Raw genomic sequence first — 115,343 nt, 5'->3', positions numbered from 1 at the left:
CGCGTAGCGCAGCAGGGCCAGATGATAGCCCCGCCGCAGCACATGGTCCAGCGCTTCCATGGAGCCGGATTCCCGGATATGCACCCGCAGCTGCTGGCTGTCTGCCATCTGCTGCAAAAAATCCACCGTCGCGTAGGAAGCGTAGGTGGCGTGGGGCAGCACCACCCGCAGCTCCGCACAGCTGCTCTGCCGACTGCGGGCGTCCAGATCCAGCCGGTCCACCTCGTCCAGCACCCGCTCTGCCTGCCGGATAAAATGCCGTCCCTGTTCGGTGGGGATCATGCCGGTGGACGAGCGCTCAAAGATGCGGATGCCGTATTCCTCTTCCAGATTCTTGAGCGCCTTGCTCACATTGGGCTGGGCCGCATACAGCTGCTTTGCCGCCGCGCTCACCGAGCCCCACTTGCGGATGGCCACCAGATAACGCAGTTCCGTAATATTCATGTGACTGCCCCCTGTTCCAAAAATCATTCCTATTTTATCAAGCCGGGCGGTCGGCTGTCAAGCCAAATGCGGTTGACGCGCCCCGCGCAGAGCTTTATAATAAAAATGCTGTATTTACAAAAAGGAGTTTAGCTGCTATGGAGACTACCTACCGCGTTCTGCGCATTGACGAACAGCTGTACGGCTGTGAGGAGCTGCCTGCCGGTCAGCCGGTGCTGTGCGATGTCACGCTGGCCGATGCCGCCGGGGCCCGGCGCACCCTGCCCTACCCGGACAAAGAGCTCACCCGCCTTGGCATCGACGAGGGCAGCATGGTCGTCCTGACCGCAGACGGAACGCTGAAAAAGGCATAAACACAGGAGGAACACATGAAAAAGATCAAAACCTCTGCCCTGATCGGCCTGGGCGCACTGGGTATCCTGTTCGGCCGCAAAATGCCCGGCGTGCAGGTCATCGCCGATGAGGACCGCATTGCCCGCTACTCTGCCGAACCGGTCGTCTGTAACGGCGAAAAATGCAGGTTCTCTTACGTCACCCCCGCCGAGGGCAGGCCGGTAGACCTGCTTCTGGTGGCTGTCAAGGCCACGGTGCTGGAACAGGCCATTCAGGACATTGCAAAGTTCGTAGGGCCGGACACCGTCATCCTCAGCGTGCTGAACGGCATCACCAGCGAGGAGCACATTGATGCAGCCTATCCCGGCCACACCCTGTGGAGCGTTGCCATCGGCATGGACGCCACCCGCACCGGGCGCACGCTGGTGTTCAATCAGGCGGGCAAGATCCAGTTCGGTGAGCGCAGCGGCGAAATGACCGACCGCGTACAGGCCGTGGCCGACTATCTGGACGAGTGCGGCATTGCCAACGAGCCCTGCGGGGATATCCTTTACAAGCAGTGGAACAAGCTGATGGTGAACGACGGCCTGAATCAGGCCGCAGCCGCCTTCGACCAGCCCTACGGCGGCCTGCGCCAGCCCGGCGAGGCACAGGACATGATGCGCGCGGCCATGCAGGAGGTTATCCGGCTGGCGAACCTTGAGGGCGTGCCCCTGCCGCCGGACAACGATGTGAAGTTCATCGACGCCATGATGCCCACCTTCAACCCCGATGGCATGCCCAGCATGCGGCAGGATGTGCTGGCAAAGCGCCCCACCGAGGTGGAGGAGTTTGCCGGTGTGGTGCGCCAGCGGGCCAGGAAGTACGGGATGCCCACCCCTGCCAACGACTTTTTCTACACCCGCATCCGCGAGATCGAAGCAGGATATGACCAGTAAGGAGCTGCCATGCACAAGCTGTATTTTACCCGCCACGGAGAAACCGTCTGGAATGTTGAAAACAAGATCTGCGGCATGACCGACAGCCCCCTCACCGAGCGGGGCCGCCAGCAGGCCCGGGAGCTGGGCGAAGCCGTCAAGGCCAGCGGGGTGCACATCGATGAGATCCTCTACTCTCCCCTGTCCCGCGCCGCCGACACCGCCATGGCCATTGCCGAGGCCACCGGCCTGCCCGCCCGGTGTGAGCCGCGCCTGCGGGAGCAGTGCTTCGGCAAGTACGAGGGCACGCCCCGCAACGGCGCAAAATTTCACCTCTCCAAGACTTATTTTGCTGACCGCTACGACGGCGGCGAGAGTATGCTGCAACTGGCCCAGCGCATCTATAACCTGCTGGACGAGCTGAAGGCCGACACCGGCAAGACCTATCTGCTGGTGGCCCACAACGGCATCGCCCGGGTGGTGCAGTCCTATTTCTACGACATGACCAACGAGGAATACGCAGCTGCGGGCATCAGAAACTGCGAACTGGTGGAATATCATTTTGAATAAAGTTTCTTCAAAATCTTGCACGGCCTCGCCCTCTCCGTCACGCCTTGCGGCGTGCCACCTCTCCCAAAGTGAGAGGCTTTGGCATTACGGTCAACTTTCTGGTTCTGCCAAGGGCTCTCCCTTTGGGAGAGCTGTCGAACAAATGTGAGACTGAGAGGGCGAGCCCGTTAACAAAAAAGAATCTGCAACTGTCAGCCTGAACTTCGGGCATCACAATTGCAGATTCTTTCTTTTTATGTCTTATCCTTTATACAGCCCAAACAGCTTGAGCAGCTTCTGCCAGAAGGTCAGGGTCACAGCCGCCGGTTCCGGCTGGGCTGCCGGGGCCGGGGCTGTGATGGCAGTGGTCTGCAGCGCAAACTGTACCGCGCTCACCTCGGTGTTCTCTGCCGAGGTGAAGCTCTGCACCTCCCCGCCGCCGGAAAGACTGTTCAGCAGGCTGTCCAGCTGGGCACCCATGTCGATGCCGGAAACGCTGCTGCGCAGCTCGCCGGTGCCGCCGGTCAGCTGAGATGCGCCCTCCGCCAGCTGCGCAACGCCCGCTTTCAGCTGGGCTACGCCGTCGGTGTAGGCGTTCAGGCCGTCGTCCAGCTGGACATACTGGGACGCCAGCTGGTTCACGCCGTCGGTGAGCACCGAGAGATTGCCCAGCATCCCGGTCAGCACACCGGCCAGCTGCCGCACACCGGCGTCAAACTCGCCGTAGCTGCCGTTCAGGGTGCTGCTGCCCTCGTGCAGCTGGGCGATGCCGCCGTTCACCGTGTCCAGATAGGTCTGCATGGCGTCGATGTTGGCGGTGGAGCCCTGCAAAAGCAGGATCACATCCTTGAGCTGCGGCATCATCCACACCATGCCCTGCAGCTGCCGGATGGCCTTGGCGTTGCCCTCCTTCACCACATCCAGATCAAGGCCGTTTTCTTTGAGGATGGCCTTGTAGGCTTCAAAGCTCACCTGCTGTTCCAGCTGTGCCGCGCCCTCATCCAGACGGGCAATGCCGTCCCGGATCTGGGTGGAGGCATCCAGCAGGGTGTTCAGCTCGTCGGTGGAGGCCGAGATGCCGTTCAGCGCGGTCTGCATCTGGGTGAGGGCCCCACGCACCCGGGCTGAGCCGCCGGTCAGAGCGGCAGAATTGCCGTTCAGGGTGTCGATGCCCGCCTGCACCTGCGCAATGCCGTCTGCCAGCGCGTTGGCACCATCGTCCAGCTGAACGGAACCGCTCTGCAGCTGTTCCAGCATCCCGGTCAGGTCCATATCCCCGAGGTCGAGGTTCAGGTTCAGCCGCACGCCGTTCAGGGAAACGGCGTCCATGGCAAAATCCGTCACATCGGCGGTGACGGTCACGTCGCTGTCCGCGCCCGGCAGCAGGATGTAGGAAAGCTGCTTTTTGCTGCCCACATTCGCCACCGTAGCGCCCGGCGCGCTGATGTTCCGGGCAAGCTCGGTGTCCAGACTCATGGTCACCTGCAGCGCGTAGTCGTCAAAAAAGCTGCCGGTGCAGTCCGGGTTGCGGCTCACCTGCAGCCGGATGGAAAGCGCACCGCTTTTGCCGCCCAGCTCGTCGGGGCGGATCTCTGCCCCGTCCAGCGTATAGGTCAGCTTTACCACCCACGGCAGGGCCGTGGCGGCGTCCATGGTGCCCTCATAATAGAGCTTGCCGTCCTCGGTCACATGCACCGTGACCGTATCGCCGCTCTGCTCCACGGCATCGCTCGTGGTCATGTTGCGCACGGCAGTGTAGCTGCCGTGGTCCGCAACGGTGTCCCCCGCCTGCACGGAAAAGCTGTTCACGGCGTACACGCCGGTCACAGCACCGGAGGCCGTCAGGTTTGCATAAATGACCTCTTCCTTGGCAGCGGAGGCTGCTGCAAAAGCCGGCAGACTGCTGCCCGCCAGCAGGCAGCCCGCCAGCGCCAGCGCCGACACCCGGCGCACAAATTGATGTTTCATCTCGGTCAAGCCTCCTTCGGCTGTTTTTTCTTTTTTATAATGAGCGGGTCGGCCAGATACAAAAAGCCCGGCAGTGCCGAAAGCACGATGGCCAGCGACACCAGACTGCCCACGCCCAGAAAATTGCCCAGCTGGCCCAGCAGCTGGTTTGTGGAAATGGCCCCCATCAGGAAGCCCACCACCGCCATAGCGCTGCCGGTGGTGCTGACCGAGGTGGTCACAGCAGACACTGTGGCTGCAACAGCTTCTTTGCGGCCCAGCGTCTCGCGGAACTCCTGATAGCGGTCGGAGAAGAGGATGGCGTAATCCACCGTAGCGCCCAGCTGCACCGAGCTGATGATGAGGTAGGCAATGTAGAACACATACTGGCCCCGGAAGTACGGGATGGCCAGATTGATCCAGATGGCGGTCTCGATGCTGAGCACCAGGATCACCGGCAGCAACAGCTGGCGCTTCATGAGGAGCAGGATCAGGAACACCGCGCCAATGGCCAGCAGGTTCACCTTGACCATGTCGGCCGTGATGGTGTCCATCAGGTCATAGGTGCTCACGCCCTGACCGGCCAGATAATAATTGTCCGGGTAATATTGCTGCACCGTGGCGCGCACCCGCTCCACCAGCGCAAAGGCCCCATCGCCCTCGGTGTCGGCGTCCACGGTCAGCACCATGCGGGTGTAGCCGCCGGAGACCAGCAGCCCCAGCGTGTCCCCGGGCACGAACTCCGGCGGGATGGACGCGCCTGCGTTGTCCACATAGGAAAGGATGCCGGTCACCTCCGGGATGGCGTGCAGTGCATCCGAAAGCTTTTGCTGCGTAGCGGTGTCGCCCTCCGGCACCAGTACAACGTAGGTGTCGCTGCGGCCAAAGGTCTCCTCGATGGCGGCGGTGTCCGCACCCAGACGGGTGTTCTCGCCAAACATGTGGGCGGCACCGTAGTAATACTGGTTCGAGTTGGAGGCCAGATAGCTGGGCACCATCAGGATGACCAGCACCAGTGCCATGGGCAGCATGATGCGGGCCACAAAGCGGCCGAACTTGTCAAAGCTGGGCAGCAGGGGCTTGTGGTGGGTCTTATCCATCCACTTGTAGCACGCCAGCGTCAGCGCGGGCATGAAGGTGAACACGGTGACAAGACTCAGCACCACACCCTTTGCCAGCGCAAGGCCCAGATCCGGGCCGATCTGGAACTGCATGAGCACCAGTGCCAGAAAGCCGATGACGGTGGTCAGTCCGCTGGACAGGATGGAGCCGGTGGATCTGCACAGGGCGTCCACCATGCACTCCTCCGGGCTGGCGCCGGGGTTTTCGGCCCGGCACTCCGCAAAGCGGTGGATCAGGAACACCGAGTAGTCCAGCGACACCGCCAGCTGCAGGATGCTGCCTGCCGCATTGGTGACAAAGGAGATGGTGCCGAAGATGAGGTTCGTGCCGTTGTTGAGCAGGATGGCCGCCCCCAGACCCATCAGCACCAGCAGCGGCTCTGCCCAGGAATCGGTGGTCAGGATCAGGATGAACAGCACATACACCACCGCGATGGCGGCGATCTTTGCCACCTCGGTCACGGTGGAGTTGGTGGCAACGGCAGTGGAGACCGCCGCGCCCTCCAGCGCGTTGCCCTCCCCGATCAGCTCCCGCACGGCAGCCACGGCTTCCAGACGCTTCTCGTCCTCCACCGTCACGGTGAACAGGGCGCAGCCATCCTTATAATAGCTCTCCACCGTGGCGGTGTCCTGCATCTGCAAAGGCACCGTCACATCCAGACTGTCGTCCAGCCATGCAACGGAGGACACTCCATCGATGGCGGCAAGCTTTTCCTTGTACTCCAGCGCCTGCGGCACCGTCACATCCCGCACCATGACCCGCATGTTGGGGATGCCGCCGGTAAAGGCACCGTTCATCACCTCGATGGCGGTGGTGGAGGGGGATTCCGGCGGCAGATAGTCGTTGATATCATAATCCACCTGCACCCGGCTTGTGGCAGCCATGCTCAGCACAGCCGCCAGTGCAAACACCGCCAGCACCAGCCTGCGGCGGCGCACGATGGCGGTATAAAAACGTTTCATCAAAACAGGAGTTCTCCTTTCCGGATCCATAAAAAAACTTTTATCATTCTAACAGGTTTGATAAACGTTGGGAAGAGACAGTTTATGAATTTTGGCCCCGAATGCCGATTTTTTTGATTTTTCTGCCTTGACAACAAAAATAAATTCTGATATGCTCTTTTTTGGTTCATCGGAGGACCGTTTTCAACGTAATTTGAAACGGGCCGGATAAGATGCCGTGCAGACAGCGCCCCGCCGGAGGTTTCGTTGCCGTAGTGACGAAGCAGATCGAGGCAGGGCGTGCACTCACGGACATTTATCCGGCCCGTTTTTGCACCTTGTGCAGAAAGGAGGACGCCATGTCCAAGCAGCGGATCCAGCTTTCCGACCATTTCACCTATTCCCGCCTTTTGCGGTTCGTACTGCCCTGCATCGGCACCATGCTGTTCACCTCCATCTACGGCATCGTGGACGGCCTGTGTGTCTCCAACTTTGTGGGCAAGACGGCCTTTGCGGCGGTCAACCTCATCATGCCGCTGCCCATGCTACTGGGCACCATTGGCTTTATGCTGGGCACCGGCGGCAGCGCCATCGTGGGCATCACGCTGGGCGAGGGCGACCAGAAAAAAGCCGACCGCTATTTCACCCTGTTCCTGCTGGCGGCTCTGGTCTCGGTCAGTGTGCTGGCGGTGCTGGGCATTGTGTTCCTGCGGCCCATTGCCGTGCTGCTGGGCGCAAAGGGAGAGCTTTTGGACTACGCGGTGCGCTACGGACGCATCCTGATGGTGTCCCTGCCCACCTTTGCGCTGCAGAATATGTTCCAGAGCTTTTTTGTCACCGCCGAAAAGCCGCACCTCGGCTTCTGGTTCACTGTGGGCGCAGGCTGCACCAACATGGTGCTGGATGTGCTGATGGTGGGCGTCTGGGGCTGGGGCGTGGAGGGCGCTGCCATTGCCACCTTTATCAGCCAGCTGGTGGGCGGCGTGCTGCCGGTGTTCTACTTCATCGACCGCAGCAACTCCAGCCGCCTGCACCTGTGCCAGACGAAAGTTTATGGCGGCGTGCTGCGGGACGCCTGCATCAACGGCTCTTCCGAGCTGATGACCAACCTTTCCATGTCGCTGGTCAATATCCTGTACAACTACCAGCTGCTGCGTCTGGCCGGTGAGAATGGCGTGGCCGCCTACGGTGTCATCATGTACGCGGCCTTCCTGTTCGTGGCGGTGTTCGTGGGCTATGCCGTGGGCAGTGCGCCCATCGTCAGCTTCCACTACGGTGCCCGCAACCACGCCGAGGTGCACAACCTCTACCGCAAGAGCCTGCGGCTCATCGCCGTGGTGGCTGTGACTCTGACGCTGGCTTCCATGTTCATCATCCCCTGTGTGGCGCGCGTTTTCGTGGGCTACGACGCGGAGCTGCTGGCCCTGACCAGCCGGGCCTTCCGGCTGTATGCGCTGAGCTTCCTCATCATGGGCTTCAACGTGTACGCGTCCTCCTTCTTCACGGCGCTGGGCGACGGCGTGACCAGCGCACTGATCTCCTTTTTGCGCACGCTGGCGTTTCAGGTGATTGCCATTCTCCTGCTGCCGATGCTGCTGGGTATCGACGGCATCTGGCTGGCCGTCACCGCCGCCGAGCTGGCGGCTCTGGCCGTGAGCGCCGCCATGCTCCTCACCAAGGACAAGGTGTTCCATTACCGAAAGGCATGATAAGATCCCCTGCTTTCTGCGAAACGGCGAAAAGCAGGGGATTTTTTTGGTGATTCTGGCTCTGCCGCTGCAGGGCAAATCGTGTTAGAATGGACACAGCTTTTTATTCACTGTTTTACGAGGGATCATTATGACATTGTTTTTGACCAGCAGCCCCAGCGGCTGCCCCTTTGAGCCGGGCCCTGCAGTACCGGTGCTGGACACCCGCAACCACTTTGTAGCAAACCTGCGGGCCGTCTGGCCGGACCACGCCGTGCTGGGCCTTGCCATTGCGGCAGACCCCGCAGCCTATGAGCAGAACGACGAGATGTGCCGGGTGTTTGCCCAGAGCTTTGCGAATGCCCACCTGCCCCTGACGGCGCTCATTCCCTGCGACGCCCGCAACGCCGAGGAGATCGGTTCTCTTCTGTCCCAGAGCGGCTTTGTGATGCTGTGCGGCGGGCATGTGCCCACCCAGAACCACTTTTTTGCTCAGCTGGGCCTGCCGGGGCTTTTCCACGGCTACCACGGCATCGTGATGGGCGTGAGTGCCGGCAGCATGAACGCCGCCCACATCGTGTACGCCGCACCCGAGGAACCGGGCGAAGCCGCCGACCCCCATTACTCCCGCTGGATGAACGGCCTTGGCCTGACCGAGACCCGCATCCTGCCCCACTACCAGTTCATCCGGGATCATGTGCTGGACGGACAGAAGGTGGAGGATATCGCCCTTGCCGACAGCAAAAAGCGGCATTTTCTCGCTTTGCCGGACGGCTCGTATGTCCTGTGCGCCGATGGCAGCGAGGCGCTGTACGGCAAAGGCTGGTACTTTGCGGACGGGATGATGGAAGAGATCAACGAAGATGAAGATGTGCTGCCGCTGCGGTAGCAATAAAAAAGAAGCACGCATCTGCGTGCTTCTTTTTTATATGATGTTCTGCTGCGCAGAAATGAGGTTGCTGCGCAATGATGTTTGCGCTGCGCGCAAAATGATGTGTGCTGGCGCACATTCAAAGTACGGTCAGCTATGCTGCTTCTGTTTGGCGGTTCTGCAGGACGCGATCAGCAGCACTCGCAGTTCCGCGCACTGTGCCCGCAGCTGCCGGAACTGCTGGTCAGGCAGATAGCCGGTACGAAATAACAGCTCCAGCCAATAATCTGTTTCATTTGCTTCTTTCAGTGCAATCTCCAGTTTGGAAACAAAATCGTCGCGGCTTTGCGCATAATGTGCCTCACGGATATTTGCACCGATGGAGGTACCGGAACGTCCGATTTGGTTTGCCATGATAAATTCTTTTCTCATGCGCAGCGTCTTTGTCAATTCAATGATCTGTACTGCAAACTCCATGGAGCGTTCTGCCAGTTTATCTTCCCGCATCGGTACTCCTTTCCTATGCCCCACAGGGCACATCATTTCCGGCGCAGCCGGAACATCATTGCGCAGCACATCATCTGCCGCAGGCAGACATCATTGCGCATACAATGCGCACATCATTCCGCCGCAAGGCGGACAAAGGGCGCGATAGCATTGGCGTCGCCGTGGCGGACGATGGAGTAGGTAATGTCGCAGTAGGGCTGGATGGCGGTGCTCTTTTCCACGGTGGAGATGAGCAGCACCTGCAGCTGCAGGCGGCGGAACAGCTCCATCATGGGGCGGATGCGGTCGCTGGTCATCTTGCTGAAGGCTTCGTCCAGCAGCACAAGGCGGATGCTGTTCTCGCTCTTCTCATAAATTTGCAGCAGAGACGCGCAGATGGCCACATAGAAGGGAGCCTGATTCTCGCCGCCGGAGGAGTCGCGGCTGACCCGGGACAGGTACGCCTGCTGGCCGGTGACCCGGTTGGTCACCTTGATGTCGTAGTCCAGATAGGTGCGGTAGTCCACATAGTCCGAGAGGGTCACGCCGCCGGTGCGGCCCTCCTGCCGGGCGCGGGTGTTCTCGTCCACGTCCGCCATGATCTTTTCCATCAGCTCGTCCACCTGCCGCTCATAGGCCGGGTCGGCGGTGGCGGCAAGGTTGTCCAGCGAGTCGCCCTCGGTCATCTGCTGGTTGCCCTTGTCCACGATGACCTGATAGAAGGCCGCCAGCTGCGGGTCGCGGCTGGGCTCCAGCTCAAAGCGGTAGACCTCCTCGCCGTAGGTCAGCTGTTCCATCACCTTGTTCAGTTCCCGGAACTGCCGCCGGGCGTTGAAGATATCGTCCTTCATGCGGAACAGGATATCCTTGCGGAAGCGATCCTTGCAGTCCCGCTGGGCCTGTTCCAGACGGGCAGCGTAGCGTTCCAGATCGATGCGCACAAGGCTCTCGTGCTGGGCACGGTACTGGTCCAACCCCGCAAGGCCCAGCGGATAATCGCACACATAGTGCTCGTTGTAGGCCTTCTGGGCCGGTTCCAGCGTGCCGGTCAGATAGACGGCCAGCGCATCGTCCAGCTTGGCCTGCGCCTTTTCTGCAGCCTGTGCGGCGGCGCGGGGCTTATCTGCCGGGGCCAGCGCCAGCATCCGGGTGCGGGCCAGCGGCTCCACCAGCGGGTGCGCCGCAAAGAAGCTCCGGGCGGCATCGGCGCTCTGCTGGGCCGTTTCCCCTGCCTTTTTCTGCTCCGCTTCGCAGGAGGCGATCTGCTTTTGGCACACACGGATGTCGCCGCCCGCCTGCTCCACAGCGGCTCGGGCAGTCTCCCACGCGGCTTCGCGGGCTTCTTCCTCCTTGTAAAGCTGCTGCAGCAGCGGGTTCTCGCGGCACTCTGTGAGCTTGGCTTCCTGTTCGGTCACAGCATTCTGTGCAGCAGTCAGGGCGGCGCGGGCGTCCCACAAAGCAGCCAGCTCCTCCAGCGCCGTGCCCCGCAGCAGGGTCTGGTACTGGTTATAGGCGGCTTTCAGGTTCTGTTCTGTCTGGGCGGCAGCACGGGCGCTTTCCCCCAGAGCTTCCAGCTCAGCGGCCAGTGCCCCGGCGCGGGCGCGGCGGGCGTCCAGACCGATGTACCGCTGGGGGGTGCGCAGCCGTTCCAGCCGGAAGGGGTGGTGGCGCAGAAGGTCGCGGGTGGCGCTGTCGGGATGCTGTTCCAGCGTATCGGGGGTGTCGCAGCAGACGATGCGGCCCAGAATGGTCTGGGCATACTGTGCAGCCAGCGGGTTTTCGCTGCTCACCTGCGCGGCAAGGCTGTCCGGGCCGTATTTGTCGGCGCGGCGGTTGGCCTTGCGGATGCCCGGGGTGTCCAGCAGGCTGATGGGGCCGACTTTGTCCTTCAGGGCCACAAAGGCGCTCTTGGCGGCTTCGTAGTGGGCAGGCGGCACAAGGATATCAAAACGGCGGTCCCCAAGGCAGGCCTCCACGCAGTCCTGCCAGCTCTCGTCCTCCACGTTCAGCAGCTCGCAGAAGATCTTCGCGTCCGGCTGCATGCCCCGGCTCTTCAGTTCGGCGTTGACCGCATCCCGCACCCGGGTGGCGGCATCGTCGTGGGGGTAGACCCACTTGCCGCCGGACACGGCGTCCAACTCCGCACGCTTGCCGGTCTGTTCCCGGTGCAGGACGGCGGTGTTCTGGCGGGCGGCAAAATAGGCTTCTTCCAGCGGCTTTTCCTGCGCGGAGAGCCACGCCGTCAGCTGCGGCAGCTCCTCGGCGGTGAGCGCTTCGGCCCGGATGCCGGAGGCAAAGCCGCTGCGGCGCAGCACTGCCAGCAGGCTCTGGGTGCGGGCAAGGGCGCTCTCTGCCTTTTCGGCTTTGCGTGCAGCGGCGTCCAGCGCCGTTTTGCGGCGGGAAAGCTCCTCGGTCAGGGCGTCCAGTGCCCGGCCCTCGCCGCTGGCGCTGGCGGCACCGTGGGCGGAAAGATAGGCCCGGCGGGCTTCCGCTTCGGCGTTTTTGGCCTCGGCATAGCGGGCGTTCAGCTGTTCCAGCTGGCGGCGTCCCGCATCCAGATGCTCCTGCCAGACCGTCTGTTCGCCGCCGTCGGCAGCGGCGCGGGCCAGCAGCGCCGCGCCCCGGTTCACAAGGGTCTGGGTCTGCTTTTCGGCAGCTTCGCGGCCAAAGTTCACGATCTCTTCCAGCGCGTTGGCGCGGGTCTGGGCCTCGGCCAGCACGGCGTGCAGGTTTTCCAGCTCCAGCCGGTCGCCCTGCAGCGCGTCCAGATCCAGCTCCGGCTGGGGCAGGATGTACTGGTACAAAAACTCCCGGAAGTTGGGGATCTCGTCCATGCTGGTGCCCATCTGGAACACCTCGTTGAACTTTTTGCCCAGCGGGCTGGACGCCCGCCCGATGCCCAGCGCCCGGCAGATGCGGTCCCGCGCTTCGCTGGGGCTGCGGGTGTAGGAAAGGCGTCCTGTTTCGGGCTTGAAGTCCTCCTTGGCGCTGGGTGCGCCGGTGCGCGGGTCGATAAAGGGCAGCTGTTCCAGCGTGATGCCGTCCTCGGAGAGGTACCAGGTCTGGTCGCCGGGGTGCAGCTCCTGCATGGGGCCTTCGGACTCCACCCGCACCGCAATGACAAAGGGGGTGCGCTTGACGCTGTCCCAGAACTCGGCCCCGATATAGGCCACGGTATGGCCCGGGCGGCGGTAGGCGTTCTCGCCGCGCTGCTTGGCGTGGACCGAGCCCTGCAGGGTGCGTCCGCTCTTTTTGTTGCCCAGCGCATTGAAATTGCGGTTGGTGGTCAGGCAGTAGCGGATGGCGTCCAGAATGGTGGTCTTGCCCACGGCGTTGACGCCGATCATATAGGTCAGGCGGGCGCAGTCAAAGGTGACGTTTTCAAAATTGTGCCAGTTGATAAGTTTCAGCCGCTTGAGTTCGATCATTCTTCACCCTCCCCTGCTTCGTCTGCACGTTCGTATAAGCCAAGCTCTGTGCGGGTGCGGCCGCTCTCGGCGGCGGCATCCGCAAGGTCGGCGTCCGGCAGGGCCAGCAGCACAGTGGGAAATACTTCAATGCGGCTGTCCAGCCCGGAAAGCCGCCCCACGGGCCGCGCCAGATTGTACCGGCGCAGGGTGCGCATCAGGTTTTCCAGCGTTTTCTGGTCCAGACGGCGGGGCAGGTTCATCTTCTGCAGCTCGGTCTGCACCTCTTCCACCGTCACCAGCACTTCATCTGCATTGACGGCAAGGCTCTCGCGCTTTTGCAGGTACAAGAGCCGCAGTACCAGCAGCAGGATGCTCTCGTATTTCAGCAGCCGTGCCTGACTGCCCTCGTGGCCGTTGACCAGCGCCGCCGCCTGCAGGGGTGCCGGGTACAGCAGCACCGAATAGCCCAGCGGCGCGAACACAGCGCGGACTTCATCCAGATGGTCCTGCACATAGAGATATTTTGCCCGCTGATCCTCCACGCTGCCCAGCAGAAAGCAGTGGTTCAGCAGGTAGTTTGCGGTTTCTTCCAGCATGTTAATGGTTGCCATTTTCTTCCTCCCTGCGGCGGGTGAGGATAAAATCCTCAAAGCGGAAGCCGCCGCGCTCCACCCAATTGCCGGTGAGCTGAATGTCGTAGTCTCGGTGCGGCGACTGCGAGTAGGTGTGCAGGCCGATGATGCGGGCAAAATCGCCCGGGTATTCCTCTGCCAGCGCCGATGCGTTCACCTGCGGGCGGGCGGCAAGGGCCTGCCGGGCCAGCAGGGCCACGTTCTCCTCGGTGACGGCAAGGCGGGCGTAGTCCAGCAGCAGCTGCTGTTCTCTGCGCAGCTGCTCCGGGTCAAAGGCTTCGGTGCGCACCGGAGCCAGCGGCTCAGCGGTGCGCTGGGCGGCGGGCGGGTAGAGGAATTTCTCCCCGAACACCGCCGCCGGGTACAGGTGCAGCCGCTTTGCCACCGGGCCGTCGTCCGGCTCAAACAGCTGCTCCGGAGTGCGGATGTCCTCGGCGTAGCGGCGCAGCAGGGCGGTGACGCTGCCCTGCGATGAGCGATCGCTCAGCAGCAGGAACTGTGCCCGCTGCACGGCCCGCTTGCGGTAGCGGATGTGGCTGGCATCGATCTGGCGCATGAGCAGGCTCATCTCTTCCAGCGCGTCCCGCTGCTTCTGCAGAAGGGCCTTTACCCGGGGCGCAGCCTCGTTCGGGGCGCAGCGCTCCACCCGAGCGTAGTCCAGCGCCAGCCGGGGCAGCTGGTTTTCCTCGCAGTCGTCCAGTTCTTCTTCCAGATAGGCGCGGTAGTTGAACAGGTTGTCGCTGGTCTTGAAGCGGTGGTAGGCCGCCGCCACCACCTTTTCCTCGTACTGGTCGAACAGTTCCAGCACCTCCTGCGGGGTGCGGTTGCGGGTGAGCCGGTCGATGTAGTGGCCGATGGAGGCATTGAGCGCCCGGAGGGAACGGTTCAGGGCGTCAAGGTCGGAATCCACCTCCCGCAGAACATTCTCGTAGGGGCTTTTTTCCTGCCCGATGCCGCCCAGCAGCTGCCATGCCTTGTACAGCTTGCCGGTGTAGGTGACCACGCGGGGGTTCAGGATCTCTTCCAGCGCTTCCAGCAGCGGAGCCACCTCCGGCACAAAGGCAAGGGACGCTTCGCCCTCATAGCTGCCGGGGGTCTCTTCCAGCCAGCCGGTGCGGCGCAGCCGCAGCAGAAAGCCCACCGCCAGCGTGTGGGGGTCGCGGGTGGGCTGCTCGTCCTCATCGCCCGCACCGTCCGCGTCCAGCGCAAGGGGCTTTGCCAGCGCGGCAAAGTAATCTTCGGCACGGCTCACCGCCTCTGCCCGGGAGATGCTGTAGTCCGCCGTATGGCGGCATTCCTCCCAGAGCAGAAGCAGCAGTTCGGCATAAAACGCCCGGTTCGGCCCCGCCAGCGGGCGGAACAGCCGCGGGGACACCAGTTCAAACAGCTGCATGGAAACGTCCTTTCTGTCTTGGTTCGATACCCTTTTATTGTACCACAGCAGGCGGAGTTTGTCACAAAAAGGCGAAAAAAAGCCCCGGGGAGCGGGGTGCTCCTCGGGGCAATAAAACTTTATTAACTATTAGAGCCAGCGAACTGGCCTTCGCACTTCATGGCAATGCCAATGTAAGTCTTGCCATTGGAGGCCGTATAGGTTGCAACACCGACAGCTTTCAGGGCAGAAGAATTTCCAGCAGAAGGGTCGCGTTTTGCATTCTCCAGCATATCATCCAGTTTTTTCTTGGATTCCTCGGTAACTTCCATCGGCTTTACATCTTTCAGTTCCGTAACCGGTTTCAGCAGGTCACCCGTATTATTCGGGTCAAATAGATACATTACAAAACTAACAGTATTTCCATCCTTCTTGAAGTCAGAAACACACTGCATGTACTGGTTTTCACCCACCGGCTCACACGGAACATCTTCTGCTTCGATAACGCCATCTGCATTCGTTTTGGCCAGAGCCTTACGAACCTTGCTCTGCAGCTCGGCATTGTTGCTGAAGCTTGTGCCACTGGTAGTATTCAGTAACTCCAGCACCTTGCTCTCGATCTCATTCGAGCTGCTTCCACCAGCGCCGCCACCGCACGCGGTGAGCATTGCCAGAACCATCACGCCGGCCAGAAGAACAGCCACAAGACGTTTCATCTTTTTCATGTTAGATTCCTCCATAATAAAATAAACTACAGGCCTTTTCCGCGTCCCAAACGCCCGGACGGCCTATGTTTATTTTACAGCACACACACACACCCCGTGTCAATATGCAGACCGCCTATATTTTCCAGTTATTTTCGGGCAGATAAGTCCGTTCCTTGGACGCAGAAAGCCCCGGAGGGCGGCCTTGCGGCTGCGCTCCGGGGAGAAAGGGTGAGGAGTTTTTACTTGTTTTTGTTATAGTTAGGGTTCTCAATCTTAAATGTGATTGCAACAAAACTCTGCTTGTTGCTGGTGTTAGTCTTGACAACGACACCAACCTTAGACCATTTGCCACTCTGGTTGATGTTTGCTTTGAAAGAAGAAACCTTGTCGCTGTCCTCGATCTGCTTCAGAAGCTTATTCAGCAGTGTTCCACCAAACTCATAGTTTGCGGTCACAGTAACGATCAAATACTGCTCGTTTTCACCTTCCACATGGACATTGCCATTGAATTTATAGCCCAAAATATCAAAGGCACCCTTGAGGTCCTCGTCCAGCTTGGCTGCAGCGATCCTCTGCATGTCGCTATCATTCTGCAGGCTTGCAGCGCCTTCCCTGTTTTGGATCAGGCCCATCACTCTAGTTTCGGCGTCCTTATCCTCGCTCATAGAGCTGCTGCCGCCGCCACCGCCGCTGCAGGCGGTGAACAGGAGCATGGTCAGCGCGCCTGCCAGAAGCAGGGCAACGATCTTGGAAAGCTTCTTCATAGGGTATCCCTCCAGTCTGATGATTTTGTGGATATGTTTCGCAGTTCAGAAGGCTGCGCCCCTTCGGGGTGCTCCTCTTGCCTTGATTATATCCAACTGGAGTCGGAATTGTCAATGGGGAAGTTTCCCAAAAACAGGAAGGCTTCTTCGTGAAAAAGGCACGAAAACAGGTGCTATTTGTTGCAGTATTGTAATTGTTGTACCGGACTTCGCAAAGAATCTTTGCCATCTGGAATTTCCTGCCAGACGCCGGAGAGGTCACCCTGTTTTTGCGGCAGAGACAGCCCGCTTAAATTTGGACGGATGTTGTGGGCTTGGCGCTGCCGCCCCGGCTCCCCAGACGGTACTTGAAATCCCCGTAGCCAAAGTGCGCCAGACGCCGGAGCGTCCCATCCGCGCACAGCTGCCAGATGTCCGGCAGGGGCATCCCGTTGAAGGTGTTGTTCTTACAGGTGGAATAGATGGCCATATCGCCGAAGATGAGCCGCTGCCCCTCGGTGAGGGGGGCGGCAAAGCTGTAATCGCCGATCACATCCCCCGCAAGGCAGGTGGGCCCGCCCAGACGGACGGTGCAGGGCTTCTCCCCCGGTTCGCCCGCGTCCAGCAGCGGCGGGCGGTAGGGCATCTCGATGACGTCCGGCGTGTGGCAGGCGGCAGACAGATCCAGAATGGCAAGGCTGGTGTCGCCGTTTTGCAAAGTGTCCAGCACCGTGGTGACGAGATAGCCCGCGTTCAGCGCCCATGCCTCGCCCGGTTCCAGATACACCTGCACGCCGTATTTTGCCTGCATCCCGGTGATGCATTTTTCCAGCAGGGACAGGTCGTAATCCGGGCGGGTGATATGGTGCCCGCCGCCGAAATTGAGCCATTTCATGCGGGGCAGAAGGTCGCCGAAGGCGGCTTCCATTGCCGGGAGCGTCTCGGCCAGCGCATCGGCGTTCTGCTCGCACAGGGTGTGGAAGTGCAGGCCGTCCAGCAGGGCGGGCAGCTCCGGGTGCTGCTGCACAGCGGCGTCCCACTGGGCGCGGGTGGTGCCAAGGCGGCTGCCCGGGGCGCAGGGGTCGTAGATCTCATGGCCGTCCTGCGTGGAGCGCTGCGGATTGATGCGCAGGCCCACGCTTTTGCCTGCCGCCTTTGCCGCCGGGCCGAACTTTGCCAGCTGGCTGGGCGAGTTGAACACGATGTGGTCGGCGTACTGCAGCAGCTCCGGGAACTCGTCTGCCCGGTAGGCCGCGCAGAACACATGGTTCTCCTTCTCCGGCAGTTCTTCCCGGCCAAGGCGGCTCTCGTACAGGCCGCTGGCTTCGGTGCCTGCCAGATAGGGCGCCAGCACCGGGTAGAGATCAAAGTTGGAAAAGGCTTTCTGCGCCAGCAGGATGCGGCAGCCGGTGCGCTGCTGCACCCCCAGCAGAATTTCGCCGTTGCGGCGCAGCTGTGCTTCGTCCAGCAGATAGCAGGGCGTGGGCAGAGAGGCCAGTGCTTCGTCCGTCAGGTTTGCAAGGCCCGCAAAGGGCGGGCGGCTGTCGTGCACCTGCATCAGTCCACCAGAGCCGGGTTGTGGCTCTCGGAGCGGGGCAGGCCGTACTTGTCCAGAGCGTCCAGATACGGGTCCGGATCAAACTCTTCCACGGTGTGCACGCCCTTGGTGGTCCACTTGCCGGTGAGCAGCATCAGTGCGCCGCACATGGCAGGCACGCCGGTGGTGTAGCTGATGGCCTGACTGCCCACCTCCTTGTAGCACTCCTGATGGTCGCAGACGTTGTAGATGTAGTAGGTCTTTTCCTTGCCGTCCTTTTTGCCGGTGAAGATGCAGCCGATGTTGGTCTTGCCCTTGGTGCGGGGGCCGAGGCTGGCGGGGTCCGGCAGGAGCGCTTTCAGGAACTGGATGGGCACGATCTCCTGACCATTGAAGTTGACCGGGGTGGTGGACAGCATGCCCACATCCTCCAGACAGCGCATGTGGTCGAGGTAGCTCTGGCCGAAGGTCATGAAGAAGCGGATGCGCTTTGCCTCCGGGATGTTCTTTGCAAGGGACTCGATCTCCTCGTGGTGCAGCAGGTACATATCTTTATCGCCCACCTGATCGAAGTTGTACTCCCGCTTGATGCTCATGGCCGGGATCTCCACCCAGTGGCCGTTCTCCCAGTAGCTGCCGGGGGCAGACACCTCGCGCAGGTTGATCTCGGGGTTGAAGTTGGTGGCAAAGGCATAGCCGTGGTCGCCGCCGTTGCAGTCCAGAATGTCGATGGTGTCGATGGTATCGAACTCGTGCTTCTTGGCGTAGGCGCAGTAAGCCTGGGTGACGCCCGGGTCAAAGCCGCTGCCCAGCAGGGCAGTCAGGCCGGCTTCCTCGAACTTCTTGGCGTAGGCCCACTGCCAGCTGTAATCAAAGTAGGCAGAGAAACCGGCCTCCTTGCAGCGCTTCTCGTAGATGGCGCGCCACTGGGGGTCGTCGGTGTTCTCCGGCTCGTAGTTGGCGGTATCCATGTAGTTGACGCCGCAGGCAAGGCAGGCGTCCATAATGGTCAGGTCCTGATAGGGCAGGGCGATATTCATTACGAGGTCAGGCTGATACGCCTTGATGAGGGCAATGACCTCTTCCACCTTGTCGGCGTCCACCTGTGCGGTGGTGATCTTGGTGGCGGTCTTGGGAGCCAGCTCTACAGCCAGCTTGTCGCACTTGGACTTGGTACGGCTGGCGATGCAGATCTCGGTGAACACCTCGGGCACCTGACAGCACTTGTGGATGGCAACGGAGGCCACGCCGCCGCAGCCGATGATCAGAACTTTGCTCATTGTGATATCTCCTTTACTGGTTTGGACCCTCTCAGTCATCGCTGCGAGGGAAAAGTATTCTTCTATTGAACGATATTTTTTATCGGGATTGCTTTGAACCTGAAAGGTTTTTACTCCACTTCTTCCAGCATCTGTTCCAGAAATGCCGGCAGGTAAAATGCACCCACATGCAGCTTGGTGGTGTAGTAGCGGGTGCGCATGTTCAGGGCCTTCCATGCCGCTGCATCCAGATCATCGATGGGATGATACTTCTTGCTTGCAAAGCCGAACAGCCAGTAGCCCGCGGCAAAGGTGGGGATGTGGGCCTGATACACCCGGCTGATGGGGAAGGTGCTGGCAATGCGCTTGTGGCTGCGCTGCATGGCGCTGGCGTCCTCGGCATAGAAGGGGCTGCCCTGCTGGTTGACCATGATGCCGTCCTCTTTCAGGGCGTTGAAGCAGCTGCCGTAGAACTCGCGGGTGAACAGGCCCTCGGAGGGGCCGAAGGGGTCGGAGGAGTCCACGATGATGAGGTCGTACTCTTCCTCGCAGCGGCGGATGTACTTGAGCGCGTTCTCAAAGTAGATGTGCACCCGGCGGTCATCCATGCGGCAGGCATTGCCGGGCAGGTAGGCGCGGCAGGCTTCCACCACCTGCGGGTCCATCTCCACAAGGTCGATGCGCTCCACCCGGTCGTAGCGGGTCAGCTCCCGCACCACGCCGCCGTCGCCGGCACCGATGACAAGGATATCCTTGGCCTCCTTGTGCACCGCCATGGGCACGTGCACGATCATTTCATCGTAGATGAACTCGTCCCGCTCGGTCAGCATCACGTTGCCGTCCAGCGTGAGCACCCGGCCAAACTCCGGGGTCTCAAAGATGTCGATGCGCTGGTAATCGCTCTGCCGGGAATAGAGCTGTTTGTTCACCCGGATGCTGTGCTTTACGTCCGGGGTGTGAAACTCCGAAAACCAAAATTCCATCTGCGTTCCCTCCTTATGCCAGAACGTTCAGCCGCTCGATGTCCGGGTCCTCGGGACCGGTCATGCTGCAGCCCTTGGCCTTGGCGTACTCGATGTAGTTCAGGATCTCCTTTGTGATGCGCTCGCCGGGGGCCAGAATGGGGATGCCCGGCGGGTAGCACATGACGAACTCGCTGCACACCATGCCCTCGGTCTCCCGGAGGGGCAGGCTCTTTTTGGGGGCGTAGAAAGCCTCCTGCGGGCTGGCGGCCACAACGGGGTCGATGTATTCCTGACTCAGCAGGCCGGAGCCATCGGTCTGGTAGCGGCGCTTGATCTCGGCCAGTGCGCTGACCAGACGCTCCACCTCCTGCGGGCGGTCGCCGATGGAAAGATAGGCAAGGATGTTGCCGATATCGCCGAACTCGATCTGGATGTCGTACTCGTCCCGCAGGATGTCGTAGACCTCGATGCCCGCAAGGCCGATATCCAGCGTGTGGACGCTGAGCTTGGTGGTGTCAAAGTCAAAGACGGAGTTGCCGTTGCACAGCTCCTTGCCAAAGGCGTAGTAGCCGCCCACGGCGTTGATCTCCTCCCGGGCATACTCGGCCATGTCTGCCACCTGGTGGAACACCTGCCGGCCCCGCAAAGCAAGGTTGCGGCGGGAGATATCCAGACTGGACATGAGCAGGTAGCTGCCGGAGGTGGTCTGGGTCAGGTTGATGATCTGCCGCACATAGCCCGGGTGCACGTTGGGGCCGATGAGCAGCAGGCTGGACTGGGTCAGGCTGCCGCCGCTTTTGTGCATGGAAACGGAGGCCATATCCGCGCCCGCCGCCATGGCAGACACCGGCAGGCCGCCGCCGAAGTAGAAGTGGGTGCCGTGGGCTTCGTCCGCAAGGCAGAGCATCCCGGCGTCGTGGGCCATCTTGACGATGGCACGCAGGTCGGAGCAGATGCCGTAGTAGGTGGGGTTGTTCACCAGCACGGCCACCGCATTGGGATGCTCCCGGATGGCCTTTTCCACCTGTTCCCGCTTCATGCCCAGCGAAATGCCAAGGCGCTTATCCACCTCGGGGTTCACGTACACCGGCACCGCGCCGCACAGCACCAGCGCGTTCAGCACGCTGCGATGCACATTGCGGGGCAGGATGATCTCATCGCCCCGCTTGCAGGCGGTGAGCACCATGCTCTGCACGCTGCTGGTGGTACCGCCCACCATGAGGAACGCATGGGCAGCGCCAAAGGCATCTGCTGCCAGCTCCTCTGCTTCCCGGATGACCGATACCGGGTGGCAGAGATTATCCAGCGGCTTCATGCTGTTCACGTCCACGCCCACGCACTGCTGGCCCAGAAAGGCCGTCAGCTCCGGGTTGCCGCGGCCCCGCTTGTGTCCGGGCACATCAAAGGGCACCACCCGCATCTTCCGGAACCGCTCCAGCGCCTCGTAAATGGGGGCGCGGTTCTGGTTGAGCTTTTGTTTTTTGTTCATCCATTCCACCTCTTTTTTACGACCCGGCACACAAAAAAAAACACGGGCCGGCTGAACAGCACAAAGACCGTTCTGCTGACCCGTGAAGGCAGTTCCCAATGTTCCCCTGCCCAAAGCGCGCCAAATTTCCCGGCGCATTGCGCGGGAAACAGAAGCAGGCTATTGCGGCAGGACATCGAGATGAAGTTTTGTCAGAGTCTATATAGCACTTACTACTTTTACTACTCTTATTGACCGTTTCACAAGTCAGCGCAGCGGGCGCTGTTCGGTTTGTAAGAAACCAACTTATAAAATTTGAGCTTTGAACTCAATCAATAATGGCAGCTTGCGCCGCCGGTCGGCAGTGAACCCGGCTGTCCGTATGGCCTTGACTCCCTGACGGAGTGGTTCGAGTGTAATGCTCCTGGAAAGACCCTGATAGCTCTTCATCTCTCCAAAATCGTGTTGATTTTAGCATACCCGGGGGCCTGTGTCAACAAAATTTTATCAACTGCCCTCGATTTTACAAAATTACGCCCAAAAACTTTGCCTGTTTACACATTTTTAACATTTTTGCGTGGTAAAATGAGGTCGTAAAAAGGAAAAGGATGTGGAACACATGCAACACTGTCCCGCCCGCGCGGCACAGCGGCTGGCGGCGGCAGTTCTGGCGCTGTGCCTTGTGCTGGCTCTGGCCATTCCCCATGCTCATGCAGCTGCCCTGCAGGAGACACACGGTATCCGGATGCTGGAGTTCAACACCAGCCACATCCTCTCCATCGGCAACCAGACCTCCGGCAAATGCAGCTGGTACGCACTGCGCTACGCACGCACCATTCTGGACGGAAAAACCTGCTCCGGCAGCGGCATGTGGTCGAACGGGGCGGTCTGGTCGGCAGGCGGGTACTATGGTTACTCCGGCAGCCTGCCCGAGTGCCTGCAGAAGCTCTACACCGAGCTTTCCGCCGGGCGTCCGGTGATCGTACATCTGAAAAACACTGCGGTGAGCGGCGTAAAACGACACACGAACCGCACTTCTACTTATGAATACCACCTGACCGGCTCCGGCTGGAACGAGGTGAACTACCCCCATATCGCCACCAGCGCTGCGTATGGCCACTGGGTCTGCGTGGTGGGCATCCGTGCGGATGCAGACCCTGCAAACCTGAAGGAAAGCGATTTCTACGCGCTGGACCCGGCACGCGTCTCGGCAAACGGCACACTGGCTGTGACCCGGCTGCTGGACGACACCATCTGGACTGACAATTCTCCGCTGAAAACAGCAGGCTGACAAAATTAGAAAAAGCAAAAAAGCTGACGCAGAAGCGTCAGCTTTTTTGTTTGTGCAGGCCCTCTCGGCCTCGCTTTCTTTTCCGAACCCTCTCAGTCTCGCTTTGCTCGACAGCTCTCCCGAAGGGCGAGCTTTATAAGCGGGGATCATTCAAGATCCTTTTCCCGAGAGGCAGTGCTTGCCAAAAAATGTCAAAAAGCTCCCCCTGAGAGGAGAGACTTCCCCCGGCCGGGGGGAAGATGTCACCGCAGGTGACAAAAGGGGGAATCTGGCAAAGCCGACAGGCTTTGACTGAGAGGGTCTCGCATCAATATCCCCGTACCGAGAAACCGCGCTCCCACGGGTCGGGCGGCAGATCCTTCTGGCGGATGCCGGTGATCCGGATGTAATCGCTTTTCTGGATCATGGCGAACAGCCGTATGAATTTATCCGGGTCGCCTTGCACTTCCAGCGTCACGCTGCCATCATCCTCGTTCTCCACCCAGCCGGTCAGCTCCAGTGTCTGGGCCGCATAGCGGGCACGGTAGCGGAAGCCCACCCCCTGCACCTGCCCTTCGATGGAATAGCGGCGGCGCACCGTTCCCTGCGGCAGAGCAGGCGGCGTGCGGTCTTTTTGCTTGAGAAAATCAAACATTTTTACAGCTCCTGATACGCGGTCATGAGGGCCGGGATGAACTGCTTTTTGCGGCTCACCACACCGGGCAGCGTAAAGCTGCCGTCCTCGGCGGGCTGGGTCTCAAAGCCGTCGGCCAGCACCTCGGAGGCATAGCGGCCATCGCTGATGACCACGCTTTCTTCCTTGGGCACATCGGTGAGCAGCATGTAGATATCCTCCACGTTCTGCTTGTTGCGGGCCTCTTCCAGATAGGGCTGCAGCAGCGCTTCGGCGGCCTGCAGGTTCTTGCGGGTCATGTAGCTGCCCTGTGCCACGCCAAAGCGGATATCGCCGCACATGAACACCTTGAAGTCCTGCAGGAACACCTCCTCGGCGGTCTTGCCGTCCAGCTTTTCGCCTGCCTCAAACATCTCATTGGCAAACTCGTTGATGTCCACCCCGGCGATCTTTGCCAGACGGTTGGCGGCACCCACATCCATGGGGGTGCAGGTGGGGCTGCGGAACACCAGCGTGTCCGACAGGATAGCCGCCAGCAGCAGACCGGCGGTCTTTTGGGGGATCTCCACCCCGCTCTCGTCGTACATCTGGGTGACGATGGTGGCGGTGCAGCCCACCGGCTGGTTGCGGAAGTACACCGGGCCGCTGGTCTCCAGACTGCCGATGCGGTGGTGGTCGATGATCTCCAGGATCTCGGCCTGATCGAAGCCCTCCACCGCCTGCGTTGCCTCGTTGTGGTCCACCAGAATGATGCGGCGCTTGCGCAGATTGATGATGTTGCGGCGGCTGACCATGCCGCAGTATTTGCCATCCTCGTCCAGAATGGGGAAATAGCGGTGGCGCACCTTGGCCATCACGCGGGTAACATCGGCCACCGGCGTGACGAGGGTGAACTTCATGATGTCGCTGCGGGTCATATAGTAGGAAATGGGTGCGCACTGGCTGATGAGCTTACCGGCAGCATAGGTATCCACCGGGGTGGTCATGATGGCAACGCCGGTCTCCTCGGCAATGCGCTGGATGGTGCGGCCCACCTTGGCGTTGTTGCACAGGATGAGCAGAGAGGCTTCCTTCTCAATGGCGCACAGCTGGCTCTCGTAGCGGTTGGTCAGGATGACGATATCGCCCTTTTCCATGCTGTTTTCCAGCATTTCCGGGGTGGCGGTGCCAATGCGGATGTGCCCGGTGGTGCACACCGCGTCCTCGCTGCCCACCGCCATGGTGGCCCCCAGTGTTTCCAGAATGTTCTTGTAGCTGGTGCGGCTCTTGGCAAGGATGCCGGTATCGAACAGGTCCATGTTGGCGGTGGCGATGTCCTTCACCGTGATCAGACCTTCCAGCTCGTTGTCCGCTGCCGTCACCGGCAGGGTGTCGATCTTGCGGTCGCGCATGATCTCCCACGCCTTGCGCAGGCTGGTGGAGCCGGGGATGCCGGGCATTTCGCGGTAGTCCACATCCCGGATCTTGGGGTTGACGTCCGTGCACATGCGCGGGGGCCTGACCCCGAATTTTTTGAGCACAAACTCGGTCTCCTGATTCATTTTGCCTGCACGGCGGGGTTCGCAGACCAGATCACTGGTCTTGTTTTTCAGCTCTGCATAGGCGATGGCCGAGCAGATGGAGTCGGTGTCCGGATTGCGATGTCCGATGACAACGACCTTATGGGCTGTTTTGGGCATATTGTTCCCCCTTTGGGTCCTGGTTTCCCTTCTATGTTGATCTCATTTACCATGGTGCACTCCCCGCTCCTGCACAGCGCGGTGCACCTCAGATTTATTTTAGCACAATTGCCTGCACGGGTAAAGCGGAACAAACGCGCTGCGGTGCGGCTTTTGGCTCCCGGACAAGGCGGTGTTCCATGCCTATAAAAACAGCTTCTCCGATTTGTTGTATCCATCTCTTGTAATTCTGCGCGTTCTGCTGTATGATATAGGTCATGTATCCAAGTGCATCTCGTTACCGTTACGGAGGAACCTATGACAGCAACCAAAACGCCCGCGTTCCATAAGCCGCCGCTGTTCACCCGGCAGCAGCTCATTGCCCTGCTGCTGCCGCTGATCGCAGAGCAGGCGCTCAGCGTGACCATCGGTTTGGCGGACACCCTGATGGTGTCCTCGGTGGGAGAAGCCGCCGTGTCGGGCGTGAGCCTTGTGGACAGCTTCAACACCCTGATGATCCAGATCATGAGCGCGCTGGCCACCGGCGGCGCGGTGGTCACCAGCCAGTACATCGGCCGGCAGGAACCCCGTGACGCCCGGAACGCCGCCGCGCAGATCCTGTTCATCCTGTCCAGCTTCAGCCTGCTGGTGGCCGCCGTTGTAGTGGTGGGCCGCCATGCCATCCTGCAGGGCATCTTTGGCTCCATCGACGCGGATGTGATGCGCTATGCCGAGACCTACTTTCTGCTCTCGGCCCTGAGCTACCCCTTCATCGGCCTGTACAACGCCGGTGCGGCCCTGTTCCGGGCGCAGGGCAACAGCAAGATCAGCATGCTGTCCAGTCTGGTGATGAACGTGGTGAACATCGGCGGCAACGCCGTGCTGATCTACGGCTTCAAAATGGGCGTCATGGGCGCAGCGCTGGCAAGCCTTGTGTCCCGCGCCATTGCCTGCTTTGCCGTGCTGTACCTGCTGCAGAAGCCCGACTGCCCGCTGCGCGTGGACGGCCTGCGTGCACTGGCCCCCAAAGCACGGCTCATCCGGCAGATCCTGCGGGTGGGCATCCCGGCCGGCATCGAGAACGGCATGTTCCAGATCGGCAAGCTGTCCGTTTCCAGCCTGACCTCCACCCTTGGCACCGCCGCCATTGCGGCCAACGCCGTGGCAAACACCACCACCACCTTTTTGAACATCCCGGCCAACGCCGTGGGCATGGCCGCACTGACCGTGGTGGGCCAGTGCCTTGGCGCAGGCGAAAAGGATCAGGCCGTGTATTACTCCCGCCGCCTGATGCTGTTTGCCTACTGCGGCGCATGGGTCATGAACCTTTCGGCCTTCCTGTTTGCCAACAAATTTGCACTGGGCCTGTTCAGCCTCTCACCCGAGGCCTACGCCATGGCGCTGGAAGTGATGGTGTGGTTCAACATCGTTTCGCTGTTCATCTGGCCTTCCAGCTTTACCATGCCCAACATCCTGCGTGCGGCAGGCGACGCCCGCTTTACCATGACCGTGAGCATCGTGTCCATGTGGGCCTTCCGGGTGGGCTTCTGCTACCTGTGTGTGCTGGCCTTCCACGGCGGCCTGCTGGCCATCTGGATGGGCATGTATCTGGACTGGGCGTTCCGCTCCCTGTGCTTCTTTGTGCGCTTTGTGCGCGGCAAGTGGCTGGAACAGAATGTGATCTGAGCTCTCTGCACAGGCAGAGGTCGATCCCTTGAAAACTGGCGCAGATACGATATAATGAAAACAGAAAAGGTGCTGTCCTGCAATGGTCAGCTTCCTTTTCCGGCAATCATTCAACTAAAGTAAACGACCGCTCGAGTTGGGGAACTGTGAGGCGGTCGTTACTTTTTGTCCTCCGTGCCGTACTGCTGTATTTCTCTGTGGCAGCGGCCCTGCTAATTTTATGCAAAACACACAAATAAATTGCAACTTCTTTGGCAACCTTGTCCGCTTTCCTTCTTGTTTTTGTCACATTCCCGGCGTATAATTTCTCAATGCTAAGAGATTTTGCTTCTGCAAAAAGGAGGCTTTTTCAATGAAGCGCAGTTGGTTTTCGCGCCATCCCATCTGTTTCATGGCGCTTTATCTGTTATTTTATCTTTCCGCATTCAATTTTCTGGAGACGCGGATCTCCATGCCCCATCTGGTGCTGGTGCACTGCCGGCTGGACGACCTGATCCCCTTCTGCAAATATGCCGTCATCCCCTATTTTGCATGGTTTGTGTGGATCCCGTTCACACTGTTCTATCTGCTGTGGCGTGCCCCGCGGGAGGACTTCTGGCGGCTGTGCCTGCCGCTGTTTGCCGGCATGACCATCGCACTGGCCTGCTATGTCATCCTTCCCACCGGCCTTGCCCTGCGGCCCTATTATGTGCCGGGCAACGACTTTTTTGCCCGCACCGTGCGGACGCTGTACCGCACCGATACCCCCACCAACGTGTGCCCGTCCATCCATGTGTTCAACTCGGTGACACTGCTGCTGGCGTATTACCGCTGCCGCATTTTTGAGCAGCCGCGCCGCCGCTGGATGCGTCCGGCCGCTGCCGTACTGTGCACTTCCATCGTGTGCTCCACCGTGCTGCTCAAGCAGCACAGCTGCATCGATGTGGCGCTGGGCGCCTTGCTGGCACTGGCACTGGATGCCCTGTTCACCCGCTCCGAGGAGCGCAGCGAAGTGCCGCAGATGCGGTGGAACTGATACGCAAAAAGAGAGCGCCGTCCAACGACGGCGCTCTCTTTTTGCTTTAAAACAGCCCTTCCGGCAGGCAGACATCCTGCTTTGGCACCTTTGCCCAGGAAAACTCCCCGATCAGGCTTTCCGGCGTGCGGGGCGCAGGCTCCGGCTGCAGGCCGTAGGCGTAGGCAAGCTTGCCCACGATCTCCTGCGCGGTGTATTTTTCCCGCAGATTTTCCAGACTCTGGTCGCCGTCCCGCTTGGACAGCCGCCGCCCATCCGGGGCCAGCAGCAGCGGGCAGTGAGCAAACTCCGGTGCCTGCAGGCCCAGCAGACGGTACAGGTACAGCTGCCGTGCCGTGGAGGACAACAGGTCTGACCCGCGCACCACTTCGGTGACGCCCATGCGGGCATCGTCCACCACCACGGCCAGCTGATAGGCGAACACACCGTCTGCCCGGCGCAGGTAGAAATCGCCGCAGTCCCGCAGCAGGTTCTCGGTGTGCGGGCCCATGCAGCCGTCCACGAATGTGATCTCTTCATCCGGCACCATCAGGCGGTAGGCCGGAGCTTTCTTTTTGCGTTTTTCTGCAATTTCGGCGGCGGTCAGTCCCCGGCAGGTGCCGGGGTAAATGACATTGCCGTCTGAGGTATGGGGCGCACTGGCCGCGTGCAGCTGGGCGCGGGAGCAAAAGCACGGGTACACCAGACCCCTGTCCTCCAGCTTCCGGAAGCTGGAAGCGTAGATCTCCGCGCACTCGCTCTGGTAATAGGGGCCGTTCGGCCCGCCGGTGCTGCCGCCCTCGTCCCAGACAAGGCCCAGCCAGTCGAGGTCCTGCTCCAGCAGGTCGGCGTAGAGCCGCGGGCAGCGCTCGGCGTCCAGATCCTCAATGCGCAGCACGATGCGTCCGCCCCGGCTTCTGGCGCTGAGCCACGCCAGCAGGCTGCAGGCCAGATTGCCCAAATGCAGCCGCCCGCTGGGGCTGGGGGCAAAGCGACCGGTTGGCGGTATTATCTCCGATTTATCACAATGTGCTTGGTTTTGCATTGGGGGTCCTTTCAACCGCTGGACGATTTAAAATTGCCGACGCGTTCGCTTTGGCAATATCAGCGGAAATATTATTTTATATATTCGCGTTTGTGAAGCGAAGCGGAACAATGAAAGCCCCAGTGGGGCTTTTAAGCGACCGAACGGTCTTGCGTAAGCAAGATGGAGGGGCCTCGCCCCGACAAGTTCGCGTTTGTCGCGCTCTGCGGAGCGCTCCAAACGCATTTTCACGGGAAGGGGTCGTAACGGGAAACGGCATGTTGCTGCTGTCGGCTTATCGCCGTCGCGCAGCGACTATAAATCGGCGGAACACAAAAAATCCTTTCGCTCTGCACAGGAAGCCGCTCTTTCCCTATTATAGTTACCCACCCGTCAAAGGTCAACAGACCACCCTGTCCAGCCGCTGCTCCACCGCCTGCCGGACCTGCGGCGCACGGATGCCGAAAACGATCTGCACATTGCAGCCGTTTTGCACCACCCCGCTGCAGGGCAGCTCCCTCAGCGCCTGCTCCCGGACAAAGGCCGCATCCTGCACCGTGACCCGCAGGCGGGTAAAGCAGTTATCCACCGTGCAGATGTTCTCCCGCCCGCCGAGGGCGGCGATGAGCTTTTCCACCCCGGCATCGTCCAGCGGTGCCGCTTCCGGCCGGACAGGCTCCTCCGGGCGTCGGCCCGGCGTGGGCAGGTCCAGCGCTTTGATGAGCGCCGTGAAGACCACAAAGTACACCGCAATCTGGGCAAGGCCCAGCAGGTAGAGCACCGGATAATGGGTGCGGGCCGCACCGGCAGAGAGGTTCATTGCCAGCGAACCCAGAAGGTTGGAGGTAAAGGCGGTCACATGGCACAGGTGCAGCAGCACGATGAACCCACCGGAAATGGCCGCGTGGGCCAGCCACAGCACCGGTGCCGAAAAGCAGAAGAGAAAATCCATCGGCTCGGTGACCGAGGCCAGCGACGCCGTGAAGGCCAGCGGCAGCAGTTGAGCCGCCGTTTTGCGGCGGCTGCCGCGCCGGGCACAGAAGATGAATGCCGCCGCAATGCCAAAGTAACCAAACGTCTTGGTAAAGCCGGTGTACATCCACACGATGCCATCGGAGAAGGGCAGGCCCAGATTGTACTCGGTCATCATGACCACATAGGCACCGGTATAGGTGACGCTGCCCACCGTGAGCTGACCGCCCAGCTGCGAGAACTGGAAGGGCATATACACCAGATGGTGCAGGCCCGTGGGGATGAGCAGCCGCTCCAGAAAGCCGTACAGGAACAGGCCGATATTGCCGGACGCCGCAAGGAAGCCGGTAAGGGCAGCAATGGCCTTTTGCACCGGAGGCCAGACAAAACAGGCCCCAAAGCCCAGCACCGCCGCCAGCGCTGCCATGCAGGTAAAGGACCACCGCTCCCCGGAAAACACGCCGCCCAGGATCCCTTTGTGGGCCTTTTTACAGGTGCGGTCATACACATGGGCTGTCAGCAGGCCCAGCAGCACGCCGCCGAATACGCCGGTATCCACGGTCTGGATGCCCAGCACACTGGTCTGGCCTGCACCGTACAGGCCGGTCAGGCCGTCCGGCTGCGCCAGCAGGCCCAGTTCGGCAAGGGTGACATTGCCGGCGGTGAGATAGATGAAGTAGCTCATCAGCGCAATGAACGCCGCCTGATGCTTTTCCTGCTTTGCCAGCGACGCCGCAAGCCCGGTGCAGAACAGCACGCTGAGGTTGGAGATGACCGCCGACAGGCATTTGTAAAGGATCCTGCCCATCAGCCGCACCGGCCCCCACTGCAGCAGCGGCAGCGCCCCGGACAGCGCGGTGCTGGTGAGCAGGGCCCCTGCTGCCAGCAGCAGACCCGCCGCCGAAAGATAGGTCAGCGGGGCCAGCATCGCGCGGGAAAACCGCTCCAGTGCGGCCGTGATCCGGTGTTTCATGGCGTTTCCTTCCTTTCCGGCCGACGGTGCGGCAAAGTCCTATCTGTAGTCAACCGATTTTTGCGGAAAATGTCAAGAATGCAAAGCTCCTAAAAATGCCGCCGTTCTTTGTGCAGGGTGCCGATTCCCCCACTTGAAATTCGTTCTGCCCCGTCCGATTGACAACCGCTGCCGCAGAACGTATACTTAGGGTGTATCGTTTTGAGGTGCTGCGGCCTCTGCGCCAAGGCACTGCTCATGGAGGACACTGCTATGAAATCAAGATATACCCGCATCCTCTCTGTTCTGCTGTGCGCCGCACTGGCCTGCAGCATTCTGGCCGGCTGCAACACTGCTGCCAGCAGCTCCGAAGTGCCCAGCTCTGCCAGCAATTCCCAGAGCGTCCCCGCTTCCAGCGAAGTGCTGCCCGATTCCACCACCCGGGCCGACACCTCCGGGCTGAACCCCGGTGATTTTGACGAGAACTCCATCTTCTCCATCACCGGCACCTCTGCCGCCTTTGAGCCCTGCCTCGGCTGGGGCCCGGGCGTATCCGGCTGCTCGCTGAAATCGGTGATCGCAGCGGCATCCCTGCTGCAGTGGGCGGAAGACGCCCGTCTTGCCTCCCGCACGCCGGATGCTGTGCAGGAAGCCTTCTACAACTGGTACGACACCCTGGACGCCGACGAGCAGGAGAGCTTTGCCGAGGCCTGGACGATGATCGAGCCGGACGCGCTGAGCCTGCTGAGCGACAAGGAGAGCATGACCGGCCGCATCGAGGACGCCGGCCTTGACCCGGACTCTTTGCCCGGCTGCACCCTGAAAAACTGGCAGGCCCTGCAGACCGTGCTGGACGACTGCGTGCCGGAGACAAACGGCGAGGCTTAATAAAACAAAAAAGCATCTGCAGCCATCGCTTCTGAATTTCAGAATCAGCGATTTTGTTGCAGATGCTTTTTTCTTTAGCGGGCTCGCCCTCTCAGGCTCACATTCGTTCGCCAGCTCCCCCAAAGTGGGAGCCCTTGGCAGTCCACGCAAAGTCCATCTCTTTGCCAAGGCCTCTCCCTTTGGGAGAGGTGGCACCGTAGGTGACGGAGAGGGCGAGGATGCTGACCATGTGCAGCATTCCTTCTGTTTCTGATTTTTATACCTTCTTCAGCACATACTGGCGGGTGCCCATGCCGATCTTTTCGGCCTGATCCAGCGTGGCCTTCCACTCGATGTTGGGGTTGGAATCCTTGAAGTTGTCATGGTGGCAGTTCCAGCCGGGCTTTGCAAGGTTCTGGCCCAGCTGGCTGTTCGGCAGCGGCTGTGCATTCAGGCAGGCGTCCGCGCAGGCCTGATCCAGCGCCACCGGGTCAAAGGACGCAAAGATGCCGATATCCGGCAGGATGGGAGCATCGTTCTCGCAGTGGCAGTCGCAGTTGGGGCTGATGTCCTGCACCAGAGAAATATGGAAGCAGGGACGGCCGGCACACACGGCAGCCGCATACTCGGCCATCTTGCGGTCCAGCATCTCATTGGCGCTGTCGCACTGGGAATAGATGGCGTCAAAGTTGCAGGCACCGATGCAGCGGCCGCAGCCCTTGCACTTGGTCTGGTCAATGACAGCCTTGTTGTTTGCATCGTAGGTGATGGCGTCGGAGCCGCACTCCTTGGCGCAGCGGTGGCAGCCGCGGCACAGGCTCTGCTGCACCTCCGGGTGTCCGGCGGCGTGCTGTATCATCTTGCCCGCGCGGGAGCCGCAGCCCATGCCGATGTTCTTGAGCGTACCGCCGAAGCCGGTGGATTCGTGGCCCTTGAAATGGGTCAGGCTGATAAAGATATCCGCATCCATGATGGCGCGGCCGATCTTTGCCGTCTTGCAGTATTCGCCGTTCGGCACCGGCACCTCTGCCTCATCGGTGCCGCGCAGGCCGTCCGCAATGATGACCTGACAGCCGGTGGTCATGGGCCAGAAGCCGTTCAGCTGGGCACAGGTGAGGTGCTCCAGTGCGTTCTTGCGGCTGCCCGGATACAGGGTGTTGCAGTCGGTCAGAAACGGCAGACCGCCCTGCTCCTTGCACAGGTCGGCCACCACCTTGGCGTAGTTGGGGCGCAGGAATGCCAGATTGCCCAGCTCACCGAAATGCATCTTGATGGCAACGAATTTGCCATCCATATCAATGTCCTTGATGCCGGCAGCAATGCACACGCGGCGCAGCTTGTCCAGCAGGCTGGTGCCCACGGGACAGCGGAAATCTGTATAATAGACCTTGGATGCTTCCATAGCAGTTCCCTCCATTTTGCTTTGTACGGCACGCTGCCGCATACTCTCTTGCTTTTCAGTATAACACAAAGTTTTTCAAAGAAAAAGAGCGGGATAAAGGCGGCAGGCACCCCTCTGTGTCCCACGATCAAAATGGCCTCCGCTGATCGCTCTGGCCATATTTAGCGGAATTATTATTTCATAAGGAATGAAAGCCGGAAATCTGCGGATTTCCGGCTTTCAATTTTCACGGGAAAGAGTCGTGGCGGGCAGCGGCATCTTGCAAAAGGCATGAAGCCTGCCCCACACGAATGCGCTCTGTGCGGGAAGCATTCCAAATCAGAAGATGGCCGTCACAGCCGCCACTGCCAGCACGATGATGCCCAGCACGATGCGGTAGACACCAAAGAACTTGAAATCGTGGCGCTTCACATAGTCCATCAGGAAGCGGATGGCGGCAAGGCTGACGCCAAAGGCCACCACACAGCCCACTGCCAGCACGGCCACCTCGGTGCCGGTCATCACGGAGCCGCTGACGGCGAACTTGACCACCTTGAGCAGGGATGCGCCCGCCATGACCGGGATGGCCAGATAGAAGGTGAACTCTGCCACACAGGCGCGGGACAGGCCCAGCAGCAGGCCGCCCACGATGGTGGCACCGGAGCGGGAGGTGCCCGGGATGATGGCCAGACACTGCCACAGGCCGATGATGAGGGCATCGCGGTAGGTGATCTGTTCCAGCTTTGTCACATGGGGCGTGATGCGGCGGTTCTCCACAACGAAGAACAGGATGCCGTACAGGATCAGCATGGCAGCAACGGTGATGTAATTGTAGAAGTGATCTTCCATCCAGTTGTCCAGCGGGCTGATGACAAGCACCGGCAGGGTGGCGGCCACCACCTTGAACCACAGGCTCCAGACGCTGGGCTTGGAAATGACGCGGCCCCGCTTCATGCCAAAGGGCCACAGCTTGCCCCAGAACAGCACCACCACCGCCATGATGGCACCCAGCTGGATGACCACCCGGAACATGGACATGAACTCTTCGCTTGCATTGAATTTGATGACCTGCTCCAGCAGGATCATATGACCGGTGGACGAGATGGGGAGCCATTCGGTAATGCCCTCCACAATGCCCATCAGGATCGCTTTGATGATCTCAAAAAACGTAAAAACCCCTCCTTGTGCCAAAGCACAGCGCTTAATTTGTACCAGTATACCATACTATGCCTTTCTGCGCACGCCGAATGCGAAAATTTTACCGGAAGGCCCTCTGCCGCTCTGCGGGCTGTAACTGCGCCCCAAAATGTGATATACTGATGCAAAGACCCTTTGTCTCCGGTTTTATCCGCAGATCCGAGCAGAAAGCAAACACTGCTCGTATTTTTATCAGGTTATTTTACAATGAGGTGAACTGCATGAACATTCTGGTGATCGGCTGCGATCAGGTGGGCGCTTCTCTGGTCCGTGATCTGGAGCACATCGGACACGATATCTCCCTGATCGAAAAAGACCCCGAGCAGCTCAAGCGGCTGGATGCTTTCGACGACTACCGCTTCCGCGGCACGGCACTGGTGGGCGACCCCACCGACCCGGATACCCTGCGGCAGGGCGGCATCGACAACTGCGACGCCGTGGCCGCTGTGAGCGAGGACGACTCGGTGAACCTGATGGCGGCACAGATCGCAAAAAGCATCTTCCGCCGGGAAAAAGTCATCTGCCGCGTGTCCGACCCGCATCTGCAGGTGCTGTACCACAAGGCCTACGAGATCGACACCATCTGCCCCACCGTGCTCACCGAGCAATCGGTGTTCCGCGCACTGGCAAAGTAAAAGCGAGGGAAGCATATGAAAGTTTGTATTGCAGGCGGCGGCAAGGTGGGCATGTATCTGGCCCAGAGCCTGCTGGCCCACCACCACAAAGTGACCATCATCGAGCCGCAGGAGATGCTCTGCCGCACGCTGGCGGATTCGCTGGATATCCCGGTGATCTGCGGCGATGCCATCAGCTTTGACACCATGCGCACGGCCGACGTGGCCAGCTGTGACGCCTTTGTGGCCGTGACCGGTGCGGACGAGAACAACCTTGTTGCCTGCCAGATCGCAAAGCGGGAATTTGGCGTGAACCGCACCGTGGCCCGGGCCTCCAACCCTAAAAACCGGGAGCTGCTGCACACGCTGGGCGTGGATACCGTGGTGTGCGGCACCGACAACCTGAGCCATATCCTCGAGCGCGAGATCGAGACCGACACCATCCGTCAGCTGCTCTCGCTGGGCGGCGGCACGGCCAGCCTGAACGAGATCCTGCTGCCGGAGAACTTCCAGTTTGCAGGGCAGGCGGTCAAGGACATCCCCATGCCGGGCGACGTCATTCTGGTGTGCATCACCCGCGATGCGGAGTTCATCATCCCCCACGGCAACACCACCCTGCTGCCATGGGACCGCATCCTCTGCCTGACGCAGGATGACACCCTGCACCTGCTGATGGACGCATGGGGCCTTTCCGGCAAATGACCGAGGGGGATCTGCTGCGCACCGCGCTGATCATTCCGCCCAGGGGCCGGGCCGTTGTGTGCAGCTGGGCCAGTGTGCCCGGTGTGTTCTGCGCGCCCTTCGTGTTCTGGCAGAGCCGCTTTGCCGGATGTCTTTTCTGCGCCCTGTGGGCGGGCCTGGTCTTCGCTGTGTGGGCACGGGCCTGCAGCTTTGCAGCACTGCTCACGGCACAGGATCTGGCTGTGCAGGCAGGCATTGCCTTTGCCGTCACGCGGCAGCTGCCCCGCCGGGCCGTGACCGGCGTGTGGGCCCTGCGCACGCCGCTTCTGTGGCTGGCAGGGTGCAGCGTGCTGGTGGTGCGCGGCCCGGGCGTACAGCTGTTTCTGCCGGGCGTGGACGTCCTGCAGGCGCAGGCCCTTGCCGCTGTGCTGATGGAGGACACGCCATGACCGAACGCAGCTTTCACCCGTTTGCGGTGCTGCACTTTCTGCGCAAGACCATCCTGCTCTATCTGCTGCCGCTTTTGCAGGTGCTGTTTGCTCGCAACTGGGCGGCGCTGCGCACGGCTTTGGTGCAGGGCGCGGTGCTGCTGGCGGTGATCGCTGCTGTGAGTGCTGCCGTGCTCCATACAAGCCGCTGGCAGGTGGACGAGCACGGGACCCTGCGGATATGCTGGCGGCTGGGCGTGCGGCTGGACCGCTGCCTGAAGGCCGGGCAGCTGGCGGCGGTCACACTGGAACGGCCCCTGCTCTACCGGCTGGCCGGTGCAAGCCGGGTGGTGCTGTACCCTGCCGGGCAAAAGCGCACCCTGACCCTGCTTCTGAACGCACAGGATGCACAGCTTCTGGCCGACTGCATGATGCCGCGCCGGGACGCCGTGGCCCACACCCCGCGCGGCGGCGACAAGCTGGCCTTTGCGGTGCTGGGTGCCAACGGCCTTTCCACCCTTGCCCTTCTGGCGCTGGCCGTCAGGCAGAGCAGGCCCTATGTGCCGGACGCACAGACGGCAGCCTTTGCCCACCTGAACCAGCTGGCAGCGTGGGCGGCACGCTGGCTGCCCATGGGCACGGCATGGCTGCTGGTGCTGGGCGGCGTGCTGTTCTGCGCAAGCCTTGCGCGCAGCGCGGCCCATGCAGCCCACTACACCGTGTGGCGCACCGAGAGCCATCTTGGCAGCCGGGGCGGCTTTGTGCACCGGTACGAGATGCGCCTTGCGCTGGAGCACCTGAGCTATGCGGACCTGCGCCGCTCGCCTGCCACCCGGGCGCTGGGCTGCTGCCCGGTGTTCGTCACGGCCGGCAGCTGCCGGCCTGAGATCCCGCTTCTGGTCTGGCGGGAGGGCAGTCCCTTTCTGCAGGAGCTGCTGCCCGGTTTCGCCCTGCCGCCCAAAGCGCCGGTGGACACAGCAGGCCGCAGCATCCCGGCGTATTTTCTGCCTGCCGGCATCCCCTGCGGGCTGTGTCTGCTGCTGACGGCGGTATCCCGCTACACCCTGCCCGCCCTCACGGTACCGCTGCTGGTGGTCACCGCCGTGTTTGCGGCCCTGCTTGCAGGTGCGGCTGTCGGATACCGCAGGGAGGGCATCTGGCTGCAGGACGGGCATCTGACCCTGCGCCGACAGCGCGGCTTTCACCTGCACGAGATCTGTGTGCTGTGCCCTGCACCGGCTCTGACGGCTCTGCGCTCCCCCTGGGCGGCGGCGGTGGGGCGCACCGATCTTACCCTCACCTTTCCGGGCGGGGTGAAGCACAAGGTGCGCAGCGTAAAGTGCAGTGAATTGCCATTTTTGCTTTTCTGAAACTGTAAGGAGTCTTTTTCTGTGATAAAAACTGTATTATTCGATCTGGACGGCACCCTTCTGAACACCATCGACGACCTTGCCGATGCGGGAAACTGGGTGTGTGAACAGCACGGCTGGCCCACCTTTACGGTGGAACAGTTCAAGCACATGGTGGGCAACGGCATCCCGAAGCTGGTGGAGCGCTTCTCGCCGGAGAACGCCCGCACGCCGGAGCAGCTGGCGGCCACGCTGGCCGAGTTCACCGCCCGGTATGACGCCCACAAGGAGGACAAGACGGCCCCCTATCCCGGCATCCCGGAGCTGCTGGACGCGCTGCGGGCAAAGGGTGTTCAGTGCGCAGTGTTCTCCAACAAGGCCGACCCTCTGTGCGGCAAGATCATCGCCCACTATTTCGGCACCGGCCGCTTTGATGCCGTGCGCGGCAGCAGGCCCGGTGTGCCCACCAAGCCGGACCCCGCCGGGCTCTATGCTCTGATGGACGAGATCGGTGCGGACCGCTCTGCCACCCTGTTCGTGGGCGACAGTGATGTGGACATCCTCACCGGACACAATGCCGGACTGCCTGCCATGGGCGCGCTGTGGGGCTTCCGGGGCCGTGCAGAGCTGACCACTGCCGGTGCGGATGCACTGGCGGCAGTGCCGGAGGATATTTTTACCTATATCCAGAAGAGTTGACGATTTAGAATGCCCTCCGTTTTACTCTGGGCATGTTTAGCGGAAAATTTATTTTTATTTGCAGCTCAGAAAAATCTGCGGATTTTTCTGAGCTGCTTTTTCACGGGAAGGGGTCGTGACGGGAAGCGGCATCTGCTGCTGTCGGCCTGCGGCCATCGCGCAACGACTTTTGATTGGCGGAACCCCAAAAAGTGGTTAAGAGATCTTCACGCCGAACAGGCGGGAATCTCCAGCTTTTTGGGGTGGAGCCTGCTGCTTTGGGATTATCAGCCTCCCCTACTCGAATACGCTCTGCACGGGAAACAATGCGCAAAAAGGCGAGCCGCCCATTGGACGGCTCGCCTGCTGTGTTCTTTGGGGTAACTTTATCAGCCCAGAGTAACTTCCTGGATCTTGGAGGAAGCGAACTCGAAGGGCCAGACAGTCTTCCACTCCTGATCCTGCACCTGTGCGATTGCAACAGAAGCGTAGGTGTTGTCACGGTAGTGCTTTGCGCCGCCGATCTCGTACTCGGGAGTGAACTCGATCTTGGAGTAGGGCAGAACGATCTTGCGGCCGCCCTCGAATGCACCGTCGATGGACAGCTCTGCCAGAGCGTCGCGGACAGCGGCACCGTCGGTGGAGCCTGCCTTCTCGATGGCGGACTTGAACAGCCACACAACGGTGTAGGACTCAGCAGAGTGGCCGTTCATGTTGACGTTGTAGACCTTCTTGAAGTCCTCGTTGATCTCCACGCCGTTGGTCAGGTCGGGGTTGAACTCGACAACAGAAGCCACGCCGTTTGCGGATGCGCCCAGGTTGGGGATGAAGGAAGGATCGGTGAAGCCGTTGGCCTTGGCAACGATCATCTTGGGCGTGTAGTTCTGCTCCTTCAGGGTCTGAACGAACAGGGTAGCGTCGCCGATGTAGGAGTCGCACAGGATGGCGTCCGGGTCAGCCTGCTTCAGAGCCAGCACCTGAGAGGACAGGTCGGTCGCGTTGGAGCTGTAGTCCACCTCGGCCACCACATCCAGACCGTAGTCCGGTGCGAACAGGTTGACGCAGCGGATCAGCTCCTGACCGATGGCAGCCTTATCGGTGAAGATGGCGACCTTCTTGATCTCGTTGCCGGTCTGCTCCTTGGAGTCCTGCAGATACTTCAGCATATCTTCCACGTAGACGGAGTTCAGCGGGCACAGACGGAAGAAGTAATCGTAGTCCTTGTGATCCTCGTCGGTCAGACGGTCCAGCGTGGAGATAGCGGTGATCATGGGGATGCCGTACTGCTGGCAGACCTGAGCCACGACCTCGGTGACGACGGACATGTGGCAGCCCATGATGACGTTGACGCCTTCCTGAGTGATCAGACGCTCAGCCTCGGACTTGCCGGTGGCTGCGTCGCCTGCGTGGTCGCCGCGGACGACTTCCAGCATCTGGCCGTTCACGCCGCCTGCCTTGTTGATCTCGTCCACTGCAAAATCGATGCCGCGCAGGATGTTCTCGCCGATGGCTGCGTTGCCGCCGGACATTGCGTAGATGGTGCCGATCTTGATGGTGTCGCCGGAGGGAGCAGCTGCGGTGCTGCCGGATGCTGCGGGAGCAGTGCTGGTGGAAGCGGAAGAGCCGCCGCAGGCGGTCAGTGCAGCTGCACTGCCCAGAACAGCGGATGCCTTCAGGAAGCTTCTGCGAGAGATCTTTTTCATAATTGTCCTCCAATTCTGTTTGTGAAAACAGCTTGTTTATACGAGTCTTCGGCTGTGCCGCGTGAACCAGCACCTGCCGGAGATCCGGTTTCTAAAATCAGATGCCGAGGTACGCCTTCTTGACGTGCTCGTTTGCCGAGAGTTCGGCGGCGGTGCCTTCCAGCGCCACGCGGCCGTTCTCGATGACATAGCCGCGGTCAGCCGCTGCAAGGGCCTTGGTAATATCCTGCTCCACCAGCAGCACCGAAATGCCGTCATTCTTCACCATGGTCTTGGCCACTTCCAGAATGTCGTCCACGATGTTGGGAGCAAGGCCCAGACTGGGCTCGTCCAAAATCAGCAGCTTGGGCATGCCGATCAGCGCACGGGCCACGGCCACCATCTGCTGCTCGCCGCCGGACAGGGTGCCGGCAGCCTGCTTTGCGCGCTCGCGCAGCTTGGGGAACCAGTTGTAGCACTTTTCCAGATTTTCTGCAAAATGTGCCTTGGTCTCCTTATTGAATGCGCCCAGCTCCAGATTTTCCAGCACGGTCATCTCGGTAAAGAGCTGACGGCCTTCCGGCACCTGCACGATGCCGCTGTCCAGAATGACGCGGGAGTTCTTGCCGGAGAGGTCTTCCCCGTTGAACTCCACCTTGCCGGAGCTGGCCTTGACCATGCCTGTGATGGTGCGCACCATGGTGGTCTTACCGGCACCGTTGGAGCCAAGGATGGCAACGATCTCGCCGTCCTTCACCTCAAAGCCGATATCCCACAGGATGTTCACAGAGCCGTAACCGGCGTTCAGACCTTCAACTTTAAGCACTTGCGCCCTCCTTTTTGGTGCCCAGATACACCTCCATGACGTAGGGATCGTTCATGACCTGCTCGGGCGTGCCCTCAGCGATCTTTTCGCCGTGGTGAAGGACGATGACCTTCTCGCACAGGCTCACGACCGCCTTCATGATGTGCTCGATGAGCAGGATGGTGACGCCGGACTCGTTGATCTTGCGGATCAGCTGGATGGCCTCTTCGGTCTCAGCCGGGTTCAAGCCTGCCATGTTCTCGTCCAGAAACAGCACTTCGGGCTTGGTGGCAAGGGCGCGGGCCATTTCCAGACGCTTCTGGTCCGGCGTGCCCATGTCCTTGGAGATCACATGGCGCTTTTCGTACAGGCCGGTAAAGTGCAGCACCTCCATGGCGCGCTCCTTGGCCTCTTTCTCGCTCTTTGCACCGGCGTGACCGAAGTAGGCGGCGGCGGTGACGTTATCCAGAACGCTCAGGTTCTTCAGAGGTTTCATGATCTGGAAGGTGCGGGCGATCTTCATGTTGGTGTACTCATACGCCTTTTTGTTGGTGATGTCCTCACCATTGTAGAAGATCTTGCCTTCGGTGGGCGGGTAGTAGCCGCAGATCATGTTGAAGGTGGTGGATTTACCTGCACCGTTGGGACCGATCATGCCGGTGATGGAGCCCTTCTCCACCGAGAAGGAGACATCGTGCACGGCGGTCAGTCCCTTGAACCGCTTGGTCAGGCCCTGGACTTCAATAATAGGCTTTTCTGCCATGATTACTTCCCTCCCTTGTCTGCCATCAGCTCATACTCTTCCAGCACATCCAGAGACGGCTTTTTGAGGATCTTTTCGTCGATGAAGGCCTTGAACTTCGAGTTCATGTACCAGCCCAGAATACCGGACGGGCGGAAACGGATGACCACGATCAGCACGACGGCGTACATCAGCATGTTGATGCCGGGCAGAACGGCGGCAAAGTTTGCACGCAGCAGCTCGCTCAGCGGGATCATGATGAGGCCGCCGATCAGCGGGCCTTCGATGTAGGCGGCGCCGCCCACGACTGCGGGCAGCACGATCTCGGTGGATTTGGACTGGATCATGACGTCCGGGTCGATGTAGCGGATATAGCTGACGTAGAAGAAGCCGACCAGACCGGCAATGATGGCCGAAATGACGACCGCGATCACCTTGTACTTGGTGGGGTTGATGCCGATGGCGGCGGCTGCGTCCTCATCCTCGCGGATGGTGCGCAGCGCAAAGCCCAGCTTGGAGCGGCCGATCTTCTTCATGATGAGGTAAACGCCCACCATCATGATGAAGCCGATGTAGTAGTACGGCACCTTGCTGGTAAAGCGGAACTGCGCAAAGGAGTCCTTGCCGAAGGGCAGGCCCACGCCGGATGCGCGGCCGAAGAACTCCGAGTTGATGATGAACTGACGGATGGACTCGGCAAACGCGATGGACACCAGCGTGAAGTAGGGGCCGCGCAGGATCAGGCTGGGGAAGAAGATGACACCGGCCACCACGCCCACAACGAGCATATCCAGCACAGCGGCCACCCAGGGGTTCATGCCCGTTTTGGTGACCACCAGACAGCACACATAGGCACCCAGACCCATGTAAGCGGCCAGACCCAGCGAGTTCTGGCCGGTGATGCCGCCCAGAATGTTCCACGCCATGGACAGGGTGGACATATAGAAGGTGAGAACGAAAATGTTGATGATGTAGGGTTTATCCACGACCAGCGGGATCGCTGCGAAGATGGCGACGATGACAGCAAGGACGATCGCCAGATTGCGGTGATAGGTTTTGACTGCTTTTCTGGTATCCATCTTATCGCCTCCTCAGAATCATGACCTGACGCACGACCAGAATGATGATGAAGGTGACGAACACGATCATATCACTGTAGGACGGGCTGATGAACAATGCACTCATCTGCTCCAGCAGGCCCAGGAAAATACCGGCGAAGAATGCGCCGGGGATGGAGCCCAGACCGCCCACGACCACGACGATCAGTGCGCGGAAGCCGAAGCTTGCACCCGCAGTAGGATAGATGGTGTAGAACTGGGTGAGCAGAGAACCGGCGATACCGGCCAGAGCAACGCCCAGACCATAGGTCAGGATGTAAATTTTCTTGACGTTGATGCCCACGACCTCAGCACCAATGGGGTTCTGGGATACGGCGCGGATCTGCTTGCCGGTGGTGGAATACTTGAGGAAGGCAAACAGTGCAATGGCGACCACGATCAGGATCAGGAAGCTGATCAGACGGGGCAGCGCGATGGTGACCGGGCCCAGCGGAATGTAGGTCTGGGCATAAGGGGTAATGATCTTATAATAGGTGGAACCGAAGATGACCAGAGCGCCGTTGGTGAGCAGCAGGCCCAGACCGACGGTGAGGAACAAAAGGTTCGTAAAGCTCTTGGTCTTGAGCGAAGGGGTGATCAGAGTGGACTGGATCAGCGCGCCCAGCCCGAACATGAGCACTGCAACGATGGGAAGCGCTACATAGGGGTCCACCCCAAAGTAGGTATACAGAACATAGGTGATATACATGCCCACCATCAACATTTCGCCGTGGCAGAAGTTGACGATGTTCATAACACCGAAAATGATGTTCTGGCCCATACCCATCAGGGAGTAGAAACCGCCCAGCAGGATCCCGTTTACCAGTGCTTGCAAAAAGACTTCCATTGACATCCTCCCGTTCTAAGCATCAGGCGATGGGAACAGATGATGCAAAAACTGCACGCTGCATCCGCCACCGGCCCATACTCGTGATTGAAAACCGCCCTTGTGGACTCCATTTCCTCCCTTCTGCTCGTACAATTGGTATATCATCTGTATTGTAACGTAAGTGTAGCCTGTATACAAGATATTATTTCTACCAAACTTTGTCATGAATTTATATGGAAAGTGCTAGAATATCTCAGAGTTTTTGGTGTGAAAGTCAATTTCCGCGGTTAAAAAATGGAGGATTGATGTCTCATTGACATAATTTTGTTACCATTTCAGGCCGAAAATCTGCGGGAAAATGCAGAAAAACCCGGCAGAAGAGCACCTGAACGTGTTCCCCTGCCGGGTTTTTTATCCATAAACTGACATGTGGTATTCAAGATGAAGGCGCGCCGCCGCCCTGTTCCGGGTCGTGGTTCCCAGCGTATGCTTCACGCCTTGGAGCGGCGTTCGCATCCCGCTGACCACGGCTCCAGCTTCGCTTCCCTGTACTCCCCTTTTTGTCGCTATGCGACATCTTCCCCCGACCGGGGGAAGTCTTTGCTCGCTGGCGGCGGTCAGCTCAGCTGCAATTCCCGTACGGGTCAAATAAAAAATCCCCCGAGCGAATGCAGCGGCAGCTACCACGGTAGACATTCCTAGCCGTTGGGACCTGCAATAACGACGACCGCGGCCAGTGGCCGATGCAGGGAGGAGTTGTTGGGGCAGCGGCCAGCAAGACGCACGTGCCGCCCAAGGCACGCGCGGATGCTGGGAGCCGCAACCCGGGGCACTAAAAAAGAGCCCACTGGGGCTTTGGTTGCGGTGCTGCGCACCGCCGCCCTGTTCGATTCCCGTACGGGTCAAATCAAAAACGCCCTTGCGCAATGCGCAAAGACAGCAACCACATTAGACATTCCTAGTCGTTGGGACCCGAACACTAAAAAAGAGCCCACTGGGCTCTTTTTTGCCGCCTGCGGGCGGCCGTGTTCCTTCGATTCCTCGTACGGGTTGCATGAAAAAATCCCTGATCCTAAGATCAGGGATTTTATTCATGACCCGTACGGGAATCGAACCCATGTTACAGCCGTGAAAGGGCCGTGTCTTAACCGCTTGACCAACGGGCCTTAGAAATACAGAGCTTCGCTAAAACCTCCGACATCCATCGCCCACTACTGCGGACGACCGTCCCCCTAACCTTAGCGAAACTCTGTAAAAGTGGTAGCGGTAACTGGATTTGAACCGGTGACACTTCGGGTATGAACCGAATGCTCTAGCCAACTGAGCTATACCGCCACATATTGTTTGTGCACTTGAACAGTGCTCTATTATTATATCCATAGATGGGCCTTTTGTCAACACATATTTTCAAAAAATTTTGCGTTTTTTCAATCTCTCGATTTTATTCACGCAGCTTCGTTGAAACATTGCATTTCCCGTCATTTTTGCAGGGGGTTGCGGCAAAAAACGAACCCTCTCAGTCATCGCTGCGCGATGCCAGGCTTTGCGCTTCAGCCTGAAACTTTGCCGCCATGACGAAGAGGGCAAGCCCGCTTCCCACGCAAAAAAGCACCGCTTCCCTCACGGAAAACGGCGCTTTTTTCAACCTTTTTTCTGTCCGGATGTGGAAAACCCGGTGCAGTTTTAGTTCTTCTTGTGGGTGGGGACCATGACCTTCAGGCCGCCCATATACGGCTGCAGCACTTCGGGGATGGTCACGGTGCCGTCGGCCTGCAGGTGGTTCTCCAGGAAGGCGATCAGCATACGCGGAGGTGCCACGCAGGTGTTGTTCAGGGTGTGGGCCAGATAGGTCTTGCCGTCCTTGCCCTTCACGCGGATGTGCAGGCGGCGTGCCTGTGCATCGCCCAGGTTGGAGCAGGAGCAGACCTCGAAGTACTTCTGCTGGCGGGGGCTCCAAGCCTCGATATCGCAGCTCTTCACCTTCAGGTCGGCCAGGTCGCCGGAGCAGCAGTTCAGCTGACGCACCGGGATCTCCATGCTGCGGAACAGCTCCACAGAGTTCTTCCACAGCTTCTCGTACCAGTCAGCGCTCTCGTCGGGGCGGCAGACCACGATCATTTCCTGCTTCTCGAACTGGTGGATGCGGTAGATGCCGCGCTCCTCGATGCCGTGAGCACCCTTCTCCTTGCGGAAGCAGGGGCTGTAGGAGGTCAGGGTCAGGGGCAGAGTGGCCTCGTCCAGAGTCTGGTCGATGAAGCGGCCGATCATGGTGTGCTCGCTGGTACCGATCAGGTACAGATCCTCACCCTCGATCTTGTACATCATGGCATCCATTTCCGGGAAGGACATGACGCCCTGCACCACGTTGCCGTGCATCATGAAGGGAGGGATCACGTAGGTGAAGCCCTTATTGATCATAAAGTCGCGGGCATAAGCCAGCACAGCCTCGTGCAGGCGGGCGATGTTGCCCAGCAGATAGTAGAAACCGTTGCCGGCCACGCGGCCTGCGGCGTCCATATCGATGCCGTCGAAGCTCTCCATGATCTCGGTGTGGTACGGGATGGGGAAATCGGGGACCACAGGCTCACCAAAGCGCTGTGCTTCCACGTTGTAGGTATCATCCGGGCCGATGGGCACGCTGGGATCGATCATCTGCGGGATGGTGTACATGATTTCCTGAATGCGTGCGGACAGGGTCTCTTCTTCCTTTTCCAGTTCAGCCATCTTGTCGGCGTCGGCCTTGACGGCGGCATTGTTGGCATCGATCTGAGCCTGCAGCTCAGCCTTCTGTGCCTCATCCGTGCACTTCTTCAGCTGGCCGAACAGGGGGCCGTTGGCCTTGCTCAGCTTGTTGCGGGCAGCCTTGAGGGCTTCCACTTCCTTCAGGCATGCGCGGTACTTGGCATCCTTCTCGATGACCTCGTCCACCAGCGGGAGCTTTGCATCCTGAAACTTCTTCTTGATGTTTTCCTTGACAGCGTCCGGGTTTTCACGGACAAATTTGATATCAAGCATGATTGACTCTCCTTGCTCTATTTCGGTTCGCACAGAAGATCCCCTCCCCTGTGCCGTTCAAAGGCGGTCGCCCGCCTTGGATCGCTTTATTCTTCGTTCTGGTACTGTCCCAGCAGGTTGGCAAAGGCCCGCAGCTGCTCGTCTGAATAGAAATGCACGGTCAGCTTGCCCTTGCCGTCGTGGTAGGCCACGTTCACCTCGCTGCCCAGCACCTGCTTGAGGCTTTCTTCCACCTCCACCGGCAGGGTGCCGCGCGGCTGGGGCTCTCTGGGCTCCTTTGCGGGCTTTGCCAGCTTTTTGCACAGCGCCTCGGCCTGACGCACGTTCAGCTGGTTGTCTGCGATGATCTGCGCCGCCTGCTCCTGCAGCTCCGGCGTGGGCAGGCTCAGGATCACCTTTGCGTGACCGATATTGATAAAGCCGCTTTTCAGCAGTTCCAGCACGTTTTCCGGCAGGTTCAGCAGGCGCAGGCTGTTGGCCAGTGCGCTGCGGCTCTTGCCCAGCTTCTGTGCCGCCTGCTCCTGCGTCAGGCCGCAGCGGGTCATCAGCTCCCGGATGCCGGCCGCTTCTTCCACCGGGTCCAGATCCTCGCGCTGCAGGTTTTCCACCAGAGCCAACTCCATGGCCTGCTCGTCGCTGACCTCCTTGATGACCACCGGCACATCGTTCAGCCCTGCCATGCGGCAGGCACGCCAGCGGCGCTCACCCGCCACGATGCTGTAGCCGCCCCGCGGACGCGGACGCACCGCGATGGGCTGCAGCAGGCCGTGCTCTGCAATGCTTGCGGCCAGCTCGCCCAGCGTTTCCTCGTCAAAGGTCTTGCGCGGCTGTTCCGGGTCCGGTTCGATCTCACGCAGGGGCAAGGTATCTACCTTTGCGCCGGACTCAAAAACCGGGGCGGCATCTTCAAACAGACTGTCCAGCCCGCGGCCAAGCCCTCCTTTTCCTCTTGCCATTCATGTTCCCCCTGAGGTTTAATCTTCCAGAGCATTTTTCGTCTGCTCTGCGACGGGTGCACTTTTGCTGCGGGCCTTTTTGGGCTCGTGCGGGCGGTTGTTCTTGACAAATTCGATTGCCAGATCCATGTACGCTTCGCTGCCCTTGCCCTTGGGCTCATAGAAATTGATGGGCTGGCCGTAGCTGGGTGCCTCCGAAATGCGGATGGAGCGCGGGATGGTGGTCTTGTACACCTTGGAGCCGAAATACTTCTGCACCTGCTCCACCACCTGCACGGTCAGGTTATACCGCAGCGAGAACATGGTGAACACCACGCCCTCGATATCCAGATACGGATTGTACTTTTTGCGGATGGTCTTCAAGGTGCTGATCAGCTCCGAAAGGCCCTCCAGCGCGTAATACTCACACTGCACCGGAATGAGAACGCTGTCGCAGGCACTCAGGCCGTTCAGGGTGAGCAGGTCCAGACTGGGCGGACAATCGATAAAGATGAAGTCATAGTCCTTCTGCACCTCGGCCAGCGCCTTGCGCAGGCGGCTCTCACGAGCGGGCAGGTCGATCATTTCCAGACTGGCACCGGCCAGACGGGTGTTGGAGCCGATGACATCGGTGCGGTACTCGGTCTTACGGATGGCCTCGGAGGCCCGCGCCTCACCGATCAGGATCTCGTAGGTCCCCTTTTCCACGCTGCGCTTCGGGATGCCGTAGCCGGTGGTGGTATTGCCCTGCGGATCAAGGTCTACGATGAGCACCCGCTTGCCCAGCGCCGCAACGCAGGACGACAGGTTGACGGCAGTGGTGGTTTTGCCAACGCCGCCCTTCTGGTTCGCAATTGCTACAATTTTTGCCACGCACAATTCTTCCTTCCGGGAAAATTTAATTGTTCCATGTGGAACATTCGCAGTCATGCCTGCCGGTTTCCCGTCCATACAGGCACCTTAACACCTAGTATAGCACATCCAAATCGGTTTTTGAACCATCTGAAGCGTTTTTCGGCTGGATTTTTAACTTTCAGGGACGGAAAAGCGGAAATGCGGACACTTTGGGGAGAGAACTCCCCCAGTCTGCTGCGCAGACAGCCCCCTCTGGGATGGGGCCCTTGGCATCGCGGGAAAGTTTCCGGGTAAACTGCAAAGTTAGCCGTACCGGAAGGCTTCCCCCGGTCGGGGGAAGCTGTCACCGCAGGTGACTGATGAGGGCGCACCGCCAGCTGCTGCTTACCTGTACCCCTCATCCGTCTGCTCACTATGTTCGCAGCCACCTGCTCCCCCTTTTGTCGCTGCGCGACATTTTCCCCCGGCGCGGGGGAAATCTGTCCCCAAGGGGTGAAGGCTTTCGCAGCAGCGGCAAAGCTACCGGGTAAATTGCAAAGTTTCCGGCACGCCAGAGGCTCCCTCTCCGAGGGAGCTGGCAAAACCGTCAGGTTTTGACTGAGGGAGTTCGTCCCCTGTTCCACATGGAACAATTTTACCGTTCGGCGGCCGCAGTGGGAATGCGCACCGTATACTCGATATACCCGTCCTTCTCTTCCCGATGGGCGGTAGCGGGCACGCCGTTGTCAGTCATCAGACGGATGGCATGGTCGATGGTGTTCACAAAAATGCGCACATCCTTGACCATGGAAACACGGTGCCTGCCTTTTACGGGGGTGTTGAGCAGCTGTTCAATGTAGAGGTCGGTCTGCCGGGCGTTCATGCGGCGCTTGGCAATGTTGATCAAGGCTTCGCTGCGGCGGTTCTCCGGCAGACGCAGCACCGCCCGGGCATGGCGCTCGGTGAGGTTGTTGTCCAGCACGAACTGCCGCTGGTCGGCGTTCAGCTGCAAGAGCCGCAGCTTGTTGGCGAGGGTAGGCTGTGCCATGCCCAGACGTTTGGCAGCCTCGGCCTGGGTGCAGTCCCACAGCACCATCACATCCTTCATGCCCTGCGCCTGTTCAAAGGGGTTCAGGTCGGCCCGCTGGATGTTTTCCAGCAGACCCAGTGCCGCGGTCTGCTCGTCGCCGTAATTGCAGAGGATGGCCGGGATGGTGGTCATCTTTGCCAGCCTGCAGGCACGGAGCCGCCGCTCCCCTGCCACCAGCTCATAGCCGCCATCCGACAGCTTCCGCACCGTGACCGGCTGCAGCAGGCCGTTCTCCCGGATGCTCTGCGCCAGTGCCGCAAGCTCCTGCTCGCTGAATTCCCGCCGTGCCTGAAATGGCGACGGCCTGATCTGATCGATGGGCAGGAAATAGATCTTGCCCGCCTGCTTTTTGCGTTCAAACATGAATGTACTCCCCCTTCGCAGTTTTGCCGGGTCTGTTTTCCACATTTTCCCGGGAAAGTGTGGAAAATCTCAGGCTTCAGCCACAGTGTACCACACAAAGAAAGACCCTGCCAGACAAATCGTTCGGCAGGGTCTTTCAGAATACGTTCATTGCTGCGTTATTTCAGCGGACTTTTCGCGATTTTACCGCCGTTTCTGGGGTAAGCTGTCGGAGTCTGCGAAATCTTTTTGCACAGGATCAGGGTGCGGGTATCACCGCCCGGCAGGTGCAGGGTGCGGGTCTCCCTGTACTCACCGCCCAGCTTTTTGATGGCACCCCGCGCTGCGGCCAGTTCTTCCTCACCGGAAGAGCCTTTCATGGCGAGGAAATTGCCGCCCACCTTTACCAGCGGAAGACAGTATTCGGCCAGCATGGGCAGCGCAGCCACAGCCCGGGCAGATGCCAGATCGAACTGCTCACGCCACACCTTGCGGGCGGCTTCCTCGGCGCGCTCCTTGGCAAACTCCACGCCGACAAGGCCCAGCTGGGCGCAGGCGTACTTCAAAAACTCCACCCGCTTGCCGGTGGGCTCCATCAGGGTCAGCTGCAGTTCCGGCTTGAAAATTTTGGTCACGATGCCCGGGAAGCCTGCGCCTGCGCCCACATCCACCATGCGGCCCGCCACTTCCGGCTGGCTGGCAAAAAGCAGGCTGTCGAGGAAGTGCTTATCCTCGATGCCCTCGGGGTCGGTGATAGCGGTCAGGTTGACCTTCTGGTTGTAATCCACCAGAATTTCGGCAAAGGCATCCAGCTGGTCCAGCTGGGTGCCGGTGAGGGTGATGTTCCATGTGGAACATTTTGCTTCCAGACGCTGTTTGTCGATCATGGGTGTTGTCCTTTCTTTCATTCACCGGTCAGCTGGACGAAAATCGGCTCGTGGTGGACGGCGGGCAGGAAGGTTTCCAGCACATCTGCCGTGCGCAGCTTGAGCGAAGAGGTGTTGATGCAGGGGTGGCAGCCAAGGTACTCCCCTTTCTTCACATCCTCATCCATCAGCAGCTGCACCTTGTTTTCGGTGTCGTTGGCAAGCCCCATGATGGAGGAGGAGCCGGGCGTACAGTCCAGATACTGCTCCATATCCTCGGGCGAGGCAAAGCTCAGGCGGGCAATGCCCAGCTGATGGGAGAGCTCTTTGGTTTTGAAGGGTTTGTCCCCGGGCATCATGAGCAGATAAAAGTTCGTCTTTTGCCGGTTGCACAGGAACAGGTTCTTGCAGACGGTGGCATTCAGGCAGGCATCGATCACATGGCAGTCCTCCATGGTATCGGCCTTCATCCAGCCGTGGTCGGTGCGCCAGAATTGGATGCCCAGCTTGTCCAGCAGGTCATAGGTGCGGATCTCTTTTTCCAGCCGCCCGGTGCAGTCGGCGGGACGGCCCTCGTAAAGCTTCAGTTCTTCCATTGGTTGCAGCTTCTTTCTATGGGTACGATTTTAAATTGCATTTATAGAGAAACCCTCTCAGGCCGCTTCGCGTCCAGCTCCCCCGAAGGGGGAGCTTTTTGCATCTGGGGGAACGCTTATAAAGCTCCCCCCTTTGGGGGAGCTGGCAAAGCCGGCAGGCTTTGACTGAGAGGGTTCAGCAAAGTCATTTCCTCGCTGCCAGCGCAATGCTCAGCTGCGCCACATCGGAGGGCGATACGCCCGGGATGCGGCCCGCCTGACCGAGGTTCTTCGGCCGGATGCGGGCCAGCTTTTCGCGGGCTTCCAGCGTCAGGCCGGCCAGATCCGCATATTCAAAGTCGTCCGGGATCAGGGTCTTTTCATGCCGGGCCACGTCCCGGATCATCCGGTCCTGCCGGGCAATGTAGCCCGCATACTTGATCTCGGTCTCCAGCCGCTCGGCCAGCATGGGGGTGATCTGCTCGCCCCAGCCGATGACACCGGCCAGCAGCGGATAGCTGATCTCCGGGCGGCGCAGCAGCTCTTCGGCAATGCCGCCTTCGGCAGCAGGAGCAAGACCGGCCGCTTCCATGGCGGCACGCAGGTCGGCGGTGCGCAGATGCGTCTCGTGCAGGCGGCGGCGTTCCGCTTCCAGAATGCTCTGGGTGTGCTGGTACTTGGCCCAGCGGTCATCCTGCACAAGGCCGTATTCCCTGCCGATGGGGGTCAGCCGCTGGTCGGCGTTGTCCTGACGCAGAGTCAGGCGGTACTCGCTGCGGCTGGTCATCATGCGGTAGGGGTCCATGACGCCTTTGGTGACCAGATCATCCACCAGCGTGCCAAGATAGCTGGTGTGTCGCGGCAGGATGAGCTGCTCTTTGCCCAGCGCATTGCGGGCGGCGTTCAGTCCGGCCAGCAGGCCCTGGGCGGCGGCTTCCTCGTAGCCGGAGGTGCCGTTGAACTGACCCGCGCCGTACAGACCCCGCACCACCTTGCTTTCCAGCGTGGCTTCCAGACTGGTGGGGTCCACGCAGTCGTACTCGATGGCGTAGGCCGGGCGCATGATCTCGATGTGTTCAAACCCTTTGATGCTGCGGTAGAAGGCATTCTGCACATCCTCCGGCAGGCTGCTGGAGGCTCCCTGCAGATACATCTCCTCGGTGTTCTCCCCGCAGGGCTCCACAAAAATGGGGTGGCGGTCCTTGCCCGCAAAGCGCACCACCTTGTCCTCGATGGAGGGGCAGTAGCGCGGGCCAACGCCCTCGATCATGCCGCCATAGAGCGGGCTGCGCTGGATGTTATCCAGAATGATCCTGTGGGTCTCGGGGTTGGTATAGGCGATCCAGCACTCCACCTTGTTGTGCATGGGGGCGTCGGTCAGGAAGCTGAAGGGCTGCAGCTCATTGTCCGGGTCGCCGGGCTGGCATTCCAGCTGGCTGAAATCGATGCTGCGGCGGTGCACCCGGGCAGGGGTGCCGGTCTTGAACCGGCGCAGCGGCAGACCGGCGGCCTTCAGGCTGTCGGTCAGGGCGTTGGCGGCGTGCATCCCGTCCGGGCCGGAGGCATACCATGCATCACCCACAAAAATTTTGCCGCCCAGATTCGTGCCGGTGGCAATGACCACGCACTTGGCGCTGTATTCCCCGTTCAGCTGGGTCACGACGCCCTTCACACGGCCGTTCTCGGTCTCAATGCCCACGACCTCTGCCTGATGGATGGCAAGGCCGGGCGTCAGCTCGAGGGCGTGCTTCATATATTCGTGGTAGCGCTTGCGGTCGGTCTGCACACGCAGGGCGTGGACCGCCGGGCCTTTGCCCCGGTTGAGCATCCGGCTCTGCAGATAGGTAGCATCCGCAGCAAGGCCCATCACGCCGCCCAGTGCATCCAATTCACGTACCAGCGTGCCTTTTGCCGTGCCGCCAATGCTGGGGTTGCAGGGCATGTTGCCAATGGCATCCAGACTCATGGTAAACACGGCGGTTTTTGCACCCAATGTCGCGGCGGCGTGGGCGGCTTCGATGCCGGCGTGACCGGCACCGATGACGATGACGTCATAATCTCCTAAGTGGTTCATATACTTTCGGGTTTCCTCTAATAAATGATTTGAAATGCCCTCCGCTTCGCTCTGGGCATATTCAGCGGAAATATATTTTTTAAATTTGTAAATCCGAAAAGCCTGCGGGCTTTTCGGATTTACTTTTTCACGGGAAAGGGTCGTAACGGGAAACGGCATGTTGCTGCTGTCAGCCTGCGGCTGTCGCGCAGCAGATAGCGCACAAGCTTACCCTCACGGTTCGTCGCATAAGCGACTCAAAATCGGCGGAACACAAAAAATCCTCTAGCGGAGCGACTTGGATTTTTTGTATGGAGCCCATCTCCTTTGGGATTATTAAGGGCGAGTAGCCCTTAATTCGTGCCTCCCGCGCCTCGAAAGTAGCGGGTGCTTTTCTGGTTCTCTTTTGGCACGCAAAAGAGAACGTACCCGGCGGTAATGCCTTTTACAAAAGGCATGAAACTTGATTCACGCGACCACGCTCTGCGCAGGAAGCTCTTCGTCACTTTCCCACGCAGAAGCGTTCAAACACCTGTTCGATCACGGCTTCCGAGGCGTTCTCGCCGGTCAGGTCGCACAGGGCGGCCAGTGCATCGTCCACACAGACAGACACCGCGTCCAGTCCAAAGCCGCCTGCGGCAGCATCCAGTGCACCGGCCACGGCATCCCGCGCACGCAGTGCGGCGGAAAGCTGACGCTGGCCGGACAGGCTGGCGGCATGGGCGTCGATCTGGCTGGTGCCCAGCAGCCGGGCCACCGCAGCGGAGATCACCTTGCGGCTCCCCTCCTCCTGACAGCACACCGGCAGCACCATGGCAAAGAAGGGTGCGATCAACTCCGGGTCGAATCGAGTCGGTTTATCCTCTTTGTTGATAAGTGCAATGGCCGGACGGCCCTCACAGCGCTGTGCAAGCTCCAGATCTTCCCTTGTGGGCGGCTCGGAGCCATCGAACACAGCAAGGATCAGGCCCGCTTCCTCCAGCTTCTTCCAGCTGCGGCGGATGCCCTCCGCTTCAATGGCGTCCTCCGTCTCCCGCAGGCCTGCGGTATCGAACAGGTTCAGCCGGACATCCCCCAGCTGCACCGCCTGCTCCACCACGTCGCGGGTGGTGCCAGCCACCGGCGTCACAATGGCCCGGTCGAACCCGGCCAGCAGGTTGAGCAGCGTAGACTTGCCTGCGTTGGGCCGGCCCACGATGGCGCAGTCCACGCCCTCGCGCAGGATGGTGTCTGCCTGATAGTTCCGGATCAGGCCGTCCAGCTCTGCCTTTACCCCGCTCAGTACCCGGTGCAGGTGGTCATCGTCCAGCTCCGGCACATCCTCCTCGGGAAAATCCACCCATGCGGCAAGGTGTGCCTGAATGGCGGTAAGCTCCTGCTTTTGGGCGTCGATCTTTTTGGCCAGCGCACCGCCCAGCGCCGCATTGGCCAGTGCGGCCCCCTGCCGCCCGTCTGCCGAGATCAGGTCCATGACCGCTTCGGCCTGGGTCAGACCCAGCTTGCCGTTCAGGAAAGCGCGGCGGGTGTACTCGCCGGGAGCGGCAGGCTGCGCACCGGCGGCAAGGCAGGCTTCCACCAGACGGCGGGCCACCGCATTTCCGCCATGACAGGAAAGCTCCACCACATCCTCGCCGGTATAGCTGTGGGGCGCACGGAAAAACAGGGCCACGCCCTCGTCAAAGGTCTCGTTCCCTTCCCGGAAGGCTCCGTACATGGCCGTATAGCCTTTGGCCTGTTCAACTTTTTTTGCGGCGTTGGCCGGGCAGAACACCCGGGCCGCCACCTGATAGCTCTCCGCACCGGAGAGCCGCACCACGGCAATGCCGCCTGCGCCCGGTGCTGTTGCAATTGCTGCAATGGTCGCTTCCTGCATGGTTTTTTCTGGCTTCCTTTCCGCGCCCGGTCTGGCCGCTTGCTCCCATCTGCCCACAGCAGCGAGACCAATACAGTTTCATTGTACCACGAAATGCTGCGGAATGGTACTGTTTTTTCAACCAATTCCCGGGAAACAGTTGAAAATCCGCCCGTTTCTCACGCAAAAAAGGGGCTTTCCGTCCCAATGCGGAAAGCCCCTTTTTACAGGAAACTGATTTTTAGAACTTGGCGATCTCTGCCGTGGTGATGGCCTTGCCGGGCAGCGTGCGTGCATCGGCATTCTCATTCAGGGCCAGCTTGCCTTCGCGCAGCAGCTGCACAGCCTTCTGGTGATCGGCAGCCTTCCAGTTGTTGCCCACGATCTTCCAGTTGTTGTTCACGTGCGGCTCAATGGTGCCGCCCTTCACGGTGCGGATGTACTCGCCCAGCAGCTCGCGGATGCCGCCCACATCGCCGCGCACATCGATCTCCAGCAGCTTGGGCAGATCCTCACCGGGCAGGAAGATGTCCGCAGCCGTCAGCAGCTGGGTGGTGGCGCGGTAGTTGTTCACTGCCACAACAAAGGTGTCGGTGTCCTTCACGGCCTTGCCGTTCGGCCACTTGAGGTTCTTGATGCGGTGGCCCGGCTCCTTGGAGACGTCCAGCTCATAGTTGACGCCCTCAAAAGCATCATACAGGTAGTAGCGCACCGAGGGGTCAAAGGCGATGGTCACTTCATCCGGCTTCCATGTCTTGAAGAAGGCTGCGGACCACTCCATAAAGCGGCGCAGCTGCTCGCCGGTCATCTGCAGCTTGTACAGGGTGTTCTGGTAGGTGTAGATGCTGGCCATATCGCACTTGCGGATGGTGCCTGCGCGCATCTGGGAGGTCATGGAGGTCAGGGCCGTTGCGGAGACCTGCGCACCGGTGTAGTACATCTGCACTTCGTTGATGAAGTCCAGCAGCGCGGTGTCCTGCACCATGGCCTGCGGCAGGCAGTCGATCTCGTTTTCGGGGGCCAGATCGCCGCCCTTCAGCTCGCCGATGGGGGTGACAGCGTCTTCCTTGGCGCGGGTGTCGTAGGAAGCCAGCAGAGCGGTCAGCTCCGGATCGGGCTCGTACTCCTTGATCTGCAGGTTCTCCGAGGTGCGGTTCACGACCTTCCACTTGCCGTCCAGCTGGCGCTCCAGATAGACGTGGATCTCGGACAGGGTGGCACCGGCGTTCTTGTTCTCCACAACCAGCACGTTGTTGATCATCATGTTGGGGATGCTCCTATGGCCGTGGCCGCCCACGATGACGTCGAACTCGGGGCAGGCATTTGCCAGATCGGTGACGCCGGAGCCATAGACGCCGTACTCGTTCTCGGTATCCATGTGCATGACGCCGATCAGCACGTCCACCTGATCCTTGATCTTATCGATGATTTTGCGGCTCTCGTCCACAGGGTTGGTGACTGTCCAGCCCTCCAGATTCTTGGCATCCCAGCGGTTGATGTTGGGGGTGACCATGCCAATGACGCCGATTTTCACGGTGCCCTTCTTGATGATGGTGTAGCCGTCGGCCAGCGGGGTGCCGTCCGGTGCGTAAACGTTGCCGGTGAGCACCTTGGCCTTCTGCTGTCCCATGACCTTTTTCAGCACATCCATGCCGTAGTTGTACTCATGGTTGCCGGTGGTCCAGATATCATAGCCGATGGCATTCATGGCAGCGATCATGGGATGCAGGTCATCGTTCAGGAACAGCTCTGCGGAGTTGGCCTGAATGGTATCGCCTGCATCCACCACCAGCGTGTTCCGGGTGCGGCACTGCTTGATGGCGGTCGCCTGCTGGGCCACGCTGCCGGAAGCATCTGCCTTGTTGGCGGCGTAATCCCAGGGGTCGAACTTGCCGTGGGTGTCACTGGTGGCAAGGATCTGCAGATCCATGCTCCACAGGGACTTGATGTCACAGGCGGCTGCAGAGGGTGCCATGCAGCTGGCGGCTGCGATGGTCGCGGATGCCCCTGCACCACGCAGGAAGCTGCGGCGGGAGATCTTGTTCTGAGCCATAGTTGATTACCTCTCTTTTCATCATTCTGTCTGTTCTTCACGAACAGAACGCTCTTGACTACAGTATAAATCCTTGACCAATTGTTTTACAATTGCCATTTGAGAGAAAGATTTCGGCAAAAAACAGGCAGTTTCTCCAAATTTTGAGAAGAATGACTTTTGACAGGTTCCGTATAGCGGTTTGGGGCCAGGGCCAAAACCAGCTTGGCGTCAGTTTTGGGTAAAATCCTTTTTTGCGTGAAAAAAGGTCTCCGGAAAATCCGCAGATCTTCCGGAGACCCTGATTTCAAAAATAATTCCGCAAAATTACAGCTCGATCTTGCCGAAGCTGAAATCGGCAAAATCATCCACCCGCTCGGTGCGCTTAGGTGCCACCGGTGCGGCATTCTCGGCATCGCGGGGTGCATAGGTGCGCTCCGGTACGCCGGAAGGACGGGGGCCGCGGGGTGCACCGCTGCGGCTGCCGCGGTAGCCGCCACGGCTGCCATTGCGGTCGCCGTGGTCGGAACGGTTTCCGCCGCGATAACCGCCGCTGCGCGGACCGCCGGGACGACGGCCATTGCCGCGTCCGCCGCGGGGACGGCGCTCCCCGTAGGTGTTCTCGGTCTGTGCATCGGGTGCGGTGGAGTAGATGACCACACGGCGGTCACGGCCTTCGCCCTTGCTCTCGCTGCGCACGCCCTCCATCTTGCTGATGGCAGAGTGGATGATGCGGCGCTCGTAGGGGTTCATGGGCTCCATGGCAAAGCTGCGGCCGGTCTTGCGCACCTTGGCACCAATGCGCTGTGCCAGTGCGGTCAGGTCGCTCTCGCGCTTGTCGCGGTAGCCGGCAACGTCCAGACCCAGCTTGATGTAATCGCCCTCCAGACGGTTTGCCACAAGGCTTGCCAGATAGGACAGGCTCTCCATGGTCTCGCCGCGGCGGCCGATGAGGGCGCCCAGCTTTTCACCGTCCAGACGGATGATGGTGGCCTCGCCCTTCTGCACGGCGCTGAAGGAAACGTTCTCCACGCCCATCAGGGCAATGACCTCACGCAGGTAGTCCACTGCGGCCTTGACCTTGGCGTTTTCTTCAATGTTGATGGGCTCCTCGGTCTCCTCTTCCTCGGCGGCAGGCTGCTGCGCTGCAGCAGCTTCCACGGCGGGTGCTGCAGGCTCCTCGGCCTTGGCTTCCGGCTCTGCCGGTGCAGCGGGTACTTCCACTGCAGGAGCAGGCGCGGCCTTCTCCTGAACAGGAGCCTTCTTTTCCTCAACGGCGGGTGCTGCCGGAGCGTCCGGCTCCTCCACGCTCACGCACACCTTGGCGGGGGTGAGCTTCAGGCCCAGAAAACCAGTCTTCTGGGGCATTTCCAGCACTTCGCAGCTGACATTCAGATCATCGGCCTGCACGCCCAGCAGGGCACAGGCTTTTGCGCGGGCTTCATCGACCGTTTTGCCGGTCGCTTCCTGCTTACGGATCATAACCGTTCTCCTCCTTCTTATTCTTTATCCTGCTTGTTCAGCTCGCTCAGCGGCACAGTGCGCTCGTCCTTGTAGCGCTCCTCGTCCAGCTTGCGGGCATACTCCAGCCGGCGCTTGTTCATTTCACTGGCGGAAAGGTTCTTTTCCGTGGTCTTGCCGGTCTTGGGATCGGTGACCTTGACGGTAGTGTTCTTCACACCGCGCTTTTCCTGCTTTTTCTTTTCTGCGATCTGCGCTTCGATCTCCTTGCGCATCTTATCGGGGTCGTACACCTTGCGCATGACCTGGGTCTGCGCGGTCATCACGATGTTGGAAATGACGTAGTACAGAGAGAATGCCAGAGGATAGGTGAAGCAGAAGAACAGGTACATCAGCGGCATCATATACATGGTCACCTTCATGCTGCCCTGCATCTGCTGGCCGCTGGCCTTCATGCTGATGTGGGTGGACAGGAGCATGGTGATGACCGACAGCAGCGGCAGCACGATGTCCAGCGACAGGCCCAGCTTGGGCACGCGGGTCAGGTCGATGCCGAGGAAGGTCATATGACGGCTGAACTCGGTGACAGTCGCGATCTGCTCCGGGGTAAAGCAGGCAGCCAGACTGCCGTTGCCTGCCACCAGCTGAGAAATAATGGTGGTATCGCGGGTGATGGCGGTAAAGGCGACACCGGAGGCAGTCAGGGCCTCACCGGCAGCGGTCAGGGCAGCAGCGCTGATGTGGAAGATGCGCTCCAGCGGATTGTACACGACGCCGATAACGCCGAACATGACCAGGAAGTTCAGCAGCATGGGCACACAGCCTGCGGTGGGGTTATAGCCGTAGTTCTGCTGCAGCTTGAGCATTTCTTCCTGCTGCTTTTCGGGCTTGTCCTTGTACTTGTTCTGGATCTCCATCATCATGGGCTGGAAGGCCGACATTTTAGCCATGCTCTTCTGCTGGCTCAGCTGCAGAGGGATCTTGACGATGTTGATGAGCAGCGTGAAGATGATGATGTCCCAGCCGTAGCTCGGGAGCAGCTTGTAGATCCACTCCATGACATAGCCGAGAGGACCGCTCAGGATGTAAAAGAAGTTCATACCTTTGTCCATTCTGCCCCGTCTGTGGCACGGGACTTGTTATTTTTTATCGTAGGACACGCTGCCCACAGTGCACCGCGTCACAAGAAGCTTTATGATCTAAAATGCCCTCCGCGTTGCTCTGGGCATATTCAGCGGAAAAATTATTTTATATTTGCGTTTGTCGCGGCCTGTGGGCCGCTCCAAACGCATTTTCACCGGATGGGGCCGTACCGGTAAGCTGCATCTATTCCGGCAGGACGGCGGGTAGTTTCTCTGAGGACCGTCCGCTGGGGTGGGACCCTGTTGCCCGCAGGGCAATAGGGCGGGCGATGGAATGGCCCGAATCGTGTCCGAGGAGAAAGCTGCCCGCTGCCCTGCATAAGCAACACTTATTTTTCCACCTTTTGCCTGTGCCGTGTGGAAAACAGCTTTGCGGGCTGCAGGCGGCGGGCAGGGTTCTGCCAGCGGCCCGGCTCCGGCACCGGGTCGTAGCCCCATTTGCCGAGGGGATTGCACCGGGCGATGCGCCATGTCCCCAGCAGGATGCCTTTGATGCACCCATGGGTCATGATGGCCTGCATGGTGTAGTTGCTGCAGCTGGGCGTAAAACGGCAGCTGCGGCCGATCCACGGGCTCAGGGTGTACTGATACACCCGGATCAGCCCGCACAGTGCCTTCCTGCAGGCGTTTTGCAGCCCTGTCATGCGGTGGGCTCAGCCTTTTCCGCCTTTGCCCTGCGTGCCGGGGGCACTGTGGCGGGCGGCGGTGCATCCGGACGTTTGGCCTTATCGGGCAGACCGGCCTGTGCGAACAGCTTTGCCACTACGCTGCTCAGCTGCCAGCTCTTCAGCCGTGGGGTCATGCCCCGGGCCACAAAGACCAGATCATAGCCGCCGATGTTGTAATCCAGATGTTCGTCGATGGCCGCCTTCATCACGCGGCGGGCCCGGTTGCGCTGCACGGCGTGGCCGATCTTTTTGGTGGCGGTCAGGCCCACGCGGGTCTTTTTGCCGCGGGTCTTCAGCACATACATCACAAGGGCCGGGTTCACGTAGGACTTGCCGCGGGCATACACTCTGCCAAACTCGCTGTTGCGGCGGATGGGACGATAGCGCATGGTTCCGCGCCTCCTTTCCGTGACTGGGAACGCACCCGGAAGGTGCATTCTTCAGCCAGTATATCAAAAATTTTTCTACTTTGAAAGCCCATGCGGGCAATTTTACAAAAATTCTTTCAAGAATCCGGCAGTTTTCCGTTTCTCAAAAAAAAATAAGACCGCCAATCCAGTATCAGCGGTCTTTTGTGCGCATATTCATTTCTGCGCCGGATCCCGTCATAAAGGCAGAGATCAGACAGTCAGGCTCTTGCGGCCCTTTGCACGGCGAGCATTGATGACCTTGCGGCCGTTCTTGGTGCTCATGCGGGTCAGAAAGCCATGAACTTCCTTGCGCTGACGCTTCTTGGGCTGAAAAGTTCTCTTCATGGTTGTATCCTCCGTAAAAACTTATCCCCGGTATGGGGTCTGATGCGGTCCCAGATTGGGGACAGGCTTGCAATTCAACAGTATATCGCATAGTATGGCGTTCTGTCAAGCATTTTTTTCGCTTTTCCGCAAACTTTTTGCGGATTTTTCTGTGAAAAGATTTTCAACTTTTTCACCATTTTGCCGTGGAAAACTCTATTGCCACAAGATATTGTGGCCCGGTTTTGCTCCGGACACAACGGCCCCGCAGGGGCTTTTCTTATGTATTATAAATTACATTATAGAAATATGGACGCACAGCCATTTTTGTGGTATACTAACCTGGTATCAGCAGCATTGTTGAAAACTTTAACGGAGTGGATGTTTTATGGATTCTTTCAAGGACGTTTTAGAGGCCGCGCAGGCGTACTGCAAAACGCAGATGGCCGAGCCGACCTATAATCTCTATATCGACGGGTTGGAGCCCATCAGCTTTGAGGACTCCAGCCACATCACCCTTTCGGTGCGCAACGACTTCATCTGCAAGATCGTGACGGACCGTTATCTTGGCCTGCTCAAGGAGGCCTTCAAGACCGTGCTGGGCTTTGACGTGGATATCACGCTGGTGGTGCCCAGCACCCCGCCCCACGAGGTGGTGCTGGCCCAGCAGTACGAGGCAAACCCTGCCTCCCCGCAGGGCAACTACGAGTTCACCTTCGAGAACTTCATCAAAGGCCCCTCCAACCAGTTTGCGTTTGCTGCTGCGCAGGCGGTGGCGGCCAATCCCTCCGGCGCCTACAACCCGCTGTTCATCTACGGCGGCTCCGGTCTGGGCAAGACCCATCTGCTCACCGCCATCCAGACCGAGATCAAGCGCACCCACCCCGACTTCGTCATCATGTATGTTACCTGCGAGCAGTTCACCAATGAGCTGATCGCCGCCATCCGCGCCGGCAGCACCGAGGACTTCCGCATGAAGTACCGCGTGGCAGACCTGCTGCTGGTGGACGATATCCAGTTCATCGCCGGCAAGGAGTCCACCCAGGAGGAATTTTTCCACACCTTCAACTCCCTGCACGATGCACACAAGCAGATCGTCATTGCCTCCGACCGCCCGGCCAAGGAGATCAAAAGTCTGGAAGAGCGTCTGCGCACCCGCTTTGAGTGGGGCCTGACCGCCGACGTGCAGCCGCCGGATTTTGAGACCCGGGTGGCCATCGTCAAGCGCAAGGCAGAGCTTCTGCATCTGGACCTGCCCGAGGATGTGGCCGAGTTCATCGCCAACCATCTGAAGAACAACATCCGCCAGCTGGAAGGTGCCGTGAAAAAGCTGAACGCCTACTACATGCTGGAGGGCATCCAGCCGGTCATCAGCGTGGCCCAGAATGCCATCAAGGACATCCTCAACGAGACCCAGCCGGTGCCGGTCACCATCGAGAAGATCATCGGCGAGGTGTCCCGCACCTTCAACGTCTCCCCTGCCGACATCCGCGGCACCAAGCGCAACGCCAACGTTGCCTCTGCCCGCCGCGTGGCCATCTACATTCTGCGGGAGGTCACCGGCATGAGCATGGAGGAGATCGGCCGCGAGTTCTCCGGCCGCGATCATTCCACCATCGTCTACTCCCTCAAGACCATGGAGCGGGACATGAAGAACGACCAGCACCTGCGGGAGACCGTCAGCGACATCATCAAAAACGTGAAGGCCTGACCGGGGAAAACGGGGTAAAAGTCATACTCATTTTGACCTCTAACCCCAAAATATGGGGAAGAACCGGAAGAAAATGGGGAAAAACGGCCCATATCTTGTGGTAAAAACGCAAACCTTTCCACACTTTCCACAGAGTTTTCAACATTCAACCTGTGTTCTCCACATGGGCTGTGGAAAGAAGGGCTCCTTCTCACCTTTCCACGATCCATTCACAACACATTCACAATGCCGTGGAAACCCAAACCCCCGCATTCCGACAGGACTTTTCCAAGTTTTCCACAAGTTCCCCACCCCCTACTACGGTTACTACAACAAGTTCAATAAGATAGACCGGTCCGGAGACTGCATTCCAACTCAAAACAGCATCCGGACCCGGAAAACAAAGGAGAGAATTCAGTTTGAACATCGTATGTGACAAAGTTCTGCTGAGCGCAGCCATCGATGGTGTGTCCAAAGCCGTCACCATGCGTTCAGCGATCCCCGTTCTGGAAGGCATTCTGCTCAAGGCCGAGGGCTTCCAGCTCAACCTGACCGGCTACGATCTGGAAATGGGCATCGTGACCACCATCGAAGCCAATGTGAAGGAAGCCGGTGAGGTGGTGCTGAATGCAAAGCTGCTCAGCAGCATGATCAGCCGGATGCCTGCCGGTCAGGTGGCCATCACCTCTGCCGAAAACGGCAAGACCACCATCCAGAGCGGCGTCGTCCAGTTCGAGATCCAGTCCATGCCGGCCAGCGATTTCCCCGAGCTGCCCAACACCGGAGCCGAGGAGACCCTGACCATCAAGACCGGCGTGCTGAAAGATATGATCGATCGTACGTTATATGCGGTCAGTCAGGACGAGAAAAAGCCCGCCCATACCGGTGAGCTGTTCGAGATCCTGCCCGACAAGCTGACCGTGGTGGCACTGGACGGCTACCGTCTGGCCATCGTGGAGCGCCCGGTCACGGCGGTGAAGGACATCCGCATCATCGTGCCCAGCAAGACCATGACCGAGGTCTCCCACCTGCTGCCCAACGATGACGAGGAGCTGGTGCACATCAGCGCCAACCGCCGCTATGTGGTCTTTATGGCGGGCGGCTACACCATCATGAGCCGCCTGATCGAGGGCGAGTTCCTCAACTACCGCAACGTGATCCCCGCCGACAGCCGCACCCGCGTAACCATCGACACCAAGGAGTTTGTCGAGACCATCGAGCGTGCTTCGCTGATTATTACAGAGCGTTTAAAAAATCCCCTCCGCATCTCCTTTACAGAGGGTAAAGTCGTCGTCCGCTGCCAGACCAACCTTGGCCGCGTGGTGGATGAATTCAACGCCGACTGCGAGGGCGACGAGGTGGAGATCGGCTTCAACAACCGCTATCTGCTGGACGCGCTGCGCAACGCCCGCACCGACAAGGTCCGCATGGAGATCAGCGGCCCTCTGAGCCCGGTGAAGGTGCTGCCTGCCGAGGGCAGCGATTTCCTGTATCTGGTGCTGCCGGTGCGCTTCAAGAACGATTAAGAGGGATAATTTATGCAGAAAATTCTCATCCATACGGAATTTATCAAGCTGGATGCCCTGCTGAAATATGCAGGCCTGTGCGAGACCGGCGGCGAAGCCAAGGAGCTGGTGCAGGGCGGTGCCGTGAAGGTGAACGGCGAGGTGTGCACCATGCGCGGCAAAAAGTGCCGGGCCGGTGACGTGGTGGAGCTGGACGGCCAGACCGTGGAAGTCGGGCAGGGGCAGTAATGCGTCTGCTGTCACTGGAAGTTGCGAACTACCGCAATATTGCGGCGGCGCAGCTGGAGCCGGGCCGGGAGCTGACCGTGATCTGCGGCAACAATGGTCAGGGCAAGACAAACCTCTTGGAGGCCATCTGGCTGCTGACCGGCGGCAAGAGCTTCCGGGGCGGCAAGGATGCCGAACTTGTGCGCCGCGGGGAAACATTCGCGGTGCTGGAAGCCGTCACCCAGCGCACCCGGCAGGAGGATCAGGAACCGGACGACCCGGCCAGAGTGCGCATCACGGTGGGCACGCCGGACGCGCAGCGGCCCGGACGGTATGCATCGGTGAACGGTGCACCGCCCAAACGGGCGGCAGGCCTTGCGGGCAGCTTTCCGGCTGTGGTGTTCGACCCCGGGCACCTGAGCCTTGTCAAAGGGGCACCGGAAGGACGGCGGCGGTTTCTGGACGCGGCGCTGTGCCAGCTGTACCCCGGCTACCTTGCCACCTACCGCCGCTATGTGCGGGCATTGCAGCAGAAAAACGCGCTTCTGCGTCATTCCGCAGGCGGCACAGAGCGCCCGTGGGCAGAAAAATGCGCCCTGCTGGAAGTGCTGAACGTGGAGCTTGCAGCGCAGGGCGAGGCCATCCAGAAGCGGCGGCGGGAGTATCTGGCCCTGCTTGGCCCGCTGGCCTGCGCCAACTATGCCGAGCTTTCCCACGGGGCAGAGCGCATGGCAGTGCACTATGCCGCCCAGTTTGAGCCGGGCGGGTTGTCCGCACTTTTGAAGCAGCGCCAGAACGAAGAGCTGCGCGCCGGGCAGAGCCTGTGCGGCATCCACCGCGAGGACGTTGAGCTGCTGCTGGACGACCAGCCCGCAAAGGTGTTTGCAAGTCAGGGACAGCAGCGCAGTGTGGTGCTGAGCCTGAAAATGGCCGAAGCGGCTGCCGCTGCCCGGATCACCGGAGAGCACCCGGTGCTCCTGCTGGACGATGTGCTCAGCGAGCTGGACGAGGGCCGCAAGCAGTATCTGCTGACCCGCATGAAGGAAAAGCAGACCTTCGTCACCAGCTGCGATGATACCGCGTTCCTGAAAACGGACGGCGAGGTGTACCGCATGAACGGCGGTGTGCTGAGCCGGGCCTGACCGGGACGAATGCTGCAAAAGTCCATACAAAGCCTGTGCATAAACAGCATTTTATGCATGAGCTGCCGGAATGAGGAAAATACTGTATGTATATTCATCTGGGGCGCGACTACGTGCTGAATGACCGGGACATCATCGGCATCTTCAACATGGAGACCACCACCATCACCCCCCGGGGCCGGGAATTTCTGAACTATGCCCAGAAGAACGGCGCGGTGGTCAGCCTTTCGGACGAGCTGCCCCAGAGCTATGTGCTGGCAGACGGCGCGGTGGTGGATACGGTCTATCTTTCCGAGCTGTCCCCTGCCGCCATGCGCCGCAGAGCCGAAAAGATGGTGGAGTGAAACTTGCAGAAAACGGGCGGAAAACCCACAGAAAAAGAGGGATGGGAAAGCCCCGGAACTGCCCGGAAAGCCGCACCGCACCAGCCGGAACGCCCTCTGCGGCCGGGGCGTAAAAACACAACAAAACTGCGAGAAAAAAGGACACCCTGGTGTACCGGTTCCCGCTTTGCTATCATTTGAAAAAACAAACGCAAAAACGAACAAAAGGGAGAAAGGAAATGGCAGAAGAAATCATTACCAGCACAAATGCCGAAACCGCTACCGACCATGAGTATAATGCCAGCGAGATCCAGGTCCTGAAGGGTCTGGAAGCGGTGCGCAAGCGCCCGGGCATGTATATCGGCTCCACCGGCGAGCGGGGCCTGCATCATCTGGTCTACGAGATCGTGGACAACGCCATCGATGAAGCGTTGGCCGGCTACTGCGACCACATCGAGGTGAAGATCCTCAAGGACAACATCATTCAGGTCACGGATAACGGCCGCGGCATCCCCGTGGACATTCAGGCCGACACCGGCCTGCCCGCCGTCACCGTCGTTTACACCATCCTGCACGCCGGCGGCAAGTTCGGCGGCGAGAACTCCGGCTATAAGGTGGCCGGCGGTCTGCACGGCGTGGGTGCTTCGGTGGTCAACGCCTGCTCCGAGTGGCTCACCGTCGATGTGCGCCGCGACGGCAAGGAGTACGAGCAGACCTTCCGCCGCGGTGACCCGGACGGCCCGCTCAAGTGCATCGGCACCGTAGCCGATGGCGTTACCGGCACCCGGGTCACCTTCAAGCCGGACCCGGAGATGTTCAAGGATACCACCGTGTACGACTTCGACACGCTGGAAAAGCGCCTGCGGGAGGAAAGCTTCCTGAACGCCGGCGTCAAGATCACCCTGACCGACGAGCGCGAGATGTACACTCCTGTACTGGAGGACGGCAAGGAGGGCGACCCCTGCTACCGCACCGAGGTCATGTGCTACGAGGGCGGCATCAAGAGCTTTGTCACCTATCTGGGCGAGAAGCGCAAGCTGGATGTGCTGCACCCCAACGTCATCTACCTCAAGGGTCAGACCGACCGCGGCATGGCAGAGATCGCACTGCAGTACAATTCCAGCTACAATGAGCTGCTGCTGAGCTTTGCCAACAACGTCAACACCCCGGACGGCGGCACCCATGAGGAGGGCTTCAAGAACAGCCTGACCCGCGTGTTCAACGATTACGGCCGCAGCCACGGCCTGCTGAAGGACAAGGACGAGAACCTGTCCGGTGCAGACGTCCGCGAGGGCCTGATCTGCGTGATCTCGGTCAAGCTGCAGGAGGCAGAGTTTGAGGGCCAGACCAAGGCAAAGCTGGGCAATACCGAGATCCGCACCCTGGTTTCCAACATGGTCTACTCCAAACTGATGGAGTTCTTTGAGGAGAACCCCGGCGTGGCAAAGGCCATCTTTGAAAAGGCCACCCAGGCCGCCCGCGCCCGCGCCGCTGCCAAAAAGGCCCGCGAGCTGGTGCGCCGCAAGAGCGCGCTGGAGACCAGCCGGATGCCCGGCAAGCTGGCAGACTGCCGCGAAAAAGACCCCAGCCGCACTGAAATCTTCATCGTCGAGGGCGACTCTGCAGGCGGCTCCGCCAAGATGGGCCGCGACTCGGCCATTCAGGCTATCCTGCCGCTGTGGGGCAAGATGCTGAACGTGGAAAAGGCCCGCGCCGATAAAATTTACGGCAACGACAAGCTGATGCCGGTGGTGCTGGCGCTGGGCTGCGGCATTGGGGACGAGTTCGATATCTCCAAGCTGCGCTACGATAAAGTGTTCATCATGGCCGATGCCGATGTGGATGGCTCCCACATCTGTACCCTGATGCTCACCTTCTTCTTCCGCTATATGCGCCCGCTCATCGAGCAGGGCCATGTGTATGTGGCCCAGCCGCCCCTGTTCAAGGTGCAGAAGGGCAACACCATCAAGTATGCCTACAACGACGCCGAAATGGCCGTGCTTTCGCAGGAGATGCCGGGTGCCAAGGTGAACCGCTACAAGGGCCTTGGTGAGATGAACCCCGAACAGCTGTGGGAGACCACCATGAACCCGGACAACCGCGTGATCGTGCAGATCACCATTGACGACGCCGAGAAGGCCGACGAAGCCTTTACCATCCTGATGGGCGATCAGGTGGAGCCCCGCCGCCGCTTTATCGAGACCAACGCCCAGTACGCAAAGCTGGACGTGTAAGAAAACCCTCTCAGGCGCTGACGCGCCAGATTCCCCCTTTTGTCACCTACGGTGACATCTTCCCTCAAGGGGGAGCTTTAGGCAAAAAGATAAACTTTTCCTTCTCACGCAAAAAAAGCTCCCCCTTTTCGGGGGAGCTGGCAATGCCGACAGGCATTGACTGAGAGGGTATGATCCTACGGAGGAAACAATGGAAGAAGATTATGTGATGATACCGGGCAGCGGAACCAAAAAGATCATCCGCGATGTCAAAAAGGAGATCGAGACCGCATTTCTGGACTACTCCATGTCGGTCATCGTGTCCCGCGCTCTGCCCGACGTGCGCGACGGCCTGAAACCCGTCCACCGCCGCATTCTGTACACTATGCACGAGCGCGGCAACGACCCCAGCCATCCCTACCGCAAATCCGCCGACACCGTTGGTGCGGTGCTGGGCTCTTACCATCCCCACGGCGACGCATCGGTCTACGATGCCATGGTCCGTCTGGCACAGGATTTCTCTCTGCGCTATCCGCTGGTGGATGGTCAGGGTAACTTTGGTTCTGTGGACGGCGACCCCCCGGCTGCCTACCGTTACACCGAGGCCCGCATGAGCCGCATGGCGGTGGAAATGCTGACTGATATCGAAAAAGATACCATCGACTGGGACCCCAACTTTGACGAGACCAAGAAGGAGCCCAGCGTGCTGCCCTGCCGCTTCCCCAATCTGCTGGTCAACGGCAGTCAGGGCATCGCGGTCGGCATGGCCACCAACATCCCGCCCCACAACCTGAGCGAGGTCATTGATGGCTGCATCGCCTATATCGATGATCCGGACATCGACCTGCCCGGCCTGATGGAATACATCAAGGGCCCGGATTTCCCCACGGCAGGCATCATCATGGGACGCAGCGGCATCCGCGCCGCCTACGCCACCGGCCGGGGCAAGATCACCCTGCGGGGCCGCGCCACCATCGAGGAGACCAAGAACGGCCGCACCCAGATCATCATTACCGAGATCCCGTATATGGTCAACAAGGCCCGCCTCATCGAGAACATGGCCGACCTTGTCAAGGAGAAGCGCATTGAGGGCATCACCGGCCTGAACGATGAGACCAACCGCAAGGGTATGCGCATCGTGGTGGACATCCGCAAGGACGCCAACGCACAGGTCATCCTGAACCAGCTGTACCAGTACACCCAGCTGCAGGATACCGTGGGCGTTATCATGCTGGCCATCGACCACAAGGTGCCCAAGGTCCTCACCCTGAAGCAGATGCTTCAGAAGTACGTGGAATTTCAGGACGAGGTGGTGCGCCGCCGCACCCAGTACGACCTGAAAAAGGCCAAGGAGCGCGCCCACATTCTGGAAGGCCTGAAGAAGGCCACCGACATCGTGGACGAGCTGATCGCCACCATCCGCGCCTGCAAGGGCGGCATGGCAGAGGCCAAGGCTGCCATCATGGAGCAGTTCGGTTTTGACGACCCGCAGGCAGATGCCATCGTCAAGCTGCAGCTGGGCCGTCTGGCAGGCCTTGAAATCCTGAAGATCGAGGAAGAGCTTGCCAGCCTGCAGGCCAAGATCGAGAACTGGGAAGCCATTCTGGCCGATGACGCCCGTGTGCTTGCCATCGTCAAGGACGAGCTGCTGGAAATGAAGAAGCGCTTCGGCGACGAGCGCCGCACCGAGATCCAGTCCGTCACCGGTGAGGTGGATATCGAGGATCTGATCGCCGAGGAGCAGTGTGTCTACACCCTGACCGAGGCCGGCTATATCAAGCGCCAGCTCAAGGCCACCTATCAGGCACAGCGCCGCGGCGGACGCGGCATCTCCGGCATGACCCGCAAGGAAGAGGACATCGTGCAGGAGATGTTCGTAGGCTCCACCCACGACTATGTGCTCTTTGTCACCGACCGGGGCCGTCTGTTCCGCATCAAGGGCTACACCATTGCCGAGGGCAGCCGCACCAGCAAGGGCAGCAACATCGTCAACCTGCTGCAGCTGGCCGAGGGCGAAAAGGTCACCAACATGATCTGCCAGTCGAAGGAAGCCGACACCGAGGGCGGCTTTGTGACCATGGTCACGAAGCAGGGCCTCATCAAGCGCACCCCGCTGGAGCAGTATGCCAACATCCGCAAGTCCGGCCTGATCGGCATTGCCCTGAACGAGGGCGATGCACTGGCATGGACCCGCCTGACCTCCGGCCACGATATGCTCATCGTTGCCACCCGCAACGGTCAGGCCATCCGCTTCAACGAAGAGGATGCACGTCCCATGGGCCGCAGCGGCCACGGCGTGCGCGCCATCCGTCTGGCCGAGGGGGATGAAGTTGTGGGCGTGTGCATCTGCCGCGAGGGCGGCACGGTGCTCACCGTCACCGAGAACGGCAAGGGCCGCCGGTCGGACATCGACACCTACCGCATCACCGCCCGCGGCGGCAAGGGCATCCGCAACTACGACGCCGCCAAGGATAAGGTGGCTGCGGTCAAGATCGTGGACGATGTGGACGATGTGCTGCTGAGCAGCCAGGAGGGCATCATCATCCGTCTGCACGCCAACGAGATCCCGCTGCAGAGCCGCTACGGCTCCGGCGTGCGGGTAATGCGTCTGGGCGAGAACGACAAGGTGATGGTGCTGGCCCGCACCGACCACGACGACGAGGCACAGACCGAGCAGATCGACACCTCCGACGCCGATGCCGAGCCCACCGCAGAGCAGCTGGCCGCCATGGAGGCCGCCGATGCAGCCTCTGCCGCCGAGACCCCGGAAGCGGACGATAAGAGCGAAGAATAACGAATGGAGGGCCAGCAGATAGCTTTCTCCGCGAACAGCGACGGGTTGCGGTACCCAGCAGCCGCATCGCATTCGCTTGCGTCTCGCTGACCGCGGCCCCAACGGCAACTCCCTGTTTCCGCCATTGGCGGCGGTCGTTGCAGTTGCAGAACCCACGGTTCCGCCCCATCGAGCAAAGCTCGCCGGGGCCCCACTTCCCGGTCATTCGCTGGAGAAACTATCTGCCGGCTTCCCGGACTGAAAATCCCCGCAGATGCCTTTGTGCTGTCTGCGGGGATTTTTTGCACTTTTCAGCGGCGGAAAAACAATGTATAATAGAAGCAGCATGTGTCGGAAAAACACGAATGTGAGAAGAGGAACGGAAACATGACAGAACAAAAGCGTCCGGAGATCAGCATCATCGTGCCGGTGTACAAGGTGGAAAAATATCTGAACGAGTGCATCGACTCCATCCTTGCCCAGACCTTCACGGACTTTGAGCTGATTCTGGTAGACGACGGCTCCCCGGATAACTGCCCTGCCCTGTGCGATGCGGCGGCAGCAAAGGACAGCCGTATCCGGGTCATCCACAAACCGAACGGCGGTGTAAGCACGGCCCGCAATGCCGGGCTGGATGCTGCCCGCGGAAACTGGATCGGCTTTGTGGATTCGGATGATGTGATTGATAAGACTTACTATGAAAAGCTGTACCGTGCGGCAAAGCAGTCTGGTGCCGAAATTGCAGCCAGCAACATTCTGTACGCAAACGCGGATGGCACCCCGAACAACTACAAGGACCTGCCGCTCAAAAATGAGGTGCTGACCATTGACGAAGCAGCACATCGCATCCGTATGACACCGCTGGTTCAGGCTGCAACCAGATTGCATCGTCGGGACGTGATAGAGAAGATCCATTTTCCGGATGGCAAAAACTACGAAGATGCGTTCACGACGCCGACCATTTTTGAAAATTCTACAGCAGTTGCCTGTGTGGAGGAAATGCTTTACCATTACCGCCTTCATCCCAGCAGCATCATGCATGAAAAGGTCGGCCTGAAAAATCTGGATGAGATCGATGCCAACTATGGTTTACTCCAATGCGCGCTCCGGCACGGCAAAAAAGACACCGCCCTGCTGGAATATAAGATCATGAAAAGCTATTTCAAAAAGTTCCTGAAAAAACTTTCCCCGGAAGACCGGAATGACCCGAAGGTACAGCAGACCATCGATCTGATCCGCAAGGCGGAAACAGAGGTCAGGCAGGCCGGGGCAGATACCCTGCGCAATAAGCTGGAAGCGGCCGTGTGGTTCTGGAACAAAACCGTTTATTATCACCTGAAAGGCTGGGCCTGATCAGAAGTCGTGAAGGAGAGAATGTTGTGAGTGAAAAGAGAGCGGAGAACCGCCCGGAGATCAGCATCATCGTGCCGGTGTACAAGGTGGAACGATATCTGAACGAGTGCATCGACTCCATCCTTGCCCAGACCTTCACGGATTTCGAGGTCATTCTGGTGGACGACGGCTCCCCGGACGGCTGCCCTGCCCTGTGCGATGCGGCGGCAGCAAAGGACAGCCGCATCCGGGTCATTCACCAGCAGAATAAGGGTCTGAGCGGTGCCAGAAATGCGGGCATTGAGATCGCACGCGGAAACTGGCTTTCGTTTATCGATTCGGATGACAGCGTTGACAAAACATTCTGCGAAAAGCTTTACCATGCGGCAAAACAGGCTGGTGCAAAGCTGGTGGTCAGCGATATTCTGTACTTTGATGCGGATGGCTCTCTGAGCGGTTATCAGGAGCGTGCGCTCCGGACGGAGACCCTTTCACGGGAGGAGGCAGTGCACCGCATCCGGCTTACGCCGCTGGTCCATGCAACAACGAAGCTGTACAGCCGGGAACTGTTTGCGGAGCTTCGTTTTCCGATCGGGCAGAATTATGAGGATGCCCTTACGATCCCGGCAGTGCTGGAACAGGTAACGGATGTTGTGTGTGTGGGAGAGCCGCTCTATCACTATCGCTTCAATCCGAATGGCATCGTGCGCGGAAAAATCGGCCTGAAAAATTTGCAGGAGGTATACGCGAACTACGCTTTGTTCCAGTGTGCGCTTAAATATGGCAGGAAGGATACGGTGTATCTGCAGTACACCATCATGAAGGCTTTTTTCCGGAAGGTGGAAAGGAATCTGTCTCCGGAGGACAGAAAAAGTGTACAGATGAAGCAGGCGGAAGCCTGCCTGAAAAAGGCAGAGGCCGAGGCAAGGCAGGCAGGGGCATTCACGGTGCAGAACTGGCTGGAAGCAGAGCTGCGGGCAGTCAATGCGCCGCTGTATAACCGCTGCAAATATAAGATCCGGCAGACAAAACCGAAAAAATGCAGGTAAGGAGAAACCGTTGTGAGTGAGCAGAAGGTCAGAAACCGTCCCGAGATCAGCGTCATCGTGCCGGTGTACCGGGTGGAAAAATACCTGAATGACTGCATCGATTCCATCCTTGCCCAGACCTTTGCAGATTTTGAGCTGATTCTGGTGGACGACGGCTCCCCGGACAACTGCCCTGCTTTGTGCGATGCCGCAGCGGCAAGGGACAGCCGAATCCGGGTCATCCACCAGAAGAACCGCGGCCTGAGCGGGGCACGCAATGCCGGGCTGGACATTGCCCGGGGCCGCTGGGCTGCCTTTGTGGATTCGGACGATATGCTGCTGCCGCAGGCGCTGGAAAAGGCCCACAGCACAGCGGAAAAGACCGGTGCGGACGTGGTACTGTACGGCTTTGCGTTCACCGACGAAAACGGCAAGGTCTATGATGGATGGGATACGACCCAGTACGATGAGGTCATCCCGCAGCAGGAGATCTACAACCGGCTGGTCATCGGCATGTATCAGTCCATGTGCAATAAGCTTTTCCGGCGGGAACTGTTCGACGGCCTGCGCCTGCCGGAGGGCAAAAAGTTTGAGGATACCTACACCGCACCCCGGATCTATGAGCGAGTGCAGAAGATGGCCAGCATCCCGGAGTCACTGTACCAGTACCGGCAGGTGCCGGAGAGCATCATGCACAGCAGCTATTCGGTAAAAACGCTGGACCGGGTGGAAGCCTGCTACCAGATGTTTCTGGGCATGTACCGGCATAACGCAGAGACCCTGTGCGAAGCCTACCGCACCGTGCTGACCGCCCTTGTAGATATCTGGTGGCACCTGACCCCGGAGGAGCGCAGAAGCCCCCGGATGAAAGAGTGCATGGGATACGAACGGGACGCACGGCATAAGCTGTGGCAGGCCCGGGCCATCACCCTGCGGGGGATCTCGGATACGATCCGGTACACAAAATCGCCCGCAAAGTATCTGGAACTGCGCAGAGAACGGCAGGCAAAACTGCAGAACCTGAAATGATGAGGAAGTTACCGTGAAAGAACAGCACACGATCCGGCCCGAAAGCAGGAAAACCATCAGCATCATCGTGCCGGTATATAAGACAGAGCGTTTTCTGAACGCCTGCATCGCTTCCATCCTTGCCCAGACCTTCACGGATTTTGAGCTGATTTTGGTGGACGATGGCTCTCCGGACAGCTGCCCTGCCCTGTGCGATGCTGCAGCGGCAAAGGACAGCCGTATCCGGGTCATCCACCAGAAAAACCGTGGCCTGAGCGGGGCACGCAATGCCGGGCTGGACGCGGCAGAGGGCGAATGGATCGCCTTTGTGGATTCAGACGACACCATCACGCCGGACTTCTGCGCAAAGCTTTACCATGCGGCGCAGGAGACAGGTGCACAGATGGTCGTGTGCAATTACCGGCAGGTGGACGAAGCCCTGACCCCCATCCGGGAGCAGTATCTGCATGTGCGGCAGGAGGTGATGACCCCGGAGCAGGCATTGGAGCACAGCACCCTTCTGCCCTACATGGTGGTGTGGAACAAGCTGTACCACCGCAGCATCTTTGCGCAGCTGCGCTTTGCAGAGGGCAAGCTGAACGAGGACACCCTGCTGATCGCCTACGCCTACGAAAAAGCAGAAAAGATCGCCAACATCCCGGATGCGATGTACCTCTACCGCAAGGTGGCGGGCAGCATCGTGAACAGCAAAGTCACCCTGCGCAATCTCGACCGGGTGGAGGCAAACTATGCGGTGTTCGAGTGTGCCCGCCGCCATGGCGTCACCGGCTCGCTGTGTGAGCTGTACTGGGTGCTGCTGCACTCGCTCATCGATGTGGGCTCCCACCTGACGGCGCAGGAGCGGAAAACGCCCCGGATGCAGCAGGCCCGGGAGTATGAGCGCCGCGCCCGCCGGGCACTGCGGCAGGAGCATGCCGTCACCCCGCAGGCGCTGGGCAATACCCTGTGCTTTATCCTTTCGCAGGACCGGTATTTTGAGACCCGCTGGAAAAACAGGACCTGAAGGCGATCGTTTATAAAAAACGGTTTCTACGGTTTGTCTGGACTTCCGGCGCGGGATATGCTACAATAACAGAACGATCACAAATACCCGTGGGGGAGTAGCAAGCGCCGGTTGCAGAAGGCGCAGCAAGTCAACACAATGGCCGGTGGTTTCGGTCTGGCTTGCTTTAATTTGCGAGACTCATGTGTTTTTGGCGCGCAGAATGCCGCCCGTGCACATGGAGTCGATGATAAAAATTGACCCGGCTTCGGACGTGCAGATGCGCCCGAGGCCGGGTTTTGTATTGCCCGATATTCTGGTCAGATTCAGGAGGCAGACAATATGGAATGGAGCTTTGTATTTTTTCTCAACAGCGCACTGCTGGGCGTGGGCCTTGCAATGGATGCGTTTTCGGTGTCGATGGCAAACGGCCTGCACGACCCCCGCATGAGCAGGGGGACCATGTGCAGGATCGCGGGCACCTTTGCCCTTTTTCAGGCGGTCATGCCCATGACCGGCTGGGTGTGCGTGCACACCATCGTGGAGATGTTCTCTTCCTTTGAAACATTCATCCCGTGGATCGCGCTGGCACTGCTGGGCTACATCGGCGGCAAGATGCTTGTGGATGGCATCCGGGGCGAGGAAGCCGAAGAGGCTGCAGAGCTCAGCGCCGGTGCACTGCTCATGCAGGGCATCGCCACCAGCATCGATGCCCTTTCGGTGGGCTTCACCATTTCGGAGTACGGCTGGCTGATGGCTCTGGCGGCATCGCTCATCATTGCGGTGGTCACCTTCTTCATCTGCATGGCGGGCCTGCGCATCGGCAAAAAGTTCGGCACGAAGCTTTCCGGCAAGGCGTCCATTCTGGGCGGCATGATCCTCATTGGCATTGGTCTGGAAATCTTTATTTCCGGGGTGCTGTGAGAAGATCGTTTTAAGAGCAGCACCCTCGCCCTCTCAGTCAAGCCCTGTCGGGCTTGCCAGCTCTCCCAAAGGGAGAGCCTTTGGCAGTCCCCGCAAACTTCATCTTTTTGCCAAGGCCTCTCCCTTTGACAGACTCCCCCGGCCGGGGGAAGTCGTTCCACTCAGGGGGAGCTTTATTTGTGCTGACCGGAAGATGCAAAAAAGCTCTCCCTTTGGGAGAGCTGGCTGCGACCATCGGGAGCAGACTGAGAGGGTTCAACCATTGTTCCACATAGAACAATTACTTTTCCGGCTCAAAGTAGTCGGCGTATTCCTCGGTCAGCTTGGAGCCCAGCCGCCGGATGCCGCCGTAAAGATGCTTTTCCACCAGCGGCTCAAAGGCGGCAAGGTCGCACCGCTCAATGGCATCCAGCAGGCTCCGGTGATCTGCGATCACTTCCGCAAGCCCGCCGCTGGTGATGGTGTCCAGCATCCGGAAGCGGCTGTAGTCGGCGTGGGCGTTCTGCAGGGTGCTCCACAGATACATCTTGTCCATGGCGGCAAACCATGTCCCGTGCAGGGTGCGGTCGGCCTCGTACAGCCGGTTGTAATCGGGCTTTTCCGTGGCGGCAAGGGCCGCGTAGGCCTCCACCCGTCTGCGGATGAGCGCCCGCTGTTCGGGGGTGCACTGGGGCGCAAAATCCCGCAGGATGCGGGCCTCCACGGCGGTGCGCTCGTAGATCAGCTCGTCCACGATGCGGCGGTTCAGCCGGGTGACGGTGGTGCCCTTATAGGGCACGATCTTCACCAGCCCGTTTTCCTGCAGTTTCTGCAAAACCACCCGGATCATGCTGCGGGGGGCCGCAAAGCGGCTGCACAGCGGGTTTTCGCTCAGCAGGGAGCCGGGGCGGATGGTCAGATCGATGATCTCCCGCTCCAGCACGGCGTAAATTTCAGCATCGGTTCTATATTGTTCCATACCTCTCACCTAATGAACATGATATATTTGCTGTGCAAATATGATGTTGTCCCATCGGGACAACATCATATCGCCGTAAGGCGATGCATCATTCTAAAAACTCTTTCCACGGTGCGGCGTCCGGCAGGGGCAGGCTGAACTGCAGGGGCCTGCCGGTGTCCGGATGCCGGAACTGCAGGCCGCAGCTCTGCAGAGCGATGTCTCCCTTTACCCGGCTGCCATACTTGCCGTCGCCGGAGAGCGGATGCTTCCGGGCGGCGAACTGTACCCGGATCTGATGGGTGCGGCCGGTGTGCAGAGTGATGCCTGCAAGGCTCGTGTCCCCTGCTGTTTTCAGGATGCGGTATTCCAGAACGGCTTCCCGCACGCCCTTGCGGGGGCGGCTGACCGGGAACACCCGGCCCCGGCGGCTGTCCTTGAACAGCCAGTCCCGCAGGGTGCCTTCGGCGGGCAGTGCTTCGTCCGGCCCGCCTGCAATGACGGCGCGGTACTGCTTGATGAACTGCGGCTCTTCTGCCCTGCCCTCTGCCCGGCCGTCCTGCACGGCGTAGGCGTTCTGGCTCTGGGTGATCTGACGGCTGAGTGCGGCCGCAGCCCCGGGCGTGCGGGCAAATACCATCAGGCCGGAAACACCGGTGTCCAGCCGGTGCACCACCCCCACAAAGGCGTCCGGGGTGTTCCACCGCTGCCGCAGCGCTGCGGGAACGCCCTCCTCACTGGAAAGGCCCGCGGGCTTGTCCAGCACCACGATGGAAGCGTCCTCGTACAGGATGTTCACAGCTTGCCCTCAGCGATCAGCGCCTTGAGCTTCAGAATGCCGGCAATGGTCTTGCCGTCCCGGATCTCGCCGCTCATGACCATTTCATAGGCTTTATCCAGCGGCACGCGGTCCGGCGTCAGGAACTCGTCCGCATCCAGATGCATCTGGGTCTTGTGCAGGCCGGTGGCGACCCATGTATAGATGACCTCGGTATCATAGCCCACGGTGGGGTAGAACTGGCCCAGAGAGATGTAATTGTCGGCGGTCAGGCCGCACTCCTCGCCCAGCTCCCGCTTGGCGGCTTCAAAGGGGTCCTCGCCCTTTTCCAGCTTGCCGGCGGGCAGCTCCCACAGCTCCTGCTGCATGGCGTAGCGGAACTGGCGCACCATGCAGATGGTGCCATCCTCAAAATAGGGCAGGATGCACGCACCGCCGTGGTGATGCACCACCTCACGGGTGGCGGTCTTGCCGTTTTCCAGCAGAGCAGTGTCCTTGGTCAGGGTGATGACCCGGCCCTCAAAGAGGACCTCGCTGGTAAGTGTCTTTTCGTAATGTGTGATCTTTTCCATTGTATTTACCCTCTCTGCCCGGCACAGCGCCGGTTTTCTGCTCTCAGTTTACGGCAAAGTGCGGTTTGTTGTCAATAAAGAGATGATAAATACAAGAGGATGGGACGATTTGAAATGCGCGCCGCGTTTGCTTTGCGCATAATCAGCGGAAAGATCATTTATAATTTCGCGTTTGTCGCGCTCTGCGGAGCGCTCCAAACGCCTTTTCACGGGAGGGGGCGTAACGGAAAGCAGCATTTGCAGCGCCGCTTTCTGCGAAAGCGCGGCGCTGCGGGAAACGAATCCTCTCAGGCTCACTGCGTTCGCCAGCTCCCCCCTTGGGGAAGCTGGCATGGCGCAAGCCGTGACTGAGAGGGTTCCCTCCTCTTTTTGCGAAAAAAATCACAGGATCTGGCAAGGCAGGCAGGCTAAAACCAAAAATCCGCACCAACGCTTGCTTTACCGCACTAAAGACGTACAAAACAGCTAAAAAATTTTCTTTATTTTTGGTGCGTTTGTTGGGCTGTTTGCGTTTACTTTGCGAGCAGAATTTGTTATTATAGTATACAAGCAATAGTGCCTTTATGGGGTTCTCCGGTCCCATGTGGGGCATATTGCCCCGCGCAAAAGGTACCAAATTCTGAATAATGGAGGAAGAAAAATGCCTAGAGCAAAGCAAACTATGGATGGCAATACCGCTGCCGCCCATGTAGCGTATGCCTACACGGACGTGGCTGCCATCTACCCCATTACCCCGTCTTCTCCGATGGCTGACTCTGTGGACCAGTGGTCCGCAGCCGGCCAGAAGAACATCTTCGGCAATCAGGTCAAGGTTGTCGAGATGGAATCTGAGGCAGGCGCCGCAGGCGCTGTGCACGGCTCTCTGGGTGCAGGTGCTGTTACCACCACCTTCACCGCTTCTCAGGGCCTGCTGCTGATGATCCCCAACATGTACAAGATCGCTGCTGAGCAGCTGCCCTGCGTGTTCGATGTTTCTGCACGTACCGTTGCTACCCAGTCCCTGAACATCTTCGGTGATCACAGCGACGTCATGGCATGCCGCCAGACCGGCTTTGCAATGCTGGTCGAGAGCAGCGTGCAGGAAGTCATGGATCTGTCCCCTGTCGCACATCTGTGCGCCATCGAGGGCAAGGTTCCCTTCCTGAACTTCTTCGATGGCTTCCGTACTTCTCATGAGTACCAGAAGATCGAGAAGTGGGATTACGCCGATCTGAAGGAAATGTGCAACATGGAGGCTGTGGAGGAGTTCCGTAAGAAGGCTCTGAACCCCGAACACCCCAAGATGCGCGGCTCCCACGAGAACGGCGACGTGTTCTTCCAGCATCGTGAGGCATGCAACAGCGTTTACAACGCTCTGCCTGCTGTTGTTGAGAAGTACATGGCCAAGATCAACGCAAAGCTGGGCACCAACTACGATCTGTTCAACTACTACGGCGCACCCGATGCTGACCGTGTGATCGTGGCTATGGGCTCCATCTGCGACGTTGCTGATGAGGTCATCGACTACCTGAACGCACGCGGCGAGAAGGTCGGTATCATCAAGGTTCGTCTGTATCGTCCCTGGGTCTCTGCTTCCCTGCTGAAGGTCCTGCCCAAGACCGCCAAGAAGGTGGCTGTGCTGGACCGCACCAAGGAGCCCGGCTCTCTGGGCGAGCCCCTGTATCTGGATGTTGCCGCTACCCTGCGTGAGGCTGGCCTGAACGATGTCGTTCTGACCGGCGGCCGTTACGGTCTGGGCAGCAAGGATACCCCGCCGTCCTCCATCTTTGCTCTGTTCAAGGAGCTGGAGAAGGATCAGCCCAAGGAGCGCTTCACTCTGGGTATCACCGATGACGTCACCTTCCTGTCTCTGCCGGAAGTCAAGCCCGCTCCCATCACCGCAGCTGCTGGCACCAAGGAGTGCAAGTTCTGGGGTCTGGGCGGCGACGGTACTGTCGGTGCTAACAAGAACTCCGTCAAGATCATCGGCGACCATACCGACAAGTATGTTCAGGCATACTTCCAGTATGACTCCAAGAAGACCGGCGGCGTGACCATCAGCCATCTGCGTTTCGGCGACAAGCCCATCCGCAGCCCCTACTACATCAACCAGGCTGACTTCGTGGCCTGCCACAACCCCGCTTACATCCACATGGGCATGAAGATGGTCCAGGATGTCAAGCCCGGCGGCGTGTTCATGATCAACTGCCAGTGGTCCGATGAGGAGCTGGGCCAGCACCTGAACGCCGAGGCAAAGAAGTATATCGCTGACAACAACATCCAGCTGTATACCATCAATGCTATCGATAAGGCTATCGAGATCGGCATGGGCAAGCGCACCAACACCATCCTGCAGTCTGCATTCTTCAAGCTGGCTGACGTCATGCCCATCGAGGATGCCGTCAACTTCATGAAGCAGGCAGCTCAGAAGAGCTACGGCAAGAAGGGCCAGGACGTCGTTGAGATGAACTGGAAGGCTATCGATGCAGGCGTTGACGCCATCCACAAGGTGGACGTGCCCGCATCCTGGTCCAACCCCGAGGCTGATCCCGCACCCAAGGCTCTCACCGGCCGTCCGGAACTGGTCAAGCAGATCCGCGATGTCATGGAGCCCATTGCCCGTATGGACGGCGACAGCCTGCCTGTCTCTTCCTTCGTGGCAAATGCAAACGGCGAGTGGGAGCAGGGCGCTTCTGCATACGAGAAGCGCGGCACCGCTGTCAACGTCCCCGAGTGGGATGCTGCAAAGTGCGTTGGCTGTAACCAGTGTGCATTCGTCTGCTCTCATGCTACCATCCGTCCCTTCCAGCTGACCGCCGACGAGCTGGCAGCTGCTCCTGCACAGACCAAGAGCCGCGACAACAAGCCCGCAAACGAGTACAAGTTTGTGATGGCTGTGTCTCCTCTGGACTGCATGGGCTGCGGCGAGTGCGTCACCGTCTGCCCCACCAAGGCTATCACCATGGTGCCGCAGGCCAGCCAGGCCGATCAGCAGGCAGTGTTCGACTACTGCGTGGCCAACATCTCCAAGAAGCCTTCCAAGTTTGCTGACGATACCGTCATCGGTTCTCAGTTCAACCAGCCGCTGCTGGAGTTCTCTGGCTCCTGCGCAGGCTGTGCCGAGACTTCTTACGCTCGCCTGATCACTCAGCTGTTCGGCGAGAAGATGTACATCTCCAACGCTACCGGCTGCTCCTCCATCTGGGGCGGCACCGCTTCCATCTCTCCGTACACCGTCAACAAGGACAGCGGCCATGGTCCTGCATGGTGCAACTCCCTGTTCGAGGATAACGCAGAGCATGGTCTGGGCCTGTACATCGGCCAGAAGACCGTCCGCGAGAACCTGATCAAGGAGATCGCTGAGGTTGCTGGTTCCGACAAGGCTTCTGCTGAGCTGAAGGCTGCCTTTGAGAAGTTCCTGGAGACCAAGAACAACACCAAGGCCAACGACGAGCCCGCAAAGGCCCTGATCGCTGAGCTGGAGAAGGCTGCTGCTGCCGGCTGCGAGAAGTCTGCAGAGATCCTGAAGAGCAAGCAGTTCATCGCCAAGAAGTCCGTCTGGATCTTCGGTGGTGACGGCTGGGCATACGACATCGGCTTCGGTGGTCTGGACCACGTTCTGGCTTCCGGCGAGGATGTCAACGTGATGGTCTTCGATACTGAGATGTACTCCAACACCGGTGGACAGGCATCCAAGGCTTCCAACATTGGTGAAGTCTGCCAGTTCGCTGCTGCTGGTAAGGAGATCAGCAAGAAGAGCCTGTCCGAGATCGCTATGACCTACGGTTACATCTATGTTGCTCAGATCGCACTGGGTGCTAACCCGGCTCAGGCTGTCAAGGCCATCGCTGAGGCTGAGGCTTACCCCGGCCCGTCTCTGATCATCGGCTACGCTCCCTGCGAGCTGCACGGTGTCAAGGGCGGCATGACCAACTGCCAGAACGAGATGAAGAAGGCAGTTGAGGCCGGTTACTGGAACCTGTTCACCTTCAACCCGGCAAACAAGGCTCAGGGCAAGAATCCGTTCACCCTGACCTCCAAGGCTGTGGATAACGAGAAGTATCAGGCACTGCTGTCTAACGAGACCCGTTACAGCCGCCTGACTCGTGCATTCCCCGACCGTGCTAAGGAGCTGTTCGCACGCAACCAGCAGGTTGCTAACGACCGCTACGAGCACCTGACCCGTCTGGTCGACCTGTACAAGTAAGCATTCTTCTGCGCTTTGGATGCAGATATTTGCGGCACCTTAGCCCCACAATGCAAGAGGGCGGCTGCCCCGTACCGGCGGTTACTGCGCAATGCAGCGGTACGAAGCGGAGAAACGCATCCATCCAAGCAGGTGATGTGCTGAAGTACAGCATCCGCCATACGCGTTCTGACTGATTTCACTTCCCGGGCGGTGCTTTGTTCCGTGCGAAGCACCGCAGCGGGATATGAGATACCAAAGCGCCCGCGAGGGTCCTTGAAAGCACACCCCGCGTGTGTCAGGAGTATAAGGTCTGCGTTGCAGATACCTTGCTCCGCCTGCTGCATAAGACCTGCTTTTGCAGGGATCTTGCCGCAGTAAAAACGAGCTTCGTTTTAGCGCCCCGCTCACCGCAAGGTGACCGGGGCGTATTTTTTGTATAAACTCTTTCCGTAAAAATACGAAGCCCGGAACATCTGCGGATGTTCCGGGCTTTGCGTTTTTGGTGAATAAAAATTATTTATTCGATACAAATTCAATTCTGACATTCATCCCCATACCAGCCGCAAGGCGCTGCAGGGTGCGCAGAGAAGGGTTTGCGTTTCCCCGTTCCAACTTGCTGATATCGGCCTGTGCAATGCCGGTGCGCTCTGAAAGCTGTTTCTGGGTCAGACCGCTTTCCTTCCGGGCATCGATCATGGCCTGTGCAATGGTAAGCTCCGGCTGAAGAGCATCCCATTCTGCCTTAAAGGAAGGCCGCTGTAATTGTTCATTCAAATAATTCCGAAAATCACTCATGAGGAACTCTCCTTTCGATGAAAATAGTCCGCGCGGTATTTTTGCGCCAGTGCAATTTCCTCCGGCGGTGTTTTCTGCGTCTTTTTGACAAAGCCATTTGTCAGGATGATCTGATGTCCGACCACAAAGAAATATAAAATGCGCGTAATATTGCTGCTTTGCTTGGCACGCAATTCAAAAATGCCGTCTCCCAATGATTTGGAATAAGGTTCCCGCAGTTGTGTGCCATTGGCTTCCAATAGGGAGATCGTACCCAAAAGCTTTGCCAGCATTTTGTCGTCCAGCGTATCCAGAAAATCACGAACCGGGCAGCTGCCGTCTGCCTTATAATAAAAATTCACTTCAAAAGCAGACATTTTCGGCATCCTTTCTGATTGATGACATCCTACCATTATAATATAGGATAAAACAAATATTGTCAAGAGGAGCTTCTATCACAAAATCTTCCAAAAGATACCATTTCCTTTTTACAGTTTCTTCATAGCTTCTTAACGAATTGAATTGTGAAAGCTGTTATACTTTTGCCATGGGAAGCGGGGCCGCAACCGTTTCCCGTGTAACATGATTCCTCCTCACACCAAGGCAATATCCAAACAAAACACCCTTTTTCGTGCGCCGCAACACGGAAGAGGGTGTTTTGTTTTGGCAAAAAACGATCTTCCGATGCCGCCGCAGTGCGTTGGCATTCTCAGCGGTAATTTTTATCCTTGCAGTTCGGCAAAGGCTGCGGGCTTTGCCGAACTGCCTTTTCACGTGAAAGAAAAATAAGATCTGTGTTTTTATAAAATAAAATTCCTGTAAATCCATGGTTTAGGGTTGACCCCGTTTTTTGGCGGCGCTATAATAAAAATGAATATGAAAACTTGGAGGTGAACGCAGGAAAATGGACCCGGATCATAGTCGAAGTAGAACCACCGGCGCGGTGGATCAGAAAACAAAAACAACTGCGTTTCCCCCAACCGTTCGCCTCCTTCGCTGAGTGCTGCGGAAAAGCACCGCTTCCACGGTGTGTCTTTCCGCAAAACAGAGCAGAGGAAGGCGCGGCTTTGTGTGCGCAGAATGCGGCGTTTGCGGCATTCCGGCAGGCAAGGCGGCGCGTTTTTTGTTTCCCGATCTGCTGCGTCCTCCGGATACAGGAGCTGCTCCTGTGCCGTAAAAACTGAGGAGGAACGCCCAATGGATATGGAAGAAAAGAAGCTGACGGTTGATGCTGCGGAGCAGGCGCTGCCGGTGCAGGAGCTGCCTGCCGATATCCCTGCCGAAGTCCGTCAGAAGCTGGCCGAGGACCTGAACGATGAAGCTACCGAGGACCTCAAGCAGGATATGCGTGAGGCCGAGAAAGAGGAAGCCAACGACGAAGAGGTCAAGGCCAACCCTGAAATGCTGACCAAGAGCCGCCTGCTCAAACTGCTCATCAAGAAGCAGTACGTCAAGCTGCGCGAGGTGACCGAGGAAGAGCAGCCTGCCGACCTTGCCGAGCTGCTGGAAGAGCTGGACGAGAACAACCGCCTTGTGGTGTTCCGTCTGCTGAAAAAGGAAGTGGCCACCGAAGCATTTGCCTATATGTCCGACGAGGCCCGCGATGATCTGGTAAACGCCTTTTCGGACGTGGAGTTGGTGAGCGCCATCGAGGAAATGAGTCTGGACGATGCCGCCGACCTGCTGGAGGATATGCCGGCAGGCGTGGTGAAGCGGGTGCTGGAGAAATCCTCCAAGCAGACCCGTGAGAGCCTGAACAAGCTGCTGAACTACCCCGAAAGCTCTGCCGGCAGCCTGATGACCCCGGAGTATGTCCGCCTGCGGGAGGATATGACCGTGGAGCAGGCCTTTGATGCCATCCGCAAACAGGGCGAAAACGCAGAGACCGTGTACACCTGCTACGTGGTGGAGCGCAACCGCCTGAAGGGCGTTGTCTCTGCCCGCAGCCTGCTGCTTTCGGACAGGAACATTCCCGTTTCTGAGATCATGGACGACAACGTGGTGGCAGTGAAGGTCACGGACGATCAGGAATATGTGGCCCGTGAGATGCAGCGCTACGACTTTACCGCAATGCCCGTTCTGGACAACGAGGGCATGTTCGTGGGCATCATCACCATCGACGATGCAATCGACGTCCTGACCGACGAGAGCACCGAGGACATGCAGAAGATGGCCGCCATTTTGCCGGACGACGATGCCACCACCTATTTTGGCACCAGCGTCTGGACCCACGCAAAGCAGCGCATCCCATGGCTGCTGATCCTGATGCTTTCCGCCACCTTTACCGGCATGGTCACCACTCACTATGAGGAAGCCTTTACCGCGCTGCCCCTGCTGGTCTCCTTTATGCCCATGCTGATGGATACCGCCGGCAACTGCGGCAACCAGATCAGCACCCTGATGGTGCGCGGTCTGGCTCTGGGCGAGGTAGAGCCCAGCGACTTTGTGCGGGTGCTGGGCAAGGAACTGCGGGTGTCGGCCATCGTGGGCGCGGTGCTGGGCATCGTGAACGGCCTGCGCATCTACCTGATGTACACCTTCCTCTTCCCCGGCCAGTACGGCAACGTGATGGGCTATGCCATCGTGGTCAGCGTGTCGCTGTTCTTCAGCGTCATTCTGGCAAAGCTGGTGGGCGGTATGCTGCCGCTGGCCGCAAAGAAGCTGGGTGCAGACCCGGCCATCATGGCTACCCCCTTCATTACCACCATTGTGGACGCCTGCAGCCTGATCCTGTATTTCCAGATCGCACAGCTGGTATTTCACAATATGATGTAAATAATAAAGCAATGCCGGACAGTCTTGAAGTGACTGCCCGGCATTTTTTATGGGACGAACCCTCTCAGTCATCGCTGCGCGATGCCAGCTCCCCCGAATGGGGAGCTTATAGCACTGCCGGAAGCTTTTAGCATTCATCCGATACGTTTCGGTTATCGCAAAAAAGCTCCCCCTTCGGGGGAGCTGTCGCCGCAGGCGACTGAGAGGGTTCGGCCGGGAAAAAACGGTGTGGAAAACTGCAATTTTCCCCGCCTTTTCCACACGGAAAAACGGCAGCGGCCCGGTGTTGAAAACTTGGGGCCAGCCATTCCAGATTGGAGAAAAATAAATCGCCGCTCAGGAACGGTTTGTAGAATGCAAAGAAAATCCTTCGACTTTCTTTTTTATAAAAGGCAGAATGCCTGCATTTTCATCCAAAACTTTCCAGAAAGCGGCTGCCTGAATTACGGTGCGTATAGGGCTGATCCCTTTTTATTGTTGAAAACCCAGTGGAAAAAGTGGAAAACATCATGGAAAACCCGACCTTTTCTTCACAAAAGCGGTTGAAAACCCGGTGGAAAAAGTGAAAAGTTCATTCCAGACCGGAAATTACATACAATTTTCGGTTGTGCTTTGGCATCCGGAGAGCGGCAGGAAAGCTGTATTTCCGGGCTTTGGGGGCAGAGGTTTTCAACAGTGTTGAATGCCCCGGCCAATCATGGTACAATAACAGCAGTAAGCTGCGGCAAAACATTTCCGAATTGAGGGAGGCACCCTATGAACAATTGGCTGAACCGGCTGGAACGCAGATATGGGCGTTTCGGCATCCCGAACCTGACCAACATTCTGGTGGGCGGGCAGATCCTTGTACTGGCTATCGAGCTGTTTGTGAACCAGACCATCAGCGTCTGGCTGTCCCTCAGCAGATATCTTCTGTTGAGCGGCCAGATCTGGCGCATCATCACCTTTGTGTTCATCCCCTCCTATGGCGGCAGCATCCTCAGTGCAGTGCTGGGCATCTACTTTACCTGGTTCATCGGCACGGCGCTGGAACGGGAGTGGGGCGATTTCCGCTATACGGTCTATCTGCTGTCCGGGATGCTGGGCACCGTGCTGGCCTGCCTGCTCACCGGCGTCAGCGGCAGCACCTACTGCCTGTCCCTTTCGCTGCTGCTGGCCTTTGCCATGCTGTACCCGGAGGTACAGGTGCTGCTGTTCTTTGTGATCCCCGTCCGGGTGAAGTATTTTGGCTTTTTTGCGGCGATCCTGTGGGTGCTGAGCTTTTTGGGCGCACCGCTGCCCCAGAAGCTGAGCCTGCTGCTCAGCATGGCGAATGTCTGGCTGTTCTTTGGCCCCATGGGCTACCGCGCCATCCGTGCATGGGTCCGCCGCGAGCAGTGGAAGCGGAAAAACAGAAGGTAAGGAGAAAAACCATGATGCTGGACCGCATGGAAGGCAACGCAGAACTGAAAAGCAGCGTGCAGCTGATGCTGGCAGCCCGCCGCCTGACCCACAGCGTGCTGCTGGTGGGCGAAGAGGGCCTTGGGGCCGGTTTTGCGGCCCGCTGCATCGCGGCCGATTATCTTTACCCTGCAGGCGGAGCGCCCGCTGAGGCCCTTCTGCGGGGCGAATGCTGCCGTGCGGTGGCGAAGGCCGGCAAGCGCGACAGCGGTCAGGTGGAGACCGGCATCGTGCGCGAGGCGATCTCGGTCACCGGCATGGGCGCGGGCGGCCGGTATCTGGTGGGTCAGGTCACGGCCATGCGCAGCGAGATCTTCAACACCAGCCTTTCGGCTGAGGGCCGCGCGGTGCTGCTCTACCATGTGGAAAAGATGAACGAGGAATCCGCCAACGCGCTGCTGAAGGTGATGGAAGAGCCGCCGGAGGGGGTGCTGTTCCTGCTCACAGCCGATTCGCTGGCAGGCGTGCTGCCCACCATCCGCAGCCGCTGCATCAGTTTTGCCGTGGCGCCGGTCCCGCCGGAGCAGTGCGCCCGCTACTGCGCCGCACAGGGGGTGGACAAAAAGACCGCCGCGCTGTACAGTGAGCTGTTCGACGGGCACATCGGCACGGTGCTTGCAGCGGCACAGGACGAAGCCCGCACAACGCAGGTGGAAAAGGCGCTGCAGCTGGCAAAGACCGCAGCCGACCGTGACAGCTATGCCGCCGCCGTGCTGCTGGCTCCGTATGAGAAGGACAAAGCCGGTGCCGCCGCCCTGCTGACGGACTTCCGTGCGGTGGCGGCAGCGGGCCTGCGGCAAAGCCCCCACGCACCGGTGCAGGGCGATGCCGCCCGGCGTGCCCTGCGGCTGGCAGATGCCGCCATCCAGCGCCTGGGCGCACAGGTGAACCCCAAGATCGTGCTCAGCGTGTTTGCGGCAAAGTTCAGAGCGTTGTAAACAAAAACTCCCCTGAAAGGCTTTTTACGGCATTTCAGGGGAGTTTTGCTGTCAGGAAACGGTAGAGGAAGGGTCGCTGATCAGGCCGTTAAAAGTAAAGGCGGCCGTTTGATTATTAAGTTTACCCAGCGTGATGGTTATGGTTCCTCTATAGAATCTACCGAAGGAAGAGGTAGTGACAGGGCCGATGTCGATGAAAAGAATAACGGTTTTGGACTGGCCTGCAGGAACAGTAAGAGACTGGTAGAATACATAGGCGGTTTTGCTGCTGTTCAGACCTTTATATCCAAGACCACATACCTTACCAGTGCCGCCAGCGGTATGGCTGAAAGCAAAGTTGCTGGTGTTGACGGTGACAGAACTGTTGCCGCTGGAATTATCCAGTTTGAAGCCGGTGTAGAAATAGTTGTGACGGGTATCAGATTCATAGATGGAGCTGGAAGTCCACTGCCCGCTCAAGGGGCCGATATCTGCGGTAAAAGAGCCAAAATTAGCAAAATCGGTATTATCGATGGAAGGAGCAACCAGATTTTCGGGAGTGGAAGCATACGCTCCATCCCCGCAGCCTGCCAGCATGCCGCCTGCGGCAGCCGCCGCCATGGCAGTACCGGCGGCCTTTAAAAAGGTGCGGCGGGTGATGAGCTCAGACATAACGAAACCTCTCCTTTTCACGCAGGAAATCATAAAATACAAAAGCGGATAAAAACAAAGACTCCCCCCAGCGCTTGCGGTACACCGGAGGGAATCTCTGTTTGGGGTATTGCTTTGGTGTGAGGAGGAATCATGTGTAGAGACGCGGTTGCGGCCCCGCGTGCTCTACAATTGATAGTATACCCCATTTCCCTCAAAAAGTCATTGCTATTTTGTGAAAAAATCGAAAAAATAAAGCTTTTTTTTCGTAAAGAGATCAAAAGCGAAAATTGCGCAGGAACGAAAGCTTTTTCGGATGGCCTCCAAAATGCCGATACAGGATTTCCCCCGCACCGGTCAGAGTTTCGCTGCGGCAGGGGTCCCGGACAGCCTGCTGAAGGGCTGCCCGATGCAAACGCTCTTTTTCAGCATAACACAGCAGGCGCAAAAGGTCAATCCATTTTGCACTGCGCTGCGTGCACTCTGCCGTGCTCCACGTAGTGGGCGGCGTTGTGCAGGTTGGCCTCGACCTGTGCGGGGCTCACCTGCTTGATGACCTTTGCGGGCACGCCCACGGCCACCGAGCCGTCCGGGATGACCATGCCCTCCGGCACCAGCGCACCCGCGCCGATGATGCAGTTTTTGCCCACGACACAGTGGTTGAGCAGGGTGGCGTGCATTCCGATCAGGCTGCCATCCCCTACCGTGCACCCGTGCACCAGCGCGCTGTGGCCCACGGTGACATTCCTGCCCAGCGTCACGGCTCCGCCCACATCGCAGTGCAGCACGGCGTTGTCCTGCACGTTGGAGTTCTCACCGATGATAAGCTGGCCGTCGTCGCCGCGCAGCACGGCACCGTACCACACCGTGGAACCGGCTTTGAGGATCACATCGCCCTGCACGGTGGCATTGGGCGCAACGAACGCAGCCCCCTCGTTGCGGGGAACTTTTCCACAAAAGGACAGAAACATTGTTAAAAACCGCCTTTCTCTCTTTCTCTTTTGGCTGGTTTATGGTATTCTTTAAAGTAGTATAGCAAGCCAGAGCCTTTCCGGCAAGTAGGAGCTGTTTCAAAACAAAAATTTTTGCCGTGCGTCGGCAAGCAGATACAAGGGGGCACGCTCATGTTCAAAAACACCATCTTCCGCCGCATGACGGCGCTGGTGCTCACGCTGGCACTGGCCGCTGCTGCTGCACTGCCGGGCCTTGCGGTATATCCCATGCCCATCCAGACCGCCAAGGAGACCGAGGCGGTGTACCTGTTCAACGCCGACACCGGCAAGACCATCCTGAACCAGAACGCCGGCCAGCAGCAGTATGTTGCCAGCCTGACCAAGCTCATGACGGCCCTGCTGCTGCTGGAAAGCGGCAAGGATCTGAACAGTGAAGTGACCGTGCCCACCGCGCTGACCCAGGAGTTCCGGGATATCCAGAACGCCAACGGCACCACCATGGGCCTGCGCATCGGCGAGACGGTGCGCCGCATCGACCTGCTGAACGCCATGCTCATCGTCAGCGCCAACGACGCCGCCAGCGTCATTGCCTACGATGTGGGCGGCAGCGTGCTGGATTTCGTCAAGCAGATGAACGCCCGTGCCCAGGAGCTGGGCTGCACCGGCACGAACTTTACCTGTGCCCACGGCCTGTTTGACTACGGCAACGTGTCCACCGCGCAGGATCTGGCAAAGATCGCCGCCGCCTGTGCGGCAAACCAGACCTTTGCACAGGTGGCGGGCACCGCCAGCTATGTGCTGCCGGCCACCAATCTGCGCAAGGCCGAGCGTACCATCAGCAGCTCCAACAGCCTGATGAACAGCGAGAGCGCCAACTACCGGGAGTATGTCCGGTGGGTCAAGGGCGGCTTTACCACGCTGGCAGGCCGCTGCATCGTGGCCTTTGCGGAAAAGAACGGCCACACCTACGGGCTGGTGATCCTTGGCTGCGACACGCCGGACCACCTCTTTGCCGAGTGCGATGATCTGTTCGACTGGGCCTTTGAGAGCTTTGCGGACCGTCCGCTGGTGGATACCCAGACCGAGATCACCACCGTGGCGCTGACCAAGTGCCGCACCGAACCGACGGTGGCGCTGTATGCCGCTGCGCCGGTCAGCGGCTACGGCCACGCGGACGATATCGTTACCTACTCCTTCGACCTGCCGGAGAGCATTGCGGCCACCGTCAAGAGCGGCAGTGTGGTGGGTACAGCCACTGTGTATCTGGACGGCGATGAAGTGGGCACGGTGGACCTTGTGACCCACCGGGAGTACGTCTCCGATTTCCGCACCGACATGAAGGCAACGGCGCTTCTGCTGTGCGCACTGGTGCTCATCCTGCTTGCAATGATGGTGCTCACGTTCGCGGCCGGCGGCGGTTCGCTGAGTCTCAAAAAGGGAAGGCGCCGCAGATAAAGTGCATGGGCTTGACAATTTTGGAAAATAAGCTATACTGAAAATACAAAGGCGCTGGCCCACAAACGGCTAGCTCCTTACCATACTAGTCAAAAAGAAAAATGACCGGTCGTGTTGGGGAACAAGAGGCGGTCATTTTTTCTTTTTGTCATCACTGTGAGAAACAGTCCATGTAATTTCAAACGTAACGTAGATCGCCCCGCCAAGAAGCGTGAGCAGAAGCACGACCTGTTCAAACGTCATGGTGCATCCCCCCTTCCTGCCCTTGGGCAAAACCGGGGGTGCGAAAGATCCAAAGAAAAAATCGCCTTGCCCGGCGCGCCTAGGTGCCGGTAAGACGAGCTGCAACAATGACGACCGCTGCCTGCGGCAGAAACAGGGAGGAATTGTTGGGGCCGCGGCCAGCGAGGCGCGAGTACCGTTCAAGGTACGATGCGAATGCTGGGAGCCGCAACCCGTGCTGCGTTTTGGGACACAGCGCCTTCGTGCCGCAGATGCGGCAATTACAGAATACCACAGCAAACTGCAAAAAACAATAAAGAACCGCGAAAAAGCGGCGCTCAGTGCCTTGCAACAGGCTCTGAGCGCCGCTTCTTTTGCGCTTATTGGTTGAGGAACTTGATAAAGTGGTAAGATTCCACGATCTGGAAATACTTGATGATGCGCGGGTACAGGGGTTCGGCCTTTTCGCCGAACTGCTGCTTCATGCAATCAGCAAGCTGTGCAACGGTCTTCCGGCCATCGATCAGCGGCCACAGGTAGCTGCCGGTCTCGTCCAGATGCACCTGTGTGGTGCGCGGTTTATGGAACACTTTTTGCGCGATCGTATTGAACACACCGGTGTTCTCCACCTCAAGGGTGATAAGGCCGGTGGCTTCATCTGTGTGCCAGCGCAGGGTCTCCGCCCGCTGCGGGATAAGATCCAGATAATTGATGGACTGCTTTTTCTTATTCATCAGTTCTTCTTTTTCTTCATGGAGAAGGCCAGCAGGCATGCGATCATCACGATCATCAGGACCACGCCGCCAATGTTGCCCAGATCAATGCTCAGGGCAGTGCTGATGCCGAACACGGCAAACACAGCCAGCAGGATGCCCACAAGGCCCTCGCCTGCGATCATACCGGCACAGAACAGGGTGCCGCGGGTGGTCTGCTCTTCCTTGAGCTTCGCGTCAACATTCTTGCGGCTGTCCATGAACCAGCGCACAACACCGCCGATCATGATGGAGGTGTTCAGGTAGATGGGCAGGTACAGGCCGATGGCAAAGGGCATCACGGGGATGCGCAGGACCTCCAGAGCAATGGCAAGGAACACACCGGTGAACACCAGGTTCCAGGGCAGGTTGCCGCCCATGATGCCCTCGACGATCATCTTCATCAGGGTAGCCTGCGGTGCGGGGACCTCGGCACCGCCGTAGCCCCATGCGCTGTCCAGCAGGTACAGCACACCGCCGATGGCCAGACCGGCGGCAATGACGCCGATCAGCTCACCGATCTGCTGCTTGACCGGGGTCGCACCCAGCAGGTAGCCGGTCTTCAGGTCCTGAGAGGTATCCGCAGCAATGGCAGCGCAGATGCAGATGACAGAGGCGATGGCCATGGAGCCGATCATGCCCTCGATGCCAACGTTGCCGGTGGCCTTCAGGATTATGGTAGAGATCAGCAGGGTGGCAATGGTCATGCCGGAGACCGGGTTGTTGGAGCTGCCGATCATGCCGACCATACGTGCAGAGACGGTGGAGAAGAAGAAGCCGAAGATGACGATCAGCAGAGCACCCAGCGGGCTGACGGGGATGGCCGGAGCCAGCCAGATGATGAGGATGATGAGCAGGATGCCGCCCAGAATAAAGGGCATGGGCATGTCCTTATCGGTGCGGGAGGTGCCGGAAGCGCTGCCGCCCTTCATGCTCTTCATGGCGTCGCGGAAGGTGGATACGATCAGAGGCAGGCTCTTGATCAGCGAAATGATACCGCCGGTAGCAATGGCGCCTGCGCCGATATACTTGACGTAGTTGGACCAGATGGCGTCTGCACCGCCTGCTGCATACAGATCAGCAATGGTGGTGCCGGCTGCTGCCGGGTACAGGGAAATGTTTGCGCCGAACAGGCAGATCAGCGGGATAATGACCATCCAGCCTACCAGAGAACCGGTAAACATATAGGAAGCGGTCTTGGGGCCGACGATATAGCCCACGCCCAGCAGAGCGGGGTATACTTCCATGCCCAGAGCACCCTTGAAGGAGCTGAAGGCCATGGCAATGTCGGAGGGGATCATCTTCAGGCCATCGACGATGAACTTGAAGATGGCTGCCAGACCCATGCCGGAGAACACGGTGGAGGCGTTTGCACCGCCCTCTTCACCGGCCAGCAGAACGTCTGCACAGGCGGTGCCTTCCGGGTACAGCAGGGTAGCGTGTTCCTTGACGATCAGGGCGTTGCGCAGGGGCACCATGAACAGAACACCCAGAATGCCGCCGCACAGGGCGATCAGGGTGATCTCCAGGATGCTGGGCTTGTCGCACAGGCCCTCTTTTGCCCACAGGAACAGTGCGGGCATGGTGAAGATGGCACCGGCGGCCAGGCTCTCGCCTGCGGAACCGATGGTCTGCACCATGTTGCTCTCCAGAATGGAGTTCTTCTTGAGCAGGACGCGGATCACGCCCATAGAAATGACTGCTGCCGGGATGGAGGCAGAAACAGTCATGCCGACGCGCAGGCCCAGATAGGCATTTGCAGCGCCGAAGACCACAGACAGGATGATGCCCATGATCACAGAGGTCGCCGTCATTTCTGCGGTGATCTTTTCCGCAGGAATATACGGCTTGAAGGATTCTTGATCTTTCATGCTTGCACTCCTTGCGACAGCACAAGCGCCTTGCATTTGGGGGCAGGGCGCTTGTGCTGTCCGTTTTCCGATTTCCTAAACACGCGCATCCCATCCAAAAGGACGCGCTGGCACGTACTCTATTATACTAAAGTATGACTGAATTGGCAACTGGAAATGTACACAAGAAATTCACAAAAAATTCGTTTATTCAAGCATTTTGCGGGAAATTTGGGCAAAAGCGTGCGAAAAAATTCCATATGATCCCAAAACTGTACGCACATAGAGAACAGCTTTGCGGGAAAAGAATGCCTTTTAACAGCGTGCGCGCCTGTCCGGAGGATAGCAAAAAGCTCCCCCTTCGGGGGAGCTGGCAAAACCGTCAGGTTTTGACTGAGAGGGTTTACCTATCGCGGCTGTCCTGCGCCCTCATCAGTTCCCTGCGGTGATATTTTATGATAAAGAGCGCTTTTACACGGCCCCATAGATGCCGTGCACCGACACTTCGCCGGTGAACACATGCACTTCGCCGTTGTCGGTGCGCACCACCAGACGGCCCTCTTCGTCCACATCGACGGCTTCACCGGCCCCCTGCCTGCCGTCCGGCAGGTCAAAGGTGACCCGGCGGCCCAGATTGACGCAGGCGGCCTTGTATTCCTCCCGGAAGGGTGCAAAGCCGTCCCGGGCAAACAGGTACAGATTGCGGTCAAAACCAAAGTCGGTCAGGCCCTCGGCCAGCCATGCGGGGTCGGTGGAAAGATCCACCTTTGCCCCCTGCAGTTCCAGCGAGGTGCCGTTGGGCAGGTCGGCGGCGTCAAAGTAGCTCTGAGGCTGGGCAAGATTGATGCCGATGCCGCACAGGATGCCCCGGCCCTGCTGCTGATAGCCGTAGCTCACACTCTCGCACAGGATGCCCACGATCTTTTTGCCGTTCAGCAGCAGATCGTTGGGCCACTTGATCTGGCAGTCCACGCCGTAGCGCAGCTGCAACTGGCGGCGCACTGCAAGGCTTGCCAGCAGCGGCAGGGTGGCAGGCTGGGCCAGCGGCTCCCGGATGGCAACTGTATAATACAGGGCCTTGCCCTCGGCGTTCACCCAGCTGCGGCCCAGACGGCCCCGGCCTGCAGTCTGGTTCTCGGTATACACCGCGCCCACCGGGCCGAACTCCTCAAAATGCTCCTTCACGTAAGCGTTGGTGCTGCCGCATTCCGGCAGATAGCGCACCTCATTGATGCTCATTGTTTGGGTACCTCTTTGTGTTCATAGGCGGTCACTTTGCCTCCGTCCAGCGTCAGGATGCCGTAGGTGTCCGGCCCGGTGTAGCACCGGCCGCAGGAGCCGGGGTTGAACAGGAACACCCCGCCGCGGGTCTCTGCATGGGGGATGTGGGTGTGGCCGAACAGCGCCACCTCGGCACCCCGGGCAGATGCGGCGTCTGCCAGCGTATCCAGATCGTATTTTACGCCGTACATATGACCGTGGGTGTAAAATATCACCACGCCGTCAAAGGCGGCAAGGCCGTCGGTGGGTTCCAGTGCGCCGTAATCGCAGTTGCCGGCCACCGAGTAGGCCCGCAGCTTGGGGTACAGCGTCAGGGCCAGTTCCAGATCCCGCAGGCCGTCGCCCAGAAAGATCAGGGCATCGATGTTTTTGCTCTCTTTCATCAGCACACGCTCAATGGCGGTGCGTCCGCCGTGGCTGTCGCTCAAAACCAGAAGCTTTGTCACAAAAAGGGTCCTCCTCTGTTTACCAGTTACGTATCATTCCTCTGCCTGCTGGCCCTGTTGCAATACCAGCAGCTGCTTGTACACTTCGCTCTTGGAATAGGGCGTGCCCTGCGCCGCTGCCTTGGCCGCTGCGGTGGGGCCAAAGCCCTGTCCGGTCAGCTCCAGCGCCCGCTGCGCTGCCTGCTCCAGCGTCAGCTCCTGCTCCGGGTCGGCAGTCTCCGGCGCACCGGCCATCACCAGCACGTATTCCCCCCGGGGCTCGTTGGCTTTGTAGTGCTCCACCGCCTCGCCGAGGGTGGTCTTCCAGATATCCTCATGGAGCTTGGTCAGCTCCCGGCACAGGGTGATGCTGCGGTCGGCACCGAAGGCGCTGGCCAGATCGTCCAGCGTGGTGCGCAGCTTGTGGGGGGCTTCGTAGAAGATGGTGGTGCGCTTTTCCTGCAAAAGCTCAGCCAGCCGCTCTTTTTTCTGCTTGCGGTTCACGGGCAGAAAGCCCTCAAACACCCAGCGGGAGGTGTCCTGCCCGGACACAGCCAGCGCGGTGACGCAGGCAGAGGCCGCCGGTACCGGCACCACTTTGATGCCCCGGGCCAGCGCATCCCGCACGATCACCTCGCCCGGGTCGGAGACGCAGGGCATGCCCGCATCACTGCACAGTGCGCAGCTCTCGCCCGCCTCAATGCGGCGCAGGATGCCCTCGCCCTTCTGCAGGGCGTGCTCATAGTAGCTGACCATGGGCTTTTTCAGGCCCAGAAAGTTCAGCAGCTTCATGGTCACACGGGTGTCCTCGGCGGCAATGAAGTCGGCCGCGCCAAAGGTGGCTGCCACCCGGGGCGGCATATCGTCCAGGTTGCCGATGGGCGTTGCCACGATATAAAGAGTTCCTGCCATAGTTACCTCCTGAAGATGATCCTCTCAGCCTGATCCGCAGCCTGTCATCTGCCATATAACGCCGCACCGGCGCTGATCAACACATCCGGCTCCACCCGCAGGCCGGTTTTGCGGTTCTTCTGCGCTTCCACAAGGAAGAGCCACGGCACGCCGTCTGCTCTGTTCTTTACAAAGGCCAGCCGCTTGGGTTCCAGCCGGTGGGCCCGCAGCACCGCCAGCACCTCCGCCAGCCGTTCCGGCCGGTGGCAGAGGGAGAAACGTCCGCCGTCCTTCAGCAGACGGAAGGCGCACCCGCACACATCGTCCAGTGTGCAGGTATTCTCGTGCCGGGCAAGGGCGTGGGCCGCATTTTGGCTCTGAGGCCCATCCGTGAAGTAGGGCGGATTGCACGCACACACGTCAAAACTGCCTTCGCCCTGCCGGAAGGTGCGCAGGTCGGCACAGACCGGCGTAAGATGCCCGATGTCCTGCTCTTCCACCGCAGCAGAAAGCAGGGCGCTGCCCTCCGGCTGCAGCTCCAGCCCGATGCAGGGGCCCCGGTGGCCCCGGTCGTGCCATTCCAGCGCTACGATGCCGCAGCCGGAGCACAGGTCTGCGGCCTTCTGGGCACGCTTCGGCTCACAGAAACGGGCCAGCAGCAGCGCATCCGAGCCGAAACGATGCTCCGGCGAGCAATATACCATAGTTCTATTATACAAGACTTCGGTAGAATGTTCCATAGATAAGTGCGCCTGACCCTCTCAAAAAAATAGGTGGAATTGCCTGTGGAATTTGTGCGAATTACTGCAAAACAAAAAGCAGCAGACCTGCTTTGGACAGGCCTGCTGCTCTTGAAGCGTTTTTGTGCCGCTGCTAAAATTATTCAGCAGTGATAGCACCGGTGGGGCAAGCGCCCTCGCAAGCGCCGCAGTCGATGCAAGCGTCTGCGTTCACAGATGCAACACCGTCAACGGTGATAGCGCCAACCGGGCAAGCGCCCTCGCAAGCGCCGCAGCCAACACATGCGTCAGAAACCTTGTGTGCCATAATAAACTCTCCTTTTTATCTCCGTGCCCGAAGTATTGTATGAAGAGTCATGTATGGCACGGCTGTGCATGTCTCTCCGGAAATCATATCCTTGTCTGCATTCTAACAAAGCAGGTGAGAAAAGGCAAGACTAACCGTGGCCCAAAAAACACAAAAGTCTGTTTTTTGTTGGGTTGCACAAAAGCACAGGCTAACTTATGGACAAATTTGCAGGAGTTTTTTGGCAAAAATCACGAAGAATGGTTAGTTTTAGCAGACTAACCCCTCGGAGCCTCCGGCGCTGCTCTCACTCCTTTTCGGCAGGGCGCTTTCTGGCACAGCAGCCGCCGGCGCAGCGCTTTTCCCCCTCGTCGGAGCAGGCCACCACCGGTGCCGGGTTGCGCACGCCGGAGTAATCGTCGTCCGGGTCCGGGCGGCGGGGCGCACGCTTGCCGCCGCTGACATACTCACACACGCCTACCTTGTAGTACCGGGGCGAAAGGCTCTCGGTGCCGCAGCGCACCCGCAGGTAGCCGGATACCGGGTTCACTTCCAGCACAGTGCCAAGGCCGTCCGGTGTGCGCACGGTGCTGCCCACCATGGGCATGATGCTGTTCAGGTATTCGTAGGCACTTTCCTCGTAGGCAAGGCAGCACATCAACCGGCCGCAGGCACCGCTGATCTTGGTGGGGTTCAGCGAAAGGCCCTGCTCCTTTGCCATCTTGATGGACACGGGCTGGAAGTCCTTGAGGAAGCGGCTGCAGCAGAAGGGCTGGCCGCAGATGCCCAGACCGCCGATCATCTTGCTCTCGTCCCGCACGCCGATCTGGCGCAGCTCGATGCGGGTGTGGAAGATGCCGGCCAGATCCTTGACCAGCTCGCGGAAGTCCACCCGGCCGTCCGCGGTAAAGTAGAACATGATCTTGGAGCGGTCCAGCGTGTATTCCGCTTCCACCAGCTTCATTTCCAGACCGTGGCGGGCGATGCACTCCTGACAGGTGCGGTAGGCGCGCTTCTCGTCCTCACGGTTCTGGCGCATCCGGCGGATGTCCACGCTGTCGGCCATGCGGGTGATGGGCTTGAGGGCCTTGGGCACCGCTGCATCGGTGATCTCCCTCACCCCCTGCACCACCTCGCCGCACTCGATGCCGCGGGCAGTTTCCACAATGACGTATTCGCCGGTTTTGATGTCGGCCCCGGCGGGGTCGAAATAATAGCTTTTGCCGTTCTCTTTGAAACGGACGGAAATGACTTTTTTCATAGCGTTCCTCGTTTTTATCGGTCGAATCTATAGGATAAGGCCCGAAAAAGGGCCTGCTGATCCATTCTGCATCTTAGTATAACATATTCAAATGCACATTTCCACGCAAAAAACAAAAAGCTGCTGCCGTGCGCCCTGCAGAAATTTTCTGCGGGGTGCAACAATCTGCCCGGCTGAGGCGTATCAATCGGGGGAGACAGACCGAATTTGGTCGCATCCGCTGCCGGAAAATGGAAAAACGGAAGGGTAATTGTTAAAATCCTGCGAAAGAATCTAAAGAATCACAAAAGAATCCTCCCCTGCCCTTGCAAGGCGGGGGCTTGTGTGTATAATAAAAATGTTGAAGTGTGGCCTTTCTGGAAAGAAAGCGGCTGCCCTGCTTTGCGGCACGGCAGAGAAATGGTAGGAAAAAATGGAAAAATTCAGTGTTAAAAAACCATTTACGGTGCTGGTGGCAGTCGTTATGGTTCTGATCCTGGGCTTTGTGGCAGTCACAAAGATGGATACGAACCTTCTGCCCAACGTCAGTACGCCGTATCTGATGGTGGTCACCGTGTATCCCGGCGCAAGCCCGGAGCGTGTGGAGAGCGAAGTCTCCGATGTTCTGGAAAATGCGCTCACCGTGCCGGGCGTGTCCGATATCACCGCAACATCGGCAGAAAACTACAGCCTGCTGCTGATGAAATTTGTGGACGATACCGACATGAACAGCGCGATGGTCAAGGTGTCCAACAAGCTGGATCAGGCCAAAAGCGACCTGCCGAGCACCTGCCTGACCCCCTCTGTCATTGAGTACAGCCTGAACATGAACGCCTTTATGACGGTGGCCGTCAGCCGCGAAGGCGCGGACCAGTACGAGCTTTCGGAGTTCATCCAGAAAACGCTGGTGCCGGAGCTCCAGCGCAGGGGTGGTGTTTCCAGCGTTTCCTCCAGCGGTCTGGTGGATAAGATGGTTCAGGTGCAGCTGAATCAGGATAAGATCAACGATATCAATGCAAAGCTGCTGGAACTCATCGACACCCAGCTGGCGGCGGCCCGTGGGCAGCTGGATGCTGCCGAGGCGCAGATCACCGCAGGCCGTAAAGAGTACGAAAAGCAGCTGAAAAACTTTGGCAATACAGTGTCCAACTCGGTCATGAGCCAGATGAGCACCGAGGTGGGTGCCGCAGTGGAAACGGTGCGTGCGCAGGCGCAGGCCCTGCTGGAAAGCGTCAACGACCTGATCGCCGTGGTCAAGGAGCCCGAGATCCAGCAGGCCCTGATCGAGGTACGCGACGGCCTGCAGAAGGTGCTGGACAAGTTCAACGAGACCGGTATGCGGGACATCGATTCCCTCATCGATATCGTGGCAGAGCTGCGCACCATCACGGATAAGCTCACCGGCGCACTGCAGAAGCTGCAGGAGCGCATGAACACCGAGACCGGCACCGAGGGCAGCACGGCGGAAGATCTTGCCAATGAGATGCAGCTGCAGGAAAGCCTGAATGTGGTCTACAACGCGCTGGAAAGCACCATCAAGGCCATGGACAATGTGCCGCAGCTGATGAGCGAGTTCTCCGGCGCACTGGGCAGCTTCTCTCAGCAGCAGCTCAATGCCTATATGCAGTTCACCGAAGCGCGTGAAATGCTGAACGAGTACGAAAAGCAGCTGGAGGCCGCCAAGGAAGAGTACGAGACGGCCAAGACCAGTGCGCTGGCACAGGCCGATGTGGCAAAGCAGCTGGACATCGACACGCTGGCCCAGCTCATCTATGCACAGAACTTCTCCATGCCGGCCGGTTATGTGCCGGACAAGGACGGCGAGTCCTGGCTGCTGAAGGTAGGCGAAGAGTACGACAGCGTGGAGGACATCAGCGGTGCTCTGCTGCTGCATGTGGAGGGCTACGGTGACGTGCGCCTTTCCGATGTGGCGGATGTGGAGGTCATCGACAACTCTGCGGACAGCTACACCCGCCTGAACGGCGAAAAGGCATCCATCCTCAAAATCTATAAAAATGCGACCTCCAGTGCGGGCGAGGTCTCCGACAACTGCCTGACCGCCTTTGAACAGATGGAGAGCCGGTACGACGGCCTGCACATGGTGGTGCTGTCCAATCAGGGCAACTACATCACCATCGTCATCCAGAGCATCCTCACCAGCATGGTGGTGGGTGCCGCGCTGGCCATCATCGTGCTGGCCATCTTCCTCAAGGACGTCAAGCCCACCCTCGTGGTCGGCATCAGCATCCCGCTGTCCGTGCTGTTTGCGGTGGTGCTCATGTACTTTACGGGTCTGGACCTGAATGTGATGACTCTGGCCGGCCTGTCCCTTGGCATTGGTATGCTGGTGGACAACTCGGTGGTCGTCATTGAGAACATCTACCGCCTGCGCAGCCGCGGCGTGCCTGCGGCCCGCGCTGCCGTGCAGGGCACAAGGCAGGTGGGCATGTCGGTGGTGGCCTCCACCCTCACCTCGGTGTGCGTGTTCCTGCCGGTGGTGTTCTCGGCCAGCCTCGTGCGCAGCCTGATGATGCCCATGTCCCTGTGCATCGGCTACTGCCTGATGGCTTCCCTCATCGTGGCGCTCACGGTGGTCCCGGCGGCAGCCTCCACCGTGCTGAAAAAGGCCGAGCCCAAGCGCCTTGTCTGGTTTGAAAAGGTGCAGGAAAAGTACGCCCATAGTCTGGAATGGTGCCTGCAGCACCGTGCCCTGCCCCTGATCGCGGCGGTGGTGCTGCTGGTGTTCAGCGGCTGGCAGGTGCTGAGCATGGGCGTGGAGCTGCTGCCCAGCATCACCAGCAACGAGGCGCAGATCACTCTGTCCACCGCCGACGGCCTGACCAAGGAGGAATCCTATGCCATTGCGGGTCAGGTGGCAGAGGCAGCCCTGAATGTGGAAAACGTGGAAGAGGTGGGCATCACCACCGACACCAGCATGGCGGGTCTGGACATCAGCCAGCTGGGCCTGCCCACCGCCATCACCGATATCCTGAATGCCGCCAATGCCTACGGCAGATACAAGATCAATGTCATGATGAGCGAGAGCCTTTCCTCCCGTGAGGTGGAAAAGACCCGGCAGGCCATGGAGGATGCAGTGTCCCAGATCGAGAACTGCACCGCCGAGGTCAAGCTGTACGGCATGACCGATGATCTGACCAGCCAGCTGGCGACCGGCCTGTCGGTCAAGGTCTATGGCGCGGATGCCGAGACCCTGACCGCCGTCTCCGAAAAGGTGGTGGAGATGGTGAACGACACCGAGGGTTTTGCCAACGCGGACAACGGCCTTGGCAGCGGCGATGCCACCATCATCCTGAAGGTGGACCGCGACAAGGTGCGTGCCTACGGCCTGACCGTGGCGCAGGTGTACCAGCAGATCGCAGCCAAGCTGACCACCACCGCCACCGCCCAGACCCCCGTCACGGTGAACGGCACCACCATGGATGTGCAGATCACCAATAATCTGGACCCCGTCACCAAGGAAAATATGATGGAGCTCACCTTTGAGACCACCGAAATGTCGGCAGACGGCACTGTGACCACAGGCACCTGCACCCTGAACGACATCGCCAGCTGGTCCACCGGCACCGCGCCGGACGCCATCACCAGCGAGAACCAGACCGAGTATGTCACCGTGACGGCAGATACGCTGAAGGGCTACAACACCATGGTGCAGTCCCGCGTGCTGCAGAAGAAGCTGGACGAGTACGCAGCCAGCGGCGAAATGCCGGAGGGCTGCAGCATCACGCTGGGCGGCGAGACCGAGAGCACCGATTATATGGTGAACGAAATGGTGCAGTGGATGGCGCTGGCCCTGCCCTTTGTGTACCTTGTCATGGTGGCACAGTTCCAGAGCCTGCTGTCCCCCTTCATCGTGCTGTTCACGGTGCCGCTGGCCTTTACCGGCGGCCTGCTGGGCCTGCTGATCACCGGTCAGCAGCTGACCATGATCTCCCTGATGGGCTTCATCGTGCTGATGGGCACCGTTGTCAACAACGGCATCGTGTTCGTGGACTATGCAAACCAGCTGCGTCTGGGCGGCATGGAGCGCCGCGCCGCGCTGGTGGCCACCGGCAGGACCCGTATGCGCCCCATCCTCATGACCACCCTGACCACCGTGCTGGCCATGCTGCAGCTGGTGTTCAGCGGCGATATGGCAAGCCAGCTCATGAGCGGTATGGCCATCGTCATCATCTGCGGCCTGAGCTATGCCACCCTGATGACCCTGTATATCGTGCCGGTGCTGTATGACATGATGTTCAGGAAGCCGCCGCTCAATGTGGATGTCGGCAGCGACGATGATCTGGACGATATCCCGGACGATGCGGCAGAGTTCATTGCGGCGCAGAAGTCTGCGGGTACGGCACAGCCGGAAGCCTGACGACAGGCGGAAGAATTATTTATAATAGAGCAATGCCGGGCGGTCTGCGGACCGCCCGGCATTGCGTTTTCACGGGAAAGGCCGTAACGGCAAACGGCATTTGCTGACGCTGGCTCCCTGCGGGAGCATTCGCGTCAGCATGAAAACATGCTGCTGCCCTTACGTTTCGTCGCGCAAGCGACTGTAAATCGGCGTAACACGCAATCCACGCGAAAACGCTCTGCGAGGGAAGTACATCTTTCTGGCGGCATACCCCGCCAACTGAATAATTTCAACAAAAAATAGCCTGAAAAATTGGATTCAAATTCTAAAATTCGTTCCCCACAAAGATGTAAAACTGTGATATAATCATAAATAAGCTAGAATACAGTGGAAGTCTGTCTGACTGTATCTCCAAGTAAAATCTGAGGAGGCGAATGCCCAATGGCACAGATCCGCTCTAAGCCCTTCGGTGTGACCAGACAGGGCGCAAATGTTACAGAGTACATCCTTTCCAACCCCGGCGGCCTGACCGTGAGCGTCCTGGATTACGGATGCATCATTAAAAACATCATCGTTCCGGCCAAAAACGGCCCTGTGGATGTCGTTCTGGGCCATGACACCATGGCAGATTATGAGGATGACTTCACGTCCTCCGGCAGCACCTGCTGCGGTGCATTCGTAGGCCGCTATGCCAACCGCATCGAAAACGCGGTGTTCAGCGTGGGCGGCAAGACTTACCAGCTGGAAGCAAACAACGGCCCCAACCACCTGCACGGCTGCTTCTCCCGCAAGCTGTACCGGGTGAAGGCCTTCGGCGACACCCTGCTGATGGAGGCTGAGAGCCCGGATGGTGAGGACGGTTTCCCGGGAAACCTGAAGCTGGCGGTGCGCTACACCCTTACGGAGGACAATACCTTCCGCATGGATTACCGGGTGTCCTCCGATGCGGACACCATCGTGAACCTGACCAACCACAGCTACTTCAACCTGAATGGTGAGGGGGATGTTCTGGGCCAGAAGCTGCGCATCTATGCCTCCAATTATCTGGAGGGCAACAACCAGACCTGCCCCACCGGTGCCATCCTGCCGGTGGCGGATACGCCCATGGACTTTACCGAGGGCAAGCTCATCGGCCGGGACATCGACACCGGCTTTGCCCAGACCACCATGGTGGGCGGCGGTTACGACCACTGCTTTGTCATCGACCGCGCCCGGGGCTCCAGCCAGAGCATCTGTGCATGGGCCACCAGCGAAAAGACCGGCATCAGCATGAAGCTGTACACCACCCAGCCGGGCATCCAGCTGTACACCGGCAACTTCCTGCAGGACTGCCCCACCCCCGGCAAGGGCGGCGTGCCCATGCAGAAGTACGGCGGCTTTGCATTGGAGACCCAGCACTATCCCTGCAGCCCCTCGCATCCGGAGTTTCCCACCACTGTGCTGCGGGCGGGCAAGGTGTTCCGTGCCACCACCACCCTGCGGTTCTTCACCGGCAAGCAGTGCGGGAAACTTTAAAAATGATGCACCACACAAAAAACGTCTGCTCCGGCAGGCGTTTTTTGCGTGGCGGGAGGAGAACTCCCCCAGTCGCCTACGGCGAGAACCCTCTCAGTCTGCTCCCGATGGTCGCAGCCAGCTCCCCCGAAGGGGGAGCTTTATTCGCGCTGACCGGAAGATTCCAAAAAGCTCCCCCTGAGAGGAAAGACTTCCCCCGGCCGGGACGGATTCTCCCCGCGCCGGGGAGAAATGTCACCGCAGGTGACAAAGAGAGGAACAGATGTCGCGCAGCGACAAAAGAGGGAATCTGGCACGGCGTAAGCCGTGACTGAGAGGGTTTTCTCTCCCCATTTCTATGTTTTGCACAAACCGTGCCTTTTATCCATGACAGAATGCCAAAAAACGCTTTTGAATCAAAAACTCTAAAACAAATAAGCAACAAAAATGCATCCAAATAGAAAACACATCCCTTGATTCTGCCCGGCAAAAGAGGTATTCTTTAGGCAGAGCCGGAAACCCCGGCGTCAACTGTAATGTGAATGAGTGAGAGAGGTACTGGACTATGGCAATTTTGGTTTCCGGCGGTGCCGGTTATATCGGCAGCCACACCTGCATCGAGCTTCTGAACGCCGGCTACGACGTGGTCGTGGCAGATAACTACTACAACGCTTCCCCGGTGGTGCTGGACCGCGTCAAGCAGATCACCGGCAAGGACTTCCGCTTTTACAACGCAGATATGACCCGGCACGAGGACGTGGAGAAGATCTTCTCTGAATGCCCGGACATCACGGCAGTCATCCAGTTTGCGGCCTACAAGGCTGTGGGCGAGAGCGTGTCCAAGCCCATCGAATACTACTATAACAACCTCAACTGCACGCTGGTCATTCTGGACGTGATGCGGAAGCACAACTGCCATAACTTCGTGTTCAGCTCCTCCGCCACCGTTTACGGCGACCCCGCCAGCGTGCCCATCACCGAGGACTTCCCCGTGGGTGCCACCACCAACCCCTACGGCACCACCAAGGCCTTCACCGAGCGCATCCTGACCGACGTCTGCAAGGCTGACCCCAGCCTGAACGTGGCCCTGCTGCGCTACTTCAACCCCATTGGTGCCCATAAGTCCGGCCTCATCGGCGAGGACCCCAACGGTATCCCCAACAACCTGATGCCCTACATCGCCAAGGTGGCTGTGGGCAAGCTGGAAAAGGTGCATGTCTTTGGCAACGATTATCCCACCCCGGACGGCACCGGCGTGCGCGATTACATCCATGTGGTGGATCTGGCCCGCGGCCATGTCTGCGCCATCCGGAAGCTGGAAACGAACTGCGGCCTGTTCATCTGCAATCTGGGCACCGGCAAGGGCTACAGCGTGCTGGACGTGATCCACGCCTTCTCCAAGGCCTGCGGCAAGGAGATCCCCTATGTGATCGACCCGCGCCGTCCCGGCGACATTGCCGAGTGCTATGCGGACCCCTCCAAGGCCAAGCGTGAGCTGGGCTGGGTGGCTCAGTACGGCATTGAGGAGATGTGCGCTGACAGCTGGAACTGGCAGAAGAACAACCCCGATGGCTACCACACCGTGAAGTAAACGCATAAACCTCCAAAGCCGTGCATTCTCTGAAAAAGAGGGTGCACGGCTTTTTTGCGTGCAAACTCCCTCCGTCAAAACCGCAAACTTTGCGCTTTAGCCGGAAACTGTACCGTTATGCCAAAGGATGAACCCTCTCAGGCTCACTTTGTTCGCCAGCTCCCCCCTCGGGGGAGCTGGCATCGCGCAGCGATGACTGAGAGGGTTTGATTTGCAAGCATCTCCCCCATTTTATCTATTGACAACCGCGCAAAGTTAGCCTATATTACTATTGTTAACACGAACTAACACACTTTGACAGTGGATAAAATGAGAAGGTCGATCTTATGACATTAAAAGAATTGCAGATCGGAAAAAGCGCTGTTGTGGATACCGTCGGCGGCAGCGGCGCACTGCGCCAGCATTTTCTGGATATGGGCCTGATCCCGGGGGCGGAGGTCACGCTGGTCAAGCTGGCTCCTATGGGCGACCCCATGGAGCTGCGCATCCATGGCTACGAGCTGACCCTCCGGCTGGACGATGCCGCGCAGATCGGCATCACCCCCACCGAAAAAGCCCCGGCAATGTCGGCGGCTCCGGCAGATGACAAAATGGTGGATCACCCCGGCCTTGGCGAGGGCGGCAAATACCACATCAAAAAGGGGGAGAATCCCCTGCCCGAGGGTAAGACCCTCACCTTTGCGCTGGCGGGCAATCAGAACTGCGGCAAGACCACCCTGTTCAACCAGCTCACTGGCTCCAACCAGCATGTGGGCAACTTCCCGGGCGTGACGGTGGACCGCAAGAGCGGTGCCATCAAGGACCACCCGGAGACCGAAGTCACCGACCTGCCGGGCATCTACTCCATGTCCCCCTATTCCAGCGAGGAGATCGTCACCCGGCAGTTCATCATCGGTGAAAAGCCCACTGGCATCATCAATATCGTGGATGCCACCAACATCGAGCGCAACCTCTACCTGACGATGCAGCTCATGGAGCTGGACACCCCCATGGTGCTGGCGCTGAACATGATGGACGAGGTGCGCGGCAACGGCGGCACGGTGCGCATCAACAAGATGGAGGCCATGCTGGGCATCCCGGTCATCCCCATCTCTGCCGCCAAGAATGAGGGCGTAGATGAGCTGGTAGACCACGCCCTTCATGTGGCAAAGTATCAGGAGCGGCCCGGCCGCATGGATTTCTGCAGTGAGGACGACCACGGCGGCGCGGTGCACCGCTGCATCCACGGCATCATCCACCTGATCGAGGACCACGCTAAGGCGGCGGGCATTCCGGTGCGGTTTGCCGCCACCAAGCTGGTGGAGGGCGACCAGCGCATTGAGGAAGCCCTGAAGCTGGATCAGAACGAAAAAGAGATGATCGAGCATATCATCGTGCAGATGGAGCAGGAGCGTGGGCTGGACCGCGCCGCCGCCATTGCGGATATGCGGTTCTCCTTCATTCAGGAGCTGGTGGCCAAGACGGTGGTCAAGCCCCACGAAAGCAAAGAGCAGCTGCGCTCTAACCGCATCGACAAATTCCTCACCGGCAAGTACACCGCCATCCCGGCCTTTATCGCCATCATGGGTCTGGTGTTCTTCCTCACCTTCAACGTCATCGGCCTGTTCTTCCAGAACCTGATGGAAACGGGCATCGACGCCCTGACCGGCATCGTGGACACGGCGCTTACCAACTGGAACGTCAATGCGGCGGTGCACTCCCTGCTCATCGACGGCGTCTTTACCGGCGTGGGCAGCGTGCTGAGCTTTCTGCCCATCATCGTGGTGCTGTTCTTCTTCCTCTCCATGCTGGAGGATACCGGTTACATGGCCCGCGTGGCCTTTGTGATGGATAAGCTGCTGCGCCGCATCGGCCTTTCGGGCCGCAGCATCGTGCCCATGCTCATCGGCTTTGGCTGCACGGTGCCCGGCGTCATGGCAAGCCGCACCCTGCCCTCGGAGCGGGACCGCAAAATGACCATCCTGCTCACCCCGTTCATGAGCTGCTCGGCAAAGCTGCCCATCTACAGCCTGTTTGCAGCGGCCTTCTTCCCGCAGTATGCGGGCCTTGTGATGGTGCTGCTGTACTTTACCGGCATCGCGGTGGGCGTGCTGGCGGCACTGCTGCTCAAGAGCACGGTGTTCAAGGGCGAGGCGGTGCCCTTTGTTATGGAGCTGCCCAACTACCGCCTGCCCGGCCTGAAAAACGTGGCACAGCTGTTGTGGGAAAAGGCCCGGGACTTCTTGCAGAAGGCCTTTACGGTGATCTTTGCGGCCACCATCGTCATTTGGTTTTTGCAGAACTTTGACCTGCAGCTGCGGCTGACCGCCGACCCGCAGGCCAGCATCCTTGCCCGCATTGCGGGCGACATCGCCCCGCTGTTCGGACCTTTGGGCTTTGCGGACTGGCGCATCTCCACCGCCCTCATCACCGGCTTTATGGCAAAGGAGAGCGTGGTGTCCTCGCTGCTCATCCTCTTTGGCTCCGAAGCTGCCCTGTCGGCGGCCCTCACCCCGGCGCAGGCGGCGCCCCTGCTGGTGTTCTGCCTGCTGTATACCCCCTGCATCGCGGCGGTGGCCTCGGTCAAGCGGGAGCTGGGCAACAAGTGGGCGGTCATCATGGTGGTGAACCAGTGCGCCGTGGCATGGCTGTGTGCTTTGCTGGTGCGTCTGGCGGCAGTGGCGCTGTTCTGAGAAAAACGATTGGAATGCGCTCCGCTATTGGGTTGCGGCACCCAGCATCCGCATCGTGCCTTGGGCGGCACTTGCGTCTTGCTGGCCGCTGTCCCAACAACTCCTCCCTGTTTCCGCCACTGGCGGCGGTCGTCGTCGTTGTACTCTGCGCATATTCAGCGGAAAAATTACTTATACTTATAATAGAGCAATGCCGGGCGGTCTGCGGACCGCCCGGCATTGCGTTTTCACGGGTGGGGTCGTGGAGGAAAACAGCATCTGCCGCGCTGGTTTCCTGCGGAAACAGCCGCGCGGCGGGAAGAACCCTCTCAGGCTCACTGCGTTCGCCAGCCGTTCCCCTTTCTGGCTTCGCAATCTTCCCCCCGACCGGGGGGAAGTCGTTCCACTCAGGGGGAGCTTTTTGCCATCTGTTGGTCAGCGCGAACGAAGCTCCCCCTTCGGGGGAGCTGGCGCGGGAGCGCCTGAGAGGGTTTGCTCTCTCCCTCCTTGAGGGAGCTGGCGCGGCGTAAGCCGCGACTGAGGGAGTTCCTCCTTGACATCTCCCCTCTTCTGCACTATAATACTTCAAAAATGAATCATTCAAAGATGAAAGGATAGACCTGCTGTGAACCCGAATATCGAATTTTCCATCAAGACCGCGCAGGCGTACAATGCTGTCTGCAAGCCGCTGTGTCAGGAGCTTGGCCTGTCGCAGACGGCGCTGGATATCCTGTTGTTTCTCGCCAACAATCCGGACTATAAAACGGCCCGGGACATCGTGGAGGTGCGGCATATCAAGGCAAACCTCGTCTCCATGAATGTGGACAAGCTGGTGCAGGAGGGCTATCTGGAGCGCTATGCCGTGGCCAGCGACCGCCGCAAAACAAAGCTGCTCTGCACCGGCAAGGCAGACCCGATCATCCGCCGGGGCCGTGCCGTGCAGAACGCCTTTTTCAAGCGCCTGCTGGACCATGTGGAGCCGGCCGATCAGGAGGTCTTTTTCCGGACCATGGAGCTGATCGGGAAAAATCTGGACGAAATCTTAAAGGAGAACGCATAAAATGAGCGTGTTGTTTACGGTTCTTGTCACCTTTTTTGCCGGTATGGGGGCCGGCCTTGGCACCGGCTTTGCCGGTATGAGCGCGGCGGCAGTCATCAGCCCCATGCTCATCACCTTCCTGCACATGGACCCCTATATGGCGGTGGGCATTGCCCTGTCGTCGGATGTGCTGGCCAGCGCGGTGTCTGCCTATACCTACCACAAAAACAAGAATCTGGATCTCAAAAACGGCCTGATCATGATGGCCAGCGTGCTGGTGTTCACGGTGGTGGGCAGCTGGGTGGCCAGCAGAGTACCCTCTGCCACCATGGGCGGCTTCTCGGTGTTCATGACCTTCCTGCTGGGCGTCAAGTTTATTGTGCGCCCGGTAATGACCACCAAGGAAGCCATGCAGGGCGTCAGCGCAAAAAAGCGTGCGGTCCAGTCGGTGGTGTGCGGAATGCTCATCGGTTTCATCTGCGGCTTTATCGGCGCGGGCGGCGGCATGATGATGCTGCTCATCCTCACCAGCGTGCTGGGTTACGAGCTGAAGACCGCCGTGGGCACCAGCGTGTTCATTATGACCTTCACCGCCCTGACCGGTGCGGTCTCCCACTTCATGATCGGCGGCACGCCCGACTGGCTGGTGTGGATCCTGTGCGTGGTGTTCACTCTGCTGTGGGCACGCATTGCGGCGGTGTTTGCCAATAAGGCTGAACCTAAGACCCTGAACCGCGCCACCGGCGTCGTGCTGGTGGTGCTGGGTGTGGTCATCATGGGCTTTAACCTCTTGACCTGAAAAACTCCTCCAGTCGCCTACGGCGACAGCCTCCTCAAAGAGGGAGCCTTTCGCGTCGGAAAAGCTTCCGGCTCAGGTGCAAAACTTTCGGTTTCGCCAGAGCCTCCCTCATTGAGGGAGGTGGCAAACCCGCAGGGTTTGAAGGAAGGAGTTCGTCCTGACCAGCAAATGCTGTTTTCCTCCACGACCTTTCCCGTGAAAACGCAATGCCGGGCGGTCCGCAGACCGCCCGGCATTGCTCTATTATAAATGATTTTTCCACTGAATATGCGCAGAGCGAAGCGGCGCGCATTCCAGATCGTCTGCGCTTACTGGTTCTCTGCCTTGTCCTCGATGGTGGAGTGCTCGATCACCCAGTCAGCAGCCTTGCGGATGCCCTCGTTGCGGCGCATGGCAGGGATGTTGGAGTTGGCCTTGACCTCGTCCAGCGTCTTTTTGGAGCGCTCTGCACGTTCGGCCAGAGTCTTTTCGATCTCTTCCTCGGTGGGCAGCAGGTTCTCCTGCTGTGCGATCTGCAGCAGAGCCATGTGCACGCGGGAGGTCTTTTCGGCAGAAGAACGGACCTTGGCGGTAAAGCTCTCGCGGGTCTCGTGGATCTGGCTCAGGTAGCGGTCCAGACTCAGGCGCTGCATCTGCAGCTGCTGCTGGATCTGCTCCATCTGCTGCTGGTAAGTGGTCTCCACCAGCACGCTGGGCAGTTCGCCCTCGGAGGCATCGGCCAGCTGGGTCAGGATCTGATTCTTGGCGCGGTTCAGCGCGGCGGCATGCTTGCCGTCGTGCAGCTGCTGGCGGACCTGCGCACGCAGCTGGTCCATGGTGTCCAGATTGGCCACCTTCTTGGCAAAATCGCTGTTCAGGGCAGGGATCTGGCGCACGCAGACGTCGATCAGCTTGACCTTGAACACCACCGGCTTGCCGGCCAGATCCTTTGCGTGGTAGCGGTTGGGGAAGGTGACAAAGATCTCGAACTCCTCGCCTGCCTTGTGGCCCAGAATGCCCTCCTCAAAGCCGGGGATCATGCGGCCGCTGCCCAGCTGAACAGCCTGATTCTGTGCGGTGCCGCCCTGGAAGGGCTTGCCCTCCAGCAGGCCCTCGTAATCGATATGTACGATGTTGCCCTTCACGGCAGGGCCCTTGTGAGGCACCAGCTCTGCGGCAGCCGCGCGGTGACGCTCCAGCACATTGTCGATCTCCTTGTCGGACACCTCAGGGGTAACGCACTCGGACACAAAACCGGTGGTCTTGGTCAGATTCAGTTCAGGCTGCAGAGCAACCGTGGCAGTGGCCACAAAGCCCTCGTCCTTTTTCACGCTCACCAGATCGTATACGGGATCGGCAACAGCCACAAAGCCGTGCTCTGCCATCGCAGCATCGTACAGTGCGGGCACGTCCTTGTCCATCAGATCGTTGATGGCGTCGTACCAGAAGGTGTGTTCGCCGCGATCAGCCTCGATCTGTGCACGGTCAGCTTCGCCCTTTTTGAAGCCCCGGATCGTATAAGAGGCGCGGGTGCGCTCATAAACGGCATTGGATGCAGCTTCCAGCTCTTCCGGGCTGGCGCTGAAGGTCATTTTGCAGACACTCTTTTCAGGAGTTTCCACGCTTACCAGTTTCATAGGATCTACCCTCCGTGGTGTCTCGCTGCAGAGAAAACCCGGCGGCTCGGCGCCTGATCGACGCCCGCCGCAAAGTTCCTGTACCCCTGCACGGACACAGATTAAAACATATAGTAAGGTTATTATAACACAAGAATGACAAAAGCGATACAAGAAAAATCATAAAAAATGCTGGTTTTGCGCTTTGAACGGCTTTTTGCCGGAAAAGTGCGCAGACCCTGCGGGCGCAAAGCGTCTGCCGCAGGATGCCCATATAAGAGGAACAGAACAAAAATACCGAAACGGAGCCCTGCTGTGCAGGCGGCGGGCAGAAAGCGCGGCGATGGACGCAAAAGGAAGCCTGTGAAAAATGCCGTGCACACGCGTGAAAAACGATCGTGGTCAAAAAGAATAAAAATAATTGCAAAAAAGTGTTGACAAAACCATGACCGAGTGATAAAATACATCTTGTTCCGGACGGAACGTATGCGTTGGTAGCTCAGCTGGATAGAGTGACTGACTACGAATCAGTAGGCCGGGGGTTCGAGTCCCTTCCATCGCACCAGAAAATGCCGTGAAATCGAAAGATTTCATGGCTTTTTTGTTTTTCTGGCAGGGGCTGCACACTTTTGCACATCTCCTGCACACTTTACAAAAAAGCCATGAATTCTTTGCATCGCTTGCACAGCGTGTATTTCGCTGCACAAAAAAGAGAATTTTACGCGAAGAGCACCCGCGTCAGCTCGCGGCGTTCCTCTGCGTCCATCTGCCGGATGGCTTCAAGGATCATTTTACCCGTGATTTTTGTTGCCACCGGCGTTTTGTTTTCCGGGGGTTCCTGCGGCTTTGCACCGGCCACATCCTGCGTGTAGAAGTCGGCTTCGATCTTCTCGGTCAACTCCAACCGGGGCTTGTCCTGCGTGTGGGCGTAGGTGTCCATCAGGACGGTGGCGGTTGCATGGCCGGTGTTGCCCTGCACCGACTTGAAGTCACCGCCAGATTGCAGCAGCTGGTAGGTGGCACTGGAGTGGCGCAGACCGTGGAACACGATCTTCTCAAACTCCGGGTGCTCTGCCCGCCACATACGGTACCACTTGGTCAGAACGTCCGGGGCAATGGGTAAGCCGTCTGGTAAGCGGAACAGCTGACCGCAGTTGCTGTACTTTTCCGGGGCGCTCTGCTCGTCCTGCTTCATCTTTTCCAGCCATGCCAGAAGCTCCTCTTTCAAGGGCTTGGTCATGTACAGGATGCGGTTGGACTTTTTGGTCTTGGTCCGCTTGAGGATCAGCGAGGACTTACTCCCCTCCCGTCTGTCCGGGAAGGTGTGGTAGATCTGGGTGGGGTCGATCTTGGACAAGGCAACCTTGTCGGCACGCTGCAGGGCTTTGTTCACCGAGATGGTTCCCCGCCCGTCTGCTGCATCAAAGTCGAGGTCTCCCGGCTGCAAGCCGAGGATCTCACCCTCTCGCAAGGAAAGGATCATGCTCATGTGCACAGCCAGATGCAGAGCGGGGTTCTCGATGGTCTGCAGCGCCGCCAACATGGTGCGCTCATCCCAGATGGTGCGTTCTTCGGTGTTGATCTTGGGGGCTTCACGGGGAGTAGGCGACTTGTGGATCAGATCCCAGTCAACGGCATACGAAAAGGCAGTCTTCAGGAGCGTGTGGACTTCGTGAATGGACGTGCTGGATAACAGCCGCTTCTTCTGATTTTCCGTCAGCTCCTGCTTTTCGCCGTGAACGTACTGGCCGCAAGGGGTCTGGCTCAGAGTGGCGTAGAACTGCTCAATGTCGTAGGTGCGGAGGTCTTGCACCTTCCGCTTTCCGATATACGGCACGATGAGGTTCTGCACCATCGCCACAGATTGGGTGTAGGTCTTGGGAGACCACTTGTGTTTGCTGGACTGAATGGGGATCCACTTGTACAGCATCTCCTCGACCGTCATGGTGTCGGGCACGAGGAAGGTGCCGTCCAGCAGTTCCTTCTCCACCGTGATCTTGCGCTCCTGCGCTTCGGCCTTGGTCTTGAAGGTTTCCCAGCCCTTGCAGGGCTTGCCAGCATGATCTTTGTAGTTGTATCGGACGGAATACGTGTTGCCACGTTTCATAATAGATGCCATAGATGTTCCCTCCCTCAGACCGCAGCAAACCAATCGTCAAAGCTCTGCTTGCTTACCCGGATGCTGGTACCGAGGCGAATCACCTTGAAGTCTTTCGTGGTGTTGCACAGATTGTACGCAGCACGGTTGGAGATTGCCAACAGTTGGGCAATCTCCTCCACCCGGTAAACGAGCGGGGCGTGTCGGACGGTTTTTCTGGTCTGGTCAGAAGGTTCTACGGCAGGGGTTTCGGACAATTTCATTGTAGGGGATTCGGGCGCGATTTTCAAGTCCTCACGGGTCAGTTTAGCGGAATTTTTGCGGACATTCGTCATAGGCATGTCTCCTTTGCACTTCTCCAGACCCGGTGCAGCTCCGGTTGAGCTGCACCCTTGTGGGCCGGTAAATATGTAAGGGCCTGCCACTCCTGACCCGAAGCAGCAGCCCAAAAAAGTGCGAGAACTTGAATTTACGCGCCCTACGCGCCCCAAACCACACAAAAGTACCTTTCTGTGTTGATTTTATGGGGCGCATGGCTGGGATGCACGCGCCCTCTTGGGGCGCATCCTGGTTTCTCTCCCGCTCCGAAGGGCGTGTTGCCGCCCTGCATCCGCCCGGAAAGGGCAGATACGCGCCCGGAGAAAACAGCGATAACAAGTCAAAACCATGGCTTTAGGGCGCGTAGGGCGGGAGTTTTTCACTTTTCGTGTGTTTTATGCCGCAGCAAAGGCGGGGTGGACGCATACGCCCCGGAAGCCGCGGTACTTTCCCTCGATGTGCTTGGAGAAGGTCAGGCCATACTTCCCTGCATTTTTCAGCAGGAACTGGCTGAACTTCTTTTGCGGAACAGGTGATTCCAGATTATCCTCGCACCACTTGGTGTAGGCGCGGTAGAGATAGGTGGAGCGTT

At 59.1% G+C, this 115,343-nt stretch carries 100 protein-coding genes and 3 tRNA genes (2 of these 103 cut by a window edge); 41 read left to right on the top strand and 62 right to left on the bottom strand.

Annotated features, from left to right (window positions below; all coding sequences use genetic code 11):
• On the bottom strand, positions 1–444 hold the start of the coding sequence (locus ACNSPV_RS06485) for a LysR family transcriptional regulator (protein ID WP_348584076.1). 474 nt of this gene lie to the left of the window's left edge; only the first 444 of its 918 coding nucleotides appear in the window; its start codon is at positions 442–444; its stop codon lies beyond the left edge, outside the window.
• Between the two features lie 137 nt (positions 445–581).
• Between ACNSPV_RS06485 and ACNSPV_RS06480 the strand changes: the two genes are divergently transcribed.
• From ACNSPV_RS06480 to ACNSPV_RS06470, 3 genes are read left to right on the top strand one after another with little or no spacing between them, the layout of a single operon-like run.
• Complete coding sequence (locus ACNSPV_RS06480) at positions 582–797, top strand: hypothetical protein (protein ID WP_348584077.1); 216 nt, start codon at positions 582–584, stop codon at positions 795–797.
• Between the two features lie 15 nt (positions 798–812).
• Positions 813–1,715, top strand: a complete 903-nt coding sequence (locus ACNSPV_RS06475) for a ketopantoate reductase family protein (RefSeq protein WP_348584078.1) — start codon at positions 813–815, stop codon at positions 1,713–1,715.
• Positions 1,716–1,724: 9 nt separating this feature from the next.
• Positions 1,725–2,264 (top strand): histidine phosphatase family protein, encoded by a 540-nt coding sequence (locus ACNSPV_RS06470; RefSeq protein ID WP_348584080.1) that lies wholly within the window; start codon positions 1,725–1,727, stop codon positions 2,262–2,264.
• Between the two features lie 240 nt (positions 2,265–2,504).
• Here ACNSPV_RS06470 and ACNSPV_RS06465 read toward each other — a convergent pair whose 3' ends face one another.
• Entirely contained in the window at positions 2,505–4,211 is a 1,707-nt protein-coding gene (locus ACNSPV_RS06465; protein ID WP_348584082.1) for a hypothetical protein, read from the bottom strand.
• 5 nt (positions 4,212–4,216) lie between these two features.
• Complete coding sequence (locus ACNSPV_RS06460; RefSeq protein ID WP_348584083.1) at positions 4,217–6,274, bottom strand: efflux RND transporter permease subunit; 2,058 nt, start codon at positions 6,272–6,274, stop codon at positions 4,217–4,219.
• A 338-nt stretch (positions 6,275–6,612) separates the two neighbouring features.
• On the opposite strand from ACNSPV_RS06460, the gene ACNSPV_RS06455 reads away from it, so the two are divergent.
• Complete coding sequence (locus ACNSPV_RS06455; protein ID WP_348584085.1) at positions 6,613–7,962, top strand: MATE family efflux transporter; 1,350 nt, start codon at positions 6,613–6,615, stop codon at positions 7,960–7,962.
• A gap of 130 nt (positions 7,963–8,092) precedes the next feature.
• Positions 8,093–8,830, top strand: coding sequence for a Type 1 glutamine amidotransferase-like domain-containing protein (locus tag ACNSPV_RS06450; RefSeq protein ID WP_348584087.1), 738 nt, complete (start codon positions 8,093–8,095; stop codon positions 8,828–8,830).
• Positions 8,831–8,962: 132 nt separating this feature from the next.
• On the opposite strand, the gene ACNSPV_RS06445 is transcribed toward ACNSPV_RS06450, so the two are convergent.
• The 10 genes from ACNSPV_RS06445 to ACNSPV_RS06400 form a co-directional block, all read right to left on the bottom strand.
• On the bottom strand, positions 8,963–9,319 hold the full coding sequence (locus ACNSPV_RS06445) for a four helix bundle protein (RefSeq protein ID WP_348584089.1): 357 nt from the start codon (positions 9,317–9,319) through the stop codon (positions 8,963–8,965).
• A gap of 113 nt (positions 9,320–9,432) precedes the next feature.
• Complete coding sequence (locus ACNSPV_RS06440) at positions 9,433–12,726, bottom strand: ATP-binding protein (RefSeq protein ID WP_348584090.1); 3,294 nt, start codon at positions 12,724–12,726, stop codon at positions 9,433–9,435.
• The gene (locus tag ACNSPV_RS06435; RefSeq protein WP_339394409.1) at positions 12,723–13,319 is read right to left on the bottom strand and encodes a DUF4194 domain-containing protein; all 597 of its coding nucleotides are present in this window, start codon (positions 13,317–13,319) and stop codon (positions 12,723–12,725) included. The genes ACNSPV_RS06440 and ACNSPV_RS06435 overlap by 4 nt, the downstream gene beginning before the upstream one ends.
• A complete protein-coding gene (locus tag ACNSPV_RS06430) occupies positions 13,306–14,733 on the bottom strand; it encodes a Wadjet anti-phage system protein JetA family protein (RefSeq protein WP_348584092.1) in 1,428 nt (475 codons plus the stop codon). Before ACNSPV_RS06430 ends, ACNSPV_RS06435 begins: the two co-directional genes overlap by 14 nt.
• A 122-nt stretch (positions 14,734–14,855) precedes the next feature.
• Positions 14,856–15,437, bottom strand: coding sequence for a hypothetical protein (locus tag ACNSPV_RS06425; RefSeq protein WP_348584095.1), 582 nt, complete (start codon positions 15,435–15,437; stop codon positions 14,856–14,858).
• Positions 15,438–15,658: 221 nt separating this feature from the next.
• Positions 15,659–16,183, bottom strand: coding sequence for a hypothetical protein (locus ACNSPV_RS06420; protein WP_348584098.1), 525 nt, complete (start codon positions 16,181–16,183; stop codon positions 15,659–15,661).
• Positions 16,184–16,472: 289 nt separating this feature from the next.
• Positions 16,473–17,720, bottom strand: coding sequence for a carboxynorspermidine decarboxylase (locus ACNSPV_RS06415; protein ID WP_348584100.1), 1,248 nt, complete (start codon positions 17,718–17,720; stop codon positions 16,473–16,475).
• On the bottom strand, positions 17,720–18,979 hold the full coding sequence (locus ACNSPV_RS06410) for a saccharopine dehydrogenase family protein (protein ID WP_348584103.1): 1,260 nt from the start codon (positions 18,977–18,979) through the stop codon (positions 17,720–17,722). Before ACNSPV_RS06410 ends, ACNSPV_RS06415 begins: the two co-directional genes overlap by 1 nt.
• A 110-nt stretch (positions 18,980–19,089) precedes the next feature.
• On the bottom strand, positions 19,090–19,941 hold the full coding sequence (speE, locus tag ACNSPV_RS06405; RefSeq protein WP_249237609.1) for a polyamine aminopropyltransferase: 852 nt from the start codon (positions 19,939–19,941) through the stop codon (positions 19,090–19,092).
• Between the two features lie 13 nt (positions 19,942–19,954).
• Entirely contained in the window at positions 19,955–21,412 is a 1,458-nt protein-coding gene (locus tag ACNSPV_RS06400; protein ID WP_249237610.1) for an aminotransferase class I/II-fold pyridoxal phosphate-dependent enzyme, read from the bottom strand.
• 598 nt (positions 21,413–22,010) lie between these two features.
• On the opposite strand from ACNSPV_RS06400, the gene ACNSPV_RS06395 reads away from it, so the two are divergent.
• Positions 22,011–22,682, top strand: a complete 672-nt coding sequence (locus tag ACNSPV_RS06395; protein ID WP_348584106.1) for a hypothetical protein — start codon at positions 22,011–22,013, stop codon at positions 22,680–22,682.
• A 307-nt stretch (positions 22,683–22,989) separates the two neighbouring features.
• Here the strand turns inward: ACNSPV_RS06395 and ACNSPV_RS06390 are convergent, their stop codons facing one another.
• Complete coding sequence (locus ACNSPV_RS06390; RefSeq protein WP_348584107.1) at positions 22,990–23,316, bottom strand: acylphosphatase; 327 nt, start codon at positions 23,314–23,316, stop codon at positions 22,990–22,992.
• A gap of 2 nt (positions 23,317–23,318) precedes the next feature.
• Complete coding sequence (locus ACNSPV_RS06385; protein WP_348584108.1) at positions 23,319–24,974, bottom strand: putative manganese-dependent inorganic diphosphatase; 1,656 nt, start codon at positions 24,972–24,974, stop codon at positions 23,319–23,321.
• A gap of 297 nt (positions 24,975–25,271) precedes the next feature.
• Here ACNSPV_RS06385 and ACNSPV_RS06380 point away from each other — a divergent pair, with 297 nt between their 5' ends.
• Positions 25,272–26,639, top strand: a complete 1,368-nt coding sequence (locus ACNSPV_RS06380; protein ID WP_348584109.1) for an MATE family efflux transporter — start codon at positions 25,272–25,274, stop codon at positions 26,637–26,639.
• Positions 26,640–26,991: 352 nt separating this feature from the next.
• Complete coding sequence (locus ACNSPV_RS06375; RefSeq protein ID WP_348584112.1) at positions 26,992–27,654, top strand: phosphatase PAP2 family protein; 663 nt, start codon at positions 26,992–26,994, stop codon at positions 27,652–27,654.
• 46 nt (positions 27,655–27,700) lie between these two features.
• Here ACNSPV_RS06375 and gluQRS read toward each other — a convergent pair whose 3' ends face one another.
• Positions 27,701–28,678 (bottom strand): tRNA glutamyl-Q(34) synthetase GluQRS, encoded by a 978-nt coding sequence (gene gluQRS, locus ACNSPV_RS06370; protein ID WP_348584113.1) that lies wholly within the window; start codon positions 28,676–28,678, stop codon positions 27,701–27,703.
• A gap of 379 nt (positions 28,679–29,057) precedes the next feature.
• Positions 29,058–30,602: a PTS transporter subunit EIIC gene (locus ACNSPV_RS06365; protein WP_348584115.1), complete on the bottom strand. Its 1,545-nt coding sequence runs from the start codon at positions 30,600–30,602 to the stop codon at positions 29,058–29,060.
• A 252-nt stretch (positions 30,603–30,854) separates the two neighbouring features.
• Between ACNSPV_RS06365 and ACNSPV_RS06360 the strand changes: the two genes are divergently transcribed.
• Positions 30,855–31,469, top strand: a complete 615-nt coding sequence (locus ACNSPV_RS06360) for a hypothetical protein (protein ID WP_348584116.1) — start codon at positions 30,855–30,857, stop codon at positions 31,467–31,469.
• A 97-nt stretch (positions 31,470–31,566) separates the two neighbouring features.
• On the opposite strand, the gene ACNSPV_RS06355 is transcribed toward ACNSPV_RS06360, so the two are convergent.
• From ACNSPV_RS06355 to ACNSPV_RS06345, 3 genes are all read right to left on the bottom strand, one after another.
• Positions 31,567–31,698, bottom strand: coding sequence for a hypothetical protein (locus ACNSPV_RS06355; RefSeq protein ID WP_256372190.1), 132 nt, complete (start codon positions 31,696–31,698; stop codon positions 31,567–31,569).
• 27 nt (positions 31,699–31,725) lie between these two features.
• Positions 31,726–32,850, bottom strand: a complete 1,125-nt coding sequence (locus ACNSPV_RS06350; RefSeq protein ID WP_044953149.1) for a DUF362 domain-containing protein — start codon at positions 32,848–32,850, stop codon at positions 31,726–31,728.
• 318 nt (positions 32,851–33,168) lie between these two features.
• Positions 33,169–34,020, bottom strand: coding sequence for an undecaprenyl-diphosphate phosphatase (locus tag ACNSPV_RS06345; protein WP_256469109.1), 852 nt, complete (start codon positions 34,018–34,020; stop codon positions 33,169–33,171).
• A gap of 227 nt (positions 34,021–34,247) precedes the next feature.
• Between ACNSPV_RS06345 and ACNSPV_RS06340 the strand changes: the two genes are divergently transcribed.
• From ACNSPV_RS06340 to ACNSPV_RS06320, 5 genes are read left to right on the top strand one after another with little or no spacing between them, the layout of a single operon-like run.
• Entirely contained in the window at positions 34,248–34,661 is a 414-nt protein-coding gene (locus ACNSPV_RS06340) for a potassium channel family protein (protein WP_249237621.1), read from the top strand.
• Between the two features lie 15 nt (positions 34,662–34,676).
• The gene (locus ACNSPV_RS06335) at positions 34,677–35,342 is read left to right on the top strand and encodes a potassium channel family protein (protein WP_249237622.1); all 666 of its coding nucleotides are present in this window, start codon (positions 34,677–34,679) and stop codon (positions 35,340–35,342) included.
• Entirely contained in the window at positions 35,339–35,770 is a 432-nt protein-coding gene (locus ACNSPV_RS06330; RefSeq protein WP_348584118.1) for a hypothetical protein, read from the top strand. Before ACNSPV_RS06335 ends, ACNSPV_RS06330 begins: the two co-directional genes overlap by 4 nt.
• A complete protein-coding gene (locus tag ACNSPV_RS06325; protein WP_348584119.1) occupies positions 35,767–37,119 on the top strand; it encodes a PH domain-containing protein in 1,353 nt (450 codons plus the stop codon). Before ACNSPV_RS06330 ends, ACNSPV_RS06325 begins: the two co-directional genes overlap by 4 nt.
• A gap of 21 nt (positions 37,120–37,140) precedes the next feature.
• The gene (locus ACNSPV_RS06320; protein ID WP_348584121.1) at positions 37,141–37,797 is read left to right on the top strand and encodes an HAD family hydrolase; all 657 of its coding nucleotides are present in this window, start codon (positions 37,141–37,143) and stop codon (positions 37,795–37,797) included.
• A 368-nt stretch (positions 37,798–38,165) separates the two neighbouring features.
• On the opposite strand, the gene ACNSPV_RS06315 is transcribed toward ACNSPV_RS06320, so the two are convergent.
• The 21 genes from ACNSPV_RS06315 to rpmH all read right to left on the bottom strand — a co-directional run bounded on the left by ACNSPV_RS06315 (position 38,166) and on the right by rpmH (position 60,551).
• On the bottom strand, positions 38,166–39,479 hold the full coding sequence (locus tag ACNSPV_RS06315; RefSeq protein WP_348584122.1) for an ABC transporter substrate-binding protein: 1,314 nt from the start codon (positions 39,477–39,479) through the stop codon (positions 38,166–38,168).
• A gap of 97 nt (positions 39,480–39,576) precedes the next feature.
• Positions 39,577–40,284: an ABC transporter ATP-binding protein gene (locus ACNSPV_RS06310; protein ID WP_348584123.1), complete on the bottom strand. Its 708-nt coding sequence runs from the start codon at positions 40,282–40,284 to the stop codon at positions 39,577–39,579.
• Positions 40,277–41,026 (bottom strand): ABC transporter ATP-binding protein, encoded by a 750-nt coding sequence (locus ACNSPV_RS06305; protein ID WP_005937157.1) that lies wholly within the window; start codon positions 41,024–41,026, stop codon positions 40,277–40,279. Before ACNSPV_RS06305 ends, ACNSPV_RS06310 begins: the two co-directional genes overlap by 8 nt.
• A 2-nt stretch (positions 41,027–41,028) precedes the next feature.
• Positions 41,029–42,084: a branched-chain amino acid ABC transporter permease gene (locus ACNSPV_RS06300; protein ID WP_348584124.1), complete on the bottom strand. Its 1,056-nt coding sequence runs from the start codon at positions 42,082–42,084 to the stop codon at positions 41,029–41,031.
• Position 42,085: 1 nt separating this feature from the next.
• Positions 42,086–42,949, bottom strand: coding sequence for a branched-chain amino acid ABC transporter permease (locus ACNSPV_RS06295; RefSeq protein WP_097776774.1), 864 nt, complete (start codon positions 42,947–42,949; stop codon positions 42,086–42,088).
• A 1,076-nt stretch (positions 42,950–44,025) separates the two neighbouring features.
• Positions 44,026–44,097, bottom strand: a tRNA-Glu gene (locus ACNSPV_RS06290).
• A gap of 92 nt (positions 44,098–44,189) precedes the next feature.
• A tRNA-Met gene (locus ACNSPV_RS06285) sits at positions 44,190–44,266 on the bottom strand.
• A gap of 348 nt (positions 44,267–44,614) precedes the next feature.
• Complete coding sequence (serS, locus tag ACNSPV_RS06280) at positions 44,615–45,946, bottom strand: serine--tRNA ligase (protein ID WP_348584125.1); 1,332 nt, start codon at positions 45,944–45,946, stop codon at positions 44,615–44,617.
• Positions 45,947–46,032: 86 nt separating this feature from the next.
• Positions 46,033–46,902 (bottom strand): ParB/RepB/Spo0J family partition protein, encoded by an 870-nt coding sequence (locus ACNSPV_RS06275; RefSeq protein WP_249237627.1) that lies wholly within the window; start codon positions 46,900–46,902, stop codon positions 46,033–46,035.
• Between the two features lie 18 nt (positions 46,903–46,920).
• Positions 46,921–47,754 carry a ParA family protein gene (locus tag ACNSPV_RS06270; RefSeq protein WP_097774091.1) on the bottom strand — a complete coding sequence of 278 codons (834 nt, stop codon included), beginning with the start codon at positions 47,752–47,754 and terminating at the stop codon, positions 46,921–46,923.
• A 616-nt stretch (positions 47,755–48,370) separates the two neighbouring features.
• Entirely contained in the window at positions 48,371–49,168 is a 798-nt protein-coding gene (locus ACNSPV_RS06265; protein WP_339394431.1) for a ParB/RepB/Spo0J family partition protein, read from the bottom strand.
• Between the two features lie 158 nt (positions 49,169–49,326).
• A complete protein-coding gene (gene rsmG / locus ACNSPV_RS06260) occupies positions 49,327–50,034 on the bottom strand; it encodes a 16S rRNA (guanine(527)-N(7))-methyltransferase RsmG (RefSeq protein WP_348584126.1) in 708 nt (235 codons plus the stop codon).
• A 17-nt stretch (positions 50,035–50,051) separates the two neighbouring features.
• A complete protein-coding gene (locus ACNSPV_RS06255) occupies positions 50,052–50,609 on the bottom strand; it encodes a prolyl-tRNA synthetase associated domain-containing protein (protein ID WP_339394433.1) in 558 nt (185 codons plus the stop codon).
• Between the two features lie 184 nt (positions 50,610–50,793).
• Positions 50,794–52,662: a tRNA uridine-5-carboxymethylaminomethyl(34) synthesis enzyme MnmG gene (gene mnmG, locus ACNSPV_RS06250; RefSeq protein WP_348584127.1), complete on the bottom strand. Its 1,869-nt coding sequence runs from the start codon at positions 52,660–52,662 to the stop codon at positions 50,794–50,796.
• 481 nt (positions 52,663–53,143) lie between these two features.
• Positions 53,144–54,514 carry a tRNA uridine-5-carboxymethylaminomethyl(34) synthesis GTPase MnmE gene (mnmE, locus tag ACNSPV_RS06245; RefSeq protein ID WP_348584128.1) on the bottom strand — a complete coding sequence of 457 codons (1,371 nt, stop codon included), beginning with the start codon at positions 54,512–54,514 and terminating at the stop codon, positions 53,144–53,146.
• Positions 54,515–54,734: 220 nt separating this feature from the next.
• The gene (locus ACNSPV_RS06240) at positions 54,735–56,546 is read right to left on the bottom strand and encodes a 5'-nucleotidase C-terminal domain-containing protein (protein WP_348584129.1); all 1,812 of its coding nucleotides are present in this window, start codon (positions 56,544–56,546) and stop codon (positions 54,735–54,737) included.
• A gap of 306 nt (positions 56,547–56,852) precedes the next feature.
• Entirely contained in the window at positions 56,853–58,007 is a 1,155-nt protein-coding gene (gene jag, locus ACNSPV_RS06235) for an RNA-binding cell elongation regulator Jag/EloR (protein ID WP_348584131.1), read from the bottom strand.
• A gap of 17 nt (positions 58,008–58,024) precedes the next feature.
• Complete coding sequence (locus ACNSPV_RS06230; protein ID WP_339394438.1) at positions 58,025–59,086, bottom strand: YidC/Oxa1 family membrane protein insertase; 1,062 nt, start codon at positions 59,084–59,086, stop codon at positions 58,025–58,027.
• A 371-nt stretch (positions 59,087–59,457) separates the two neighbouring features.
• Positions 59,458–59,772 carry a membrane protein insertion efficiency factor YidD gene (gene yidD, locus ACNSPV_RS06225; RefSeq protein WP_249237635.1) on the bottom strand — a complete coding sequence of 105 codons (315 nt, stop codon included), beginning with the start codon at positions 59,770–59,772 and terminating at the stop codon, positions 59,458–59,460.
• Positions 59,769–60,185, bottom strand: a complete 417-nt coding sequence (rnpA, locus tag ACNSPV_RS06220) for a ribonuclease P protein component (protein ID WP_249237636.1) — start codon at positions 60,183–60,185, stop codon at positions 59,769–59,771. Before rnpA ends, yidD begins: the two co-directional genes overlap by 4 nt.
• A gap of 231 nt (positions 60,186–60,416) precedes the next feature.
• On the bottom strand, positions 60,417–60,551 hold the full coding sequence (gene rpmH / locus ACNSPV_RS06215; RefSeq protein ID WP_005924258.1) for a 50S ribosomal protein L34: 135 nt from the start codon (positions 60,549–60,551) through the stop codon (positions 60,417–60,419).
• Between the two features lie 367 nt (positions 60,552–60,918).
• Between rpmH and dnaA the strand changes: the two genes are divergently transcribed.
• From dnaA to ACNSPV_RS06155, 12 genes are all read left to right on the top strand, one after another.
• Positions 60,919–62,241, top strand: a complete 1,323-nt coding sequence (gene dnaA, locus ACNSPV_RS06210; RefSeq protein ID WP_005937115.1) for a chromosomal replication initiator protein DnaA — start codon at positions 60,919–60,921, stop codon at positions 62,239–62,241.
• Positions 62,242–62,639: 398 nt separating this feature from the next.
• Positions 62,640–63,746 (top strand): DNA polymerase III subunit beta, encoded by a 1,107-nt coding sequence (gene dnaN, locus ACNSPV_RS06205; protein WP_339394440.1) that lies wholly within the window; start codon positions 62,640–62,642, stop codon positions 63,744–63,746.
• Positions 63,747–63,758: 12 nt separating this feature from the next.
• Positions 63,759–63,974 (top strand): RNA-binding S4 domain-containing protein, encoded by a 216-nt coding sequence (locus ACNSPV_RS06200; RefSeq protein ID WP_005929126.1) that lies wholly within the window; start codon positions 63,759–63,761, stop codon positions 63,972–63,974.
• Positions 63,974–65,095 carry a DNA replication/repair protein RecF gene (gene recF / locus ACNSPV_RS06195; protein ID WP_348584134.1) on the top strand — a complete coding sequence of 374 codons (1,122 nt, stop codon included), beginning with the start codon at positions 63,974–63,976 and terminating at the stop codon, positions 65,093–65,095. The genes ACNSPV_RS06200 and recF overlap by 1 nt, the downstream gene beginning before the upstream one ends.
• An 86-nt stretch (positions 65,096–65,181) precedes the next feature.
• A complete protein-coding gene (gene remB, locus ACNSPV_RS06190; protein ID WP_348584135.1) occupies positions 65,182–65,439 on the top strand; it encodes an extracellular matrix regulator RemB in 258 nt (85 codons plus the stop codon).
• Positions 65,440–65,657: 218 nt separating this feature from the next.
• Positions 65,658–67,652, top strand: a complete 1,995-nt coding sequence (gene gyrB / locus ACNSPV_RS06185) for a DNA topoisomerase (ATP-hydrolyzing) subunit B (RefSeq protein ID WP_249237640.1) — start codon at positions 65,658–65,660, stop codon at positions 67,650–67,652.
• Between the two features lie 190 nt (positions 67,653–67,842).
• Positions 67,843–70,425 carry a DNA gyrase subunit A gene (gene gyrA, locus ACNSPV_RS06180; protein WP_348584137.1) on the top strand — a complete coding sequence of 861 codons (2,583 nt, stop codon included), beginning with the start codon at positions 67,843–67,845 and terminating at the stop codon, positions 70,423–70,425.
• Between the two features lie 366 nt (positions 70,426–70,791).
• Positions 70,792–71,757: a glycosyltransferase family 2 protein gene (locus tag ACNSPV_RS06175; protein WP_348584140.1), complete on the top strand. Its 966-nt coding sequence runs from the start codon at positions 70,792–70,794 to the stop codon at positions 71,755–71,757.
• Positions 71,758–71,783: 26 nt separating this feature from the next.
• Positions 71,784–72,785 carry a glycosyltransferase family 2 protein gene (locus ACNSPV_RS06170; protein WP_348584141.1) on the top strand — a complete coding sequence of 334 codons (1,002 nt, stop codon included), beginning with the start codon at positions 71,784–71,786 and terminating at the stop codon, positions 72,783–72,785.
• 12 nt (positions 72,786–72,797) lie between these two features.
• Positions 72,798–73,793: a glycosyltransferase family 2 protein gene (locus ACNSPV_RS06165; protein ID WP_348584142.1), complete on the top strand. Its 996-nt coding sequence runs from the start codon at positions 72,798–72,800 to the stop codon at positions 73,791–73,793.
• Positions 73,794–73,806: 13 nt separating this feature from the next.
• The gene (locus ACNSPV_RS06160) at positions 73,807–74,796 is read left to right on the top strand and encodes a glycosyltransferase family 2 protein (RefSeq protein ID WP_348584144.1); all 990 of its coding nucleotides are present in this window, start codon (positions 73,807–73,809) and stop codon (positions 74,794–74,796) included.
• Between the two features lie 321 nt (positions 74,797–75,117).
• Positions 75,118–75,699, top strand: a complete 582-nt coding sequence (locus ACNSPV_RS06155) for a manganese efflux pump MntP family protein (protein ID WP_348584146.1) — start codon at positions 75,118–75,120, stop codon at positions 75,697–75,699.
• A gap of 280 nt (positions 75,700–75,979) precedes the next feature.
• Here ACNSPV_RS06155 and ACNSPV_RS06150 read toward each other — a convergent pair whose 3' ends face one another.
• From ACNSPV_RS06150 to ACNSPV_RS06135, 4 genes are all read right to left on the bottom strand, one after another.
• A complete protein-coding gene (locus tag ACNSPV_RS06150; protein ID WP_348584147.1) occupies positions 75,980–76,657 on the bottom strand; it encodes a GntR family transcriptional regulator in 678 nt (225 codons plus the stop codon).
• Between the two features lie 88 nt (positions 76,658–76,745).
• Positions 76,746–77,435 (bottom strand): RluA family pseudouridine synthase, encoded by a 690-nt coding sequence (locus ACNSPV_RS06145; RefSeq protein WP_348584149.1) that lies wholly within the window; start codon positions 77,433–77,435, stop codon positions 76,746–76,748.
• Positions 77,432–77,986, bottom strand: coding sequence for an NUDIX hydrolase (locus tag ACNSPV_RS06140; protein ID WP_348584152.1), 555 nt, complete (start codon positions 77,984–77,986; stop codon positions 77,432–77,434). The genes ACNSPV_RS06145 and ACNSPV_RS06140 overlap by 4 nt, the downstream gene beginning before the upstream one ends.
• Before the next feature lie 154 nt (positions 77,987–78,140).
• Entirely contained in the window at positions 78,141–78,674 is a 534-nt protein-coding gene (locus ACNSPV_RS06135; protein ID WP_348584153.1) for a hypothetical protein, read from the bottom strand.
• On the opposite strand from ACNSPV_RS06135, the gene nifJ reads away from it, so the two are divergent.
• On the top strand, positions 78,627–82,172 hold the full coding sequence (gene nifJ, locus ACNSPV_RS06130) for a pyruvate:ferredoxin (flavodoxin) oxidoreductase (protein ID WP_348584154.1): 3,546 nt from the start codon (positions 78,627–78,629) through the stop codon (positions 82,170–82,172). The two genes, ACNSPV_RS06135 and nifJ, sit on opposite strands and share 48 nt — an antisense overlap.
• Positions 82,173–82,667: 495 nt before the next feature.
• On the opposite strand, the gene ACNSPV_RS06125 is transcribed toward nifJ, so the two are convergent.
• Together ACNSPV_RS06125 and ACNSPV_RS06120 are read right to left on the bottom strand one after the other, a co-directional pair.
• Positions 82,668–82,949, bottom strand: coding sequence for a helix-turn-helix domain-containing protein (locus ACNSPV_RS06125; protein WP_294648001.1), 282 nt, complete (start codon positions 82,947–82,949; stop codon positions 82,668–82,670).
• Entirely contained in the window at positions 82,946–83,305 is a 360-nt protein-coding gene (locus tag ACNSPV_RS06120; protein ID WP_348584156.1) for a type II toxin-antitoxin system RelE/ParE family toxin, read from the bottom strand. Before ACNSPV_RS06120 ends, ACNSPV_RS06125 begins: the two co-directional genes overlap by 4 nt.
• Before the next feature lie 286 nt (positions 83,306–83,591).
• Between ACNSPV_RS06120 and ACNSPV_RS06115 the strand changes: the two genes are divergently transcribed.
• The 5 genes from ACNSPV_RS06115 (at position 83,592) to ACNSPV_RS06095 (ending at position 88,081) form a co-directional block, all read left to right on the top strand.
• Positions 83,592–83,717 (top strand): hypothetical protein, encoded by a 126-nt coding sequence (locus tag ACNSPV_RS06115; RefSeq protein WP_348584157.1) that lies wholly within the window; start codon positions 83,592–83,594, stop codon positions 83,715–83,717.
• Between the two features lie 408 nt (positions 83,718–84,125).
• The gene (mgtE, locus tag ACNSPV_RS06110; protein WP_348584159.1) at positions 84,126–85,703 is read left to right on the top strand and encodes a magnesium transporter; all 1,578 of its coding nucleotides are present in this window, start codon (positions 84,126–84,128) and stop codon (positions 85,701–85,703) included.
• Between the two features lie 228 nt (positions 85,704–85,931).
• Positions 85,932–86,249, top strand: a complete 318-nt coding sequence (locus ACNSPV_RS06105) for a hypothetical protein (protein WP_348584161.1) — start codon at positions 85,932–85,934, stop codon at positions 86,247–86,249.
• A 210-nt stretch (positions 86,250–86,459) separates the two neighbouring features.
• Entirely contained in the window at positions 86,460–87,104 is a 645-nt protein-coding gene (locus tag ACNSPV_RS06100) for a rhomboid family intramembrane serine protease (RefSeq protein ID WP_339394458.1), read from the top strand.
• Between the two features lie 11 nt (positions 87,105–87,115).
• Complete coding sequence (locus tag ACNSPV_RS06095; RefSeq protein ID WP_348584162.1) at positions 87,116–88,081, top strand: hypothetical protein; 966 nt, start codon at positions 87,116–87,118, stop codon at positions 88,079–88,081.
• Between the two features lie 51 nt (positions 88,082–88,132).
• Here the strand turns inward: ACNSPV_RS06095 and ACNSPV_RS06090 are convergent, their stop codons facing one another.
• Positions 88,133–88,732 (bottom strand): twin-arginine translocation signal domain-containing protein, encoded by a 600-nt coding sequence (locus ACNSPV_RS06090; protein ID WP_348584163.1) that lies wholly within the window; start codon positions 88,730–88,732, stop codon positions 88,133–88,135.
• Positions 88,733–89,163: 431 nt separating this feature from the next.
• Positions 89,164–89,682 carry a gamma carbonic anhydrase family protein gene (locus ACNSPV_RS06085; RefSeq protein WP_348584164.1) on the bottom strand — a complete coding sequence of 173 codons (519 nt, stop codon included), beginning with the start codon at positions 89,680–89,682 and terminating at the stop codon, positions 89,164–89,166.
• 153 nt (positions 89,683–89,835) lie between these two features.
• Between ACNSPV_RS06085 and ACNSPV_RS06080 the strand changes: the two genes are divergently transcribed.
• Entirely contained in the window at positions 89,836–91,119 is a 1,284-nt protein-coding gene (locus ACNSPV_RS06080) for a D-alanyl-D-alanine carboxypeptidase family protein (RefSeq protein ID WP_348584166.1), read from the top strand.
• A gap of 457 nt (positions 91,120–91,576) precedes the next feature.
• Positions 91,577–91,732 (top strand): hypothetical protein, encoded by a 156-nt coding sequence (locus ACNSPV_RS06075; protein ID WP_348584167.1) that lies wholly within the window; start codon positions 91,577–91,579, stop codon positions 91,730–91,732.
• Here ACNSPV_RS06075 and ACNSPV_RS06070 read toward each other — a convergent pair.
• The 8 genes from ACNSPV_RS06070 to ACNSPV_RS06035 form a co-directional block, all read right to left on the bottom strand.
• The gene (locus tag ACNSPV_RS06070; protein WP_249237662.1) at positions 91,722–92,075 is read right to left on the bottom strand and encodes a PqqD family protein; all 354 of its coding nucleotides are present in this window, start codon (positions 92,073–92,075) and stop codon (positions 91,722–91,724) included. The two genes, ACNSPV_RS06075 and ACNSPV_RS06070, sit on opposite strands and share 11 nt — an antisense overlap.
• Positions 92,075–93,964 carry an OPT family oligopeptide transporter gene (locus ACNSPV_RS06065; RefSeq protein WP_348584169.1) on the bottom strand — a complete coding sequence of 630 codons (1,890 nt, stop codon included), beginning with the start codon at positions 93,962–93,964 and terminating at the stop codon, positions 92,075–92,077. The genes ACNSPV_RS06070 and ACNSPV_RS06065 overlap by 1 nt, the downstream gene beginning before the upstream one ends.
• A 450-nt stretch (positions 93,965–94,414) precedes the next feature.
• A complete protein-coding gene (locus ACNSPV_RS06060) occupies positions 94,415–95,182 on the bottom strand; it encodes a biotin--[acetyl-CoA-carboxylase] ligase (RefSeq protein WP_348584171.1) in 768 nt (255 codons plus the stop codon).
• A complete protein-coding gene (locus ACNSPV_RS06055; RefSeq protein WP_348584173.1) occupies positions 95,179–95,670 on the bottom strand; it encodes a metallophosphoesterase in 492 nt (163 codons plus the stop codon). Before ACNSPV_RS06055 ends, ACNSPV_RS06060 begins: the two co-directional genes overlap by 4 nt.
• A 33-nt stretch (positions 95,671–95,703) precedes the next feature.
• A complete protein-coding gene (gene rsmI / locus ACNSPV_RS06050) occupies positions 95,704–96,561 on the bottom strand; it encodes a 16S rRNA (cytidine(1402)-2'-O)-methyltransferase (protein WP_348584174.1) in 858 nt (285 codons plus the stop codon).
• A gap of 44 nt (positions 96,562–96,605) precedes the next feature.
• On the bottom strand, positions 96,606–97,280 hold the full coding sequence (locus tag ACNSPV_RS06045) for a tRNA1(Val) (adenine(37)-N6)-methyltransferase (RefSeq protein WP_249237667.1): 675 nt from the start codon (positions 97,278–97,280) through the stop codon (positions 96,606–96,608).
• A gap of 139 nt (positions 97,281–97,419) precedes the next feature.
• Entirely contained in the window at positions 97,420–97,587 is a 168-nt protein-coding gene (locus tag ACNSPV_RS06040) for a DUF362 domain-containing protein (RefSeq protein WP_005937576.1), read from the bottom strand.
• 286 nt (positions 97,588–97,873) lie between these two features.
• Positions 97,874–98,827: a stage 0 sporulation family protein gene (locus ACNSPV_RS06035; RefSeq protein ID WP_348584176.1), complete on the bottom strand. Its 954-nt coding sequence runs from the start codon at positions 98,825–98,827 to the stop codon at positions 97,874–97,876.
• A gap of 412 nt (positions 98,828–99,239) precedes the next feature.
• Between ACNSPV_RS06035 and ACNSPV_RS06030 the strand changes: the two genes are divergently transcribed.
• From ACNSPV_RS06030 to ACNSPV_RS06005, 6 genes are all read left to right on the top strand, one after another.
• The gene (locus tag ACNSPV_RS06030; RefSeq protein ID WP_348584178.1) at positions 99,240–103,184 is read left to right on the top strand and encodes an efflux RND transporter permease subunit; all 3,945 of its coding nucleotides are present in this window, start codon (positions 99,240–99,242) and stop codon (positions 103,182–103,184) included.
• 423 nt (positions 103,185–103,607) lie between these two features.
• Positions 103,608–104,681, top strand: coding sequence for an aldose epimerase family protein (locus ACNSPV_RS06025; protein ID WP_348584179.1), 1,074 nt, complete (start codon positions 103,608–103,610; stop codon positions 104,679–104,681).
• Positions 104,682–105,225: 544 nt separating this feature from the next.
• On the top strand, positions 105,226–106,251 hold the full coding sequence (galE, locus tag ACNSPV_RS06020) for a UDP-glucose 4-epimerase GalE (RefSeq protein WP_339394472.1): 1,026 nt from the start codon (positions 105,226–105,228) through the stop codon (positions 106,249–106,251).
• 326 nt (positions 106,252–106,577) lie between these two features.
• Positions 106,578–108,923: a ferrous iron transport protein B gene (gene feoB, locus ACNSPV_RS06015; protein WP_348584180.1), complete on the top strand. Its 2,346-nt coding sequence runs from the start codon at positions 106,578–106,580 to the stop codon at positions 108,921–108,923.
• A gap of 604 nt (positions 108,924–109,527) precedes the next feature.
• A complete protein-coding gene (locus ACNSPV_RS06010; RefSeq protein WP_339394474.1) occupies positions 109,528–109,962 on the top strand; it encodes a MarR family transcriptional regulator in 435 nt (144 codons plus the stop codon).
• Between the two features lies 1 nt (position 109,963).
• On the top strand, positions 109,964–110,740 hold the full coding sequence (locus ACNSPV_RS06005) for a sulfite exporter TauE/SafE family protein (protein WP_249237675.1): 777 nt from the start codon (positions 109,964–109,966) through the stop codon (positions 110,738–110,740).
• A gap of 308 nt (positions 110,741–111,048) precedes the next feature.
• Here ACNSPV_RS06005 and tig read toward each other — a convergent pair whose 3' ends face one another.
• Entirely contained in the window at positions 111,049–112,356 is a 1,308-nt protein-coding gene (gene tig, locus ACNSPV_RS06000; protein WP_348584181.1) for a trigger factor, read from the bottom strand.
• 122 nt (positions 112,357–112,478) lie between these two features.
• Positions 112,479–112,802: a hypothetical protein gene (locus ACNSPV_RS05995; protein ID WP_348584182.1), complete on the bottom strand. Its 324-nt coding sequence runs from the start codon at positions 112,800–112,802 to the stop codon at positions 112,479–112,481.
• A 21-nt stretch (positions 112,803–112,823) separates the two neighbouring features.
• Here ACNSPV_RS05995 and ACNSPV_RS05990 point away from each other — a divergent pair.
• Positions 112,824–112,900: transfer RNA gene (locus tag ACNSPV_RS05990), tRNA-Arg, on the top strand.
• A gap of 153 nt (positions 112,901–113,053) precedes the next feature.
• Here ACNSPV_RS05990 and ACNSPV_RS05985 read toward each other — a convergent pair.
• From ACNSPV_RS05985 to ACNSPV_RS05975, 3 genes are all read right to left on the bottom strand, one after another.
• Positions 113,054–114,454, bottom strand: a complete 1,401-nt coding sequence (locus ACNSPV_RS05985) for a site-specific integrase (protein ID WP_156062345.1) — start codon at positions 114,452–114,454, stop codon at positions 113,054–113,056.
• Positions 114,455–114,468: 14 nt separating this feature from the next.
• The gene (locus ACNSPV_RS05980) at positions 114,469–114,774 is read right to left on the bottom strand and encodes a helix-turn-helix domain-containing protein (RefSeq protein WP_097791241.1); all 306 of its coding nucleotides are present in this window, start codon (positions 114,772–114,774) and stop codon (positions 114,469–114,471) included.
• A 372-nt stretch (positions 114,775–115,146) separates the two neighbouring features.
• A protein-coding gene (locus tag ACNSPV_RS05975) for a DNA primase family protein (protein WP_005937058.1) crosses the window boundary here: on the bottom strand, positions 115,147–115,343 show its 3' portion. 1,150 nt of this gene lie beyond the right edge of the window; 197 of the gene's 1,347 nt are visible here — the last part of the coding sequence; its start codon lies beyond the right edge, outside the window; its stop codon occupies positions 115,147–115,149.

Origin of the sequence: Faecalibacterium sp. 3, from assembly GCF_048323735.1 — a bacterium.
Classification (GTDB): domain Bacteria; phylum Bacillota; class Clostridia; order Oscillospirales; family Ruminococcaceae; genus Faecalibacterium; species Faecalibacterium wellingii.
This window is presented reverse-complemented; position numbering and strand designations above follow the sequence as displayed.

Bases quoted from the DNA above. Each gene is read 5' to 3' on its own strand.
- ACNSPV_RS06480 (WP_348584077.1), top strand. From the start codon at position 582: ATGGAGACTACCTACCGCGTTCTGCGCATTGACGAACAGCTGTACGGC.
- ACNSPV_RS06475 (WP_348584078.1), top strand. From the start codon at position 813: ATGAAAAAGATCAAAACCTCTGCCCTGATCGGCCTGGGCGCACTGGGT.
- ACNSPV_RS06470 (WP_348584080.1), top strand. From the start codon at position 1,725: ATGCACAAGCTGTATTTTACCCGCCACGGAGAAACCGTCTGGAATGTT.
- ACNSPV_RS06465 (WP_348584082.1), bottom strand. From the start codon at position 4,211: ATGAAACATCAATTTGTGCGCCGGGTGTCGGCGCTGGCGCTGGCGGGC.
- ACNSPV_RS06460 (WP_348584083.1), bottom strand. From the start codon at position 6,274: ATGAAACGTTTTTATACCGCCATCGTGCGCCGCCGCAGGCTGGTGCTG.
- ACNSPV_RS06455 (WP_348584085.1), top strand. From the start codon at position 6,613: ATGTCCAAGCAGCGGATCCAGCTTTCCGACCATTTCACCTATTCCCGC.
- ACNSPV_RS06450 (WP_348584087.1), top strand. From the start codon at position 8,093: ATGACATTGTTTTTGACCAGCAGCCCCAGCGGCTGCCCCTTTGAGCCG.
- ACNSPV_RS06445 (WP_348584089.1), bottom strand. From the start codon at position 9,319: ATGCGGGAAGATAAACTGGCAGAACGCTCCATGGAGTTTGCAGTACAG.
- ACNSPV_RS06440 (WP_348584090.1), bottom strand. From the start codon at position 12,726: ATGATCGAACTCAAGCGGCTGAAACTTATCAACTGGCACAATTTTGAA.
- ACNSPV_RS06435 (WP_339394409.1), bottom strand. From the start codon at position 13,319: ATGGCAACCATTAACATGCTGGAAGAAACCGCAAACTACCTGCTGAAC.
- ACNSPV_RS06430 (WP_348584092.1), bottom strand. From the start codon at position 14,733: ATGCAGCTGTTTGAACTGGTGTCCCCGCGGCTGTTCCGCCCGCTGGCG.
- ACNSPV_RS06425 (WP_348584095.1), bottom strand. From the start codon at position 15,437: ATGAAAAAGATGAAACGTCTTGTGGCTGTTCTTCTGGCCGGCGTGATG.
- ACNSPV_RS06420 (WP_348584098.1), bottom strand. From the start codon at position 16,183: ATGAAGAAGCTTTCCAAGATCGTTGCCCTGCTTCTGGCAGGCGCGCTG.
- ACNSPV_RS06415 (WP_348584100.1), bottom strand. From the start codon at position 17,720: ATGCAGGTGCACGACAGCCGCCCGCCCTTTGCGGGCCTTGCAAACCTG.
- ACNSPV_RS06410 (WP_348584103.1), bottom strand. From the start codon at position 18,979: ATGAGCAAAGTTCTGATCATCGGCTGCGGCGGCGTGGCCTCCGTTGCC.
- speE (WP_249237609.1), bottom strand. From the start codon at position 19,941: ATGGAATTTTGGTTTTCGGAGTTTCACACCCCGGACGTAAAGCACAGC.
- ACNSPV_RS06400 (WP_249237610.1), bottom strand. From the start codon at position 21,412: ATGAACAAAAAACAAAAGCTCAACCAGAACCGCGCCCCCATTTACGAG.
- ACNSPV_RS06395 (WP_348584106.1), top strand. From the start codon at position 22,011: ATGCAACACTGTCCCGCCCGCGCGGCACAGCGGCTGGCGGCGGCAGTT.
- ACNSPV_RS06390 (WP_348584107.1), bottom strand. From the start codon at position 23,316: ATGTTTGATTTTCTCAAGCAAAAAGACCGCACGCCGCCTGCTCTGCCG.
- ACNSPV_RS06385 (WP_348584108.1), bottom strand. From the start codon at position 24,974: ATGCCCAAAACAGCCCATAAGGTCGTTGTCATCGGACATCGCAATCCG.
- ACNSPV_RS06380 (WP_348584109.1), top strand. From the start codon at position 25,272: ATGACAGCAACCAAAACGCCCGCGTTCCATAAGCCGCCGCTGTTCACC.
- ACNSPV_RS06375 (WP_348584112.1), top strand. From the start codon at position 26,992: ATGAAGCGCAGTTGGTTTTCGCGCCATCCCATCTGTTTCATGGCGCTT.
- gluQRS (WP_348584113.1), bottom strand. From the start codon at position 28,678: ATGCAAAACCAAGCACATTGTGATAAATCGGAGATAATACCGCCAACC.
- ACNSPV_RS06365 (WP_348584115.1), bottom strand. From the start codon at position 30,602: ATGAAACACCGGATCACGGCCGCACTGGAGCGGTTTTCCCGCGCGATG.
- ACNSPV_RS06360 (WP_348584116.1), top strand. From the start codon at position 30,855: ATGAAATCAAGATATACCCGCATCCTCTCTGTTCTGCTGTGCGCCGCA.
- ACNSPV_RS06355 (WP_256372190.1), bottom strand. From the start codon at position 31,698: ATGGTCAGCATCCTCGCCCTCTCCGTCACCTACGGTGCCACCTCTCCC.
- ACNSPV_RS06350 (WP_044953149.1), bottom strand. From the start codon at position 32,850: ATGGAAGCATCCAAGGTCTATTATACAGATTTCCGCTGTCCCGTGGGC.
- ACNSPV_RS06340 (WP_249237621.1), top strand. From the start codon at position 34,248: ATGAACATTCTGGTGATCGGCTGCGATCAGGTGGGCGCTTCTCTGGTC.
- ACNSPV_RS06335 (WP_249237622.1), top strand. From the start codon at position 34,677: ATGAAAGTTTGTATTGCAGGCGGCGGCAAGGTGGGCATGTATCTGGCC.
- ACNSPV_RS06330 (WP_348584118.1), top strand. From the start codon at position 35,339: ATGACCGAGGGGGATCTGCTGCGCACCGCGCTGATCATTCCGCCCAGG.
- ACNSPV_RS06325 (WP_348584119.1), top strand. From the start codon at position 35,767: ATGACCGAACGCAGCTTTCACCCGTTTGCGGTGCTGCACTTTCTGCGC.
- ACNSPV_RS06315 (WP_348584122.1), bottom strand. From the start codon at position 39,479: ATGAAAAAGATCTCTCGCAGAAGCTTCCTGAAGGCATCCGCTGTTCTG.
- ACNSPV_RS06305 (WP_005937157.1), bottom strand. From the start codon at position 41,026: ATGGCAGAAAAGCCTATTATTGAAGTCCAGGGCCTGACCAAGCGGTTC.
- ACNSPV_RS06300 (WP_348584124.1), bottom strand. From the start codon at position 42,084: ATGGATACCAGAAAAGCAGTCAAAACCTATCACCGCAATCTGGCGATC.
- ACNSPV_RS06295 (WP_097776774.1), bottom strand. From the start codon at position 42,949: ATGGAAGTCTTTTTGCAAGCACTGGTAAACGGGATCCTGCTGGGCGGT.
- serS (WP_348584125.1), bottom strand. From the start codon at position 45,946: ATGCTTGATATCAAATTTGTCCGTGAAAACCCGGACGCTGTCAAGGAA.
- ACNSPV_RS06275 (WP_249237627.1), bottom strand. From the start codon at position 46,902: ATGGCAAGAGGAAAAGGAGGGCTTGGCCGCGGGCTGGACAGTCTGTTT.
- ACNSPV_RS06265 (WP_339394431.1), bottom strand. From the start codon at position 49,168: ATGTTTGAACGCAAAAAGCAGGCGGGCAAGATCTATTTCCTGCCCATC.
- rsmG (WP_348584126.1), bottom strand. From the start codon at position 50,034: ATGATCGACAAACAGCGTCTGGAAGCAAAATGTTCCACATGGAACATC.
- ACNSPV_RS06255 (WP_339394433.1), bottom strand. From the start codon at position 50,609: ATGGAAGAACTGAAGCTTTACGAGGGCCGTCCCGCCGACTGCACCGGG.
- mnmG (WP_348584127.1), bottom strand. From the start codon at position 52,662: ATGAACCACTTAGGAGATTATGACGTCATCGTCATCGGTGCCGGTCAC.
- mnmE (WP_348584128.1), bottom strand. From the start codon at position 54,514: ATGCAGGAAGCGACCATTGCAGCAATTGCAACAGCACCGGGCGCAGGC.
- ACNSPV_RS06240 (WP_348584129.1), bottom strand. From the start codon at position 56,546: ATGGCTCAGAACAAGATCTCCCGCCGCAGCTTCCTGCGTGGTGCAGGG.
- jag (WP_348584131.1), bottom strand. From the start codon at position 58,007: ATGATCCGTAAGCAGGAAGCGACCGGCAAAACGGTCGATGAAGCCCGC.
- ACNSPV_RS06230 (WP_339394438.1), bottom strand. From the start codon at position 59,086: ATGAACTTCTTTTACATCCTGAGCGGTCCTCTCGGCTATGTCATGGAG.
- yidD (WP_249237635.1), bottom strand. From the start codon at position 59,772: ATGACAGGGCTGCAAAACGCCTGCAGGAAGGCACTGTGCGGGCTGATC.
- rnpA (WP_249237636.1), bottom strand. From the start codon at position 60,185: ATGCGCTATCGTCCCATCCGCCGCAACAGCGAGTTTGGCAGAGTGTAT.
- rpmH (WP_005924258.1), bottom strand. From the start codon at position 60,551: ATGAAGAGAACTTTTCAGCCCAAGAAGCGTCAGCGCAAGGAAGTTCAT.
- dnaA (WP_005937115.1), top strand. From the start codon at position 60,919: ATGGATTCTTTCAAGGACGTTTTAGAGGCCGCGCAGGCGTACTGCAAA.
- ACNSPV_RS06200 (WP_005929126.1), top strand. From the start codon at position 63,759: ATGCAGAAAATTCTCATCCATACGGAATTTATCAAGCTGGATGCCCTG.
- recF (WP_348584134.1), top strand. From the start codon at position 63,974: ATGCGTCTGCTGTCACTGGAAGTTGCGAACTACCGCAATATTGCGGCG.
- remB (WP_348584135.1), top strand. From the start codon at position 65,182: ATGTATATTCATCTGGGGCGCGACTACGTGCTGAATGACCGGGACATC.
- gyrB (WP_249237640.1), top strand. From the start codon at position 65,658: ATGGCAGAAGAAATCATTACCAGCACAAATGCCGAAACCGCTACCGAC.
- gyrA (WP_348584137.1), top strand. From the start codon at position 67,843: ATGGAAGAAGATTATGTGATGATACCGGGCAGCGGAACCAAAAAGATC.
- ACNSPV_RS06175 (WP_348584140.1), top strand. From the start codon at position 70,792: ATGACAGAACAAAAGCGTCCGGAGATCAGCATCATCGTGCCGGTGTAC.
- ACNSPV_RS06155 (WP_348584146.1), top strand. From the start codon at position 75,118: ATGGAATGGAGCTTTGTATTTTTTCTCAACAGCGCACTGCTGGGCGTG.
- ACNSPV_RS06150 (WP_348584147.1), bottom strand. From the start codon at position 76,657: ATGGAACAATATAGAACCGATGCTGAAATTTACGCCGTGCTGGAGCGG.
- ACNSPV_RS06140 (WP_348584152.1), bottom strand. From the start codon at position 77,986: ATGGAAAAGATCACACATTACGAAAAGACACTTACCAGCGAGGTCCTC.
- nifJ (WP_348584154.1), top strand. From the start codon at position 78,627: ATGCCTAGAGCAAAGCAAACTATGGATGGCAATACCGCTGCCGCCCAT.
- ACNSPV_RS06135 (WP_348584153.1), bottom strand. From the start codon at position 78,674: ATGGGCGGCAGCGGTATTGCCATCCATAGTTTGCTTTGCTCTAGGCAT.
- ACNSPV_RS06125 (WP_294648001.1), bottom strand. From the start codon at position 82,949: ATGAGTGATTTTCGGAATTATTTGAATGAACAATTACAGCGGCCTTCC.
- ACNSPV_RS06120 (WP_348584156.1), bottom strand. From the start codon at position 83,305: ATGTCTGCTTTTGAAGTGAATTTTTATTATAAGGCAGACGGCAGCTGC.
- mgtE (WP_348584159.1), top strand. From the start codon at position 84,126: ATGGATATGGAAGAAAAGAAGCTGACGGTTGATGCTGCGGAGCAGGCG.
- ACNSPV_RS06100 (WP_339394458.1), top strand. From the start codon at position 86,460: ATGAACAATTGGCTGAACCGGCTGGAACGCAGATATGGGCGTTTCGGC.
- ACNSPV_RS06095 (WP_348584162.1), top strand. From the start codon at position 87,116: ATGATGCTGGACCGCATGGAAGGCAACGCAGAACTGAAAAGCAGCGTG.
- ACNSPV_RS06090 (WP_348584163.1), bottom strand. From the start codon at position 88,732: ATGTCTGAGCTCATCACCCGCCGCACCTTTTTAAAGGCCGCCGGTACT.
- ACNSPV_RS06085 (WP_348584164.1), bottom strand. From the start codon at position 89,682: ATGTTTCTGTCCTTTTGTGGAAAAGTTCCCCGCAACGAGGGGGCTGCG.
- ACNSPV_RS06080 (WP_348584166.1), top strand. From the start codon at position 89,836: ATGTTCAAAAACACCATCTTCCGCCGCATGACGGCGCTGGTGCTCACG.
- ACNSPV_RS06070 (WP_249237662.1), bottom strand. From the start codon at position 92,075: ATGAATAAGAAAAAGCAGTCCATCAATTATCTGGATCTTATCCCGCAG.
- ACNSPV_RS06065 (WP_348584169.1), bottom strand. From the start codon at position 93,964: ATGAAAGATCAAGAATCCTTCAAGCCGTATATTCCTGCGGAAAAGATC.
- ACNSPV_RS06060 (WP_348584171.1), bottom strand. From the start codon at position 95,182: ATGAGCATCAATGAGGTGCGCTATCTGCCGGAATGCGGCAGCACCAAC.
- rsmI (WP_348584174.1), bottom strand. From the start codon at position 96,561: ATGGCAGGAACTCTTTATATCGTGGCAACGCCCATCGGCAACCTGGAC.
- ACNSPV_RS06045 (WP_249237667.1), bottom strand. From the start codon at position 97,280: ATGGAACATTCTACCGAAGTCTTGTATAATAGAACTATGGTATATTGC.
- ACNSPV_RS06040 (WP_005937576.1), bottom strand. From the start codon at position 97,587: ATGGCACACAAGGTTTCTGACGCATGTGTTGGCTGCGGCGCTTGCGAG.
- ACNSPV_RS06035 (WP_348584176.1), bottom strand. From the start codon at position 98,827: ATGAAAAAAGTCATTTCCGTCCGTTTCAAAGAGAACGGCAAAAGCTAT.
- ACNSPV_RS06030 (WP_348584178.1), top strand. From the start codon at position 99,240: ATGGAAAAATTCAGTGTTAAAAAACCATTTACGGTGCTGGTGGCAGTC.
- ACNSPV_RS06025 (WP_348584179.1), top strand. From the start codon at position 103,608: ATGGCACAGATCCGCTCTAAGCCCTTCGGTGTGACCAGACAGGGCGCA.
- galE (WP_339394472.1), top strand. From the start codon at position 105,226: ATGGCAATTTTGGTTTCCGGCGGTGCCGGTTATATCGGCAGCCACACC.
- feoB (WP_348584180.1), top strand. From the start codon at position 106,578: ATGACATTAAAAGAATTGCAGATCGGAAAAAGCGCTGTTGTGGATACC.
- ACNSPV_RS06005 (WP_249237675.1), top strand. From the start codon at position 109,964: ATGAGCGTGTTGTTTACGGTTCTTGTCACCTTTTTTGCCGGTATGGGG.
- tig (WP_348584181.1), bottom strand. From the start codon at position 112,356: ATGAAACTGGTAAGCGTGGAAACTCCTGAAAAGAGTGTCTGCAAAATG.
- ACNSPV_RS05995 (WP_348584182.1), bottom strand. From the start codon at position 112,802: ATGTATTTTATCACTCGGTCATGGTTTTGTCAACACTTTTTTGCAATT.
- ACNSPV_RS05985 (WP_156062345.1), bottom strand. From the start codon at position 114,454: ATGGCATCTATTATGAAACGTGGCAACACGTATTCCGTCCGATACAAC.
- ACNSPV_RS05980 (WP_097791241.1), bottom strand. From the start codon at position 114,774: ATGCCTATGACGAATGTCCGCAAAAATTCCGCTAAACTGACCCGTGAG.